This window comes from Sphingomonas montanisoli (assembly GCF_008274695.1).
GTDB classification, from domain to species: domain Bacteria; phylum Pseudomonadota; class Alphaproteobacteria; order Sphingomonadales; family Sphingomonadaceae; genus Rhizorhabdus; species Rhizorhabdus montanisoli.
The window spans coordinates 562605-672765 of sequence record NZ_VTOU01000001.1 but is presented as its reverse complement, the minus strand read 5'-3'; the positions used below and the strand labels follow the sequence as shown (position 1 = coordinate 672765).

The 110161-nt window shown below is 64.3% G+C and carries 120 protein-coding genes, 2 tRNA genes and 1 pseudogene (2 of these 123 only partly in view); 75 read left to right on the top strand and 48 right to left on the bottom strand.

Annotated elements, in window-relative coordinates; all coding sequences use genetic code 11:
- Positions 1-902: the end of a molecular chaperone DnaK gene (gene dnaK / locus FYJ91_RS03405; RefSeq protein ID WP_149520854.1), read on the top strand. 994 nt of this gene lie to the left of the window's left edge; the window shows 902 of its 1896 coding nt (coding positions 995-1896); its start codon lies beyond the left edge, outside the window; the stop codon is at positions 900-902.
- 74 nt (positions 903-976) lie between these two features.
- Complete coding sequence (gene dnaJ / locus FYJ91_RS03400; RefSeq protein ID WP_425473968.1) at positions 977-2098, top strand: molecular chaperone DnaJ; 1122 nt, start codon at positions 977-979, stop codon at positions 2096-2098.
- A 136-nt stretch (positions 2099-2234) separates the two neighbouring features.
- Here the strand turns inward: dnaJ and surE are convergent, their stop codons facing one another.
- Together surE and serS are read right to left on the bottom strand one after the other, a co-directional pair.
- The gene (gene surE, locus FYJ91_RS03395; RefSeq protein ID WP_149520852.1) at positions 2235-3008 is read right to left on the bottom strand and encodes a 5'/3'-nucleotidase SurE; all 774 of its coding nucleotides are present in this window, start codon (positions 3006-3008) and stop codon (positions 2235-2237) included.
- A complete protein-coding gene (serS, locus tag FYJ91_RS03390; protein WP_149520851.1) occupies positions 3008-4285 on the bottom strand; it encodes a serine--tRNA ligase in 1278 nt (425 codons plus the stop codon). Before serS ends, surE begins: the two co-directional genes overlap by 1 nt.
- Positions 4286-4446: 161 nt before the next feature.
- Between serS and FYJ91_RS03385 the strand changes: the two genes are divergently transcribed.
- From FYJ91_RS03385 to FYJ91_RS03375, 3 genes are all read left to right on the top strand, one after another.
- A complete protein-coding gene (locus tag FYJ91_RS03385) occupies positions 4447-5022 on the top strand; it encodes a preprotein translocase subunit YajC (protein ID WP_149520850.1) in 576 nt (191 codons plus the stop codon).
- A 193-nt stretch (positions 5023-5215) separates the two neighbouring features.
- Entirely contained in the window at positions 5216-5674 is a 459-nt protein-coding gene (gene dksA, locus FYJ91_RS03380; protein WP_149520849.1) for an RNA polymerase-binding protein DksA, read from the top strand.
- Positions 5675-5762: 88 nt separating this feature from the next.
- Positions 5763-6140 carry a PilZ domain-containing protein gene (locus tag FYJ91_RS03375; RefSeq protein WP_149520848.1) on the top strand — a complete coding sequence of 126 codons (378 nt, stop codon included), beginning with the start codon at positions 5763-5765 and terminating at the stop codon, positions 6138-6140.
- A 99-nt stretch (positions 6141-6239) separates the two neighbouring features.
- On the opposite strand, the gene FYJ91_RS03370 is transcribed toward FYJ91_RS03375, so the two are convergent.
- Positions 6240-6395 (bottom strand): YdcH family protein, encoded by a 156-nt coding sequence (locus FYJ91_RS03370; protein ID WP_149520847.1) that lies wholly within the window; start codon positions 6393-6395, stop codon positions 6240-6242.
- 216 nt (positions 6396-6611) lie between these two features.
- Here FYJ91_RS03370 and FYJ91_RS03365 point away from each other — a divergent pair, with 216 nt between their 5' ends.
- Positions 6612-6809, top strand: coding sequence for a YdcH family protein (locus FYJ91_RS03365; protein WP_149520846.1), 198 nt, complete (start codon positions 6612-6614; stop codon positions 6807-6809).
- A gap of 215 nt (positions 6810-7024) precedes the next feature.
- Here the strand turns inward: FYJ91_RS03365 and FYJ91_RS03360 are convergent, their stop codons facing one another.
- Positions 7025-7498 carry an Hsp20 family protein gene (locus FYJ91_RS03360; RefSeq protein ID WP_149520845.1) on the bottom strand — a complete coding sequence of 158 codons (474 nt, stop codon included), beginning with the start codon at positions 7496-7498 and terminating at the stop codon, positions 7025-7027.
- 310 nt (positions 7499-7808) lie between these two features.
- Positions 7809-8417: a DUF4142 domain-containing protein gene (locus FYJ91_RS03355; protein ID WP_149520844.1), complete on the bottom strand. Its 609-nt coding sequence runs from the start codon at positions 8415-8417 to the stop codon at positions 7809-7811.
- A gap of 129 nt (positions 8418-8546) precedes the next feature.
- Between FYJ91_RS03355 and FYJ91_RS03350 the strand changes: the two genes are divergently transcribed.
- The 5 genes from FYJ91_RS03350 (at position 8547) to FYJ91_RS03330 (ending at position 13401) form a co-directional block, all read left to right on the top strand.
- Positions 8547-10136 (top strand): MFS transporter, encoded by a 1590-nt coding sequence (locus FYJ91_RS03350; protein ID WP_149520843.1) that lies wholly within the window; start codon positions 8547-8549, stop codon positions 10134-10136.
- A 27-nt stretch (positions 10137-10163) separates the two neighbouring features.
- Entirely contained in the window at positions 10164-11207 is a 1044-nt protein-coding gene (gene alr / locus FYJ91_RS03345) for an alanine racemase (RefSeq protein ID WP_149520842.1), read from the top strand.
- Positions 11208-11223: 16 nt separating this feature from the next.
- Positions 11224-12006 carry an MlaE family ABC transporter permease gene (locus FYJ91_RS03340; protein WP_149520841.1) on the top strand — a complete coding sequence of 261 codons (783 nt, stop codon included), beginning with the start codon at positions 11224-11226 and terminating at the stop codon, positions 12004-12006.
- On the top strand, positions 12006-12761 hold the full coding sequence (locus tag FYJ91_RS03335; RefSeq protein ID WP_149521316.1) for an ABC transporter ATP-binding protein: 756 nt from the start codon (positions 12006-12008) through the stop codon (positions 12759-12761). Before FYJ91_RS03340 ends, FYJ91_RS03335 begins: the two co-directional genes overlap by 1 nt.
- A gap of 103 nt (positions 12762-12864) precedes the next feature.
- On the top strand, positions 12865-13401 hold the full coding sequence (locus FYJ91_RS03330; protein WP_149520840.1) for a peroxiredoxin: 537 nt from the start codon (positions 12865-12867) through the stop codon (positions 13399-13401).
- Between the two features lie 129 nt (positions 13402-13530).
- Here FYJ91_RS03330 and FYJ91_RS03325 read toward each other — a convergent pair whose 3' ends face one another.
- Positions 13531-14700: an acetyl-CoA C-acetyltransferase gene (locus FYJ91_RS03325; protein ID WP_149520839.1), complete on the bottom strand. Its 1170-nt coding sequence runs from the start codon at positions 14698-14700 to the stop codon at positions 13531-13533.
- 89 nt (positions 14701-14789) lie between these two features.
- Positions 14790-15854: an alpha/beta fold hydrolase gene (locus FYJ91_RS03320; RefSeq protein WP_246152383.1), complete on the bottom strand. Its 1065-nt coding sequence runs from the start codon at positions 15852-15854 to the stop codon at positions 14790-14792.
- 33 nt (positions 15855-15887) lie between these two features.
- Between FYJ91_RS03320 and phaR the strand changes: the two genes are divergently transcribed.
- Positions 15888-16448 carry a polyhydroxyalkanoate synthesis repressor PhaR gene (gene phaR / locus FYJ91_RS03315; protein ID WP_149520838.1) on the top strand — a complete coding sequence of 187 codons (561 nt, stop codon included), beginning with the start codon at positions 15888-15890 and terminating at the stop codon, positions 16446-16448.
- A 141-nt stretch (positions 16449-16589) separates the two neighbouring features.
- On the opposite strand, the gene FYJ91_RS03310 is transcribed toward phaR, so the two are convergent.
- On the bottom strand, positions 16590-17378 hold the full coding sequence (locus tag FYJ91_RS03310; protein ID WP_149520837.1) for a class I SAM-dependent methyltransferase: 789 nt from the start codon (positions 17376-17378) through the stop codon (positions 16590-16592).
- A 51-nt stretch (positions 17379-17429) separates the two neighbouring features.
- Between FYJ91_RS03310 and FYJ91_RS03305 the strand changes: the two genes are divergently transcribed.
- Together FYJ91_RS03305 and FYJ91_RS03300 are read left to right on the top strand one after the other, a co-directional pair.
- A complete protein-coding gene (locus FYJ91_RS03305) occupies positions 17430-17618 on the top strand; it encodes a hypothetical protein (RefSeq protein WP_149520836.1) in 189 nt (62 codons plus the stop codon).
- Positions 17619-17649: 31 nt separating this feature from the next.
- Complete coding sequence (locus tag FYJ91_RS03300) at positions 17650-18315, top strand: glutathione S-transferase family protein (protein ID WP_149520835.1); 666 nt, start codon at positions 17650-17652, stop codon at positions 18313-18315.
- On the opposite strand, the gene FYJ91_RS03295 is transcribed toward FYJ91_RS03300, so the two are convergent.
- The gene (locus tag FYJ91_RS03295) at positions 18309-18752 is read right to left on the bottom strand and encodes a cupin domain-containing protein (RefSeq protein WP_149520834.1); all 444 of its coding nucleotides are present in this window, start codon (positions 18750-18752) and stop codon (positions 18309-18311) included. The genes FYJ91_RS03300 and FYJ91_RS03295 overlap by 7 nt on opposite strands.
- Positions 18753-18802: 50 nt before the next feature.
- On the opposite strand from FYJ91_RS03295, the gene FYJ91_RS03290 reads away from it, so the two are divergent.
- Complete coding sequence (locus FYJ91_RS03290) at positions 18803-19441, top strand: DUF4919 domain-containing protein (protein ID WP_149520833.1); 639 nt, start codon at positions 18803-18805, stop codon at positions 19439-19441.
- A gap of 7 nt (positions 19442-19448) precedes the next feature.
- Complete coding sequence (gene dapE / locus FYJ91_RS03285) at positions 19449-20573, top strand: succinyl-diaminopimelate desuccinylase (RefSeq protein ID WP_149520832.1); 1125 nt, start codon at positions 19449-19451, stop codon at positions 20571-20573.
- A 130-nt stretch (positions 20574-20703) separates the two neighbouring features.
- Here the strand turns inward: dapE and FYJ91_RS03280 are convergent, their stop codons facing one another.
- The 3 genes from FYJ91_RS03280 to FYJ91_RS03270 form a co-directional block, all read right to left on the bottom strand.
- Positions 20704-21117 (bottom strand): nuclear transport factor 2 family protein, encoded by a 414-nt coding sequence (locus FYJ91_RS03280; protein ID WP_149520831.1) that lies wholly within the window; start codon positions 21115-21117, stop codon positions 20704-20706.
- Positions 21118-21136: 19 nt separating this feature from the next.
- Positions 21137-21952: an SDR family NAD(P)-dependent oxidoreductase gene (locus FYJ91_RS03275; RefSeq protein WP_149520830.1), complete on the bottom strand. Its 816-nt coding sequence runs from the start codon at positions 21950-21952 to the stop codon at positions 21137-21139.
- 27 nt (positions 21953-21979) lie between these two features.
- A tRNA-Leu gene (locus tag FYJ91_RS03270) sits at positions 21980-22065 on the bottom strand.
- A 93-nt stretch (positions 22066-22158) separates the two neighbouring features.
- On the opposite strand from FYJ91_RS03270, the gene FYJ91_RS03265 reads away from it, so the two are divergent.
- On the top strand, positions 22159-23727 hold the full coding sequence (locus FYJ91_RS03265) for a glycosyltransferase family protein (protein WP_149520829.1): 1569 nt from the start codon (positions 22159-22161) through the stop codon (positions 23725-23727).
- Positions 23728-23834: 107 nt separating this feature from the next.
- On the opposite strand, the gene def is transcribed toward FYJ91_RS03265, so the two are convergent.
- Positions 23835-24368 carry a peptide deformylase gene (gene def / locus FYJ91_RS03260; protein ID WP_149520828.1) on the bottom strand — a complete coding sequence of 178 codons (534 nt, stop codon included), beginning with the start codon at positions 24366-24368 and terminating at the stop codon, positions 23835-23837.
- Between the two features lie 40 nt (positions 24369-24408).
- Positions 24409-25005, bottom strand: a complete 597-nt coding sequence (gene recR, locus FYJ91_RS03255) for a recombination mediator RecR (RefSeq protein WP_149520827.1) — start codon at positions 25003-25005, stop codon at positions 24409-24411.
- Positions 25006-25058: 53 nt separating this feature from the next.
- Between recR and fmt the strand changes: the two genes are divergently transcribed.
- A complete protein-coding gene (fmt, locus tag FYJ91_RS03250; RefSeq protein ID WP_149520826.1) occupies positions 25059-25964 on the top strand; it encodes a methionyl-tRNA formyltransferase in 906 nt (301 codons plus the stop codon).
- Positions 25961-26704: a tRNA pseudouridine(38-40) synthase TruA gene (gene truA, locus FYJ91_RS03245; protein ID WP_149520825.1), complete on the top strand. Its 744-nt coding sequence runs from the start codon at positions 25961-25963 to the stop codon at positions 26702-26704. The genes fmt and truA overlap by 4 nt, the downstream gene beginning before the upstream one ends.
- 176 nt (positions 26705-26880) lie before the next feature.
- Here truA and FYJ91_RS03240 read toward each other — a convergent pair whose 3' ends face one another.
- The 4 genes from FYJ91_RS03240 to FYJ91_RS03225 all read right to left on the bottom strand — a co-directional run bounded on the left by FYJ91_RS03240 (position 26881) and on the right by FYJ91_RS03225 (position 29455).
- Entirely contained in the window at positions 26881-27114 is a 234-nt protein-coding gene (locus FYJ91_RS03240; RefSeq protein ID WP_127742527.1) for a hypothetical protein, read from the bottom strand.
- Positions 27115-27306: 192 nt separating this feature from the next.
- Entirely contained in the window at positions 27307-27738 is a 432-nt protein-coding gene (locus tag FYJ91_RS03235) for an RrF2 family transcriptional regulator (protein WP_149520824.1), read from the bottom strand.
- A gap of 49 nt (positions 27739-27787) precedes the next feature.
- Positions 27788-27864: transfer RNA gene (locus FYJ91_RS03230), tRNA-His, on the bottom strand.
- A 79-nt stretch (positions 27865-27943) separates the two neighbouring features.
- Complete coding sequence (locus tag FYJ91_RS03225) at positions 27944-29455, bottom strand: class I adenylate-forming enzyme family protein (protein ID WP_149520823.1); 1512 nt, start codon at positions 29453-29455, stop codon at positions 27944-27946.
- A gap of 143 nt (positions 29456-29598) precedes the next feature.
- Here FYJ91_RS03225 and gloB point away from each other — a divergent pair, with 143 nt between their 5' ends.
- Both gloB and FYJ91_RS03215 read left to right on the top strand, forming a co-directional pair.
- Positions 29599-30321: a hydroxyacylglutathione hydrolase gene (gene gloB / locus FYJ91_RS03220; RefSeq protein WP_149520822.1), complete on the top strand. Its 723-nt coding sequence runs from the start codon at positions 29599-29601 to the stop codon at positions 30319-30321.
- 12 nt (positions 30322-30333) lie between these two features.
- Entirely contained in the window at positions 30334-30786 is a 453-nt protein-coding gene (locus FYJ91_RS03215) for a MaoC family dehydratase (RefSeq protein WP_149520821.1), read from the top strand.
- 1 nt (position 30787) lies between these two features.
- Here the strand turns inward: FYJ91_RS03215 and FYJ91_RS03210 are convergent, their stop codons facing one another.
- From FYJ91_RS03210 to FYJ91_RS03180, 7 genes are all read right to left on the bottom strand, one after another.
- On the bottom strand, positions 30788-31498 hold the full coding sequence (locus tag FYJ91_RS03210) for a head GIN domain-containing protein (protein ID WP_246152382.1): 711 nt from the start codon (positions 31496-31498) through the stop codon (positions 30788-30790).
- 65 nt (positions 31499-31563) lie between these two features.
- Positions 31564-33786 carry a CHASE2 and HATPase_c domain-containing protein gene (locus FYJ91_RS03205; protein WP_246152381.1) on the bottom strand — a complete coding sequence of 741 codons (2223 nt, stop codon included), beginning with the start codon at positions 33784-33786 and terminating at the stop codon, positions 31564-31566.
- A gap of 16 nt (positions 33787-33802) precedes the next feature.
- Complete coding sequence (locus FYJ91_RS03200; protein ID WP_149520819.1) at positions 33803-34513, bottom strand: response regulator transcription factor; 711 nt, start codon at positions 34511-34513, stop codon at positions 33803-33805.
- Between the two features lie 267 nt (positions 34514-34780).
- Positions 34781-35299 carry a CarD family transcriptional regulator gene (locus FYJ91_RS03195; protein ID WP_149520818.1) on the bottom strand — a complete coding sequence of 173 codons (519 nt, stop codon included), beginning with the start codon at positions 35297-35299 and terminating at the stop codon, positions 34781-34783.
- A 256-nt stretch (positions 35300-35555) separates the two neighbouring features.
- Positions 35556-35894 (bottom strand): ferredoxin FdxA, encoded by a 339-nt coding sequence (gene fdxA / locus FYJ91_RS03190; protein WP_149520817.1) that lies wholly within the window; start codon positions 35892-35894, stop codon positions 35556-35558.
- A gap of 33 nt (positions 35895-35927) precedes the next feature.
- Positions 35928-36218: an RNA-binding S4 domain-containing protein gene (locus FYJ91_RS03185; protein ID WP_149520816.1), complete on the bottom strand. Its 291-nt coding sequence runs from the start codon at positions 36216-36218 to the stop codon at positions 35928-35930.
- Positions 36205-38736: a helicase-related protein gene (locus FYJ91_RS03180; RefSeq protein ID WP_149520815.1), complete on the bottom strand. Its 2532-nt coding sequence runs from the start codon at positions 38734-38736 to the stop codon at positions 36205-36207. Before FYJ91_RS03180 ends, FYJ91_RS03185 begins: the two co-directional genes overlap by 14 nt.
- 142 nt (positions 38737-38878) lie before the next feature.
- Here FYJ91_RS03180 and FYJ91_RS03175 point away from each other — a divergent pair, with 142 nt between their 5' ends.
- Positions 38879-40504, top strand: coding sequence for a flavin-containing monooxygenase (locus FYJ91_RS03175; RefSeq protein ID WP_149520814.1), 1626 nt, complete (start codon positions 38879-38881; stop codon positions 40502-40504).
- 25 nt (positions 40505-40529) lie between these two features.
- Here the strand turns inward: FYJ91_RS03175 and FYJ91_RS03170 are convergent, their stop codons facing one another.
- Positions 40530-41633 (bottom strand): NADH:flavin oxidoreductase/NADH oxidase, encoded by a 1104-nt coding sequence (locus tag FYJ91_RS03170; RefSeq protein ID WP_149520813.1) that lies wholly within the window; start codon positions 41631-41633, stop codon positions 40530-40532.
- Positions 41634-41657: 24 nt separating this feature from the next.
- Positions 41658-42671 (bottom strand): aldo/keto reductase, encoded by a 1014-nt coding sequence (locus FYJ91_RS03165; RefSeq protein ID WP_149520812.1) that lies wholly within the window; start codon positions 42669-42671, stop codon positions 41658-41660.
- Between the two features lie 335 nt (positions 42672-43006).
- On the opposite strand from FYJ91_RS03165, the gene FYJ91_RS03160 reads away from it, so the two are divergent.
- The 5 genes from FYJ91_RS03160 (at position 43007) to FYJ91_RS03140 (ending at position 48100) form a co-directional block, all read left to right on the top strand.
- Positions 43007-44596 carry a M23 family metallopeptidase gene (locus tag FYJ91_RS03160; protein ID WP_149520811.1) on the top strand — a complete coding sequence of 530 codons (1590 nt, stop codon included), beginning with the start codon at positions 43007-43009 and terminating at the stop codon, positions 44594-44596.
- A gap of 89 nt (positions 44597-44685) precedes the next feature.
- A complete protein-coding gene (locus FYJ91_RS03155) occupies positions 44686-45435 on the top strand; it encodes a cistern family PEP-CTERM protein (protein ID WP_149520810.1) in 750 nt (249 codons plus the stop codon).
- A gap of 95 nt (positions 45436-45530) precedes the next feature.
- On the top strand, positions 45531-45923 hold the full coding sequence (locus tag FYJ91_RS03150; protein ID WP_181008318.1) for a PilZ domain-containing protein: 393 nt from the start codon (positions 45531-45533) through the stop codon (positions 45921-45923).
- Positions 45924-45942: 19 nt separating this feature from the next.
- On the top strand, positions 45943-46188 hold the full coding sequence (locus tag FYJ91_RS03145; protein WP_149520808.1) for a hypothetical protein: 246 nt from the start codon (positions 45943-45945) through the stop codon (positions 46186-46188).
- A 52-nt stretch (positions 46189-46240) separates the two neighbouring features.
- Positions 46241-48100 carry a recombinase family protein gene (locus tag FYJ91_RS03140; RefSeq protein WP_149520807.1) on the top strand — a complete coding sequence of 620 codons (1860 nt, stop codon included), beginning with the start codon at positions 46241-46243 and terminating at the stop codon, positions 48098-48100.
- A gap of 353 nt (positions 48101-48453) precedes the next feature.
- Here FYJ91_RS03140 and FYJ91_RS03135 read toward each other — a convergent pair whose 3' ends face one another.
- The 5 genes from FYJ91_RS03135 to FYJ91_RS03115 form a co-directional block, all read right to left on the bottom strand.
- The gene (locus tag FYJ91_RS03135; RefSeq protein WP_149520806.1) at positions 48454-48990 is read right to left on the bottom strand and encodes a hypothetical protein; all 537 of its coding nucleotides are present in this window, start codon (positions 48988-48990) and stop codon (positions 48454-48456) included.
- A 52-nt stretch (positions 48991-49042) separates the two neighbouring features.
- A complete protein-coding gene (locus tag FYJ91_RS03130) occupies positions 49043-49222 on the bottom strand; it encodes a hypothetical protein (RefSeq protein ID WP_149520805.1) in 180 nt (59 codons plus the stop codon).
- Positions 49222-49548, bottom strand: coding sequence for a DUF3768 domain-containing protein (locus FYJ91_RS03125; protein ID WP_246152378.1), 327 nt, complete (start codon positions 49546-49548; stop codon positions 49222-49224). Before FYJ91_RS03125 ends, FYJ91_RS03130 begins: the two co-directional genes overlap by 1 nt.
- 11 nt (positions 49549-49559) lie before the next feature.
- Positions 49560-50018, bottom strand: coding sequence for a hypothetical protein (locus tag FYJ91_RS03120; protein ID WP_149520803.1), 459 nt, complete (start codon positions 50016-50018; stop codon positions 49560-49562).
- Positions 50019-50356: 338 nt separating this feature from the next.
- Complete coding sequence (locus tag FYJ91_RS03115) at positions 50357-50836, bottom strand: hypothetical protein (RefSeq protein WP_149520802.1); 480 nt, start codon at positions 50834-50836, stop codon at positions 50357-50359.
- A 119-nt stretch (positions 50837-50955) separates the two neighbouring features.
- Here FYJ91_RS03115 and FYJ91_RS03110 point away from each other — a divergent pair, with 119 nt between their 5' ends.
- From FYJ91_RS03110 to FYJ91_RS21150, 3 genes are all read left to right on the top strand, one after another.
- A complete protein-coding gene (locus FYJ91_RS03110; RefSeq protein WP_149520801.1) occupies positions 50956-51222 on the top strand; it encodes a DUF6626 family protein in 267 nt (88 codons plus the stop codon).
- Positions 51223-51303: 81 nt separating this feature from the next.
- A complete protein-coding gene (locus FYJ91_RS03105) occupies positions 51304-52056 on the top strand; it encodes an N-6 DNA methylase (protein WP_149520800.1) in 753 nt (250 codons plus the stop codon).
- The gene (locus FYJ91_RS21150; RefSeq protein ID WP_484385949.1) at positions 52053-52961 is read left to right on the top strand and encodes a hypothetical protein; all 909 of its coding nucleotides are present in this window, start codon (positions 52053-52055) and stop codon (positions 52959-52961) included. The genes FYJ91_RS03105 and FYJ91_RS21150 overlap by 4 nt, the downstream gene beginning before the upstream one ends.
- Here the strand turns inward: FYJ91_RS21150 and FYJ91_RS03100 are convergent.
- Complete coding sequence (locus tag FYJ91_RS03100) at positions 52958-53845, bottom strand: AccI family restriction endonuclease (RefSeq protein ID WP_149520799.1); 888 nt, start codon at positions 53843-53845, stop codon at positions 52958-52960. The genes FYJ91_RS21150 and FYJ91_RS03100 overlap by 4 nt on opposite strands.
- A gap of 214 nt (positions 53846-54059) precedes the next feature.
- Between FYJ91_RS03100 and FYJ91_RS03095 the strand changes: the two genes are divergently transcribed.
- Positions 54060-54614 carry a recombinase family protein gene (locus FYJ91_RS03095; protein WP_149520798.1) on the top strand — a complete coding sequence of 185 codons (555 nt, stop codon included), beginning with the start codon at positions 54060-54062 and terminating at the stop codon, positions 54612-54614.
- 6 nt (positions 54615-54620) lie between these two features.
- On the opposite strand, the gene FYJ91_RS03090 is transcribed toward FYJ91_RS03095, so the two are convergent.
- A complete protein-coding gene (locus FYJ91_RS03090; RefSeq protein ID WP_149520797.1) occupies positions 54621-55883 on the bottom strand; it encodes a hypothetical protein in 1263 nt (420 codons plus the stop codon).
- 62 nt (positions 55884-55945) lie between these two features.
- Positions 55946-57586: a hypothetical protein gene (locus FYJ91_RS03085; protein WP_149520796.1), complete on the bottom strand. Its 1641-nt coding sequence runs from the start codon at positions 57584-57586 to the stop codon at positions 55946-55948.
- Positions 57587-57918: 332 nt separating this feature from the next.
- On the opposite strand from FYJ91_RS03085, the gene FYJ91_RS03080 reads away from it, so the two are divergent.
- Positions 57919-58392 carry a vgr related protein gene (locus tag FYJ91_RS03080; protein WP_149520795.1) on the top strand — a complete coding sequence of 158 codons (474 nt, stop codon included), beginning with the start codon at positions 57919-57921 and terminating at the stop codon, positions 58390-58392.
- 42 nt (positions 58393-58434) lie between these two features.
- Positions 58435-58680 (top strand): annotated as a pseudogene (locus FYJ91_RS03075) (vgr related protein); the annotation flags it as partial.
- Between the two features lie 73 nt (positions 58681-58753).
- On the opposite strand, the gene FYJ91_RS03070 reads toward FYJ91_RS03075, so the two are convergent.
- The 6 genes from FYJ91_RS03070 to FYJ91_RS03045 form a co-directional block, all read right to left on the bottom strand.
- Complete coding sequence (locus FYJ91_RS03070; protein WP_149521313.1) at positions 58754-59830, bottom strand: PA0069 family radical SAM protein; 1077 nt, start codon at positions 59828-59830, stop codon at positions 58754-58756.
- Between the two features lie 40 nt (positions 59831-59870).
- Entirely contained in the window at positions 59871-60332 is a 462-nt protein-coding gene (locus FYJ91_RS03065) for a hypothetical protein (protein WP_149520794.1), read from the bottom strand.
- Between the two features lie 2 nt (positions 60333-60334).
- Positions 60335-60862 carry a molybdenum cofactor biosynthesis protein B gene (moaB, locus tag FYJ91_RS03060; protein WP_149520793.1) on the bottom strand — a complete coding sequence of 176 codons (528 nt, stop codon included), beginning with the start codon at positions 60860-60862 and terminating at the stop codon, positions 60335-60337.
- A gap of 38 nt (positions 60863-60900) precedes the next feature.
- Complete coding sequence (locus FYJ91_RS03055; protein WP_127742716.1) at positions 60901-61095, bottom strand: KTSC domain-containing protein; 195 nt, start codon at positions 61093-61095, stop codon at positions 60901-60903.
- A 268-nt stretch (positions 61096-61363) separates the two neighbouring features.
- A complete protein-coding gene (locus FYJ91_RS03050; RefSeq protein WP_149520792.1) occupies positions 61364-63130 on the bottom strand; it encodes a lytic transglycosylase domain-containing protein in 1767 nt (588 codons plus the stop codon).
- Entirely contained in the window at positions 63127-63831 is a 705-nt protein-coding gene (locus FYJ91_RS03045) for a uracil-DNA glycosylase family protein (protein ID WP_149520791.1), read from the bottom strand. The genes FYJ91_RS03050 and FYJ91_RS03045 overlap by 4 nt, the downstream gene beginning before the upstream one ends.
- 152 nt (positions 63832-63983) lie before the next feature.
- Here FYJ91_RS03045 and FYJ91_RS03040 point away from each other — a divergent pair, with 152 nt between their 5' ends.
- From FYJ91_RS03040 to FYJ91_RS02975, 14 genes are all read left to right on the top strand, one after another.
- Complete coding sequence (locus tag FYJ91_RS03040; RefSeq protein ID WP_149520790.1) at positions 63984-65636, top strand: electron transfer flavoprotein-ubiquinone oxidoreductase; 1653 nt, start codon at positions 63984-63986, stop codon at positions 65634-65636.
- Between the two features lie 147 nt (positions 65637-65783).
- Positions 65784-66389 (top strand): energy transducer TonB, encoded by a 606-nt coding sequence (locus FYJ91_RS03035; RefSeq protein WP_181008317.1) that lies wholly within the window; start codon positions 65784-65786, stop codon positions 66387-66389.
- 93 nt (positions 66390-66482) lie between these two features.
- Positions 66483-66971, top strand: coding sequence for a hypothetical protein (locus FYJ91_RS03030; RefSeq protein WP_149520788.1), 489 nt, complete (start codon positions 66483-66485; stop codon positions 66969-66971).
- A 61-nt stretch (positions 66972-67032) separates the two neighbouring features.
- Positions 67033-68550 (top strand): acyl-CoA ligase (AMP-forming), exosortase A system-associated, encoded by a 1518-nt coding sequence (locus FYJ91_RS03025; RefSeq protein ID WP_149520787.1) that lies wholly within the window; start codon positions 67033-67035, stop codon positions 68548-68550.
- The gene (locus FYJ91_RS03020) at positions 68547-69785 is read left to right on the top strand and encodes a pyridoxal-dependent decarboxylase, exosortase A system-associated (protein WP_149520786.1); all 1239 of its coding nucleotides are present in this window, start codon (positions 68547-68549) and stop codon (positions 69783-69785) included. The genes FYJ91_RS03025 and FYJ91_RS03020 overlap by 4 nt, the downstream gene beginning before the upstream one ends.
- Positions 69786-69941: 156 nt before the next feature.
- Entirely contained in the window at positions 69942-70532 is a 591-nt protein-coding gene (locus FYJ91_RS03015) for an XrtA/PEP-CTERM system exopolysaccharide export protein (protein ID WP_246152462.1), read from the top strand.
- A gap of 40 nt (positions 70533-70572) precedes the next feature.
- Positions 70573-72105, top strand: coding sequence for an XrtA system polysaccharide chain length determinant (locus tag FYJ91_RS03010; RefSeq protein ID WP_149520784.1), 1533 nt, complete (start codon positions 70573-70575; stop codon positions 72103-72105).
- Positions 72106-72111: 6 nt separating this feature from the next.
- Positions 72112-73194 carry an AAA family ATPase gene (locus tag FYJ91_RS03005; protein WP_149520783.1) on the top strand — a complete coding sequence of 361 codons (1083 nt, stop codon included), beginning with the start codon at positions 72112-72114 and terminating at the stop codon, positions 73192-73194.
- Positions 73191-74858 carry a porin family protein gene (locus tag FYJ91_RS03000; protein ID WP_149520782.1) on the top strand — a complete coding sequence of 556 codons (1668 nt, stop codon included), beginning with the start codon at positions 73191-73193 and terminating at the stop codon, positions 74856-74858. Before FYJ91_RS03005 ends, FYJ91_RS03000 begins: the two co-directional genes overlap by 4 nt.
- A 32-nt stretch (positions 74859-74890) precedes the next feature.
- Positions 74891-76429: an XrtA/PEP-CTERM system-associated ATPase gene (locus tag FYJ91_RS02995; RefSeq protein WP_149520781.1), complete on the top strand. Its 1539-nt coding sequence runs from the start codon at positions 74891-74893 to the stop codon at positions 76427-76429.
- Between the two features lie 5 nt (positions 76430-76434).
- Entirely contained in the window at positions 76435-77280 is an 846-nt protein-coding gene (locus FYJ91_RS02990; protein WP_149521312.1) for an XrtA system polysaccharide deacetylase, read from the top strand.
- A gap of 1 nt (position 77281) precedes the next feature.
- Positions 77282-78331 carry a FemAB family XrtA/PEP-CTERM system-associated protein gene (locus tag FYJ91_RS02985; protein WP_149520780.1) on the top strand — a complete coding sequence of 350 codons (1050 nt, stop codon included), beginning with the start codon at positions 77282-77284 and terminating at the stop codon, positions 78329-78331.
- On the top strand, positions 78328-79545 hold the full coding sequence (locus FYJ91_RS02980; RefSeq protein WP_181008375.1) for a TIGR03087 family PEP-CTERM/XrtA system glycosyltransferase: 1218 nt from the start codon (positions 78328-78330) through the stop codon (positions 79543-79545). Before FYJ91_RS02985 ends, FYJ91_RS02980 begins: the two co-directional genes overlap by 4 nt.
- Positions 79545-81437, top strand: a complete 1893-nt coding sequence (locus FYJ91_RS02975) for an XrtA/PEP-CTERM system amidotransferase (protein WP_149520778.1) — start codon at positions 79545-79547, stop codon at positions 81435-81437. Before FYJ91_RS02980 ends, FYJ91_RS02975 begins: the two co-directional genes overlap by 1 nt.
- On the opposite strand, the gene FYJ91_RS02970 is transcribed toward FYJ91_RS02975, so the two are convergent.
- Positions 81434-81784: an antibiotic biosynthesis monooxygenase family protein gene (locus FYJ91_RS02970; RefSeq protein ID WP_149520777.1), complete on the bottom strand. Its 351-nt coding sequence runs from the start codon at positions 81782-81784 to the stop codon at positions 81434-81436. The genes FYJ91_RS02975 and FYJ91_RS02970 overlap by 4 nt on opposite strands.
- Before the next feature lie 145 nt (positions 81785-81929).
- On the opposite strand from FYJ91_RS02970, the gene FYJ91_RS02965 reads away from it, so the two are divergent.
- The 10 genes from FYJ91_RS02965 to FYJ91_RS02920 all read left to right on the top strand — a co-directional run bounded on the left by FYJ91_RS02965 (position 81930) and on the right by FYJ91_RS02920 (position 89796).
- On the top strand, positions 81930-82637 hold the full coding sequence (locus FYJ91_RS02965; protein ID WP_149520776.1) for a CoA transferase subunit A: 708 nt from the start codon (positions 81930-81932) through the stop codon (positions 82635-82637).
- A complete protein-coding gene (locus tag FYJ91_RS02960; RefSeq protein ID WP_149520775.1) occupies positions 82634-83503 on the top strand; it encodes an HAD family acid phosphatase in 870 nt (289 codons plus the stop codon). Before FYJ91_RS02965 ends, FYJ91_RS02960 begins: the two co-directional genes overlap by 4 nt.
- A 1-nt stretch (position 83504) precedes the next feature.
- Complete coding sequence (locus tag FYJ91_RS02955; protein WP_149520774.1) at positions 83505-84140, top strand: 3-oxoacid CoA-transferase subunit B; 636 nt, start codon at positions 83505-83507, stop codon at positions 84138-84140.
- A gap of 200 nt (positions 84141-84340) precedes the next feature.
- Positions 84341-85675, top strand: a complete 1335-nt coding sequence (locus FYJ91_RS02950; RefSeq protein WP_149520773.1) for a serine hydrolase domain-containing protein — start codon at positions 84341-84343, stop codon at positions 85673-85675.
- Positions 85676-85858: 183 nt separating this feature from the next.
- Positions 85859-86227, top strand: a complete 369-nt coding sequence (gene rpsM / locus FYJ91_RS02945; RefSeq protein ID WP_149520772.1) for a 30S ribosomal protein S13 — start codon at positions 85859-85861, stop codon at positions 86225-86227.
- A 54-nt stretch (positions 86228-86281) separates the two neighbouring features.
- Complete coding sequence (rpsK, locus tag FYJ91_RS02940) at positions 86282-86671, top strand: 30S ribosomal protein S11 (RefSeq protein ID WP_011952170.1); 390 nt, start codon at positions 86282-86284, stop codon at positions 86669-86671.
- 89 nt (positions 86672-86760) lie between these two features.
- On the top strand, positions 86761-87825 hold the full coding sequence (locus FYJ91_RS02935; RefSeq protein WP_149520771.1) for a DNA-directed RNA polymerase subunit alpha: 1065 nt from the start codon (positions 86761-86763) through the stop codon (positions 87823-87825).
- A gap of 134 nt (positions 87826-87959) precedes the next feature.
- Complete coding sequence (gene rplQ / locus FYJ91_RS02930) at positions 87960-88382, top strand: 50S ribosomal protein L17 (RefSeq protein ID WP_149520770.1); 423 nt, start codon at positions 87960-87962, stop codon at positions 88380-88382.
- Between the two features lie 251 nt (positions 88383-88633).
- Positions 88634-88879 carry a hypothetical protein gene (locus tag FYJ91_RS02925; RefSeq protein WP_246152376.1) on the top strand — a complete coding sequence of 82 codons (246 nt, stop codon included), beginning with the start codon at positions 88634-88636 and terminating at the stop codon, positions 88877-88879.
- 32 nt (positions 88880-88911) lie between these two features.
- Positions 88912-89796, top strand: coding sequence for a bestrophin family protein (locus FYJ91_RS02920; RefSeq protein WP_149520769.1), 885 nt, complete (start codon positions 88912-88914; stop codon positions 89794-89796).
- Between the two features lie 6 nt (positions 89797-89802).
- On the opposite strand, the gene FYJ91_RS02915 is transcribed toward FYJ91_RS02920, so the two are convergent.
- Together FYJ91_RS02915 and FYJ91_RS02910 are read right to left on the bottom strand one after the other, a co-directional pair.
- Positions 89803-89949 carry a helix-turn-helix domain-containing protein gene (locus FYJ91_RS02915; RefSeq protein WP_149520768.1) on the bottom strand — a complete coding sequence of 49 codons (147 nt, stop codon included), beginning with the start codon at positions 89947-89949 and terminating at the stop codon, positions 89803-89805.
- Between the two features lie 154 nt (positions 89950-90103).
- Positions 90104-91324: an NADP-dependent isocitrate dehydrogenase gene (locus FYJ91_RS02910; RefSeq protein ID WP_149520767.1), complete on the bottom strand. Its 1221-nt coding sequence runs from the start codon at positions 91322-91324 to the stop codon at positions 90104-90106.
- A gap of 164 nt (positions 91325-91488) precedes the next feature.
- On the opposite strand from FYJ91_RS02910, the gene FYJ91_RS02905 reads away from it, so the two are divergent.
- Both FYJ91_RS02905 and FYJ91_RS02900 read left to right on the top strand, forming a co-directional pair.
- Entirely contained in the window at positions 91489-92223 is a 735-nt protein-coding gene (locus FYJ91_RS02905; protein ID WP_149520766.1) for a phosphatidylserine decarboxylase, read from the top strand.
- A complete protein-coding gene (locus FYJ91_RS02900; RefSeq protein WP_149521310.1) occupies positions 92223-93011 on the top strand; it encodes a CDP-alcohol phosphatidyltransferase family protein in 789 nt (262 codons plus the stop codon). The genes FYJ91_RS02905 and FYJ91_RS02900 overlap by 1 nt, the downstream gene beginning before the upstream one ends.
- Here FYJ91_RS02900 and FYJ91_RS02895 read toward each other — a convergent pair.
- The gene (locus FYJ91_RS02895) at positions 92959-93180 is read right to left on the bottom strand and encodes a hypothetical protein (RefSeq protein ID WP_149520765.1); all 222 of its coding nucleotides are present in this window, start codon (positions 93178-93180) and stop codon (positions 92959-92961) included. The genes FYJ91_RS02900 and FYJ91_RS02895 overlap by 53 nt on opposite strands.
- Before the next feature lie 242 nt (positions 93181-93422).
- Between FYJ91_RS02895 and rpsB the strand changes: the two genes are divergently transcribed.
- The 11 genes from rpsB (at position 93423) to fabZ (ending at position 104377) form a co-directional block, all read left to right on the top strand.
- A complete protein-coding gene (gene rpsB, locus FYJ91_RS02890; RefSeq protein ID WP_149520764.1) occupies positions 93423-94175 on the top strand; it encodes a 30S ribosomal protein S2 in 753 nt (250 codons plus the stop codon).
- Between the two features lie 136 nt (positions 94176-94311).
- A complete protein-coding gene (gene tsf / locus FYJ91_RS02885; RefSeq protein ID WP_149520763.1) occupies positions 94312-95238 on the top strand; it encodes a translation elongation factor Ts in 927 nt (308 codons plus the stop codon).
- 174 nt (positions 95239-95412) lie between these two features.
- A complete protein-coding gene (gene pyrH / locus FYJ91_RS02880) occupies positions 95413-96138 on the top strand; it encodes a UMP kinase (RefSeq protein WP_149520762.1) in 726 nt (241 codons plus the stop codon).
- 3 nt (positions 96139-96141) lie between these two features.
- On the top strand, positions 96142-96699 hold the full coding sequence (frr, locus tag FYJ91_RS02875) for a ribosome recycling factor (protein ID WP_149520761.1): 558 nt from the start codon (positions 96142-96144) through the stop codon (positions 96697-96699).
- Positions 96696-97442, top strand: coding sequence for an isoprenyl transferase (locus tag FYJ91_RS02870; RefSeq protein ID WP_149520760.1), 747 nt, complete (start codon positions 96696-96698; stop codon positions 97440-97442). Before frr ends, FYJ91_RS02870 begins: the two co-directional genes overlap by 4 nt.
- 9 nt (positions 97443-97451) lie before the next feature.
- Positions 97452-98249: a phosphatidate cytidylyltransferase gene (locus tag FYJ91_RS02865; protein WP_149520759.1), complete on the top strand. Its 798-nt coding sequence runs from the start codon at positions 97452-97454 to the stop codon at positions 98247-98249.
- The gene (locus FYJ91_RS02860) at positions 98239-99399 is read left to right on the top strand and encodes a 1-deoxy-D-xylulose-5-phosphate reductoisomerase (protein ID WP_149520758.1); all 1161 of its coding nucleotides are present in this window, start codon (positions 98239-98241) and stop codon (positions 99397-99399) included. The genes FYJ91_RS02865 and FYJ91_RS02860 overlap by 11 nt, the downstream gene beginning before the upstream one ends.
- On the top strand, positions 99396-100529 hold the full coding sequence (locus FYJ91_RS02855) for a M50 family metallopeptidase (RefSeq protein WP_149520757.1): 1134 nt from the start codon (positions 99396-99398) through the stop codon (positions 100527-100529). The genes FYJ91_RS02860 and FYJ91_RS02855 overlap by 4 nt, the downstream gene beginning before the upstream one ends.
- A 91-nt stretch (positions 100530-100620) precedes the next feature.
- On the top strand, positions 100621-103260 hold the full coding sequence (gene bamA / locus FYJ91_RS02850) for an outer membrane protein assembly factor BamA (protein ID WP_149521309.1): 2640 nt from the start codon (positions 100621-100623) through the stop codon (positions 103258-103260).
- Positions 103260-103883: an OmpH family outer membrane protein gene (locus FYJ91_RS02845; protein WP_149520756.1), complete on the top strand. Its 624-nt coding sequence runs from the start codon at positions 103260-103262 to the stop codon at positions 103881-103883. The genes bamA and FYJ91_RS02845 overlap by 1 nt, the downstream gene beginning before the upstream one ends.
- 5 nt (positions 103884-103888) lie before the next feature.
- A complete protein-coding gene (gene fabZ / locus FYJ91_RS02840; protein WP_149520755.1) occupies positions 103889-104377 on the top strand; it encodes a 3-hydroxyacyl-ACP dehydratase FabZ in 489 nt (162 codons plus the stop codon).
- 38 nt (positions 104378-104415) lie between these two features.
- Here the strand turns inward: fabZ and FYJ91_RS02835 are convergent, their stop codons facing one another.
- The 3 genes from FYJ91_RS02835 to FYJ91_RS02825 are packed head-to-tail and all read right to left on the bottom strand — an operon-like array spanning position 104416 to position 106749.
- Positions 104416-105144, bottom strand: a complete 729-nt coding sequence (locus FYJ91_RS02835) for a metallophosphoesterase family protein (protein WP_149520754.1) — start codon at positions 105142-105144, stop codon at positions 104416-104418.
- Between the two features lie 37 nt (positions 105145-105181).
- Positions 105182-105637 (bottom strand): Holliday junction resolvase RuvX, encoded by a 456-nt coding sequence (ruvX, locus tag FYJ91_RS02830; RefSeq protein ID WP_149520753.1) that lies wholly within the window; start codon positions 105635-105637, stop codon positions 105182-105184.
- On the bottom strand, positions 105634-106749 hold the full coding sequence (locus FYJ91_RS02825) for a DUF3089 domain-containing protein (RefSeq protein WP_149520752.1): 1116 nt from the start codon (positions 106747-106749) through the stop codon (positions 105634-105636). Before FYJ91_RS02825 ends, ruvX begins: the two co-directional genes overlap by 4 nt.
- A gap of 101 nt (positions 106750-106850) precedes the next feature.
- Here FYJ91_RS02825 and gatC point away from each other — a divergent pair, with 101 nt between their 5' ends.
- The 5 genes in view from gatC to gatB are tightly spaced (at most 36 nt apart) and all read left to right on the top strand, a layout consistent with a single transcriptional unit that may run on beyond the window.
- Complete coding sequence (gatC, locus tag FYJ91_RS02820) at positions 106851-107138, top strand: Asp-tRNA(Asn)/Glu-tRNA(Gln) amidotransferase subunit GatC (RefSeq protein WP_149520751.1); 288 nt, start codon at positions 106851-106853, stop codon at positions 107136-107138.
- Positions 107138-108628 carry an Asp-tRNA(Asn)/Glu-tRNA(Gln) amidotransferase subunit GatA gene (gatA, locus tag FYJ91_RS02815; protein ID WP_149520750.1) on the top strand — a complete coding sequence of 497 codons (1491 nt, stop codon included), beginning with the start codon at positions 107138-107140 and terminating at the stop codon, positions 108626-108628. The genes gatC and gatA overlap by 1 nt, the downstream gene beginning before the upstream one ends.
- A 36-nt stretch (positions 108629-108664) precedes the next feature.
- The gene (locus tag FYJ91_RS02810) at positions 108665-108937 is read left to right on the top strand and encodes an AbrB/MazE/SpoVT family DNA-binding domain-containing protein (RefSeq protein ID WP_149520749.1); all 273 of its coding nucleotides are present in this window, start codon (positions 108665-108667) and stop codon (positions 108935-108937) included.
- The gene (locus tag FYJ91_RS02805; RefSeq protein WP_149520748.1) at positions 108934-109347 is read left to right on the top strand and encodes a type II toxin-antitoxin system VapC family toxin; all 414 of its coding nucleotides are present in this window, start codon (positions 108934-108936) and stop codon (positions 109345-109347) included. The genes FYJ91_RS02810 and FYJ91_RS02805 overlap by 4 nt, the downstream gene beginning before the upstream one ends.
- Positions 109340-110161: the 5' portion of an Asp-tRNA(Asn)/Glu-tRNA(Gln) amidotransferase subunit GatB gene (gene gatB / locus FYJ91_RS02800; RefSeq protein WP_149520747.1), read on the top strand. The gene runs 678 nt beyond the window's last position; only the first 822 of its 1500 coding nucleotides appear in the window; it begins with the start codon at positions 109340-109342; its stop codon lies beyond the right edge, outside the window. Before FYJ91_RS02805 ends, gatB begins: the two co-directional genes overlap by 8 nt.

Here is a 110161-nt window from a genome sequence, read left to right as displayed (position 1 = left end):
TCGTGATGGTCGGCGGCATGACCCGCATGCCCAAGGTGCGCGAAGTCGTGAAGCAGTTCTTCGGCAAGGAGCCGCACACCGGCGTGAATCCGGACGAAGTCGTTGCGATGGGCGCCGCCATTCAGGCGGGCGTGCTGCAGGGCGACGTCAAGGACGTGCTGCTGCTCGACGTGACCCCGCTGTCGCTGGGCATCGAGACGCTGGGTGGCGTGTTCACCCGCATGATCGATCGCAACACCACGATCCCGACGAAGAAGTCGCAGGTCTATTCAACGGCCGACGACAACCAGAACGCCGTCACGATCCGCGTCTTCCAGGGCGAGCGCGAGATGGCCGCCGACAACAAGATGCTGGGTCAGTTCGATCTGGTCGGCATCCCGCCGGCGCCGCGCGGCGTGCCGCAGATCGAGGTCACGTTCGACATCGACGCCAACGGCATCGTCAACGTGTCGGCCAAGGACAAGGGCACCGGCAAGGAGCAGCAGATCAAGATCCAGGCCTCGGGTGGCCTTTCGGATAATGACATCGATCAGATGGTCAAGGATGCCGAAAAGTTCGCCGAGGAGGATAAGACGCGCCGCGCCGCCGCCGAGGCTAAGAACAATGCGGAAAGCCTGGTTCACACCACCGAGCGTCAGCTCGAGGAGCATGGATCGAAGGTCGATGCGGCGCTGAAGGGCGAGATCGAGGCGGCGATCGCCGAAACCAAGACGGCCATCGAATCCGGCGATGCCGGCCAGATGACCGACAAGGCCCAGGCGCTCGCGCAGGTCGCGATGAAGCTCGGTCAGGCGATCTACGAGCAGGAGCAGGCATCGGCGGCTGCGCCGGGTGCCGACGCGCCCGCCGATGACAATGTGGTCGACGCCGAATTCTCGGAAGTCGACGACAAGAAGGCGTAAGCCTGTCACATGTGTAATGCGTTTTCCGGCTCCGTCTTCACCGACGGGGCCGGTCAGCATCCTGCGGGGGCGTGATGGCTGACCTCGATTATTACGAATTGCTCGAAGTCGAGCGCACCGCCGACGACAAGACGATCAAGACGTCTTATCGACGCATCGCTATGCAGTGCCACCCGGACAAGAATCCGGGGTGCGCCGACAGCGAGGCGAAGTTCAAGTCGATCAGCGAAGCCTATGACGTCCTGAAGGACCCGCAGAAACGCGCCGCCTATGACCGATTCGGCAAGGCCGCGTTCGAGAATGGCGGGTTTGGCGGCGGCCGCGGTGGCCAGCAGGGCTTCGAAGGTTTCTCCGACATCTTCGAGAACATCTTCGGTGAGTTCATGGGCGGCCGTGGTGGCGGCGGGCGTCAGAGTGTGCGGCGCGGTGCCGACCTGCGCTACGATATGGAAATCACGCTGGACGAGGCTTATGCCGGCAAGCAGGCATCGATCACGGTCGATGTCGCGGTCCAATGCGATACCTGCCACGGCGCGGGCGCAAAGCCCGGCACCAGTGCCAAGCAGTGCGGCACGTGCGGTGGCCACGGCAAGGTACGGTCGCAGCAGGGCTTCTTCATGGTCGAGCGGGTCTGCCCCGCGTGTCATGGCGCAGGCCAGGTCATTTCCGATCCCTGTGGTGACTGTCATGGCGAAGGCCGTGTCGAACGGACCAAGACGCTCGACGTCCGCATCCCTGCCGGTGTCGACGAAGGTACGCGCATCCGCCTGACGGGTGAAGGCGAGGCGGGCGCACAGGGTGCGCCTCCGGGTGACCTCTACATCTTCCTCCACATCAAGCAGCACGAGCTGTTCGAGCGCGATGGCACGACCCTGTTCGCGCGCGCGCCGATCAGCTTCACGACAGCGGCGCTCGGCGGTTCGATCGAGGTGCCAGGGCTCGATCGCAAGGTGCACGAGATTCGTATCCCGGCGGGTATCCAGTCGGGCAAACAGATCCGTCAGCGGGGCGCGGGCATGCCGGTCCTCAACGGCCGTGGCCATGGCGACCTCGTCATCCAGATCGACGTCGAGACGCCGACGCGGCTGAGCGCGAAGCAGAAGGAACTGCTCGAACAGTTTCGCGAGACCGAGACCGGCGAGGAATGCCCGCAATCGAGCGGCTTCTTTTCGCGGTTGAAGGGTATGTTCGACTGACATCGATATCCTCCCCCGGAGGGGGAGGTGGCAGTCCGCAGGACTGATGGAGGGGTATTGGCCGGCAGCGATGCGCGCCTTCTCTAGCTACCCCTCCACCGGCTGCGCCGGTCCCCCTCCCCCTATCGGGAGAGGATTAGCGGTAAGCGTCCGCCAACGAAGCCATCGAGGGCTCATGCGTCAGCACGCAGTGGAGCGGTGTCACCGTCACCCAGCCATCGGCGGCGGCTTCGAGATCCGTATCCACCGCCGTGCTGCCGAGGCGGCTCGCAAGGCGCAGCCAGTAATAGGGGAAGCCGCGCGGGTCCATGCGGCGCTCCATCGTCGCACCGCCATAATCGCGCAGCCCCTGGCTGACGACCTTGATGCCCTGAACCGATTCGGGATCGATCGCGGGGAAGTTGATGTTCACCAACGTGCGCGGCGCCCACGGCGCGTCGAGCAACGGGCGCAGAGCGCGTTCGCCCCAGGCTTCGGCGGCGGCGAAGCTGACGTCGGTACCGGGGCCGTCATTGCCCTTCTTTGTGTAGATCTGGCTGAGCGCGACCGAACGGATGCCCGCCAGCGCGCCCTCCATCGCAGCGGCGACCGTGCCCGAATAGCTCACGTCTTCGGCCAGATTGGAGCCGCGGTTAACCCCAGACAGGATCAGGTCGGGTGCGCCGTCCTTCATCACCTCGGTCAGCGCCATCATCACCGCGTCTGTCGGCGTCCCCGCGACCGCATATCGGCGCTCGTCGAGCTGGCGCATGCGTAAGGGGCGGGTGAGGGTGAGCGACCGGCCCGCGCCCGATTGCTCCTCGGCTGGGGCCACGATCGTGATGTCGTCGGACAAGGTCCGCGCAATCGCTTCGAGCACCGCCAGCCCCGGCGCGTTCACGCCGTCATCGTTGGTCAGCAGGATACGCATCAGCTGGCGCACAGCTCGGTCATGCCGCCCATATGGGGGACGAGCGCCTGCGGGATACGCACCGATCCATCGGCCTGCTGGTAATTCTCGAGCACCGCGACGAGTGTGCGGCCGACCGCGAGGCCCGATCCGTTGAGTGTGTGGACGAAGCGCGTGCCCTTCGTCTCGCCGGCGGGCCGATAGCGCGCGTTCATCCGGCGCGCCTGGAAGTCACCGCAGTTCGAAATGCTGCTGATCTCGCGATACTTCCGCTGCCCCGGCAGCCAGACTTCGAGATCGAAGGTCTTGCGCGCGCCGAAGCCCATGTCACCGGTGCATAGCAGGACGCGGCGATAGGCGAGGCCCAGTTCCTCGAGGATCGCTTCGGCGGCGCGGGTCATTTCTTCGTGCACCGTATCGGACTGTTCGGGTGTGGTGATCGCGACCAGCTCGACCTTGTCGAACTGGTGCTGGCGAATCAGCCCGCGCGTGTCGCGCCCGGCCGCGCCCGCTTCGGAACGGAAGCAGGGGGTGAGGGCGGTCAGCCTGGTCGGCAGCTCGGTCTCGGCCAGGATCTGCTCACGCACCATGTTGGTCAGGCTCACCTCGGCGGTTGGGATCAGCCAGCGCCCGTCGGTCGTCTGAAACAGATCCTCGGCGAACTTGGGGAGCTGTCCTGTGCCGAACATCGCCTCGTCGCGCACCAGCAGCGGCGGGATGACTTCGGTAAAGCCGCGTGCGGTCTGCCGGTCGAGCATGAACTGGCCGAGCGCACGCTGGAGCCGCGCGATGCCGCCCTTGAGGATCGCGAAGCGCGCACCCGAGATCGCTGCGGCGGCTTCGAAATCGAGGCCCAGCTTGTCGGCGAAGTCGGGATGCTCCTTCGCCTCGAAATCGAAGTCGGGCGGATTGCCCCAGCGATGCTGCTCGACATTGCCGTCCTCGTCCGCGCCATCGGGCACGTCCTCGGCGGGCAGGTTCGGGATCGCGGCAAGGGCGGCGTTGAGATCGGCATCGATCTGCGCACCTTCGGCTTCGAGTGCGGGCATCTTCTCCTTGAGCGCCGCCACCTCCGCCATCATGGCAGTGGCGGTCGCCTCGTCCTTCTGCGCCTTGGCCTGGCCGATCGCCTTCGACGCCTCGTTGCGGCGCGCCTGGGCGGCCTGCAACTCGGTCGTGATCGCACGGCTGCGTTCATCGAGCGAGATCAGCGCGGCGCTCTGCGAGGCAGCGCCACGGCGGGCGAGGGCGGTGTCGAAAGCGGCGGGATCGTCCCGGATCAGGCGAATGTCGTGCATGCCTGCCCTATGGCTTCGCGCGCGACCCCGCGCAACGCTCTTGGTATTCTGCATTTCGACGCATTGCCTTGGCGGAGGCTCGTTTCGCCGCTGAAAGGTGGAACTTTGATCGCGATTGAGGAGTCATTTCCTACGAGTATCAATTGCAAGGAGTGAACATTGTGACTTTGCGAGCTGTTTTTCTTGCCTCGGCGTTCCTGACCGCGGCTGCGGCACCGGCGCTTGCGCAGGACGCGGCGGCACCTGCAGCGGCCCCCGCGACGGCTCCGGCCGCAACAGCCACGGCCAATGTCGCCGCTGGCGCGACAGTTACCGACGTGAAGGGCGGCGCGGTCGGCACGATCGCATCGACCGATGGCACGAATGCCGTGATCGACACCGGTGTGGTCAAGGCAACCGTTCCTGTCTCGGCCTTCGCAAAAGGTGACAAGGCACTTCTGATCGGCATGACCAAGGCCGAATTGGAAGCCGCCGCCAAGGGTGCTGGCGCGGATCAGCAGGCCGAGTTCCTCGCGTCGCTGCAGCCCGGCACCACGGTCAGCGATCCGCAGGGCGGTGCGGTAGGCAAGATCGAGGCGATCGAAGGCGAAAATGTCGTCGTCGCCACCGCCAACGCCAAGGCGAAGTTGCCCAAGTCTGCATTGGCCAAGGGGCCGAACGGCGCGGTTATCGGCATGACCGCCGCGCAGCTCGAAGCGGCCGCCAAGGGTGCTGCTGCGCCCGCCGGTCAGAACTAATCACCCAAATAGTAGGTTCAAGGAGCCCCGGTCGTGCGCAACGATCGGGGCTTCGCGCTGAATAAAAAGCTGTGAATGACTCGCAAGGGCCGCTTGTGCGCGCGTTAACGCCTGTCTATAGGCCCGCTCGGGCAGAGGTCGAGGAGCGGCCGTAGGGCGGCAACTCCGACACCGTATAAGAGCGGTGAATAGGATGGCGACGTTGCTGAGTGGCGTTACGAATCCGGATAAGGTTCCGCATTTCGAAATGGACGACGGATACCGGCCGTCTTCCGAAGAACCCTTCATGAACGAACGGCAACTGACCTATTTCCGGGGCAAGTTGCGCGCATGGAAGGATTCGATCCTCCGCGAGTCGGCGGGTACGCTGCAGCAGTTGCAGACCGATACCCTGCGCGAGGCAGACCTGACCGACCGGGCGTCGTCGGAGACCGATTGGTCGATCGAGCTTCGCACGCGTGATCGGCAGCGCAAACTGATCTCCAAGATCGACGCTGCGCTGCGCCGAATCGAGGAAGGCGAATATGGCTATTGCGAAGTCACCGGCGAGCCGATCTCGCTTGGGAGGCTCGAAGCCCGCCCGATCGCGACGATGACGGTCGAGGCGCAGGAGCGCCACGAGCGGAACGAAAAAATCTCGCGCGACGAATAGGTTTGGGGCGGTTTTTCCGCCCTTTAATCTTTTGTCCAACATTCGCTGCTGAAATGGCGCCGATAGCGGTGCGATTGGACGGCAGAGAATGACCAGGCGAGCAGCGAACAGAGGCGATCAGGATCGGCGCAAGCCGCGGCAGCGGATGATGCTGCTCGGGGCGATCAGTGCGTGTGGCGATGTCGCACGGCCACGCCAGCCGATCCGCATACGCGATCTTTCCGCAACCGGGCTGATGGCGGTTTCCGACACGATCTATGATCAGGGTGCGATCGTCGATGTCGAGATGCGCGGCCTGCCGCCGGTTCGTGGCGAGATCGCCTGGGTCGAAGGCAAGCGCTTCGGCGTCACCTTCGCGCTGCCGATCAATCCCTTGCTCGCGCGCCAGCCGCTCGCCAGATCTTTGCCGCCGCGCCTTGCGGCCGCGACCAAGCCGTTGCGGCGCCCAGGCTTCAGGGTTGACTGAAGTCGCGCGTGAACGACCTGGCCTCCGCCTGTCGGCGTAGGTAGCTATTAGAAAGCGGGAATGAAGGGCGGAGCTATAGAGCGCCGCCCATTCCGGGCGTTAGAGCCGCGCGATCGCTTCCTTGAGTCGAAGCTTCTGTTTCTTGAGATTGGCAATCAGGATGTCATCGGGCGACGGCCTGCGACTTTCGGCCGCGATGCGTGCCTCGATACCGGCATGCTTGGCTTGAAGGGCGGACGAGTGAGTGGTCAACATTTGGCATGTTCTCCTTTCATCACCGACAGACGGACGAGTAAATCACGCTTTCCGAGTCGTGTCGCGTCATAAAAACGACATCAATCCTTCCCCGGACCCGATTGGTCGCGCCATCGGCGTAACGAATTGCAAAGCTTGGGCGTCGGCCTCTCTGCGCTTGAGCATGGTGCGTCTTTCCCGCTAGAATCGCGGACGGGGAATGAGGAGACGGCCGCCTTGGACAGCGAGTTGATTCTACGGCGGATCGAATTGATGCGGCAGGAGCATCGCGATCTCGATTCGGCGATCGACGCGCTGCTGTCGGCCAATGCGGTCGATCAGCTTCAGGTCGCGCGCATCAAGAAGCGCAAGCTCCGCCTCAAGGATGAGATTGCGATGCTCGAGGATATGCTGATCCCCGATATCATCGCTTAGGCAACCTGTTCCCATTCACCTCGTCATTGCGAGGAGCCGAAGGCGACGAAGCAATCCAGGCCTGCACTGGAGTTGGTCGCGCGCCTCTCACATGCGGGCCTGGATTGCTTCGCTACGCTCGCAATGACGAGGTGGGTAGAGGGGGGTGACCGCCAAGCAAAAAAGGCCGGATCCTTGCGGACCCGGCCTTCCTGTTTCCTAGGGCGACGTGACGCTTACGCCGCCGCCTTCTCCGGCGTGGCGTCGATCACCTGAGCAGGCTCGACGCCATCGATCGCGATGCGGCGCGGCTTCTTGTGCTCGGGGATTTCGCGCACCAGCGACACGTTGAGCAGGCCGTTCTCATAGCCCGCCGCGGTCACCTTGATGGTGTCGGCGAGCTGGAAGCGGCGCTCGAACGCGCGCTTGGCGATGCCGCGATGCAGGTATTGGGGCGCATCGGCACCTTCGGTCTGCTCGCCGGCGCGGCCGATGATTACCAGAACATTGTCCTGCACCGTGACGTCGATCTCATCACGGCTGAAGCCGGCGAGCGCCATCTGGATGCGATAGGCGCCGTCGCCCGTCTTCTCGATATTATAAGGGGGATAGCTGTCGCCCTCACCACGGGTCGCAAAGTCGACCAGGCGATTGAGATTCTCGAAACCGATCGAGGACCGCAGCAGGGGGGCGAAATCAAGGGTACGCATAGAGGGTCTGTTCCTTCGAAAAGCGATTGACCAATTCGGCCCGCAGACAATCCGCCGGACCTTCGCCTGCCGCCCCGACTGGGCACGGCCGACGGCTGGGAGATGGGAACAGGGGGAGCGATTTCAACCCTACCGGACGTAAGGCCAAAGCCGTCATGCTGAACTTGTTTCAGCATCCACCCTGTCACGTGGACGAAATGAGAGAGGCTCCCGACGGTTGCGTCAGGAGCCTCTCGTTCAGCCTCAGCCTCTTGGTGGATGCTGAAACAAGTTCAGCATGACAGAGGTGGGGACGCTGCTGGAAGGAGCGTCAGTCCTTCTTGGCGTCGATCGCACGGATCATTTCGAGGTGCTGGGAGACGGCCGGTGCGATCTCGCCCGCCGCCTTTTTCAGCGAGGGCGTATCGCCATCCTTCGCATAGCCCTGCATCAGCGTCAGCGCATCGAGATGCGCGGCGATCTGGCCCGAGACATATTTGTTGTCGAAGTCCTTGCCCTTCAGCGCCTTCAGATCGGCCAGATCCTTCGTCTGGTCGTCGGTGAGGGTCGCGTCGGGGGTTAGATTCGCCTCGGCGGCGGCGGCCTTGATCTTGGCGGTCGACCCGGTGTGCGCCTTCACCATCTCGCCCGCAAACGCCTTCACGTCGTCGCGCGCCGAATTGGTGGCGGCATATTTCGCGGCTTCGATTTCGAAGGCATCGCTCTTGGCGGCGGTGTTGATGAACTCCTGGCCCGTCGGCGTAGGCATGACCGCGCCCTTTACGTCCTCGACGGCGTTGCCCGCCATGGCGCTGGCATCGTCCATCGCGTTGCTGGCGACGTTCGACGCGTCGGCCGCAGCCTTGTCGGTCTTGGGGCCGCAGCCTGCGAGCGCCAGGGCGAGCAGTGCGGCCGAACTGGTGAGGATCAGTTTCTTCATGGCAATTCTCCGGTATCGTTCCGGCCCCCAACGTATTGAGATATCGGACGTTCCATCGTCGCGCTTGCCGCGCGGCCGACGCTCGCATAGCCAGAGTGAAAATAACGGACTTTTGGGAGAGTTTCGGACATGGCGACTGCCGAAGTGGCGTTTGACGCAAAGCGCGATCGGCTGGTGATCTTCGCTTCGACGCTCGGCACCGTGTTCGAATGGTACGACTTCTTCGTTTACGGCACGCTCGCCAATATCGTCGCGGGCCATTTCTTCCCGTCCGACAACCCCGCCGTCAGCTTCCTGATCTTCCTCGCCAGTTTCGGCGTTGGCTTCGGCATGCGGCCGCTGGGTGCTTTGCTGTTCGGCGTGCTGGGCGACAGGCTCGGCCGCAAATATACCTTCCTCGTCACCATCGCGATGATGGGCGTCGCAACCGCGCTGGTCGGCGTGCTGCCGACCTATGAGACGATCGGAGTGTTGGCGCCTGTGCTGCTCGTTTTCCTGCGCATTTTGCAGGGGCTCGCGCTGGGCGGCGAATATGGCGGGGCGGCGATCTATGTCGCTGAGCATGCGCCGCGCCATCGCCGCGGTTTCTACACCAGCTTCATCCAGGCCGGCGTGATCGGCGGTTTCCTGCTGAGCCTGATCGTCGTGCTCACGTCGAACGTGTTTCTATCGAAAGAAGAGTTTGCGGAGTGGGGCTGGCGTGTGCCGTTCCTCTTCTCGCTGATATTGCTCGCCATCTCCTTGTGGGTGCGCCTGAAGCTCAAGGAAAGCCCGGTCTTCAAGGCCATGAAGGATGCCGGCGAGGTCGCCGCCAACCCGCTCAAGGAAAGTTTTGATAGTTGGGCCAAGTGGCGCCGCATTCTGGTAGCGTTGTTCGGGATCGCCGCCGGTTTGACCGTCATTTGGTATACCGCGCAGTTCCAGGCACTTTACTTCATCCAGAGCGCGCTCAGGATCGAGGACACGCCAGCGCGGCTGATCGTCGGCGGCGGCGCGGTGTTCAGCCTGTTCTGGTTCGTGTTGTTCGGCTGGCTGTCCGACAAGGTGGGGCGCAAGAAGCCGATCCTGATCGGCTACGCGCTGACGATGCTGCTCCTATTCCCGCTGTTCCACTGGATGGCGGCGGCGGGCAATCCCGGCCTCGCCGAGGCGATGGAGCGCGCGCCTGTGGTCGTGACCGGCAGCGACTGCCGCTACGATCCTTTCGCCACGAAGGGGCAGGAGACGCCCTGCGGGCAGGTGCTCGACACCTTGTCCAAGAAGGGCGTCGCCTACACAAAGGTGGAGGGTGTGCCTGGCGCCGCACCCGCAGTGACGATCGGCGGCAAGCCTGTCGACGCGCGTGACGCCGCAGCGCTGGAAACCGCGCTTGCGAATGCGGGCTACAAGCTCGAGAAGATCACGCCGTCCGCCGGCGCCTTCGTGAAGATGATGCTGTGTATCGTCGGGATCGGCTTTCTGTCAGGGATGACCTACGGCCCTGTCGCGGCCCTGCTGGTCGAACTGTTCCCGGCGCGGGTGCGCTACACCTCCATGTCGGTGCCCTATCACATCGGCACAGGCTATTTCGGCGGTTTCCTGCCCTTCATCAGCCAATATATCGTCGCGCGCACCGGCGATCCGTTTGCCGGACTGTGGTACACGATCGCGGTGGTGGCGCTCGCCTTCGTCGTGACTTTGTTCGGCCTGCCCGAGACGAGCGGGAAGGAACTGGAATAGATCGGCCCCGCCCGCTATCGGCGGGATGTGCCTCTCTATGATCCTCCGCTCCGCCTGATCCTCGACAGCGACGCGCTCGTCGCCAACTGGCGCTGGCTGGGTGCGCGGGGCGGGGCGCCCGCAGGGGCGGCGATCAAGGCCGATGGCTACGGGCTCGGCGCGCGCGAAGTGGCCGCGCGCCTCGCCGAGGCGGGATGCCGCGACTTCTTCGTCGCGAGTTGGGGCGAGGCGCTGGCGCTCGGCGATCTGCCGCACGCGGCGTCGCTCGCCGTCCTTCACGGCGTGCGGTCCACCGATATGGCCGTCGCGCTCGCCAGTCGCGCGCGGCCTGTCCTTGCCAGCGCGGAAATGGTCGCACGCTGGAAGGAGGCCGCACCCGAGCGCCCCTGCGACGTGATGGTCGATACCGGCATGAACCGGCTGGGCCTGTCGATCGAAGAGGTGCGGTCGGGCCTGCTCGACGGTCTCCTGATCGACACTCTGCTCAGTCACCTCGCCTGCGCTGACGAGGTCGGCCATCCGCTCAACGATCTTCAACTCGCCCGCTTCGTCGAACTGCGCGGTGCGATCACGGCGCAGCGCTACAGCTTGGCCAATTCGGCCGGCATCTGCCTGGGCACGGATTATGGCTTCGATCTGACGCGCCCCGGCCTTGCGCTCTACGGTGGTATCCCGCGTGCCGAGGCCGAAGGGCATATCGCCCCGGTCGCGCGGATCGAAGCGGAGATATTGCAGGTCCGAGACGTGCTGGCCGGCGAGACGGTGGGCTATGGCGCCACCTTCACGGCGACCCGCCCGACCCGCGTCGCGATCCTCAACCTCGGCTATGCCGACGGCTATTTTCGCGCCTTTGCCGGGCATGGCTTCGCGCGCGGCGGCGATCGCGTCCTGCCGCTGGCCGGAAGGGTGTCGATGGATCTGATCGCAGTCGATCTGGGCGATGCCGATCTGGCTGCGGGCGACTGGCTGGAAATCGACCATGATCTGCCCGCCGCCGCCGCGGCGACAGGCATGTCGCAATATGAGTTGCTGACCGGGCTAGGCTCCCGCTATCAGCGCGTCTGGAAATAGCACGGAAGTCCGCGATTTGAGTGCCGTCATAGGATTGTTCGCCTCGATAGGCCGATTGCTGATCGGGGCGCTGGCGGAGCTCGGCCGGCTCGCGATCTTCGCCTGGAAGGCGATCAGCCACTCCGTCCGCCCGCCTTATTATCCGGGTCGTATCCTGGAGCAGCTGCTTCTGCTGGGCTGGTTGTCGCTGCCTGTCGTCGGCATGACGGCGATCTTCTCGGGCGCCGCGCTCGCGCAGCAGATCTACACGGCCGGTTCGCGCTTCAATGCGACCTCGACGGTGCCGGCGGTCGTGGTGCTGGGCATGGTGCGCGAACTGGGGCCGGTGCTTGTCGGCCTGATGGTCGCAGGGCGTGTCTCTTCGGCGATGGCGGCCGAAATCGGCACGATGCGCGTCACCGAGCAGCTTGATGCGCTGACGACTTTGCGCACTGATCCGTTCCGCTATCTGATCGCGCCGCGCATCATCGCGGGATTGATCGCAGTCCCGTTGCTGGTCCTGATCGCCAATGCGATCGGCATCTTTGGCGGTTATTTCACCGCAGTCTATAAGCTCGATTTCAATGCCGCCGGCTATCTCAACACGACCCGTCAGTTTCTGACCGCGACCGACCTGCAGATGGCCTTGGTCAAATCGGGCTTCTTCGGCTTCTTCATCGCGCTGATGGGCTGTTATCATGGCTTCAAGGCAAAGGGCGGCGCGGCGGGGGTCGGCCGGGCGACCACCGACGCGGTCGTATCCGCCTTCATCCTGATCCTGTTGTCGAACATGATCATCACGCTGGTGGCGTTCGGATGATGGCGGACCATAAGATCGTTCTCGAAGGCGTCGCCAAGACATTCGGCGACAATTGCGTCCTCGACGGCATCAACCTCGAGATCGAGCGCGGCGAATCGATGGCGATCATCGGACAGTCGGGCAGCGGCAAATCGGTCACGCTCAAATGCATCCTCGGGCTGGTGAAGCCCGATCGCGGGTCGATCCGGATCGACGGGCAGGACGTCGTCGGCCTGCGTGGGCGCGATCTGGAAAAGATGCGCGCCAAGTTCGGCATGCTGTTCCAGGGATCGGCCCTGTTCGATTCGCTGCCGATCTGGCGCAACGTCACCTTCGCGCTAACGCAGGGCAAGGCGCGCGATGCGACGAACATGCGCAAGATCGCGGCCGAAAATCTCGAACGTGTCGGATTGTCGTCCAAGATCCTCGATCTGCGCCCCAGCGAGCTTTCGGGGGGTATGCAGAAGCGCGTCGCGCTGGCCCGCGCGATCGCGCCGCGGCCGGAGATCATCTTCTTCGATGAGCCGACCACCGGGCTCGATCCGATCCGCGCCGACGTGATCAACGATCTGATCGTCAGCCTGGTCGAGGATCTGGGCGTCACCGCGCTCACGATCACCCACGACATGGCCTCGGCGCGCAAGATCGCGCACCGCGTGGCCATGCTCTACCAGGGCAAGATCATCTGGCGCGGGCCGCGCGACCGGCTTTACGACAGCGGCAACCCTTATGTTGACCAGTTCGTTCAAGGGCGTGCCGAGGGGCCGATCCGGTAGGGATTGAACGAGGGTTTCGATTACTGAAACCCGACTTTCCAATTTGATCGATCAACGATCTCTCGGCATATCCGTCTCACCGCACGATAATGAGGAGTGAGCCATGCTGGGCCGCGAAGTTCCCAACGTTACCCTGAAGACCCGCGTCCGCGACGAGACCGTCGAAGGGCCGAACCCGTTCCGCTGGCAGGATGTCCAGACCGGCGATCTGCTCGGCAAGGGCCGCAACGTCGTGTTCGCGCTCCCCGGCGCCTTCACACCGACCTGTTCGACCGAGCAGTGCCCGGCCTATGAACGCAGCTATGACGATCTGAAGGCCGCCGGCGCCAGCGAGGTTTACTGCCTCTCGGTCAACGATGCCTTCGTGATGTTCCAGTGGGGCAAGAATCTGGGGCTCAGCAAGACCAAGCTGCTGCCCGATGGATCGGGCGATTTCACCCGCCGCATGGGCATGCTGATCAACAAGGACCATCTTGGCTTCGGCGATCGTTCGTGGCGCTATGCGATGGTGGTCGACGACGGCAAGGTCGTCGCCTGGTTCGAGGAACCCGGCATCAACGACGATGGATCGGACGAAGATCCCTATGGCGTCAGCGCGCCGGAGAACGTCCTCGATTGGCTGAAAACCAACCCGAAGTGAAATCCTCCCCCGCCAGGGGGAGGTGTCAGCGCAGCTGACGGAGGGGGAGGACGCGCGCCGCTTGTTGGTCGCCGTCCTCCCCCTCCGTCGCTTTCAGCGCCATCTCCCCCTTGCGGGGGAGGATTTAACCTAACGCTCGATGCACATGGCGATGCCCATGCCACCACCGATGCACAGGGTCGCCAGACCCTTCTTCACGTCGCGCTTCTGCATTTCGTAGAGCAGCGTCGTCAGCACGCGGGCGCCCGATGCGCCGACCGGATGGCCGATCGCGATCGCGCCGCCGTTGACGTTGACGATGTCGGGATTCCAGCCGAGTTCCTTGCCGACTGACAGCGCCTGCGCTGCGAAGGCTTCGTTCGCTTCGATCAGTTCGAGGTCGTTCAGCGTCCAGCCGGCCTTTTCGAGCGCGATGCGCGTCGCGGGGGCCGGGCCTATGCCCATGATCGCCGGATCGACGCCGCACGTCGCCCAGCTGGCGATGCGGCCCAGAACGGGGGCACCGCGATCGGCGGCATCCTTGCCCGACATCACCACGATCGCGGCAGCGCCGTCGTTGATGCCGCTGGCATTGGCCGCGGTCACGCTACCGTCCTTCTTGAAGGCCGGCTTCAGGCCGGCAACCGACTCGATCGTCGCGCCGTCGCGGATATATTCGTCATTCTCGACGATCGTATCGCCCTTGCGCCCCTTGATCGTCACGGGAACGATCTCGTCCCTGAAACGGCCCGATGCGCGTGCGGCCGAAGCCTTGTTCTGGCTGCCGACGGCGAAGGCATCCTGCTCCTCGCGGGTCACCTGATACTTTTCGGCCAGGTTCTCGGCGGTGACGCCCATGTGATAATTGTTGAAGGCGTCGGTCAGGCCGTCATGCGTCATCGTATCGATGAAGCTGACCGGGCCCATTTTCACGCCGCCGCGCAGATATTGCGCATGCGGGGCCATCGACATGCTTTCCTGCCCGCCCGCGACCACGATGCGCGCATCGCCGCAGCGGATCGACTGGGCCGCGAGCGCCACCGCGCGCAGACCGGAGCCGCACAGCTGGTTGATGCCGACTGCGGTCGCTTCCTGCGGGATGCCCGCCGCCATCGCCGCCTGACGCGCCGGGTTCTGCCCCTGCGCGGCGGTGAGGATCTGGCCGAGCAGGACTTCCTGCACTTCGGCCGGGGCGACGCCCGCCTGGATCAGCGCCGCTTCGATCGCGGTCTTGCCCAGCAGATGCGCTGGGGTGGTGCCGAAAGCACCCATGAAACTGCCGACGGGGGTGCGCTTGGCACCGGTGATGACGATGTCCATCCTGAAAGTCGCTCCTTCTTGCCGCACAAGCGAAGATTCTGCGTCTTCTGCTCGAATCGCGGTGCATTGCCCTGCGACGGGCGGGCCTATCAGCTATTCCGCAACTGCGAAAGCCAGTCGCGAAGCCGGGGCCAGAGCGATGCTTTCGCCCGCCTCCCGACGATCATGCCAACATGCCCTTCGACCAGTTCGATCCGCGTGCCGCCGCGCCAGGCGGTGGCGGCTGGCGTGATACGGTCGGTGGTCGACGCGACGTTCAGGATCGGCATCTGCAGCGTCTCGGCGCGGATCATGCGACCACCGACCTCCCAGCGTCCTTCGCCGCTCGCATTGCCCGCCATCAGCGTCTCCATCAGTTCGCGCGCTGCTGCCATCGTCAGGGGCGCGCCGGCATTGGCCCAGTCCTCCACGGCGATGAAATCGCCTTCGAGCGCGGCGTCGGGATCGAGCCGGCCGAAGCGCACGAACTTCTCCACCGTACGGGCGGGGTCCAGGCCCCAGAATGCTTGCTGCAGAACTTCGAGCGGCAGCAGGCCCAGACCCTCCGAAGTCGGGCGGGCCTTCTCCCACAATTCCCCGAGGTTCGTTCGCGAGTCGGCCGGAAATCCGCTGAAGTCCCACGGCGCGGCGATCAGCGCGACGCCGCTGACCGGCCGCAGCGCAGCCGCTGCCAGCGCCATCGTGCCACCCAGGCAATAGCCCGCAATCGCAGTGTCCGGTCCGACCGCGTCGATCAGGGGGAGGAGTAGCGTTTCGACATGGCCGCCGATCGTCAGATCGCGCTCGTCGGGCTCAGGCGTTCCCCAGTCGAGCAGAAGCGGCCTCAGCCCTTCGTCCGCCAGCCATTGCATAAGCGAATTGTGCGGGGCCAGATCGAGGATCTCGGATCCGTTGATCAGCGACGGCACGAAGATGACCGGCCGGCCGGTGCCGCCAAAGTCACGCAAAGTAGCGCGCCCTGCGCTTGCGGCGATCGTGCCGCTTTGCCCGCGTATCGGCCGTTCCGCCTGCTGATAGGTCTTCAACCCTTCCAGGGCATTGCGTAGCCGTTCGGGCTGTCCCTGGGTTTCGCTGCGCAGCATGTGCAGGAACAGGGGCAGGGGGCGCGGCCTGTGTTGCGGCGCGGCAAGATTCGGTGCTATGGCTTCAGTCATTGGTCAGACGCGCATTTCGAAAGGTGGGGGAGCATGGCGAAAGCGACGGACGGCACGGGCACGGTCATAATCAAAAAATATGCCAATCGCCGGCTCTATAATACCGAGACTTCCAGCTACATCACGCTCGATCATCTTGCGACGATGACGCGCGAGGGCCGGGACTTCAAGGTCATCGACGCGAAGACTGAAGAGGACATCACCCATAACGTCCTGACCCAGATCATCATGGAAGAAGAAACGCGTGGGCAGACGATGCTTCCGGTCAGTTTCCTGCGCCAGTTGATCTCGCTCTACGGCGATTCGATGCAGTCGATGGTGCCGCAATATCTGGAAGCGTCGATGGACGCGTTCCGCCGCAACCAGCAGCAGTTCCGCAGCGCGATGGAAGGTGCCTTTTCGGGCGGCCCGTTCGCCGAAATCGCCAAGCGCAACATGGCGATGTTCGAAGCGGCTGCGTCGGCTTTCCAACCCAAGGGCGGCAAGCCCGCCGATGCGGCCAAGCCCGCGACGTCGGACGACAAGACGAGCGAAGTCGACACCCTCAAGGCGCAGCTCGCTGCCATGCAGGCGCAGATCGACAAGCTGAAGTAAGTTTACCTTCATCCTCCCCCGTCAGGGGGAGGTGTCAGCGCAGCTGACGGAGGGGGAGGACGCGAGCCGTTGGTTGGCCGTATCCCCCCCCTTCCGTCGCTTTCAGCGTCACCTCGCCCTGGCGGGGTAGGATTTAGCAGGTTACGGCTTCACAAACTTCAGCAGGAAGCGATCGCTTTCGCCGATCGCCTGATATTTGGCGCGGTCCTTGTCACCCAGCTTGTAGGTTGGCGGCAGCGTCCACACGCCCTCGGGCCAGTCATGCGTGTCCTTCGGGTTCGCATTGACCTTGGATTCGCCGACCAGCTTGAAGCCTGCGGCGGTCGCGAGGCGGATCACGGTCGACTTCTTGATATAGCCGCTCGATTTTTCCAGCGCGCTGTCCTTTTCTTCGGGCAAGCGATGATCCTCGACGCCCAGGATGCCGCCCGACTTCAGTGCGGCATAGAAGTCACCGAACGCCTTCGCCGCGACCGGCTCGCCCGCCATGATCATATTGTGGACGTTCCGGAACGTCACCACGCGATCGGCGGTGCCGGCGGGGATCGTGCTCGGTGCGGTGTTGCTGAACGAATAAGCGGTAATCGGACCCCAGAAGCCGACATTCTTTTCCGCCAGTGTCTTGAAGCTCGCGGCGCCCCGCTCGCTCGGCATGGCGATATAGCTGCCCTTTTCGCGCAGCATGGGAGCGAGGATGGCGGTGAACCAGCCGCCGCCGGGCTGATATTCGATCACAGTCTGGGTCGGCTGGATGCCAAAGAATTCGAGTGTTTCGACCGGGTGGCGATATTTATCGCGGGCGCGATCCGCCTCGCTGCGCTGCGGATCGGCCACAGCCGTCAGGATGCCGGGATTGGAAAGCGGCTTGGCCGCGATCGTGATGGCGGGCACCGCGGCCAAAGCGGCGGCGGCAAGCAATAGATGGCGCAATCCAAATCTCCCTATTGAAGCGATACGGTATCATGACGCATGGGGCCGAACGTGCAATCAGACTATGCGATCCCTGCGCTGATTTTAGGCGTGCTCACCATAGTGACGATGATCGGCGAGCGTGTCGCGCTGCGCCGGCGCGTTCCGGGGCGTCCGGGGCTGATCCCCTGGTCGCTGCTGACGATCCTGCTGTTGATCGTCACCGCCTTCCTGGTGGCGGCGTGGATACGCGGGGGCTAAGGATTCCGGCGAGAAGGGGAGGGGACGATCGATGCTGAAGCTTTTTATCGGCAACAAGGCGTATAGCAGCTGGTCCCTGCGCGGCTGGCTGGCGGTCAAGCAGTCGGGCCTGCCGTTCGAGGAGGTCGTGGCCCCGCTCTATGACGATGCCTGGGATGCGCGTCGGCAGGAGCCCGATTTTGCACCGTCGAACGGCAAGGTGCCAATTCTGTGGGACGGCGACGTGCCTGTCTGGGAATCGACCGCGATCATCGATCATCTCGCGGACAAGGTGGGCCTCGATCGCTTCTGGCCCACCGATTTTGCGGCGCGTGCCTTTGCACGCTCGATCTCGGCAGAGATGCATGCCGGCTATGTCGACCTGCGTCGCCACTGCACGATGAATCTGCGCCACGTCTATCCGCCCGAGCCGCTGCCGCCCGAGGTCCAGGCCAATGTGCAGCGGATCACCTCGCTGTGGGATCAGGCGCGCACGCGGTTCGGCGCGGGCGGAGACTATCTTTTCGGCGCGTTCGGCGCGGCGGACATCATGTTCTCGGCGGTGGTGACGCGCTTCCACACCTATTCGATCCCGCTTCCAGCGCTGGCGGCGGCGTATTGCGAGGCGGTGCGTGCGCATCCGTTCATGGTCGAATGGCTGGAAGGCGCTTCGCGCGAGGCGTGGATCATCGACAAGTTTGAGCGGGCGGTTCAGTAAGGCGTCCCATCCCTGCGCCGATACGCGCCGTCGCTCAGGTGCATGTCGATGTCGGGATAGTGGCAGTCGGTGCTGCTCGGTTTTCCGATCGCCACGAACACGCAGTCGGCCTCGCTTTCGTTGACGAGGTGGTGGGCGTTGCCATCCCCCTTGGGAAAGGCGAGCACGTCCCCCGGGCCAACGGTCGTGCGACCGTTGTCGTCGATCAGAACCGCCTCGCCCGCGATCATCACGACCAGCTCGTCTTCGCCTTCGTGCCAGTGGCGCTGGCCGGACCAGCCGCCGGGTTTCAGCACGACATGGCTCGCCCCGAAATCGGTTATTCCGGTCGCCGGCGCTAGGCGGCGATAGAACCGGTTCTGGACGTCGTTCGAATAGGGCGCCGGATATCCGGTGGCGTTGGTCTGTGGAACGGCGTCTAGATCGATGCGCGGCATATGGTCCTCCCATGGTTATGGTGGCACATCGGGGCATGAAGGGAAGGGTGATGTTGCGCTGGGGGATGCTGTGTCTGATCGCGGTCACGCAGGCTGCCCCCGTATCCGCGCGCGAAACCGGCCGGCGCGCAACGCTTTCGGCGAAGATCGATCCCAACAGCGATTATGCCAGGTTCGTCCGCCGCCTGCGAGATGGCGACACCGCGATCGACTATGCCGCCTTCCGGCAAAGCTATACCCGCCTATCGGGCTATGACGGGTTCGATCGGCTCGATACCGCGCCGGCTTATGCGGCGTTGCGCGAGGGGAAGGTCGGGCTCGCGCTCGATATTGCGGTGAAGCGGCTCGACGTTGCTTATGTCGATATCGAAGCGCATCTGATCGCGGTTGCGGTCTATCGGATGATGGGCCTTCCCGACAAAGCCGATGAGGCGACCGCGATCGCGCGCGGCCTGATGACGGCGCTGCGCGCGACCGGCGACGGGAAGGGGCCGCAGACCGCCTACAGACCGATCCTGCTGGGTGAGGAATATCTGCTGGCCAATGCATCTGGCCTGCGCGTCGCGGGGCGCGAAGAACTGCGCGGGCATGACGTGCTGCGCGTCGTCGATCCGAAGACCGGCGCGAAATCCGACATCTGGTTCGACAGCGCGGGCTTTTCGGTTAATAGCCCAGCGCCCGACAAATAGAGGTTTCATGTCGCTCGATCCGATCGCCCTTGCCGAACGCCTGATCGCCTGTCCCAGCGTCACCCCCGCCGATGCGGGCGCGATGGGCGTACTGGCGCACGTGCTGGAGGGGATCGGCTTCACCGTGCATCGCTTCGCCGCCGGCGAGGCGCCCGACGGGCCGATCGAGAATCTGTTTGCGATGCGCGGGCATGGCGCGCCGCATTTCGCCTTTGCGGGGCATACCGACGTGGTGCCGGCAGGGGAGGGCTGGTCGGCCGATCCGTTCGTCCCCGCGATCCGGGGTGACCTGCTCTACGGGCGCGGCGCGGTCGACATGAAGGGGGCGATCGCCGCCTTCGTCGCGGCGGCCGATCGGGTGTCGGAACATCACGGCACGCTCAGCCTGATCATCACCGGCGACGAGGAAGGGCCGGCGACGTACGGCACGGTCGCTCTGATCGACTGGATGGCGGCGCGCGGCATCCGGCCTGACTTGTGCCTTGTCGGCGAACCGACCTCGACCCACCGGCTCGGCGACATGGTCAAGATCGGGCGGCGCGGTTCGGTTAATATCTGGATCGAGGTGCCGGGGACGCAGGGGCATGTCGCCTATCCGCATCTGGCCGACAATCCCGTGCCGCGCCTGATCGCCGCGCTCGACGCGCTGGCGAAGCTGCACCTCGACGACGGCAATGACTGGTTCCAGCCGTCGAACCTGGAGATTACCACGGTCGACGTCGGCAATGGCGCGACCAACCTGATCCCCGGCGCGGCCCGCGCGCGGATCAACATCCGCTTCAACGACGAACATCGCGGCGTCGATCTGATCGCGCGGGTCGAAGCGATCGTGAAGGCCCATGCGCCGACCGCTAATGTCCGCGGCATCGTCTCGGGCGAGAGTTTCGTCACGAAGCCGGGCGCGCTTTCGACGCTGGTGGCGGACGCGATCCGCGAGCGTACGGGGATCGATCCCGAATTGTCGACGACGGGCGGGACGAGCGACGCCCGCTTCCTGTCGCGCCTGTGCCCGGTGGTGGAATTCGGCCTGCCCAATGCGACGATGCACAAGCTCGACGAGGCGGCGGCGGTGGCCGACATCGAGGCGCTGGCGGATATCTACGCGGATATCATCCGGGCGGCGCTGGCCTAAATCCTCCCCCGGAGGGGGAGGGGGACCGGCGCAGCCGGTGGAGGGGTAGCTTGCCGCAAGGGCATCGCTGCCGGCCAATACCCCTCCGTCACGCCTTCGGCGCGCCACCTCCCCCTCCGGGGGCGGATCTTTATTGAATCGGATCCGGCAGTTTCGGCATCGGCGGGAGTTTGTGGCCGAACTGCAGGTAGGGGATCAGCGAGTTGTTGTGCTCGCGGATTTCCTTGATCTTGCCGCCTTCGATCCGGATCAGGAAATGATAGTCGTTGGCATAGATGCTGCCATCGATCAGCGGGCCTTCGCCGCGGGTTTCCACCGCAACGCGATCCTCCTCCGCAGTGACGTTGCGGACCACCATCTTGAACGGTCCCGCGCGCACCGCGCGGAAGGCGTTGGCCACGGTGAGAAACGTCTCGCGATCGAGCACGCCGCGCCCCGGCACCCACCAAGTGACGTCGTCGGCGAGCAGGCTCATGTCGCGCGCGCCTGACGATATCGAATTGATGAAGCGAATCGCGAGCTCCCTATTCTCTGCGACGCTCATAGTGCCCCTCCGTGGCTGCTTATTCTTCAGCCATATAATCGGCGAAGGCTTGCTGCCAGTCGGGGTGCCAGCGCGATAATGCAGGACGGTTCTCGATGATGTCGCCTATCGCCCACGCCATCCGCTTCTCGTCCATATCGCGGGTGACATCATTGTCGGGGCAGAGAATGTAGAAATCGCCGACATCGATCCGGTCGATCATCAAGTCGGCGACCTGTTCGGCGCTCCACGCGGCGGCCGGCTTCTCGGTCGCGCCGCCGCGCTGGGTCATGCCGGTGAAGGTGTAGCCGGGGATGAGCAAGTGCGCGCTGATCCGATTGCCCGTCTGTTCGCGCAAGGAATGCGCCAGCCCTTCGGTCAGCGCCTTCACGCCCGATTTGGCGACGTTGTAGGCGGTGTTGCCGGGCGGCTGGGTGATGCCCTGCTTGGAGCCGGTGTTGATGACGATGCCCGGCTTGTCGCTTGCGATCATCGCCGGCACGAACGCCTGCACGCCATTGAGGACGCCCATCAGGTTGATCGCGATCGTGCGATCCCAAATGTCGGCACCCGAAAGACTGTCCGCCCCGCCATGAATCGCGGCATTGTTCATCAGCAGCGCGACGGGGCCGAAGCGATCGCGCACGTCCGCTGCCAGTTTGTCGACCGCGCTCCGGTCACTCACGTCGACGACGAAGCCTTCGCCGATGCCCTTGGCGGCGTCGATCACGCCGGGAGCGCTGTCGATCAGGCAGACCGTCATGCCCTTCGCCGCAAGCCGTTTTGCGACGGCAAGCCCGATACCGCCTGCCGCGCCGGTGACGACCGCGACATTGCCGGGGGAGATCGCGTCCATCGGCCGATCCTTTCATACTGGGGAAGCTGGTACGGGCGGTCGGACTCGAACCGACATGTTGTTGCCAACGGCGGATTTTGAATCCGCTGCGTCTACCATTCCGCCACGCCCGCAGCTGGAAGGATCGATCCTCTAGGCAAGGATCACGGCTATTTCCAGCCCAGAGTTTGGGCGGCTAAGAAAGGATCATTATCGGGGGAGCGGCATTGGCGCGATCGAGACGACGTAAGACCCAGGTATATGGACGAACGGACGGCAATGATCGCCTGATCCGGCTTGGCATCTTCATCCTTTGGCTCGCGCTGGTCGCGGTCCAGATCGCCCATCATGCGGTGTGGCGCGATGAGGTTCGCGCGCTTTCGTTCGCGTTGCAGGGCGACGATGTGGTCGCCATGTGGCGCGGGCTGCGCGGCGATGCGCATCCGGCCTTGTGGCATTTGATGCTACGCGGAGGCTATGCGCTGACCGGGCGGATGGAGGTGCTGCAGGGGCTGGCGCTGCTGGTCGCGAGCGCGGCGATGGCGCTTCTGCTGTGGCGCGCGCCGTTTCACTGGGCGGTGCTGGCACTGTTCGCCTTCGGGCACGCCGCCTTCTTCGAATATGCGGTGATCGCGCGCAATTACGGCATTTCGATGCTGCTGCTGTTCGTGGTGGCGGCTTTGTGGCGATGGCGCGGGCGCGGCATCACGATCGGGCTGCCGCTCGCGTTGCTGGCGAACACCAATGTCCATTCGGCTTTCCTCGCCTGCCTCATAGTGGGCGTGTGGTTGCTCGATCGCGGGCGTGATGCGGGCAGCGGGCGCGTGAAGGTCATCAATGCCGTGCTGGTCGCCCTGGCCGTGATCGCGGCGTTCCTGACGGTCTATCCGACATTCAACGACGCCGTGACCGACGCGCAGCCACCGCGCACGCTGATCGATCTTGCATGGGCCGTGGCGAATCCGGCGCCGTGGTTTGCGGAGATAATGCTGCGCCCGCCGACCAAGCTGCTCGCGCCGCTAGGGATCGTGCCCGGACCTTGGCTCGGCTGGGCGATGTCGGCGCTGATGTTTGTCAGCCTGCTCACCCTTGTTCGCCGCCCGCTGCTGCTGCTCGCCGGTGCGATGGCATTGGTGGGCCTGACCTTGTTGTTTTGTGGGGTCTATATCGGTTTCTACCGGCATGAGGCGCTGTGGATGCTGTTCATGCTGACGCTCGCGTGGATCGGCTGGGATGCGCGGGCGCGGCGGGGCGTGGTCGAAAAGGTCGGCTGGGGCGCCTTCGCGGTCATCCTGGCGCTGCAGGTACCGAGCGGAATCAAGGGCGTGGTCGAGGCGGTCACTGGTGCCACGCCCTTTAGCCGTAGCCGCGACGTCGCGCGCTTCATCAAGGCGCGGCCCGCGCTCGATCGCGCGATCATCATGGGCGATCCCGATCACGTGCTCGAGCCGCTGCCTTATTATCTCGACAATCCGATCTATCAGATGCGGCAAGGCCGATTCGGCAAGATCGTGCCGTTCACCCGAAACGCGCGCCGCGATCTCGGCCTCGACGATTTCGTTGCGCAGGCGCACGCGCTTCAAAAGTCGGAAGGGCGGTCGGTGCTGATCCTGCTGCGCCACAGGCTCGATCCCGATGTGCGCGGTGGGGTGATCAACGAAGGCTATGGCTGGACGATCGACCTGCGCCGTGACCAGGTCCGCCGCTTCCTCGGCGCGACGCGGCGGATCGCCAGCTTCCCAAAGGCGAAGGGCGACGAATATTACGACGTCTACTGGGTGAAGGAGCGGGGGTAGGCGACCTACGCCTCGTCATTGCGAACGTAGTGGCGCAATCCGTCTCTTGCGCGGGAGATGGATTGCGGCGTCGCCTGCGGCTCCTCGCAATGACGAATTAGGGAGGCTCAGGCCGCGCGGCGCTGACGGCGGGCTTTTTCGAGCTTCTTGATCACCATGTCGCGCTTCAGGCGCGAGAGGTGGTCGATAAAGAGAATGCCTTCGAGATGGTCCATCTCGTGCTGCAGACAGGTCGCCAGCATGCCTTCGAGCTTCTCTTCATGCTTAGCGCCGGTCTCGTCGAGCCAGCGTGCGTGGACCATCGCCGGGCGCTCGACCTCGGCATATTGATCGGGGACCGACAGGCAGCCTTCGTTATAGACCGAGAAATCGTCGGACGGATCGAACAGTTCGGGGTTGATGAAGACGAGCGGCTTGCGGATCGGCTTGCCCTCCGCATCTTCCTCTTCCTGCAGGTCGATCACCAGCACGCGCTTGGGCACGCCGATCTGGATCGCGGCAAGGCCGATGCCCGGTGCGTCGTACATCGTCTCGAACATGTCCGCGATCAACAAGCGCAGATCGTCGTCGACCGTCTCGACGGGGGTCGAAATGGTACGCAGAAGCGCGTCGGGCGCTTCGAGGATCGGACGGATAGCCATGCCGCTCAGCTAGGTATTGCGGGGCGAATCGTCAAGGAATTCAGGCGACCGGCCTTCTGGCACGCAATGCCTGTGCAAGCGTGCCTTCATCGAGATAGTCGAGTTCGCCGCCCACGGGCACGCCATGCGCGAGCTGGGTGAGCCGCACCGGCAGCGCCTCGAGCCTGTCCGCGACATAATGCGCCGTGGTCTGGCCTTCGAGCGTGGCGTTGGTCGCGAGCACCACCTCATCGATCCCGCCGGCCGCCACGCGGGATACAAGTGCGTCGATCGACAGATCCTCGGGCCGCACGCCTTCGAGCGCGGAAAGCCGCCCTCCCAGCACGTGATAGCGACCCGGAAACAGCCGCGATCGATCGAGCGCCCACAGATCGGCCACTTCCTCGACCACGCACAGCATCCGCGTGTCGCGGCGCGGATCGGCGCAGACCGCGCAGGGATCGGTCGTGTCGACATTGCCGCAGGTGGAGCAGCTCGTCAGCCGCTCGTTCACCCGTTCGAGTGCATGCAGCAGCGGGGTCAACGCCGCTTCGCGCTTCTTGAGCAGGTGGAGCACCGCGCGCCGAGCCGATCGCGGTCCCAGGCCGGGGAGCCGCGCCAGTGCTTGCGTCAGGGCTTCGATCTCGGGAGATGCCATGCGAATAGCGATATGGGCTTGCATATGGACCGTGCAAGCGTTTCAGAAGCGCGATGCGTATCGCCTTCATGGGAACCCCCGATTTCGCCGTGCCGACGCTCGACGCGCTGGTCGCTGCTGGGCACGAGATCGTCGCCGTCTATTGCCAGCCGCCCCGGCCCGCCGGGCGCGGCAAAGGGCTGCGCGCGTCGCCGGTTCAGGCGCGTGCCGAGGCGCTGGGCTTGCCCGTCCGCTATCCGGTGACGCTGCGCGATGCGGACGAGCAGGCGGCGTTCGCGGCGCTCGATCTGGATGTCGCGGCGGTCGCGGCCTATGGGCTGATCCTGCCGCTGCCGATCCTCGAGGCGCCGCGCCTCGGCTGTCTCAATGTCCACGGCTCGCTGCTGCCGCGCTGGCGCGGGGCCGCGCCGGTCCAGCGCGCCATCTTGGCCGGCGACGAGAAAACCGGCGTCATCATCATGCAGATGGAAAAGGGGCTCGACACCGGCCCGATGCTTGCAACGTTTGAAACGCCGATCGACGGGAAGACCGCGGGCGAGTTGACGGTTGAACTGGCCGAGGGGGGCGCGAAGTTGATGGTCGAGGTTTTGGCCGAGCACGCCGCCTTTCCGCCGGTGGTGCAGCCTGACGAGGGCGTGACCTATGCCGCCAAGATCGACAAGGCCGAGAGCCGGATCGACTTCGCGCAGCGAGCCACGCAGGTCGAGCGGCAGATTCGGGCCTTCAATCCGATTCCCGGCGCCTTCTTCGAATTGAACGGCGAGCGCATCCGAATCCATGCCGCGACGGTTGAGGAAGGGCAGGGCGCCCCCGGCACGGTGATCGACGATCGGTTGCTGATCGCCTGCGGCGATGGCGCAATCCGGCCGTCTCTCGTCCAGCGCGCAGGCAAGGGAATCATGACCACGGCTGAATTGCTGCGCGGATTCGCGATCCCTGCCGGCACCCTCGTGGCATGACGCGCTTCCGCCTGACGGTCGAATTCGACGGGCGGCCCTTCATGGGCTGGCAACGGCAGGCGCATGGTCCCACGGTTCAACAGGCGATCGAGGAAGCCGTGGCACGCACCACTGGCGAGACGGTCGTTCTTCACGCCGCCGGCCGCACCGATGCGGGGGTTCATGCCCGCGCGATGACGGCGCATGTCGACATCGCAAAGGACATTGCGCCGTTTCGGTTGATGGAGGCGATCAACGCGCTGATCCGCCCCGCGCCGGTCGCAATCCTCGGATGCGAAGTCGTGCCGGACGACTGGCATGCGCGCTTCTCGTGCCTCGGGCGACGCTACATCTACCGCATCGTCAACCGCCGCGCGCCGCTGACGTTCGAACATGGCCTCGCCTGGCGGGTCGCCAATGAACTTGATGCGCAGGCGATGAACGATGCCGCCCAGCGGCTCGTCGGGCTACACGATTTCACCACCTTCCGGTCGGCACACTGTCAGGCTGAAAGCCCGGTCAAGACGCTCGACCGGCTCGATGTGCGCCGGATCGACGACGTGATCGAGATCGAGGCCGCCGCGCGATCGTTTCTGCACCATCAGGTGCGGTCGATGGTCGGGTGCCTGATGCTGGTGGGGCAGGGGCGATGGAGCGCGGACGATCTGTCCGATGCGCTGGAAGCCGCCGATCGCGCAGAACTGGGCCTCAATGCGCCGCCTGATGGGCTGTATTTCGTGGAAGCGCGCTACCCGGAGTAACCGCCGTTCGTGTCGAGCGAAGTCGAGACACGCTCACGCACGCCCAGCCAATGTGCTCGACTTCGCTCGGCACCAACGGGTCACTACAGAAATGGCTACATAGAAAACGGGCGCCCCTTCCGAAGAAGGGACGCCCGTTGAAGTTATTCAGATCGACCCCTTGCGGGGCCGAACGATTACTTCTTCGCCGCTTCCGCGTCCGCAGCGTTCTCGACCGCGTCAGCCGCGTTCTCAAGGCTGCTCTCGACGGCCTCGTTCGAGGTCGCGTCAGCAGCGTTCTCAAGCGCGTCGGCGGTGTTTTCCAGCGCAGCGACGTTGTTGTCGATGGCGTTCTCGGCAGGCGTCTGCTTGCTGCAGGCGGCCAGCGCGATCAGGCCAGCAGCGGCGACGACAAAGCTCAGCTTCTTCATTCGAGCAGCTCCCATAGCATTCTTATAAGGTTCGGCTCGAATGCCGACCCAGCGGGTGACATACCGTGCCCCAAATCCGCGTCAATGCGAAAAGTGAATGTTCCTAGAACGTAATGGCCCCTTGGCATCTTCGCGGACTCCCCGCAAACGCCTGTTTTCCGCCAAGGTTCCGAAAAAAATTGTGCGCTGCAGCTATTGCGCGGCGATCTCGTCGACCGGCAGCTTTTCCGCCAGCGACATGCGATCGAGGATGTTGGCGGTTTCATCGCGAACCGCCAACATCGCGGCGCGCAGCCGGCAAACCGCCTCGTCGACGCAATTGTCGCACGGCGCATAAGCCAGCCGCGCGGCGCAGGGGACCAGCGCCAGCGACCCGCGTGTCGCGCGCACGATATCGCCATAAGTGATCCGGTCGGGCGATCGGGCGAGCCAGTAGCCGCCTTCCTTGCCGCGCATCGTTTCGACGAAGCCGGCGCGTTTCATCTCGGACAGGATCACCGTCAGGAATTTCGACGGGATGTTCTGCGCCTCGGCGATCTCGGTCAGCTGGACCGGGCCTTCGCCATAGCGGTCGCCCAGGTGGAGCAGAGCGCGGATCGCATAACGGGTACGTTGAGATAGCACGCGCCGCTTTAGACGCCGAAGCGCGAAAGTTGCAAGCGGTGGTAGACAATGGGGCGATCGACGGGGATTGAACCCGCAACCTCCGGTACCACAAACCGGCGCTCTAACCAATTGAGCTACGACCGCCACAAGGCATCCGCCCCGTGATCGGGGCTGGGATGGCGCTCCATAAGAGCGCCCCCACCACCCGTCAAGCAGGATGGTCTTAGTTCGTCGACATCTCCGCCTCGAACAGCGCCTTCAACGCCGGCAGGCTGACCTTGAGCGAAGGCGTGCGCGGGAAATCGGCCATCTCGATGATCTTCACCGGCACCTGATACGGCATCAGCCGCTCGCGCAGGAAGGCGACGAATTCCTCCTGGGTCGGTGCATCGGTGTCCGCACGGCGGATGAAGGCCGCGACCGGCACCTCGCCCAGCCGCCGATCCGGCATGCCCGCGACGGTCGCCTCACGCACGGCCGGATGCTGCTCCATTGCGCGGATCACGTCGTCGGGCAGGATCTTGAAGCCGCCGCGGATGATGGCGTTGTCGTACCGCCCCTTGATCCACAGGAAGCGGTCCTCGTCGACGACGGCGATGTCGGTGGTGCGGACCCAATCCTTGCCATTGCCGATATTGGGCGCACGGATTTCGAGCAGGCCTTCCATGCCGTAATCCAGCACGTTGCCGCTTTCGGGATCGACGGTGCGCGCCTCGGCACCCGGATTGAGCCGGCCGACCGAGCCGCGCTTACCCGTTTCCCAATGGTCCTTGAAATCCTGCAGCGTCCAGCCCGCCGCGCCACCCGCAAACTCGGTCGCGCCGTAGTTCTGGAGCACGGGGATGCCGTATTTCTTGTAGAAGGCGTCCGCCAGATCGGGATCGAGCGGTGCGGTGCCGGTGCGATAGGCTACCAGGCTCGACAGATCTTCCCTGGGGATATCGGCATCGAGGATCATACGCAGCGCCGAAGGCGGCGCGCCGGCGACCTTGGGGCGGTGGCGGACCACGGCGTCGCGGAACGCCTCGACGCTGAACTTGTCGATCAGGCAGATTCGACGGCCTGCGAGCAAGGGATTCATGATTCCTGTGATGCCCGCAATATGGGCGAGCGGCGCGGTGACCACCTGCACGCCCGAACGCAGCTTCATGGGCGCGTCCTGGTCGCGGCCCTTTTCATAGGATGCCGCGCTCATCAGCGCCTTTTCGAAATTGCGGGCAGCCAGCGGGATACGCTTCGGCGTACCGGTCGTGCCGCTCGACAGCATCTCGATCGCGATGCCCGGGGCGTCGCGGTTGAACACGGCATCCGGCTTCGCTTCGCAGACGACGCGCACGCTCTTGCCCGAGAAAGCGAGGCCGAGCGATCCGGCGACCTTGGCGGCGTCGAGGACGCCGGGGCGCTCCCAATCTTCATCGAGCGCCAGGATCACGGGCGCCGCCACCTTCTCGACATCGGTCGCCAGCTTGTCGGCGGGGGCCGAGGCGTTGAGCGTCGCGAGGCAACGGTTGGTCGTGAACAACGCGATCAGCGTGGATACGAATTCGGGCCGGTTGCGCAGGAGGCAGCCGACGCGGACGCCTTCGCCCAGTCCGGCTTCGGTCAGCTTCGCATCGATCGCCGCCGACAGATCGGTCAGGTCGCGCCAGCTATACCAGGCTTTCTCATATTCTAGTTCGGGCGTATCCGGCTCGATCGACGAGACTTCGCGGATCATGTCGGCGAGTTTGCTCATTATGCCCTCTGTCTGACTCGGCCTTGGCTCTAACGGCTGGTTACAAGATTTCTGTCGGGATGCCAGCAAAGAGTTAGTTGTATTGGCGAGGCGCTCGACGAAGCGGTGCCGCGCGCCTACATCGGGCGGCCAAGGAGCCTGCCATGATCGAGATCGAACGCATTCCCGTGCTCAGCGACAATTATGTCTGGCTGGTTCATGATCCGGCAAGCGGGGAAACGACCGTCATCGATCCGGCGGTGGCGGCACCGGTGCTGGCGGCCGCCGATGCGAAGGGCTGGAAGATCAGCCAGATCTGGAACACGCATTGGCACCCGGATCACACTGGCGGCAATGCCGAGATCAAGGCTGCGACCGGCGCGACGATCACCGGCCCCGCAGCCGAGGCTGCGAAAATCCCCACGCTCGATCGCACGGTGGCCGAAGGCGACACGGTGCGGCTCGGCGCGATCGAGGGCAGGGTGCTCGACGTGCCTGCGCATACGGCGGGCCACATCGCCTTTCATCTGCCGAGCGAGGAGACCATTTTTACCGGCGACACGCTGTTCGCGATGGGTTGCGGCCGGTTGTTCGAAGGGACGGCCGAGCAGATGTTCGGCAACATGCGCAAGCTGGCGGCGTTGCCCGAGGAGACTTCGGTCTATTGCGCGCACGAATATACGCTGTCGAACGCGCGCTATGCTCGCGCCGCGGAGCCCGACAATCGGGATATCGCCGCGCGCTTCGACCTCGTGACCGCGCTGCGCGAACGCGGGGAGGCGACCGTCCCGACCACGATCGGGCTCGAGCGCGCCACCAACCCTTTCATGCGTGCCGACAGCGTCGAGGAACTCGCGGCGCGGCGGACCGCGAAGGACAATTTCTAAGAGGGGAGCAGAATGGCAGGCCGATATTTCGACCAGTGGCAGGTGGGCGATCGAATCGCGCATGAGATCAGGCGGACGGTGACGGAAACGGACAACCTCCTGTTCTCGACGATGACGCACAATCCGCAGCCGCTCCACCTCGACGCGCATTTTGCCGCGCAGAGCGAGTTCGGCCGTATCCTCGTCAATTCGACCTTCACCTTCGCGCTGATGATCGGGCTTTCGGTGGGTGACACGACGCTCGGTTCGCTGGTCGCGAATCTGGGCTATGACAAGGTCGTCACGCCAAACCCGGTGTTCATCGGCGACACGATGCGCGCCGAAACCGAAGTCATCGAACTGCGCGCAAGCAAATCGCGGCCTGGCGCCGGCGTCGTCACCTTCCGGCATCAATTGCTCAACCAGCGCGACGAAGTCGTCTGCCAGTGCCTGCGCATGACGCTGATCGCGGGTTCAGTGAGCTAATTCACCCTCCGCAGCGTATCTCGCCCGATCCGCGCTTCGATGTCTTGCACTGCGGGCGGCCAGCGATGTCGATGTCACCCGAACCCAGCACGCTGGCGTCGGCGACGCGGGTCGGGCCGACGTCGATGTCACCCGAGCCCGTTACCGATGCCGTCAGCGTGCCGACGGTGACGCCGCCCGCATGGAGATCGCCCGATCCGGTTACACGCGCGGTCATTGCGTTGGTCTTGCCGGTGAGCGTCAGGTCGCCTGATCCTGTGACGTTGGCGGCGAGCTTGCCGGTCTGAAGCTGCGCGACGGTCAGGTCCCCCGATCCGGTGACCGACGCCGCGAAGGCCGGCGTGCGCACAACATCGACGCTGACGTCACCCGATCCGGTCAGTTCGGCGGAGGTGAGCGCGGGGACGGTGATGTCGACATAGACCGTGTCCTCCTTGCCCCACTTCGTGCTGTTCCAGCCCCAGCTCTTTTCGGACGTGACGACCAGCATATCGCCGCGCGTCTCGACGATCAGCTTGTCGAGCCGGGCTTGCGGTCCGCGTGCGATCACGCTCGGCTTCGCGCCGGTGTGGACCCGCACCGTATAGGGCCCCTCGACCCGCAGCTTGGAGAAGCCCGGTACCGGGAAGGGACGGGTGGCGGCCTGCGCGGAGCAGGCGGCGGCCAGCGCGCAGGCGGCGGCGGTCAGGGCGATCAGCGGGCGGCGGGACATCAGGCGCTCCATTTCTATCTGTATTGCATGAACAATACAGTGGCGTGCCGGTCGACGCAAGCGCGTCAGGCGGCGTTGGCGAGCGGCAGGTCTATCGTGAAGCGCGTGCCTTCGCCGGGGGCGGTTTCGCAGGCGATCGTGCCGCCGTGGCGGCGCACGACGGTGTCGACGAGCGCGAGGCCAAGGCCGACACCTTCGCGCCGTCCGCGCGCGAAGCGCTGGAACAGCCGGCCCTGTTCGGCCTCGGTCATGCCCACGCCCTTGTCGGTGATCACCAGCCGCGCCTTTTCGGTGCAGTGGGTGAGGACGCAACTCACCCGGCCGCCCTCGTCGCTATATTTGATCGCGTTGGACAGCAGGTTGGTGACGGCGCGGGTCAGCAATTGTCGGTCCCCCGGCAGCAGCGGCGGCTCGTCCGGCGTTTCGAGATCGACCACCACGCCGCGCGCGCGGCTCTGAGTCCAAAGCGCATCGGCCGAGTCAATCAGCACGTCGGCCAGATCGACCTCATCTTCGTCGATCGGCTTTGCCTCGGCGCGGGCGAGCTGGACGAAATTCTCGGCCAGGTCGAGCGTGCGCCGCGCCTGCCGCGCGATCCGTGCGGCAAGGTCGGTCGGCATGCCTGCGCCTTCCTGCGTGATCATCGTCAGGATGGCGGATTGCGGTGCGCGCATGTCGTGGCTCAGCAGCTCCAGCGCTTCTTCGCGCCCGCGCTCGGCCTGCTTGAGCCGGGTCGTGTCGGCGATGCGCACGATCCAGCCGATGCGCCGGTCGGCGGCGTCATGCTGCGCGACCCAGCGCAGTTCATAGCTCCGCTCCTGATCGTCACGCAGGTCAATGCCGCCTTCGCTCGGGCCATCGGCATCGATCGGTGCCGCGCCGAGCGTTTCGAGCAGCGGCCCGACGGCAGCCCCGCGTCCGCCGTCGAGGCCAAGCCGTTCGGCCAGCGTACGGGCCTCGTCGTTCGACAGGCTGATGCGGCCTTCCAGATCGGTCACGAACAATGCATCCGGCAGATGGGTGATCGCGTCGGCGAGGAAGCGACGAAGATCGCGCAGGCGATCGATCGCGCCGCGCAGCAGTGCCGCCTGCGTCGTGACTTCGCGGCTCGCCACCGCCGCCGCCTGCGGCAGATCGTCGCGCTCATGTTCGAGAACGCGCAATTCCTCGGTCATGTAGAGGCTGAGCGTGTGGAGCCGGCGCCATCCCCAGAGCGGATAGACGAACAGCAGCCCCATCAGCGTCGCGCCCGGCGGGACCCACAGCCGCCCCCAGTGGAGCAGCGCGAGGCTGCCGCCCAGGATCGCGATCAGCAGGCCGAGCAACAGATAGCCCGTCGCGCTCGGCCCGAGCCGGAGGAAACCGAGCAGCATGATCCACAGAGCCGCGAGGGCCACCGCCAACTGGACGATGGGGGAGGCGGGGGTGATGACATGGCCGTGAAGCAGGGCGTCGAGCAGATGTGCCTGGATCTCGACCCCGGACATCTGGCTGGTGTCGCCGGTGCTGGGGGTCGGATAGGAATCGCCCATGCCATTCGCCGTTGCGCCGACCAGGATGTAGCGGCCGTGCAAGAACTCGGCGGGGATGTTGCCCGACAGGACGTCGGTGAAGGATACCGTCTGGAAATGGCCCGCGCCGCCGCCATAGGGGATCAGGACGGGGCGCTCCTGCCACAGCCCTGGTCGCTTCGTATCGATCGCGGGATCGGGTTTCGTCCCGGCCATTGCGGCGGCGAGTTGAATCCAGCTCTGGCCGCCGCCGCCTTCCTCCAGATTGACCTGGCGGATCACGCGATCGCCATCGAAGCCGACGTTGACGTGGGCGATGCCAGCGGCCGCCGCCTTCAGGTCGCCAGCGGGATCGATTGCGTCGAAAGGCGCGCCATTGGTGCCCGGAACGTCGACGAGCAACGGCAGATATGTGGGCACCCGCCGCATCGCGGAGGCAAGCGCTGCGTCTTGTTCGGTCGGCTCGACGAACAGCACGTCGTATCCGACGGCTTTCGGCTTCGCGGCGGCCAACCGATCAAGCAATTGGGCGTGGACGCTGCGCGGCCACGGCCAAGCGCCGATCTGGCGCAGGCTGGCGCTGTCGATCGCGACGATCAGGATGTCGTCGGGCGGCGTCCTGCGATCGGCCTCCAGCGCGCGATCGTAGAGGATGTTGTCGAGACGGACGGTGACGCGCGCCCAGACGAGGGTCGCCACCAGCAAGCTCGCGACGATGGCGACGGCGAGCCATTCGGCGTAAAGTCGCCTTGGAACTGCCGGGTTGCCGTTGCTCACCTTTTGTCGACCGCCCTTAGTGTTCGCCGCCCTCTCCATCAGGGCCGACGGCTTCCAGGCGATAGCCATAGCTGTAAACCGGCACGAGACGATAGCCGCGCTCAGGCCGCAGCCCCAGCTTTGAACGGATGCGCGAGATATGTGCGTCGAGCGTGCGGGTGGGCAGGTCCGGATTGCGCCCCCACACCATCTCCAGCAGATAGGCACGCGACAGCGGACGATGCAGATTGCGGAACAACGTCGCCGTCAGTTCGAACTCCTTGGCGGTCAGTGCGATCGTGTCGCCGTCGACCGTCACGTTCTGGCGCATCGGGTGGAGCGTGTAAGGGCCGAAGGTCTCGCTGCCGCTTGCCGCTTCGCGCGGGCCGCTGCGCCGCATCAGCGCGTTGATGCGCGCGAGCAGCACGGGCGGCTGGACCGGCTTCACGATATAATCGTCCGCGCCGGCGCCTAGCCCGGTGACGATATCCTCGTCGGCGGAACGGTTGGTCAGCAGCAGCGCGGGCACCGGCAGCTCCAGATTGTTGCGCATCCATTCGAGGATCTCGACACCCGATTTATCGGGCATGTTCCAGTCGAGGATAAGAAGGTCGAACGTGTCCTGACGCAGCCGCGTGGAAAGCGTGCGGGCGTTGGGGAACTCATAGCAGACGTGGCCGGCTTCGGTCAGCGTGCGGGCGACGAAGGCGCGGTCCTGCGGTTCGTCGTCGAGAATCGCGATCCGCATATCAGCACCCCATCCAATGCCGGGTGATGCGCGCCGGCTGCTGCGAAACGATCGACATGCTGCGTTCCCCTTAGTCTTCGTCGCAGGCCACTAACCCGATTTTACAATTTGGTGGACGAGATCTTCACCATCGTTGCAATTGTTTACATGTGAACTTGGGGTGTCAGCTGTCGTCAAGCGATCGTCGCCAAAATGGTGAGGCTTTGCACAAAGAAAAAGGGCGGCCCCGCAGGACCGCCCTCTTCGTATCTCAGGTGAAGCAGCCGATCACTTGTTGTGAATGGCGGCCGCCTTGCGCAGGATGTCGAGGATCTTCTCCATCGCCGCCGGCTCGTCGATCGCTTCCATCGCCGCGAGTTCGCGGGCGAGGCGGCTGGCCGCCGCTTCGAAGATCTGACGCTCCGAATAGCTCTGCTCGGGCTGATCGTCGGCACGGAATAGATCGCGGACCACTTCGGAGATCGACACCAGGTCGCCCGAGTTGATCTTCGCTTCATATTCCTGCGCACGGCGCGACCACATGGTGCGCTTCACCTTGGGCTTGCCCTTCAGCGTGGTCAGCGCCTCGCTCATCGTCACAGACGAGCTGAGCTTGCGCATGCCGACGGCTTCCGCCTTGTTGGTGGGCACGCGGAGCGTCATGCGCTCCTTTTCGAAACGCAGGACGTAGAGCTCAAGTTTGGCCCCGGCGATTTCCTGGCTCTGGAGTTCGACCACGCGGCCGACACCATGCTTGGGGTAAACAACATAATCGCCGACAACGAAGCTCAGCGCCTTGGCAGCCATTTATTCACCTTTCCACGGGAAGCGTCGCTCGATCCCGTCCGGTCCGCGTCCCAATCGGCGGCCGAACGGCAATGATGCGACGCTGTTCAACGGGTTCCTCGTCATGTGCGCGTGCAGAAGCGCACCATCTTGCGACTCTCAATATCAGAGAAAGCCGACAAAATCCAGCATCACGGGGATTTCGCCCCGTATAGTCGCACTGACCCCGTAACGATCGTCTTCATCTGCGGGGTCTCGCGACGACCCCGACGAGGACTCAGTCGCCCTGACCAGGCTCAGCGGAGAAGTGTGCCTCGTACTTTCCAGCAACATTCTTCCACTCATCGGCGTCGGCCGGCGCGTCGCGCTTGCGCGTGATGTTCGGCCACTGATTGGCGAAAGTGTTGTTGAGTTCCAGCCACTTTTCGAGACCGCTCTCGGTATCGGGCAGAATCGCCTCGGCCGGGCATTCGGGCTCGCACACGCCGCAGTCGATGCACTCGCTGGGATTGATCACCAGCATGTTGTCGCCTTCATAGAAGCAGTCGACGGGGCACACCTCGACGCAGTCCATATATTTGCAGCGAATGCAGGCGTCGGTGACGACGTAGGTCATTATGGCTCCCCGGGGGCACGAAACCGCGTCGCCCTATGTCGAGTGGGGTCCCTCGTCAACCGAGTTGGGCTTGGGGGCGCCCAAGTCGGTGTAACAGGCCCGCGCTTCCGGGGCGGGTCCGCGCCGGTTGGGCAGGGCATCGATGCGGATGATGCGCACGCGTCCCTGGAGCGCGAAAGTCAGCACATTTCCGACGCGCACGGCGGCATGCGCCTGCTCGATCACGCGGCCGTCGATCCGCAAATGTCCCGCCTCGGCGATTTCTTGTGCAAGGTTGCGGGTCTTGGTCAGTCGCGCGAACCAGAGATATTTATCGAGCCGCATGGCCCGGCCATAGATCGGCCAGCGCGCCGAAGGCATTGCCGGCCCGCGCCGCAGGCGGACGTTTCGGCTGCTCGCGCTTGCCCTTCCACACCCAGATATTCTCGCCGTCGGCGCGAAAGCCGAGCGCGAGCATCAACTGCGTGAAGCTCGCCCCGCGCAGACCCAGCGACGTCGCGAGACCCGGATCGGGGCAGAAGGGCTTGCGCCCGGTTCGGGTGTCGTGGGCGAGCCGGGCGAGCCGTTCGGCCTGGTCGACGCGCAGCATCTGCGCGCCCAGCGCGCGATAGCCGGCGCGCGTCATCGCTTCGCACGCATTACGATCAGGCGGGGTGGCGATCGATACCGCGCCGGGGATCGGCAGTTCTGGCATGTCGGCATCTTCGGCCGCCGCGAACAGGGCCAGCCGCCAGCGCGTCGGTTCGGGCTTGAGCAGTGTGGGCGCGTAGATGTCGAGCGTGCCGAGCTTCACGTCGAGCCGATCGGCGCGCGATCGTCCCTCGCGATCGAGATGCTCGATCGCGGACGCGAGCTCGCGCCGGGCGATGATCCCGCCCGCTTCGGCGAGGGGGGAGAGCAGGGCGCGCAGGCTGGGCGAGCAGGCGGGATCGCGGGCCGCCTCGAAATAGCGGGTGAGGGGTTTCAACTCGCGCTGGATGCGGCCTTCGAGCCACACGGCCAGTCGCTGCTCCACGCCGGCCCGATCGGCAGCCGACAGGCTGTCGAGCGCGCGGTGCAGGTTGATACGCGGCGTGAGGAGCGTGCGCCCCTTGCCGAGCCGCGCGACGACATCGCCGCGCCAGAAGATGGCGACCGGCCGCCCCGCATCGGTCGCCAGCGTGAAATGCCCGTCCTCGTCGGCCGCCAGCTGGCGCGCGCGCGACGACAATTCGGTCACCAATCGCCGCTCCGCCGCCGCCATCAGCCGCTTCATGTCACCATGCCGCGCGCGATGATCGGCCTTGAAGCGGAAGCCGATCAGGCGCCCGATCGGCTCGCCGTCGACGGTGACAATGCCTTCCTCGTCGACCTTCACGGGCAGCAGCATCTCGCCCCCCTTCGCGCCCAATTCGCGCATCAGCACCGATGTGCGCCGGTCGACGAAGCGCTGGGTCAGGCGCTGGTGGAGCGCGTCGGACAGCTTTTCCTCAAGCTCGCGGGTCCGCGTGGCCCAGGTGTCCGGGTCGGCGAGCCAGTCGGCGCGGTGGGCGATGTAGGCCCAGGTGCGCACCCCGGCGATCCGATCGGCGAGCGTCTCGACATCGCCCTGCACGCTGTCGAGCCGTGCCAGTTCCTCGGCGAACCAGGGGACGGGCAGATGGCCGGCACCCTCGCTCAGATGCCGGAAGATGCGGCTGACGAGGCGGCTGTGCGGCTCGGCGCCGGTCCTGCGGAAATCGGGCAGGCCGCAGGCAGACCACAGCCGCGCGATCATGCGGGGGCCGCGCGCCCGATCGCGCACCCAATCCTCCTCCGCGAGCCGCTTGAGCACCGCGAGGTCGACCGCCTGTGGGGCAGCGCGCAGCACGGGGCGATCGGGGCGGCGCTGCAGATCGGCGAGCAGCGCGTCGAGGCTTTCGAACGACGGCGCCCCGACCCGCCAGTAGAGATGATCGAGCGGCGGGAAGACGTGCGCCTCGATCTTGTCGACTTCCTCGTCCTCGAAGCGCGCGCCCTGCGATCCTTCATAAGCGAGCGTGCCGAACGTGCCGTCGCGTTGGTGGCGCCCGGCACGCCCCGCGATCTGCGCCATTTCCGCCACCGTTAGCCGCCGCGATCGCCGCCCGTCGAACTTGCGGAGCGAAGCGAAGGCGACGTGCGTCACGTCCATGTTCAGGCCCATGCCGATCGCGTCGGTCGCGACCAGATAGTCGACCTCTCCCGCCTGGAACATCGCGACCTGCGCGTTGCGCGTGCGGGGGCTGAGCGCGCCCATCACCACGGCCGCGCCGCCGCGCAGGCGCCGCAGCATCTCGGCGACGGCGTAAACCTCCTCGGCGGAGAACGCGACGATCGCGGAGCGCGGGGGCAGGCGCGACAGCTTGGTGGCGCCGGCATAGCTCAGGGTCGAAAAGCGCGGTCGGCCGATGATCTCGCAATCCGGCACCAGCGCACGCAACACCGGGCGCAGTGCTTCGGAGCCGAGGATCATCGTCTCGTCGCGGCCGCGCGCGCGCAGCAGGCGATCGGTGAAGACATGCCCGCGCTCGGGGTCCGCCCCCAACTGCGCCTCGTCGAGCGCCACGAAGGAAAAGTCCCGATCGAGCGGCATGCTTTCTGCCGTGCACAGATAATATTGCGCGTCGGGCGGAAGGATCTTCTCCTCGCCGGTGATCAGCGCGACGCGCTCCTTGCCCTTGATCGCGACGACCCGGTCATAGACCTCGCGCGCCAGCAGGCGCAGCGGGAAGCCGATCATGCCGCTCGAATGGCCGCACATCCGCTCGATCGCGAGATGCGTCTTGCCTGTATTGGTCGGGCCCAGGACGGCCACGACCGGCTGGGCTGCGAAACGAGCCATGTCGCCAAGATTGGCAGGTCATGTGACGGATGCAAGCGCCAGCTTACGAAAGCTTGTCCAACTTGCGACAGCCGCAACCCGTTGCCGCCGAAAAGGCCCGATGCGAAATAGGGTTCAGAGGATGCTGAAGGATATTCGGGAAATGCAACGTTTCGATGCGATCGTGGTGGGCGCGGGCTTCGCGGGCATGCACATGCTGGTCAAGCTGCGCGAGATGGGGCTCAGCGCGCTGGTGGTCGAGCGCGGCAGCGACGTCGGCGGCACCTGGTACTGGAACCGTTATCCGGGCGCGCGCTGCGACGTGCCGTCGATGGACTATTCGGTGCCATGGGACGACGAACTCGATCAGGAGTGGAACTGGACCGAGCGTTATGCCGCCCAGCCCGAAATTCTGACCTATGCGCTTCACCTCGCCGATCGCCACGATCTGCGCCGGGACATCAAGTTTGATACCTCGGTCAACAAGGCCGACTGGAACGAGGATACGAAGACCTGGACGGTCGGCACCGACAAGGGCGATCAGTATGAAGCCCGTTTCTTCATCAGCGGTGCCGGTGCGCTGTCCGAGCCTAACCTGCCCGACATTCCGGGAATAAAGAGCTTCAAGGGCGAACTCTACCACACCGGGCAGTGGCCGCGCGACAAGGTGGAGTTGAAGGGTAAGCGCATCGCCGTTCTCGGTACCGGATCGACCGGTGTCCAGGCGTCAACCGCGATCGCCAAGGAGGCCGCGCACCTGTTCGTGCTGCAGCGGACCGCGCAGTACAGCCTTCCGTGCCTCACCCCGCCGCTTTCGGACGAGGAAATCGGTAAGCGCAAGGCGATCTACCCGGACCATCGCGAATGGCAACGCAACAGCTTCGCGGCGACCTTCATGGATGTCGGCTCGCCCTTCGCGATGACGGCCGCCGAACATACGCCCGAACAGCGCCTCGCCAATATGGAGAAGTGCTGGGCGTCGGGCACTGCGGCGCTCGTCGGTGTCTATGCCGACGTATCGACCAATGCCGAAACCGCGCAGGAAGTGTCGGACTTCGTCCGCAACAAGATCCGCCAGACGGTCAAGGATCCGGTCACCGCCGAACGTCTCTGTCCCAAGCCGGGCAGCTATATCGGCACGCGCCGCATCATCATCGACACCGGCTATTACCAGATCTTCAACCAGCCCAACGTGACGCTGGTCGACATCACCGAGGATCCGATCGTCGAGATCACCGAGACGGGCGTGAAGCTGAAGAGCGGCGCGTTCCACGAACTCGACATGCTCGTCGTCGCGACCGGGTATGACGCGGTCACCGGGCCGCTGCTGTCGATGAACATCACCGGCAAGGACGGGATAGCGCTGAAGGACGCGTGGAAGGATGGCCCGCACACCTATCTCGGCCTGATGGTCGCGGGCTTCCCGAACCTGTTCACGATCACTGGCCCCAGCAGCCCCGGCGTGCTCGCCAACGTGATCTTCTCGATCGACCAGCACGTCCAGTGGATCGCCGGCGCGCTGGAGCATATGCGCAAGATCGATGCGGTCGAGATCGACACGACCGAGCAGGCGCAGCACGACTGGGCGATGCACGCCGCCGAAACCTATTCGCGGGCGCTGCGCATCCACGACGACAAGAACTGGTATCTGGGCACGAACATTCCGGGCAAGCCGCGTTCGGTGCTCGTCTATCAGGGCGGTCTGGGTTTCTATAAGGACAAGTGCAACGAGATCGCGGCCGACAATTATCGCGGCTTCGTGTTCGAACGGGAAAAGACGGCGGCCTGATCCTTCGGGACCAGGCCGTCAGGTCTTACGCCACCAACAAATCGCGATACTGGCGGGGCTGCGACCGGAGGTATTGCTTCGGCGCAGCCACCTGCGCGCCCAGATGCGCCGCGGCGTGCCAGGGCCAGCGCGGATCATAGAGGATGCCGCGAGCGAGAGCGATCATGTCCGCATCGCCCGTGGCGACGATCGCCTCGGCCTGATCATAATCGGTGATCAGGCCCACCGCGACGACGGGCATGTCCACCGCCGCCTTGACCGCGCGGGCCAGCGGCACCTGATAGCTGGGGCCGACCGGGATATCCTGCCGCGGGTCGAGCCCGCCGCTCGAGACATGGATCGCCGCACAACCGCGCGCTTCCAGCGCCCTGGCGAAGGCGACCGTATCCTCGACCGTCCAGCCGCCCTCGACCCAATCGGTGCCCGATACGCGTACCGTCACCGGCCGATCGGCGGGAAAGGCCGCGCGCACGGCGTCATAGATTTCGAGCGGGAAGCGCATCCGGTTTTCCAGGCTGCCGCCATATTCGTCCTCGCGCCGGTTTGAGAGCGGCGAGAGGAATTGGTGGAGCAGATAGCCGTGTGCCGCGTGGATCTGCACCGCATCCAGCCCGATCCGGCCCGCGCGTTCGGCGGCCTTGCCGAACGCATCGCGGATGCGATCGAGTTCGGCCTTGTCCATCGCGACCGGCGGATTTTGGCCCGCCTCGAACGGAAGCGGGGAGGGGGCGATCGTCTGCCAGCCATTGGCATGATCGGGCGCGATCTGCGCGCCGCCCAGCCAGGGCAGATCGGTCGACGCCTTGCGCCCCGCATGGGCGAGCTGGATCGCGATCGGCATATCGGACCAGCGGCGAATGCCTTCGACGGTGCGCGCCATCGCCGCCTCGTTCGAGTCGCTCCAAAGGCCGACATCGGCATAGCTGATCCGGCCATCGGGGGTGACGGCGGTGGCTTCGATCGTCAGCAGCGCGGCGCCCGACAAGGCAAGCTGACCCAGATGGATCAGGTGCCAGTCGGTCATCGATCCGTCGACGGCCGAATATTGGCACATGGGCGCGATGATGATGCGGTTGCGCAGCGACAGCTTGGCGGTCGTGAGCGGCGTGAACAAGGCGGGTTGGGACATCGGGAACTCCGGGGGAGGGGATAGTTAGTTGAGGCCGGGCAGCGGCGCGGCCGGATTGACGAGGCCGGCGTCGCGCAGCGCGCGCCAGAACTCGACCGGGACGACCTCGTTCAGCGCGGCGCGATCCTCGGCGATGCGGCCCGGACGGCTGGCGCCCGGAATGACCGCCGCGACCGCAGGGTTGGCGAGCGAGAATTGCAGGCCCGCCGCCTTCATGCTGACGCCATGCTTGTCGGCGATCGCCTTGATCCGCGCGACCTTGTCGAGGATTGCGGGGGTGGCCGGCGCATATTCGAAATTCGGTCCGCCGACGAGCGCGCCCGAGCTGTAGGGGCCGCCGGCGACGATGCCGAGGCCGCGTTCGACCACCTTGGGCATCAGCCGCTGCAGCGCGCGATCATGGTCGAGCAAGGTATAGCGGCCCGCCAGCAGTGAACCGTCCGGACGCGGCCCTTCGAGATCGAGCAGCAGTTCGACCGCCTCGACACGGTTTACGCCCAGTCCCCACGCCTTGATCACGCCTTCGTCGCGTAGCCGATCGAGTGCCTTGAACGCGCCCTTGCGCGCGCTTTCGAACAGTCCGATCCACTCGTCGCCGTAAAAATCCTGTGCCAGATCGTGTACCCAGACGATGTCGATATGGTCGGTCTGGAGGCGCTTCAGGCTGTCCTCGATCGACCGGAGCGTTGCGGCTTCGGAATAATCGTTGATCACCTTGTTCGGGCGGCCATGTTCGAACACCGCGCCTTTCTCACCATTGTCGCGCGCACCATCCTCGATTTCATCAAGCACGATGCGACCGACCTTGGTGGCGATGACGTATTCGCCGCGCGGCTTGTCCTTCAGCGCTTCGCCCATGCGGATTTCGGCCAGGCCGGCGCCGTAGAAGGGGGCATTGTCAAAGAAGCGGATGCCGTCGTTCCACGCGGCTTCGACGGTCGCGAGCGCTTCCTCCTCTGGGATCGCACGGAACATGTTGCCCAGCGGCGCGGCGCCGAAGCCGAGCGGGGTGGCGGCGAGAATATCCTTGAGAGCCATGATCAGTCTCCTTTTTCGGACGTCAGGCTGGCAAGATTGCGCCAAACCCATTGGCGTTCGGCCCCGCTAACGTCTGTCGATGCGCAATCTGGGTATCGTCTGCCTTAGTCGCCAGAGCCGTTTGACGTGCGGCGCGACAAGGTTTTCCATGCCCTGCCCAAGTTTCGCACAGGACTCGACTCACGGCCAAAATGATTCGGTTCGTCGCATTCGGGCCGCAACGGTCCGACTGTTAAATTGACTTTAACCATGTTGGGGCAGAGGGATGGAGCCCGAGGCGTCAATGTCGCGACAGGGCAATGGCTTAGGCGACATCGGCATAAAGGGCGAAGGGCTTGTTCCAGGGCAGCCGGCAACAGGGTTATGCGGAGGATTTCGGCCAGGGTGGCGGCGCGACCGGCGCGCTGGTGCTCGCCAAGGCAAACCGCTTCCGCCCGATCGGTCGCATCGCTGATAGCGAATGGGCCGCCAGGGTCGGCGATCGCTTCGCCACTACCGACATTGTCGTCGATCTGGGCGTCCGCATCGGTTCGCGCGCATGGTGGCGTGGCCTTGCGACCTGCATCGGCCTGTGCACCGCGGCAGCCCTTTTTACCCCCGGTTTCAAGCCACTTCCCGTCCAATATGGCCGCCCGCTTGCCGGCGCCGAATGGGAAGAGGCACGCAGCCTTTCGATCGCGCCGCTGGGCCTTGGCGCCGACAGCGGTCGCCGGCTTGCCCCCACCGAAGCGGTCGAGCCGCTTGCCGACACGCCAGAGCGTCCGCGCGTCGAAATGAGCGCGACGATCGGGCAGGGCGACGGCTTCGCCCGCGTCCTCGAACGCGCCGGCGTTTCGAAGGACGAGGCGCGGCAGGTGTCCAATTTGGTTTCCGGCGCGGTGCCGCTCGGCGATCTGCGATCGGGCACGCGGATGGTCCTCGTTCTCGGTCGCCGCGCACGCAAGAGCGATCCGCGTCCGCTCGAAACGCTCGGTTTCCGCGCCAAGTTCGACCTCAAGCTCGCGATCGAGCGCGCCGAAGGCGGCCTGCGCCTGAAGCGGATCCCGATCGCGGTGGACGATACGCCGCTGCGCATTCAGGGCCGCGTCGGCTCCAGTCTCTTCGCCGCCGCGCGTTCGGCGGGCATGCCGTCGGACGCGATCCAGGCATTCATTCGCGCGGTCGCGGTCAAGATGCCGATGCGCCAGATCGGTTCGGACGCACGCTTCGATGCGATCATCGAACATCGCCGCGCCGAAACCGGCGAGACGCAGACCGGCCAGCTCCTTTATGCTGGCGTCACCCAGGGGGGCCGCAAGACGCAGATGCTGCGCTGGTCGGCGGGCGGGCGCGACAAATGGTATGATGCGGCCGGCACCGGCGAGACCCGAGGCGCGATGAGCCGCCCGGTCCAGGGCTATATGACGTCCAGCTTCGGCATGCGTCGCCACCCGATCCTCGGATTCTCGCGCATGCACCAAGGCATGGATTTCGGCGCGCCCATGGGCGCCCCGATCGTCGCCGCTACCGATGGCGTTGTCGCTTTTGCCGGCCGTCATGGTGGGCACGGCAATTATGTCCGCCTGAACCACAGCGGCGGCATCGCCACCGGCTATGCGCATATGAGCCGGATCATCGCGCGGCAGGGCGAGCGCGTCCGTCAGGGGCAGTTGATCGGCTATGTCGGATCGACCGGCATGTCGACCGGCCCGCACCTCCATTACGAGGTCTATCGCGGCGGCAAGCCCGTCAATCCGGCGACGATGAGCTTCACCGTCACCGATCAGCTCGGCGGTGCCGATCTCGCCCGCTTCAAGGCGAAATTGTCGAACCTGCTCGCGGTCCGCATCACTGCGGCCGAACCCAGGATCGAGAAGAAAGCCGACAAGCAGGCGGACGCGGCCACCGCCAAAAAGAGCGACAAATCCGCAACACGTAAATCCTAAGTCTAACGTTAACCTTTTCCTGTGTTTGATTGTTGAGATGCGGGGCCCTAGGGCCGCGCGTCCCCAATCGAACCGGGAATTGTTTAGACATGCGTATGCGTACCCTGGCCCTGACGGCTGCCGCCGTTCTCGGCTCGATCTCCCTGTCCGCCCCCGCGAGCGCGACGGTATTCGACTTCAACGACATCGTGACCGTGAAGGGCACCAATGTCGGGATGGGCTGGACGATCGATTTCGACGGCATGTCGGCGTCGGGCAACGCCACCAGCAAGGTCGGCGCGACCGGCACCTTCACCTATACCGGGCTCAGCAATGCCGGGAAGACGTACAACTTCAACTATTCGTTGAAGAACGACTCGGCGTACAGCTCTTATGTCCATGCGCTCGGCTTCGACACGACCGGCGCCTTCACCGCCTTCAACGCGACGGGCGCGCTGGCGTCGACGTCGACCAACGTCCAATGGCCGTCGAGCTATATCGGGACCGAGGATCTCTGCATGGGCGGCGGCGGGGGCAGCAATTGCGTCGCGCACTACAATACCGGCATCACCAGCAAGGGCAGCGGTACCTTCGCGATCACCTTCGCCAATGTGATGAGCAGCATCGACCTCGATCATTTCGCGGTGAAGTTCCTCAATCTGTCGCGGGACATCGACGGCGATGATTGGGCGCTGGGCGTCGGCCATGTCACGTCGATGACGTCGGGTGCCGACGATCTGCCCGTCATCACCGCGCCCGAACCGATGACCTGGATGATGATGCTGGGCGGTTTCGGCCTGATCGGTGCGGCGATCCGTCGCCGTCCGGCCAAGACGGCGGGCACGCTGCAAACTGCCTAACGCGACGTTCACCAATCCGAATAACCGGGATGCAGGAACATGCCCGTAGGACAACTCCATCGCCGGCTCGTTCTGCCGGCCTGGAGATAGTTTCGATGGACATGTCGGCCCAGTTCAAGATCGACCATGCGGTCGACGAGCAGCATGTCGATCCTCGGCAGGGGAAGCGCCTCAAGGTCTTTCTGGCCGCTCGCGTCCTGGCTGCGGGGCGGACGGTTCCGGTGCACCTGCTCGACCTGTCGAAGAAGGGCGCGTTGGTCCACGCCGATACGCCGCGCATGCCGGGCGAGATGATCTGGGTGTTGTGGAACGGAATCGACATCCTGTCGCGGGTCGCCTGGTCACGCGGCAACCGTTTCGGCGTCGCGTTCGAAACCAGCCTCAGCGACGGGCAGATCGCGCAGATGGTCGCCGCCACCGGCGCGCCCCGCCTGACCGCGGCCCGCCGCAGCGGCCAGCGCGACTGGCTGCGCTGGTTCCGCAAATAAGAATGCCTACATCAGGGGCATGGAGACTCGCCGCCCGTTGACCGATGCCGAGACCGCGCTGGTGCGTGGCATGTTCGGCGACGCGGTCGATCCTGCGCGCGTCGCCGTTAATCGGCGACGCTGGTTTCCGTTGCAGCGACGCAACGTCGTGATGGCGCCCGACGGTGAAATCTGGTGCCATCCCGACGGCCCGACCTGGCAGCCCTGCTATGCAAGCGCGGGCACCAATTGGGCCGCGTTGTTCCTCCACGAAATGACCGTTTAGCCAAAAGTAACACAGAAGGCCGAAACATAGGCGTCATCGCTGGAGGATAGGCTTGCCCGACGCCGTTATCTATATTCGCTTCTCGACCAAGCGGCAGGAAAAGGGCTTCTCGAAAGAGCGGCAGCTTGAGGAATGCGAGGCCTTCTGCCGCCGGAAGGGCTGGAATGTCGTGGAGGTCGTGGAGGACCTCGGGCAGTCGGCATGGAAGGGCCATCACCTGAGTGTCGGCAATCTCGGCAAATGGCGCAAGCGTGTCGATGCCGGTGATGTCGCGCCGGGCACCACACTCGTCATCCACAAGCTTGACCGACTGAGCCGTCTTGAACCGCGGGTGACGCAGCGATGGATGGAGGACCTGTGCGACAAGGGCATCAGGATCGCGACCGTCGATGGCGAACGCATCTTCGATGATGCCTATCTGAAAGGGCCGACGGCGCTCATGGGGATCATGGAGATCGTCATGAATGCGACGGTCAGCCACAAGGAGAGCGAAAAGAAAAGCGAACTGGTCGCCGACGCATGGCGCCGAAAGCAGCAACTCACACGGCAAGGCAAGGTGCTGTCGGCCAAGCCGCCGGCGTGGCTCCGGGTCGTCGGCGAGCGGATCGACAAGGATCAGGATTACCGCCGATACGAATTGATCCCCGAGCGCGTGGCGGTGCTGAAGCAGATATACGAATGGGCGGCCGACGGCATTGGCTATTGGGGCATCGCGAAGCGCCTGAATGACCAAGGCGTGCCGAGCTGGGGCAAGGCGCGTAGCACCACGACCAACAAAGGTTGGGGCTGGAGCTATGTCGGTATCCTGCTGAAGCATCCGGCTATCGACGGCGAATATCATCCCGCCGGCATGACGGAGAGCGGCAAACGCAAGAAAACCGGCGAGCGGATCGAGAATGTTTTCCCGCGCGCCGTTGACGCCGACCTCGTCGCACGGGCCAGAGCCAGCGCGTCGAAACGCTGGCAGACCCGATCCGGCCGGTATGCGGCTTATGCCCGCAACCTGTTTTCGACCCTGGCGCGGTGCCAGCATTGCGGCGGACTGATGACGATGCGCGGGCGTGCCGAAGTCGACGCCCGCTATCGCTACCTGCAATGCGACAGCGCCGCCCGGCATACCGGCTGTGATCGGCGCGAGTTTTTCAATCACCGCATTTTCGAGAAAGCGGCGCTCGATGCGATGCTCCACCTCGCGCTCGATGGTCGCTTCTTCCAACGCGATGATCTTTCCGGCCCGTTGGCGATCCGGCTGGCGGAGATCGAACGGGCCATCGAGAACAAGAAGGCCGAGGCCAAGCGCCTCGTGCGGAAAATGGCGCAGTTCGATGACGAAGATCGTGACGAGTTTGACGATGTGCTTCGTGCCGTGAAGCAGGAACAACGCGCCTTGGAAGCGGAATGCGCCAGGGTGGCGGAGGAACTTCAGGCCGCACGCGGACATCTGCCGCCGAACGTCCACCTTCAGCGTGTTCTGGAAGTCCGCGAAGCGATCAACGACCCGAGTGATCCCGAGGCGATGCGCGACGCTCGGTTGAAAGTGCGCGAGGCGATCCGCAACGTGGTAGATGTCGTGTGGTGCGATCCTGTCGAAATGATCGGTGGCGTTCCGACCCGGACCCTGACGTTGCTGATGGCAGGCAATGCCGCCGGCATCAAGTTCGACAATCAGGGCAACACGATCGGGACTTTCAATTTTCTTCCCGAATTGGCGGCCGGTGGCGCATCCTATACCCTGCGGGACGGCACGACGGTCAGCACGAACGCAAATGCGTTGCGAGACGCGCTGCTGAACCGATCGATGCGCCTATCGGCATCGGAAGAGGAAGTCGCCGCCGCCGCGAGTGAAAAGCTGGACGCTGCTACCCGGCTCGACACCGCGTTGAAGCGAGGGCGCTCCCGTCGCACCGCATAGCCCCTGCGAGGGGTCACGCAGGGCCACTCGCACTGCCGGGCGTCCCATGTGCCCCCGTTGTGCCGTTCGTCCCTCAGCGGGGCGCATTGGCCCTGCCGCCGGGGAGCTTGACCTTTTGTCAGTCTGGCGTTCGATCGGAAAGCCTCGACAGTTGGGAGGCACGCTATGCGACAGGAATTACGAGATCGGCTTGGCCGCCCGCTGGGCTGGCTGGATAGTCGCGGAGATAGGATCGAAGGTCGCGATCGGCTCGGCCGGCTTGTCGGGTGGTATAGCTCCCGCGATGATCAGACCCGCGATCGGCTTGGTCGCATCGTCGGACGTGGCAACCTGTTGTCCGCGTTGATCTTGCCTTAGCCGTTTTCGACAACGACTGGCGCCTGCCCAGTCGGTAGCGGCCCGAACAGCGTCTCCAGCATGGCGTCGATAGTCTCGATGCGTCGGAAGTATCGAGCAGGCACCTTTCGATGGTTTGCCCGCAGGGGCCGCTCACCTTCCTTGTTTCTGCCGATGCGCTTGGGACTGGCAAATTCGGAAAGATCAGGAAGTGGCTCACCCGGCTCGCCGCCGAACCACCAGAATGGTCCCATGTCCAGTTCGAGCGTTACGGAAATCCAGATTACGCAACCGCTCGGCTTTTCCGCGAGCGCGCTACCGACTGACACGGGCGATGGCTTGTTCCGCACGCCGGTCTTGAACTGAATGTGCCTGACGATCTGGCCCCGACCCATCACCAAGTCGTAGCCGTGAGCATCAAACTCCGACCGAAGGACTTCGACATCGGTGATGCCGCGCCGCCAAAGCGCGCGGAGGGCTTCGCCCACGAAGACATGCTCCACGATCCGCTCGCGTAGCGTGGAATGGGTCGAGTGAATGTCGATGCTCGCCATAGCGTTGACCATAGGCGCTAGCGTCAACGCGATCGACCGATCTTTCGGTAGATCAGTTGATCGCGTCGCCAATCGCCGGTTCTTGCCACTGGCGTGGTCGGGTCTGGATCGGGATCGGCCAAGCATAGTCCGTTCTGACGACGATATGCGCTGCTGCGCGCTCCATCCGAACCAGCATCCGCAGCCGGCGGAGGTCGTCATCGGTCAGGTCGGCGATGTTGTAGCGCCGCATCAATATTCCTCCGCCAACATGATCGTCATGATCCGCCGCACGCTGCGCGGATCGGCAACACCTGGATCGACGCTCTGGCGCCCACCCTGAGGGTGATAGTCGATCTTCCAGATAATCCGATGCTTCCCAACGGTTAGGGCCGCGCAATCATGTTCGCCGCAAGGGTCGTTATCGGGCGTAAAATCGCGAAACAGCCGCACCGCGCGGATGATCGCATCCTTGGTTGAAATCGGAAGGGCGGCGACGCCGGCAGACAGGAAGGTCCATCCGTCCTCTCCAGTGCCGCGAAAGTGATCGTTGAGGCGGGCGGAGATTGCCCGCCTCATGATTGTCGCCATCAGGCAGCGGCCTTCTTCGCGCGTGGCTTGAAGTTTGCCTTCCGATCGCTGATCGCTGCCTGAAGTTGGGTATCCAGCTCCCCTGCATTCACCGCATCGCTGATCGCCCCGATCACGGCGGGCAGTGCCGCGAGGTTCTGAACCTCGACCGCATTCATGCCCTTCGCGAGTTCGATCGGCTTCGCACCATAACGGACCTGCATGAACATCTTGCCGGTGGTGTCGGTGAACCATCTCTTGCGGACATGGCGCGGCGCTTCGACACGAACCTTTTCGCCGGCGTCATTGGTGCGCGTTACGCGCCGCGTCGCAGTGAACGGCTTGCCGGTGATTTCCGCCTCCGCCATCGCCTTCTGCTCGGCGAGCCAGCCCAACAGCTTGGCGCGAAAGCCATATTCGGTGTCGGAGGGAAGAGCCGGCGCAGCGGTGGCCAGCTTCAAGGACTTGAGGATCGACATAAACGGCTCCTATCTGGTTTCGGACAGATCGAGCCGTAATGTCGAGGATCAAAAGAGCGACCGATGATTGGGGTCTGGATGCGGAAATTCAGTCAAAAATAATTCCGTCGCCATCGTCACGGTTCTTGAGCCGTTGGGGATAGTAACGGAATATCTCTTGACGTCTAATCGCTCTTCTAAGCTACCTATATCAAGCATTATTGGCTTTCAGTCGTTACTTGACCTTCTTCATCTTCAGTATCATTTGGTGATAGGTGTCACTGCGGGTCCGTCACCGGCACCCGCTTAAACAGGATGGCTTCGTCAGCCGTGGACCTCGCGTTGCGGCAGTCCTCCCGTTAGGCAGCAATCTTTGTCGTCGTCTCCATGTGCGGTGGGGTCAGCAAGCGGTCGCTGGTTTCAGGGCGCAACGCCTTCGTGACATAGCGCGCCGCCCCTTCGGTATGGCGGACCGGCTGAATGTCGAGGTTTCCGGCCGCCACCAGTTTAGTCCAGATGCCGGGTGCGATATCTCCGAAATCCGCGGCCTGCTCCGTTGTCATGCGGAATAGCGCGTGGATGTGAATGTTTGTGTCGGGCTTCTCGATGGCGGCGATATAGACGGTGCGGTCGCCTGGACGGTCGAAATATGAACGGCCAAGCAGCTTGCGATCGAGCCGCTGGTGAAATTCCTCGAACGTTCGCTGCGCCTCGTCCATGCTGACCCAGCGATTGAAGGCGAAGGTGACAAACAGGTTCGGTCCGAAGTCGCTCATCCAGCGGACGCATTCCGCCCGGTATTTGTCAGCCCGCGTCAGGTGGGGCGTGGCTTGTGTCATCTCGTTCTCCTTGCGGCTAGGGTTGTTAGCCGGCTCGCAAAGCTATTTATCTCCGGTGATGGAACGGCGGGCCGCTATGCGGGCGATAAATACGGTGACACTCGTATGGAGGTGCCGCCATGATCCTCGATGAAGCCTATCTACTCCTGAGAGCCGCCGGTCGCGCGTCAAACCACGCTGCCTTCTCAACCGATTACCTCGGTCATTCGCCGCGCTATTACGATTACTTGCGCTGCTCCGGCGCCGCCCCCAACCTCACCGCTCTCCTAAAGCTTGCTATGAAACTGACCGATCTTGCGCATGAGACTACCGCCGAGTTGGATGAGAGCGCCGCCGGAAAGCTAGCGAAACGGATTATGTCGCAGGCGCTGAAGCGCTGTAGATAGCAACATTCGCCCCCCCACCCCGACGATCCGTTCGGTCCCTCGACGCTTGGAAGGCCATGCCTTTCGCGCTATCGCGAACGAATGAAGAACCTCTCGCTGACCCAGAAAATTGCTGACGGCCATTCCACCGTGAATGGCCCCGGCAGTGACGGCGACAGGCCTCGCGCGGCGAGGCATATCCCTGACTGGTCGGCGGAAGAGCGATACATGCGCGCCGCAACCATCGAGCATCGCAAGTCGCTCGGGCAGTTTTTCACGCCCCCTCGGGTAGCGGCACTGATGGCAGATTGGATTGCTCAGGCCAGCCCTCGCGTAATCGCCGACCCGGCACTCGGCACCGGAATTCTTACGCGCGCAGCCCTCAAACGCTGTCCTGATGCGAAAGTCGTAGCGTTTGAGACCGACAGGCAGATACTTCTGCATTCAGACGTCGGCATTCCCACACAAGTTGAGGTCAGGAATGATGACTTCCTCTACGCCGACATCGAGACCTACGATGCAGTCACAATGAACCCTCCTTACATTCGACACCGAAAGTTGGAAGGCTTTGAGAAAGCCCGATCGGCCATTAGCGTCAGGGCTGGTTTCGTCATTCCGAAATCAGCAAATCTTTACATATATTTTGTAGTAAAGTCATGTCTAAGCCTCCGAGCCGGTGGAAGAGGCGCCTTTCTCATTCCTAGCGAGTGGCTGAACGCTAACTTCTCGAAGAGCTTCAAGCATTACCTTCTCACGGAAGGCGGGCTAAGAGACATCGTTCTGTTTTCCGGATGCTCTAATATATTTCAAGACGCTTTAACTACTGCGTCGGTTTTGCTTGTCGAGAAGGAATGATGCGCCAAATCACCGGTTGGTTTCTTCAGGGGATAGGCTTTGACGAAGCCCCCCCATCTTTAGTCGAACTTAGGGAAACAAGTCGTCGTGTAATTCTCACGCGCGATGAGCTGATGAGTGCGTCGAAGTGGGAGCCGCTTTTACAGGGCAAAAGGCACGATGCTAATCCAGGCTGGGTAACGCTCGAAACGCTCGCATCCTTTCGGCGAGGCGTGGCAACGGGCGCCAACGGCTTCTTCCTGCTATCGCGGGATCGTTTGGATGCGCTTGGCATTAGCGTCGAGCGCTGTTTGCCCTGTGTAGGAAGGGCAAGCGACGTTCGAGGATTGATATACCGGCCGTCAGAGTTCGAGGCTGCCGCAGCCGCGGGGGGGAAGCTATTCCTTCTTAACCTGAAGGATCCTTTGACGGACGAAGAGAAGCGTTACGTCCGAATAGGAGAGGATCAGTCTCTAACTAAACGATTTCTACTCGCAAACCGGAAGCCGTGGTATTCAATGGAACAAAGGCCCGTTGCTCCGATCTGGGCGGCAGTCTTCGGCAGGGGTGATTTAAAGTTCGTGTTCAACGAAGCCTCTGCCCGAACCCTCACGAACTTCCATTGTTTGTATCCAACGAACCCCAACCCGGTTTTTCATCAAGCCCTTACTATGTGCCTAAACTCAACCTTAGTTCGAGAGACATCGAAGTTACACGGTAGAGTGTATGGCGGCGGTCTTAACAAGTTCGAGCCCAACGACCTGAAGTCTATTCAGGTTCCCGACCTTAACTTGACACCAAAGTCCCTAATTTTGGAAATGTCCAAGCTGTTGTTTGCCTTGGACGCTCAGCCACAGGACAGTTCCTTGAAGGAACGAGCCGACGAGCTATGTGCGCAAGCTGCCCGGGAGGCCAGTCCCAGCTAGGCTTGCAGTAAGTCGCAGATAAAATCACCGTTGACTGTTAACTTTCCGCCGACCGGTCGCGCATATATATCATGTCGGCCATTTTTCGTCAATCGATCAACGACTTCGAAGTTTGGATATTCAACAACATCCCCTACACGATGCCCGGTCGATATTGGAACCATAATCGTGTATTTTCTAGATCGTTGCGGATTGTCAATCTTTAGCTTGGAGGCCGTGCCGATATATTCCAAAATTTCACGGATACCAATCGCATATACCGCATCTAGAAAAACTTGCGCGTAAAGCTGCGGCTTATCGTGAACTTCAATCCACCTATACACCTTAATCAAGTCTTCAACTTTGACAGTGAAGTTAAGCTCTGGTGTTGAGACCTTCTTACCGGCGGCTAGTTGAGAAATCACATACTCCGCGTGGACCTTCGACTCCATGCGGCTGGACCTAACTTCGATCGCACCCATAGATGCCGCAACATCGCCGGAAAGGTCGACTGTCTCTAAGTTGCTAATATCATCGGGCAAGATACAATCGCGATCGACGATTAGAAGGTCGGCTCTCTTTCCAAATAGGCAGGTATCAGCGATACCTTTAACGTAGTGTTCTTTGAAGCCGTCCTCACCAGCTATAATCTTGCTGCTAAAGCCGTATGCAACGGCGCGATGGTTTGGAAGCGCCTCATTCAGAGCCGCTGCCAAGCTATTCTCGGCCCAGTCCCCGAGAGCCTGCTCAGCTTGGAATTTCGAGTCCGCAAAGCTGGGAACGTAGATTTTCGCGGGGACGGGCGTTTCTCCGCCGAAGCGGAGTTTATCCTCCTCGACACCGTGCTTTTTCAGCGATGTGATCGCGGCTTCCAATGGCGCCGCTAACGATGCGAAATATGTCATAGGGCATCAATCGCCCATGATGATCCCAGCGACAAGCCCGACTGCTGCGATGATCGCTTTCTTTGTCGCTCGGCAGCATACTATCGTGTCGCATTTAAGTTTACCCTCCCGAGACGCCGCCGGAAGACATGGTGACGCGTCTCCTTTAGGTTGACGCGACATTTCCGAGACGCATCGTGCCTGCGGCCCAGACCCATCCGAGACAGGAGTTGCCATGATCGTCGGTTACGCGCGCGTCAGTTCCAGCAGTCAGAGCCTTGAGGTTCAGCACGAGCAGCTTCAAGTGGCCGGCTGCGATAAGGTGTTCGCCGAGAAGCGCAGCGGCCGGACGACCGAGGGTCGCGATGCGCTGGTCGATGCGATCGACTTCGTGCGCGAGGGCGATGTCCTGGCCGTAACCCGGCTCGATCGACTGGCACGATCGGTGGTTGACCTGCATCGGCTGATCGAACGCCTGACAGCGAAAGGCTGCGGCTTTCGTGTCCTTCAGCAATCGGGCGTCGATACGACCACCAGCACCGGCAAGCTCACCCTCTCGATCCTCGGCGCGGTCGCCGAGTTCGAGGCCGACATCCGTCGAGATCGTCAGCGCGACGGGATCGAGCGTGCCAAGGCCAATGGCGTCTACCGGGGACGGCGCTCCACCATCGACACCGCCCGAATAGAAACACTGATGGTGGCTGGGATGGCCCCCGCCGCCATTGCCCGCGACATGGGCATCGGCCGCGCCAGCGTCTATCGCCATATGAGCAAGGCCGGCGCGGCATAACATCGGCTATGCGTCCTCTCCCTCTTTGGCCTTCGCGCTACCGATTTTCGCGAACGCGGCCCTCTGCCGACGGATATGCGCGAGTGGATCGAGATGGCGGAACATCGTTCGCAATGCCCGGTGGGCCTTTATGATATGGTCGGGCGCAAGCAGGCTCGACCATGCGCTCGGCATCTCCAGATGTGAATTTGCGTCATCGATCCCGCGTAGCAGGCTTTCGTGGTTGTGATTGACCGCGATTTCGTGGCCGAGTGCGTCCCAGCCGGATTGCCGCGTAAAGGCTGGTTCGCATAGGTCGCTGACGAGCAACCGCTCCGCGATCCGGCTGCTCGACACCGGGAAAGGAGTGTTCCAATCCTGATGGCTCGCATCGGCCGGCGGCTTTAAGATCGACATCGCGAAGGACGTAGGGGTGATATTTGGATATCCGTAAATCTTCCCATTCGTCGCCAAGTGTGAAGGCGAACTGGTGTCGAACGTGATGAGCAGATCGTCGTCGCCCAGATGCTCGCGCAACGCTTGCTGGACCGCGCTCAACATGACCGCGTGCGTCAACGTGCCGACACCGAGAAAGTGAAGCCGATTGCGCTCCGGGCTCAAAAGTCCGTCTTTGATCAAGCGCAAGAGCATCGCGACGACATGTATATAGTCCACCCGCAGCGAGCCACCGAAGGCCCAGCCCTCGAATGGCTGGACCTTCACCGCGTCATACCATGCCACGGCATCGGCGCTGGTTTCGCCCTGCAGCACGGACAGGAACCGCACCCCGCCGGAACGATGGCGGGCAAAATAGCGGTTGTTATCCACCGTCGTTGTTAGCGCCGCGCCGAAGCTGCCGAAAGGAAGTATCCCCGGCGTGATGACGCGCGTTGGCACGTCGAGCGTGATCGCCTCGTCGGCGTGGGCTTCGAGAAAGCGCAGCGCCCATGCTCGCGATGCGTTGCCCTGCCATTGTTTCGGATCGCGCCCGAATTGAAGCCCGCCGCTGTCGAACAGGATGGTGTTGCCGGGACGCTTCGTGAAGGTGCCGACCGCGAGCGGCATTGTTCGTCCGATATACTGACCCGCCGAGTGGAGCGCCCGGTCAGAGAAGAAGAACGGGTTGCTCCGGTCCATGAAGTCGAGATCGGAGGGGGCGGCCACTCCATCCGGCATCCCGCCGGGGCGAAGCTGGCTCGCATCCCTATACGGGGTCGCGTGGGTCGATGCCTGGCCGGCAAAAAGGTAGCGTGCGCGGTCGCTGCCGCGCGAAGAGAAATCGCGGGTCATACAGGTGATCCTTGTGTCAGGATCACACCCGTATGATTTCTCATACGGGTGTGATTATCATATCAGGCGGCGGCGGCCATGTCCGCACCGGCATCGACGGCAGGCAAGCTCTCCACCCGCTCACGTAGCGCGCGCGATCGGGTCGGCTGGTCGCGGTTCGGTTCGAGCGTCTGGACGAACACCCGGTAGATCGCCACGTCCGTCGCCGCCTCAATGAGCAGAAGGCCGTTCGGATCGAGCCGCCATATCAGTCCGCCCGTCATCGGCAGGGCGAGCAGTCCGACCATTGCTCGGCGCAGGTCATCGAGCATGACCTGAACCTTGGCGGTGCCCTGTACCTCCGCTTCGAATGGGGCAGCAGAAGCCTTGTCGTTGGCGAAGCTGATGCCTTTCTGCCCCACCGTGATCGTGACGGCGCGGTCTTTCTGCTTCCTGAGCGGCACCTTCATGAAGCCGCCGTCGAACGCCGTCACCGCCTCCGGCGACATGATCGCGGATGCCAGGGGCGCGAATGAGGGGTTGACCCGATAGGTCCAGTTCGAGCGGATATGGCGCGGCTTGATGATGAGGTTGACCGCCTTGCCGTCCGCCTTGCTCATGAAGGCCACGGTCTTGGTCTGGCCGGCGATCGTCACCGGCGCAGCGACGCCGTCCACTGGGTCCAGACCGAACTGGGCCGCATCCGCTTCGCCAGTCAGACGCTCACCCAGCCGGCGGCGCGTGAGGTTGTCGATGAAGCATTCACCCTTCATCGAAAAGCCGAGGTCGATGAGGGGCACGACCTCAACGATCAGGCCATCATCGCGGCGGGCGTGGGCGATGCTGAATAGATCGCGCTCGACCAGATACATGCCGAAGGCTGGCTTCATGTCGTAGCTCGAATTCCCGACATCGCCGTCCGGCACCTCCTCAAGCGGGATGTCACTCATCTCGTCGGGCACAAAGGCATCGGCCGCCCCCAGCATTTCGCGATAGAAGCGGAGATCGACGGGCATCGCCGCCAGCGGGCACGGCGCATAGCCTGCCAGATCGAGGATGGTCGCCTTGTTCGCCGTCAGCGGTATCAGGCGCAGCTTGTCGCCCTCCTGCCGGAAGATGAACACGCCTTCCTTGCCTGAAGCGATACCGGCCACCGCATCGATTTCGAACGCGGCGGGATTGTCGAACATCTCGGCCACCCGCTCGTCCGGCGTCTTCATCACGGGCGCATCGGCCTCGGCGGTATCAGCCTTCGCCGGTCTCTCTGCCCGGCGGGCCACGAGATAGTTGGCGGCCAGACCACTGACGTGACCCGCTTTCTTGAACCATGCGACGAACTCGTCATCGCTCAGATGGTCATGCTCGGCGTGGCGGCGCTCCATCGCGGCGATGGCACGGGCAAGCTGCGCCGCCTCGTTCCGCATCGCCTCCTTGTCGTCACCCGTCGCGGTGCTGACGTTCTTGTTCAGCACCAGCTGTGCGGGCTCATGATAGACGAGACTGGCGGCTTCGTATGCGAAGCCGAGAGCCTTTGCGTAGGCCGTGATCGATACCGCCCCATGCTTGCGGATGAAGCGATATTGACCGCGGGTCACAAAGGCGCGGCGGCGGAGAGAGCGTCCCTCGCTCGCCTCGGCACGGCGAACCTGCAGCTGAAGCTGAGCCAGTTCTGCCTCATCGCTCGCGGTCAGCGGCACCGGCGTCACCGGTCCCACAGAGGCCACGATCGCCAGCGCACTGGTGGTGGCCAGCGAAGCAATATGAGAAGACGAATTGTTATGAGAATTTACCAACTTGGCACCTATCGTCGAACAGCTCGACCCAAGCCTTTGGGTGTCGCGATACACGCCAGACGCAGCTATCCTGCGGCTTGCGGTGCGTATTCGCGGGGTCGATCTGCCGACGAGCAAGGTGATCCGAAAAACCGCTTCGGCTCGTTGGTGCGGCGCTCTCTAGGCCTCTCTCGCTGGCAGCGCAAGAAAAAAAGACAGTTCCGAATTGCTTTCAGGCGGCGGCTGTTCGTGCGGTATTTGCCGCGGGCACCTATCTTTCAGGCATGACCGCAATCGACCCGATCAGCCGCCCGCTTACGCCAGCAGAGATTGCGATGGCTCGCAGCTTGTTCGGTGCCGCCATCGATTATGAGCCAGTGCGGATCGTTCGGCGCAAATGGGCCTTCTTCCAGCCGCGCAATGTGACCATGGCCCCATGCGGCAACATACATTTTCACCCGAAGGGCGACAGCTACCGCAATTGCTTCGCCAGTAGCTCCATCGGATGGCAGGGGCATCTGATCCACGAGCTGGTTCATGTCTGGCAATACCAGCGCGGCATCACTCTCGTGCTGCGGCGGCACCCGTTCTGCCGCTACCACTATACGATCAAACCCGGATGGACGCTCGATCGCTACGGCTTGGAGCAACAGGCCGAGATAGTTCGGCATACCTTTCTCATGCGTCACGGCGTCGTCGTGCCCGGTGCGCCGCCCTTGCCGACGATGGAGAGCATCTTGCCGTTCCACCCCGCATAAAGCTCGCGTTATCGGCGGGGTGCGCTACTTTATGATAGACGCACCCATGTGTGGCAGGCGCAACGCAAAGGGCGCTGGTGGCTACCGCTGATGCGTCACCCATTTTGTAGCTATCGCTACACATTGCGGCCGGGCAAGCCGTTCGCCCGCTACGGGATCGAGCAGCAGGCGGAAATGGTGTCAGACGCTTTCCTCATGCGTAGCGGCGTCGCGCGGCCGGACGCGCCCGCGCTGGCGGCGCTGGAGGCGGTGTTGCCATTCTCTACCCATTCGTCATTGCGAGCGTAGCGAAGCAATCCATTCCGCAGTTCGGAGAGGATTGCCGCGTCGCCTATACGACTCCTCGCAATGACGAGGAGAACTAGAAGAGGCTCAACTGATCCCCGCCCGGCTTGACGAACAGGTCGGTACGCAGGGACATGCGCTCGCGGTTGAGGCCGTGCTTGCGGCACGCCGCCTCGAACCGCGCCTTGAGCATCATCGCATACGGTCCCTGCGGCCGCATGCGCGTGTGGAAGTCTGGATCATTGTCGCGCCCGCCGCGCGCCTCGCGGATCAGGTTCATCACCTTGTCCTTGCGATCGGGGAAGTTGGCGTCGAGCCACGCGCGGAAGATCGGCGATACTTCGTGCGGCAGGCGCACCATCAGGCTGAACGCGCCGCGCGCGCCCTGTTCGGCCGCCGCCTCGACGATCGCCTCGATCTCATGGTCGGTGATCGCGGGGACGACGGGGGAGAGCGAGAGGAACGTCGGTACGCCGGCCCGCGTCAGCGCGCCGATCGCGGCGATCCGCTTGGCCGGCGCGGAGGCGCGCGGCTCCATCGTCATCGCGATGCGCGGATCGAGGCTCGTCACCGACATCATCACAGCGGCCAGGCCGTCCGCTGCCATCGGCCCCAAAATGTCGACGTCGCGCACCACCCGCGCGGATTTGGTCGTGATCGTCACCGGGTGGCGATGCTCGGCCAGCACCTCCAATATGCCGCGCGTGATCCGATAGTCGCTTTCGATCGGCTGATAGGGATCGGTGTTGGTGCCCAACGCGATCGGGCGACATTCATATTTCTTCGCCGCCAGCTCCTTGCGCAGCAGATCGGGCGCCGAAGGCTTGGCGAACAGCTTGCTCTCGAAATCGCGCCCCGGCGACAGGTTCATATACGCATGGGTCGGCCGCGCGAAGCAGTAGATGCAACCATGTTCGCACCCACGATAGGCGTTGATCGATCGGTCGAAGCCGATGTCGGGGGACTGGTTGCGCGTGATGATCGTGCGTGGCGTCTCGACCGTGATCTCGGTGCGCAGGCGCGGCGCCTCGCCGTCTATCCCTTCGCGTTCGTCGAGCCAGTCGCCATCGGCCTCGCGCGCCTTGTCGTCGAAGCGCGTGCTGGCGGCGTTGGTGACGGCTCCCCGGCCTTCGGATGCGCGCGCATTGCCCATGCGCGACAATATGGACCTGCGTTAGAACAAATCAAGAACATTATTGTTCGGGCGCGGTTTCGCTCCAGCACGGCTTAAGCGTGGTCAGAGTGGAATCGATCCAGTTCGCCAAGGGGGTTCCACGTCGCACGCTGACCGAAAGAGTTTCGCCGCCCGGCGAGAAAACAAGCCAATTTTCGAACGTGTAAGCGCCCTCATCAATCGTGATCATGCGCGGCATGGTGTCGGGCGGTGTTGGAAGCTGGACGCTCACTTTTGCCAAGGCATCAATGCTTTTCCGCGCTGCCGGACAGGTGCGGACATCTGCCCACAAGGTGCGGGCCTTATCCTTTTGAATGTTTACGTCCTCCTGCAGGCGAAACCAATGGACGGCGCGCTTCGTGCCCTTCTCGTAAAAGAAGCCGATCGTGACGGTGGGTCCCATTCCAAATGCCATTTTGCTGAACTTGGCCCAGCCCGGATTGCTGGAGGCAACGGATGCGGCGATCAGAAGGCCGATCATCGTCACTTCTCCATCAGGCGCGGGAACAACTCGACGAAGTTACAAGGCATGTGGCGGCTGTCGAGCTGGTATTGGAGGATGTCGTCCCACCCGTCCTTGACCGCGCCGGTGGAACCGGGGAGCGCGAAGATATAGGTGCCGCGCGCGACGCAGGCGGTGGCGCGCGACTGGATCGTCGACGTGCCGATCTTGGCGTAGCTGAGCCATCGGAAGAGCTCGCCGAAGCCGGGGATGATCTTGTCGGCGACGCGATCGACCGCCTCCGGGGTCACGTCGCGCCCGGTGACGCCGGTGCCGCCGGTCGAGATCACGCAGTCGATCTGCACATCCTCGATCCAGCGCAGGAACTGGTCGACGATCAGGTCGCAATCGTCCTGGATGATCGCGCGATCGGCGATGATATGCCCCGCGCTCTCGATCCGCGCGACGAGAGTGTCGCCCGATTTGTCGCTGGCGAGATTGCGGCTGTCCGACACGGTCAGAACCGCGATGCGCACGGGATGAAAGGGCAGGTCTTCCTTGATCGGCATATAACGGCTCCGTCGCTCAGCCGGAGCAGAGTGGCGCGTCAGTCGTCGCGCGTGAAGCGGAAATGATCGCGGATCCGCAGGTTGAAGAAGCGCCCCTTCGACGTCGCCCGCTTCATCGCCGCCGCCAGCCGCGCGGGCACCCCATAATAATGGTAGAGCCGCCCGCTCACGAACCGCACGTCGAGCCGCTCGGCCGGCGCGTCATAGGCGAAGGTCTGGATGACGGAGGACATGTGGGGGAAACGCGCGGGGACCGCTCTCGTTTCCTATCGTCACCCCGGACCAAATCCAGCATGATGACGAGATAACGGCTAGCCGAGCATAGCTGCAACTGTCGCAGTCACCGCCACGCTAAAGAGCTGAAATGTCCAAAACGCGAAAGGTTTGCCGCGCCTCGTTAGAGGTGGCCTGCTACCCGGCACCTTGCCCACTGCGAGATTCAAGCCGACCGAAATCACTCCAAGCGCGATTAGAATGTATCGGCCTTCTTCGTTGGACACCTCAATCCGCCGCCGCCGGGCTGCCCACTGCGGTCAGGCGCACGGCCTCGCGGCCGGGAAGGCCGGGGAAGCGTGGCCACAGGCCTTGGGCCATTGCGGTAAGGCTGGTCGGCAGGACGCCGGCCTGGCGCTGGTACATCCAGTAGTTGCGCAGGACGATCGCGACATAAGCGCGGGTCTCGGCGAAGGGGATGCTTTCGATGAAAAGGAGCGGGTCGGCCAGGTTGCGGCCGCGCGCATTCCAGTTCGCAACCGAACCGGGGCCGGCATTATAGGCGGCGATCACCTTGGGCAGCAGGCCGCCCGTATTGCCGCTGTCGGCGAGTTCGCGAAGATAGGCCTGGCCGAGTTCGATGCTCTGCGCGGGCGTGCCGAGCGTGTCGGCGTCGATCGTGCGGCCCTGATGCCGGGCGACCATCTGCGCGGTGGCGGGCATGAGCTGCATCACGCCGCGCGCGCCGGCGGGGCTGGTGGCGTCCGCCTTGAACTGCGATTCCTGCAGCGCGTGGGCGAAGATCAAAGCCTTGTCGACCTGCCAGCCGCTGACCGGTGCCCAGCCGGGCATCGGATAGCGGCACGCGGCCGAGAGGACCGATCCCGCCGGCCCGTTCTGCGCGAGCCAGATCTGGGTTTCGGGCAGATCTAGCCGGTTGGCGAGATGGACCAAAGATTCATGATCCTGCGCGCGGCCGATCCGCGCCTGATGGCGCAGCATCTGATCGGCGAGCGCATTTTCGCCGATTTCGGCGAGCGCGGTCGCGCGCACGACATTGGGGATCGCGCCGATCGCGGCCCAATCGTTCGCGGTCAGCCGCGGCTGGATGTCGGCGCGCGCGGCCATGCCGAGCTGTCCCTGCGCGAGGAGGCCGTAGAAGGTCTCCTTCATCCGCGCGGCAGAGCGCAGGCGCGGCTCGACCCGGTCGGGGCGGCCGCAGGCCATGTCGGCACGGGCGGTCCAGTACAGACCGGCCGCCATCGTCTCGCTGTCGCGCGCCTGGCTACCCACGTGGTCGAAGGCGATTGCGGCGGCGTTGCAATTGCCTGAACGCCACGCCGCGAGGCCATTCACCCACGCGGCCTGCACGCCCCAGTCGGCAAGGCTCGATCCCTGCGCCTGCGTCGCGACACGCATCGCAGAGGCGTCGTCGCCGGTCTGATAATAGCTCCAGGCGACGCGCTGCAGCCATTCCGCCTGTGCCTCGGGCGACAGCTCGGTGAGTCGCGATGTGACGAGCGCCTCGGCGGCGGTCGGCTGATCGGCCCGAAGGAGAGGCGTGACGCCCTGTGAGAGCTGGGCTGCGGCGCGGTCGCTGCGGATCGCGCGGGCGGCCGATCGCTTCGACGGGCCGGCGAGGCGGACGAGATCGCGCGGAAGCGGGAGGGTGGGCGTGCTCAGCCGTCGTTGCGTTGCGATCCGCGCGACGGCCTGCGCCTCGGGCAGATCGGGCGCTGCGACGAGCAAGGCGGAGAGCGCGTCGTCAGTAACCTTAGGCGAACCCTTGGCGATCAGCAGTTCGGCGCGCGCCACGTGGCTCAGCGGGCCGGCGGGGTTCGCGCCGATGCCGGCGTCGGCCGTCGACCAGTCACCGCTGCGGATCGCGGCGAAGACATTGCGCCACGCGGTGCGCTGTTCGGCGGTCAGAACCGAGGGGAGGGCGATCGTGGTCGCGCTCAGGGTCGCCGCGGCGGGGATGTCCACGCCCTCTGCGTGGGTGATTGTGGGGGCGACGATCAGCGCGGCGGCGAGGAGGGCGGAGCGGAGCTTCATTGGCCGAGTATCTTCATCAGTAGCTGCAAGTCCGCCCAGGCATGCGCCTTGTGCGCGGGGTGCCGGAGCAGGTGGCGGGGGTGGAAGGTCGCGATGACGCGGGTCGCGCCGCCGTCGAGTTCGACGTCGTGGACGCGGCCGCGCGCCTCGATCGTGTTCTTGCCGAGCAACGCGCGCGCCGGCTGATCGCCGAACAGCAGCAGCGCGCGGGGGCGGGCGAGCGCAACATGGCGCCGCGCGATCTCGGTAAGCTCGTGGGCGAGCGCCGCATCGACCTGTCCCGCGATCGGGCGGGCGGGCGCCATCGCGGCGAGGTAAATCGACGCACGGTCTCGGCCGATCGCGGCCATCATCCGATCGAACAGGCGGCCGATCTCACCGGCCATCAGCTGTCCCGCCTCGGCATCGCCGGGCTCGGGCTGATCGACCATCATCATCACGCCCGATGCGATGTCGCCGGCGGGCGCGATGCGGCCGGTGGGGGGCAGGCTGATCGCATCGCTAGTCGCGAGCCACGCCCGCAACGCATCGAGGCTGTCGGGAAGGGCGGCCGGAGCGGGGGGCGGGGCTGAAGCCGGTGCGATCTGCTTGGTTGCCGCCACCGGCGCAGCCTTCACCGGTGCTGCAAGCCAGTCGCGTGGGACATCTTCGACGAAGCAATCCACCCCTGCTTCGCGCCACCACGCGAAGAGGGCGGCCACAGGCGCCGCAGTGTCGATATTTCCCCCCGTTTCCACGCAAACAGTAAAGGAATGGGTTGACGGCGGCGTCAATTCGCGGGCAGCGGCTTTCGGCTATGACGTTCGTCGGTTGCGACGACCGGAGACTGGGCAGAGTTTCGAGGGGTATTGAGATGTCCGAACGCGAATCCATGACGTACGACGTCGTGATCGTGGGAGCAGGTCCGGCAGGCCTGGCCGCTGCGATCCGGCTGAAGCAGCTCGCCAATGAAGCGGGTGCGGAAATCGGCGTTTGCGTTCTGGAAAAAGGGTCCGAAGTCGGCGCACACATCCTGTCGGGCGCGGTGATCGACCCGATCGCCCTCGACGAACTTCTGCCCGACTGGCGCGACGACAGCTCGACCCCGCTGACGGTGCCGGTGACGGAGAATCTCCACTGGGTGCTGACCAAGAACGGCCAGTTCTCGGTCCCGCACATCATCCAGCCCCCCTTCATGAACAACAAGGGCACCTACACCGCGTCGCTCGGCAATGTCTGTCGCTGGCTCGCCTCGCAGGCCGAGAATCTGGGCGTCGAGATATTCCCGGGCTTCGCCGCGGCCGAAATCCTCTACAATGACGATGGGTCGGTGAAGGGCGTCGCGACCGGCGACATGGGCATCGCGCGCGATGGCAGCCACAAGCCCGATTACATGCCCGGCATGGAGCTCCACGCAAAATATACCTTTTTTGCAGAAGGTGTTCGCGGCCATCTTTCGAAGATGCTCAAAGGTAAGTTCGACCTCGAGGCGAACAGCCAGCCGCAGACGTTCGGCATCGGCATCAAGGAATTGTGGGACATCGATCCCGAAAAGCATGTTCCGGGCCGCGTGATCCACACGCAGGGCTGGCCGCTGACCGAGGAAGTGGGCGGCGGCTTCCTCTATCATCAGGCGAACAACCAGGTCGCGCTCGGCTTCGTGGTGGGCCTCGGCTACAAGAACCCGCACGTCTATCCGTTCGAGGAATTTCAGCGCTGGAAGACCCACCCGAAGATCCGCGAAATCCTGGAGGGCGGTCGCCGCGTATCCTATGGCGCACGTGCGATCAACGAGGGCGGCTGGCAGTCGGTGCCCAAACTCACCTTCCCGGGCGGCGCGCTGATCGGCTGTTCGGCGGGCTTCGTGAACGTGCCGCGCATCAAGGGCAGCCACACGGCGATGAAGTCGGGCATGCTGGCGGCCGAAGCTGCCTTCGCTGCGGTGCAGGCAGGTCGCGAGGGCGACGAGATCACGGCCTATCCGGAGGCTTTGGAGGCCAGCTGGGTCGCCAAGGAATTGAAGCTCGTCCGCAATGTCGAGCCGATGGTCGCCAAGTTCGGCGCGCTGGCGGGCACGATCCTGGGCGGCGCCGACATGTGGATGCGCTATCTGGGCCTCGGCCTGCCGTTCACGATGAAGCACCACAAGGATAATGAGGACATGTGGCGCGCCGATATCGCGCCCAAGATCGATTATCCCAAGCCCGACGGGAAGATCAGCTTCGATCGCCTCTCCTCGGTGTTCCTGTCGAGCACCAATCATGAGGAGGATCAGCCGGTCCACCTGCAGCTGAAGGATGCGACGATCCCGATCGACATCAACCTGCCCTGGTATGACGCGCCCGAGCAGCGTTATTGCCCGGCGGGCGTGTACGAGATCGTCGGTCGCGACATCGGCAAGCCCGCGCTGCAGATCAACGCGCAGAACTGCGTCCACTGCAAGACGTGCGACATCAAGGATCCCACCCAGAACATCAACTGGGTGACGCCCGAGGGCGGCGGCGGACCCAATTATCCGAACATGTGACGCAACAGGCGGGCCGGGGGGAAACTTCCGGCCCGCTTTTCTTTGAGGCTCGCGCGTCGCTTACATCCACGACCCGGCAGGCAGGCCGTGGCAGATTGCCACTGACAGTCCAACGATGAGAGGGTGGGAATGGCGGCTATCAATCTCGTGCTGGCCGCTGCGGCGATCGCGCTGCCCGAACCCATCGACATGTCGTCCTGGTTGAGTGCGGCGGATTATCCCAAGCATTCGGAGGTCGTCGCCGAGCGCGGTTATGTCATCTACCAGCTGACCGTTTCGCCGGAAGGGCGGGTGGTCCGGTGCGATACGCTGCAGCGGTCCACGATCGGTCTTTCGGTTTGCAACGCACTCGAGGCGCGCGCAACGTTCAAGCCGGCGACCGACAAGGCGGGGCAGCCCATCTTCGCGATCTACGAGAATATGAAGGCGTTTCGCTTGGAAGGTCTGAACATGCCGCCGCGTCCCCTGAAAGCTGGATCGATACTCACCCTCGATCGCATGCCGGCCGGTGTGTCTGACCCGTTCGACGTCAAGCTGGCCCTTTTGGTCGATGCCGCTGGAAAGGTGATCGATTGCCGACCCGTTGAGGATAGCAGCAACGGGAACGATGCCGCCAGCGTCCTGAACAGGTTGGCGTGCGCTGAAACGGTTGTGGATCCGCGCCAGAGCGCCCAGGATTCGCAGGGCAAGTCTGTGGTATCCGTGCAAAGCATCACCGTCCGTTTTCAAACGAAGGCCGTCGCTTCGGATTGATCGAAGCCGCCTCATTCAGCTTGTCGCAAGCCGCTGGCAGTTAGTCGCAGACTCGCTGTAGCTTGTTGCCTTGCGTATTCGGGGTGTTCGACGATGAAAAAGATGCTGATCGGTGCGATGGCGAGTGTTGCCATGTTGGCGGGTGCGGCGGCTCCGGCCGAAGCTGGCCCATGGGGACCGCGCGGTTATTGGGGCGGACCGCGTTATGGCGGCGGCTATTATCGGCGCGGCGGCGGCGATGCTTTCGGCAATTTCCTGCTCGGCGCGGTGATCGCGGGTGGCGCGGTCGCGCTTGCGACCTCGGCCGGCCGGAACCGCGATCGTGACGCGCGCCCCGAAGTCCGTTCGAACGGCCGTTTCGACCTGAACGCAGCGGGCGAGGATGCGCGCGAGGTCGCTTCGATCTGCTCCGATGCCGCCGAGACGATGGCGCGCGGGCGCGTGCTGGGTGTCGACTCGGTCGGCCGCGACGGTGATGGCTGGCGGGTCGAGGGTGTCGTCGATGCCGATCGCGGACAGCGTCATTTCTCGTGCGGCGCGCGCGCTGGCGCGGTCGATTTCGTCCAGTTCGCCGAACGCTGATTCCTGCCGTTCGGGGAACAGTTTACTTCTAAGCCGCCGAATTAACCGCTAGGGCCGACCCATGGTCGTCGCTCTCGATCCGAACCCGCGTCCGCTCGATCATCTGGCGACGATGGGCGCGCGTGGAGCGCCCGCGCTCGCCGACAAGGCGGGTAGGATCGACCATGCGACGCTCGATCGCATCGTCGGGGCCATCGCGGCCAATCTATTGGCGCAGGGGCTCGTCGCGGGCGATCGGGTGGCGAGCTGGGCTGCGAAAAGCCGGCTGACCTGCCTGCTGCCGCTTGCGGCGGCGCGGGCGGGGCTGATCCATGTTCCGATCAACCCTTTGCTCAAGCATCCGCAGGTCGCGCATATCCTGACGGACAGCGGCGCGCGCCTGCTGATTGCGGGCAAGGGTCGTGCCGACACGCTCGAACCCGGCGACCGTCCCGACGGTTGCGCGCTGTTGGTCGAGGAGATCGAGGGCGCCGCCTTGCTCAAAGGCGACGGGCTGGGGCCGTCGGGCGCCGATCCCGACACGTTGGTGGCGATCCTCTACACTTCGGGATCGACCGGGCGACCCAAGGGCGTGATGCTCAGCCATGCCAACCTGTGGCTCGGCGCGATCTCGGTGGCGCACTATCTCAAACTCGAAGCCGACGACCGCACCCTGTGCGCGCTGCCGTTCAGCTTCGATTACGGTCAGAATCAGCTGCTCTCGACATGGGCGGCGGGGGGCAGTGTCGTCCCCCTCGATTATCTCACGCCACGCGATGTGGTGAAGGCGGTCGAACGCTATGACATCACGACGCTAGCGGGCGTGCCGCCGCTCTGGGTGCAGTTGGCCGAAGCCAACTGGCCGGAGGGGGCGATCGCGCCGCTGCGCCGTCTCACCAACACCGGTGGGCGGATGAGCGTGCCGTTGGTGCGCCGGCTGCGCGCGCTGTTTCCGCAAGCCGATCTCTATTCGATGTACGGGCTCACGGAAGCTTTCCGGTCGACATACCTCGATCCCGCGCTGATCGATGCTCATCCGGATTCGATCGGGTCCGCGATCCCCTTTGCCGAAATCCTCGTCGTCGATGCTGACGGTGCGGTGGCGAAGGATGGCGAACCGGGTGAACTCGTCCACGCCGGGCCACTCGTCGCTAAAGGCTATTGGCAGGATGCGACGCGCACGGCCGAGCGTTTCCGTCCCGCACCGACGGCGTCGCATGAGCGTGGTGTGGCGGTCTGGTCGGGCGACACGGTGATGCGTGACGCGGATGGGCTGATCCGCTTTGTCGGGCGTGATGATGAGATGATAAAAACGTCTGGTAATCGATTGAGTCCAACAGAAATCGAGGAGGCAGCGGTTGCCAGCGGCGCGGTGGCAGAAGCCGTCGCGATCGGGGTGCCCGACGATCGACTGGGGCAAGCGATCCTGCTGTTTGCGCGCGGCGAAGGTGATGATGCCGACGCGCGGCTGGCGGAGCATTTCAAGCGCAACCTGCCCGGCTTCATGCAGCCGCGCGAAGTGCGGTGGCGGGACGATCTGCCGCGCAATGCCAATGGCAAGCTCGACCGCGCTGCGCTTAAGCGCGAGGCGCTGACATGAAACCAACGGGTCCCATTCCGGAAGCGTTCGCGTCGGCCGATCAGCTGATGATCGGTGGGAAGAATGTTTTAGAACTGGCTGATATAGCTGGCGATACGCCATTCTTTGCATATGACATCGGACTGATCCGGCATCGGGTCGCGCGCTTCCGCGCGGCCTTCCCGCAGGTCGCGCTCCACTATGCGGTAAAGGCAAATCCGCATCGACCGCTGGTGCGTGCGATCGCGGCGATGGTCGACGGGATCGACGTAGCGTCGGAAGGGGAGGCGCGGATCGCGCTCGATGCGGGGATGGCATCGCGCGACATTTCGTTCGCCGGTCCCGGCAAGCGCGAGCGCGAACTCGAAACCGCGATCCGTGCGGGCATCACGATCAACCTTGAATCCGAAGGCGAGGCGGAGCGCGCGCTCGCGATCGGTGACCGGCTTGCCATCCGTCCGCGGCTGGCGGTGCGGGTCAATCCCGACTTCGATCTCAAGGGGTCGGGGATGAAGATGGGTGGCGGCGCCAAGCCGTTCGGGATCGATGCGGAGCGCGTTCCGGCGTTGATCGGCCGGATTGTTGCGGCGGGCGCCGACTATAGCGGCCTCCACATATTCGCCGGGTCGCAGGCGCTGATGGTGGATGCGATCGTCGAGGCGCAGGTATCGGCACTCGCGCTCGCGGCGGGTCTCAGCAATGAAGCGCAAGTCCTTCCACCACTTGTCAATCTTGGCGGCGGCTTCGGCGTTCCCTATTTTGCCGGGGACAAGCCGCTCGACATCGAGGCGATCGGCATCGCGCTCGCCGAAGCCCTTGCTGCGCGCGATCCGATCCTGGCCGACACGGCATTCGCGATCGAACTGGGGCGGTGGATCGTTGCCGAGGCGGGGGTCTATCTGACGCGGGTGGTCGATCGGAAGGTCAGCCATGGCGAGACCTTCCTCGTCGTCGACGGCGGGCTGCACCATCAACTCGCCGCCAGCGGCAATTTCGGCACGGTTGTTCGCCGTAATTATCCGATAGCCAACGCTGCGCGCATCGCCGCACCGGTCGAGGAAGAGGTGAGTGTCGTCGGATGCCTGTGCACCCCGCTCGACCTGCTCGGAAACCGTGTCGGCCTGCCGCGAACCGAGGTGGGTGACGTGATCGCGATCTTCATGGCGGGCGCTTATGGTGCGAGTGCGAGCCCGCAATCGTTTCTGGGACATCCGCCGCCGGTTGAATTAACCATAGACGGCGGGGAAATCCTGTGATTCTTAGGTGCAACTGCGCACATAAGGGAAGCGTTCACATCTTCATGGCATGATTTCGCCATCATGTTGGGCGATGGGTCGCTTGGCGGAGGTATTTGTATGGTTTTGTGTCGGTCGCTTGTTGGGGGACTTAGCGGCTTTGCGCTGGTGCTGGGCATGGCCGTTCCGGCCGTGGCCGCAGAGCCGGCCAAGGAATTGCCGCCCGCGCCGTTCGTGTCGTCCAGCGCCACGCCCGGTGAGGATTATGCGATCGGCCCGCTCGACGCGCTGACCGTCTTCGTGTGGCGCAACCCGGAACTCGGCGCATCGGTGCAGGTGCGTCCCGACGGGCGCATCACCCTGCCGCTGATCACCGACATGGTCGCCGTCGGCAAGACGCCGACCAAGCTGGCCGATGACATCCGCGACGCGCTGTCGACCTACATCAAGGATCCGATCGTATCGGTCATCATCAACAGTTTCTCGGGCACCTATTCGCAGCAGATCCGCATCGTCGGTGCGGCGGAAAAGCCTGCTTCGGTGCCCTATCGTGCCGAAATGACGCTGCTCGACGCGATGATCGCGGTCGGCGGGCTTTCGGAATATGCGGCGGGCAACCGTGCGCGCCTCGTTCGGCACAATGTGGCGACCGGCAAGCAGGACGAATATAAGCTGAAGATCGACAGCCTGATCAAGCGCGGCGACATCAAGGCCAACGTCAAGCTGATGCCCGGCGATGTGATCATCATTCCCGAGAGCGCATTCTAATGCGGCTTTCTGCCATGGCCGTGGGGGCGGTGTAGGTTCGATGGAAGCCGTCTATACCGAAATCCGGATAGCGCTGTTCGCGATCTGGCGCCTGCGCTGGCTGGCGATCGTGGTCGCGTGGGGCATCTGTCTGGTAGGGTGGGCGTTCGTGATGCGGATCCCGGCGTCGTTCGAAAGCGCGACCCGCATATCGGTGCAGACCAGTTCGCGGCTGACCGGCCAGATCGGCATCGACGACAGTGATCGGCAGAAGGATATGGAACGGGTCCGGCAATCGCTGACGTCGACGGAGACGCTCAAGCGCGTCGTCGCCAATGTCTCGAACGGCGAACGCGCGCTGACCTCGGCGGAATCGCTCCCGCTGATCGGTGCGCTGCGGTCGGGCATCTCGATCACCGCGAACGGCGACAATCTGCTCGAGATCAAGACCCGCGTCGGCCTGAAGGACTTTTCGGATCGCGAGACCGCCTTCATCGTCCGTAACGTGACGCAGCAGCTCGTCGATATCTTCGTGCAGGAAAATATCCTGGGCTCGCGCGATGAAAGCCAGCAGGCACTGGCGTTTCTCGATCAGGAACTGGCGCGGCGTGCCAAGGAACTCGCCAATGTCGATCGTCAGCGTGCTTCGCTGGCGCAACGCACGATGGGCAATCTGCCGGGCAGCGGTTCGCTCGAACAGCGGATGGAGTTGGCACGCAACGAACTATCGAACGTCGAATCCAACCTGATGTCGGCGCAGAGCGCGCTGGCCGCGATGAACGGGCAGCTGGCGGCGACACCGGCGAGCATTCCGGTCGCGGGCGCCCCGGGTGGCGGATCGACCGAGCAGCGGATCGCAATGCTCGAGGGCCAGCTGTCGGATGCGGCCGCGCGCGGCTGGACCGATCGGCATCCCGACGTGATCGCGATCAAGGCCCAGCTTTCGCAGGCTCGCGCAGAGCAGCGGCGCGGCGGATCGGTCTCGGGGCCGATGACGCCCAACCCCGTCTATGTCTCGATCAAGTCGATGCAGGCCGAGCGGCAGGGCAATGTCGCGATGTATTCGGCGCGCAAGGCGCAGCTTCAGGCCGATATGCAGCAGATCGCCACGCGCCAGATCACCGCACCCGACGAAGAGGTGACGAGCCAGAAGCTCGACCGTGACTACACGGTGTTGCGCGATCAGTATAACAAGCTGCTCGCCGACCGCGAAAATGCCAAGCTGCGCGCGGATGCGACGGGGAAGAGCGACAAGGTCGCCTTCCGCGTGATCGATCGCCCGTCCTTCCCGACCAAACCGGCCGCGCCGAACCGGCCGATGCTGCTGGCGGGCGTGTTGATCGCAGGGCTTATGCTCGGTTCGGGTGTCGCCTTCGCCAAGAGCCAGCTGTCGAACAGCTATACGACCACCCAGCAACTCGCGAAGGCGAGCGGCCTGCCGGTGCTCGGCGCGATTTCCGAAGTCGTCACCGTCGAGACGCGCGCGGCCAAGCGTCAGCAACTGATCTGGTTCTCCTCCGCGGCGGGGGCTTTGACCGGCGTGTTTGGCCTGCTTCTGCTGGTCGAATTCGTTAAACGTCTGATGATAAGCTGATCTGGCATGGATGATCAGGTTCCCGATAAGACCCCCAAGAAAGGCCGTCGCCGTGGCGGGTCGCTGATCGAGCGCGCAGGTTCGGTCTACGACTTCGAGGGGATTCTGCGCGCACGCATCTTCGTGCCGCCCACGGGGGAGCCGACGCCGATCATCGATATGGCGCCGGCCCAGCCGGCGTTCGATCCGTTCAAGCCCGCGCCGGCGCCCGAACTGCCGCCTGCGCCGCCGCCGCTGATCGAAACGCAGGCGCCACCGCCGGTCGCGCTGGCCGGAAGCGGCGGGGCAGGGGCAATGCCGCCCGCCGTCTCGTCGCAGGCCGCCGCCGAACCGGCGGCGCTGCCCGCGCCCGACATCATCTACAAGACCGCCAAGGTCGATCGCGCGGCATTGATCGAACAGGGCTTCATCATGCCCGACGCGGCGATCACCGCGCTCGCCGAGGAGTTTCGCATCGTCAAGCGGACGCTGCTCCTCAACGCGATCGGGCCGACGGCTTTGCCCAAGGGGCGGCGCCTGCTCATCTGTTCGGCACAGGCGAACGAGGGCAAGACCTTCTGCGCCGTCAACCTTGCGCTCTCGATGGCGAACGAGCGCGATATCGAAGTGCTGCTGGTCGACGGCGACTTCGCCAAGCCGACCGTGCTTTCGACGTTGGGCATCGAAGGGCCGGTCGGCCTGATGGATGCGCTCGCCGATCCCGACATCGACGTCGAGACGCTGGTGATCAAGACCGATGTCGGCAGCCTCGCCGTTTTGCCCTCGGGCAAATATACCAACGAGGCGACCGAGCTGATTGCGGCCGATCGCACCCGTCATGTGCTGGATCGCCTGGCGTCCAAGCCCAACCGCATCGTCCTGTTCGATAGCCCGCCTGCGCTCGCGGCGTCGCCGGCGTCGGTGCTGGCCTATCATGTCGGGCAGGTGCTGCTGGTCGTCCAGGCCGATCGTACCGGCGAGGCGGAGTTGCGCGACGCGACTTTGCTGCTGGGCGGCTGCGAGGAGATCCAGCTCCTGCTCAACAAGGTCCGTTTCTCGCCCAGCTCGCGCCGCTTCGGCAGCTATTACGGGTATGAAGCGCCGCGATGAGCGCGCTCGCTTCGGGGGCGATGCGGAGGTTCCTTGTGGGCCTCGCGCTCTGTGTCGCTGTCGCGGCCGGCGACGGCGCGCGCGCGCAGAGCGTCGATACCGGAGGATTGCCCAGCGCGGGAAATCAGCGTTCGGGACGGCTGAAATTCACGCCCTATATCGACGTGCGGGAGTTCGCGCAGGGCGCGATCAAGGGCGACGAGGAAACCGTCACCTATGCCGAGGCTGTCGCTGGCGTCGGCGCCGAATATAATACGCGGCGTGTCGCATCGAGCCTGTTCTACAGCTATACCCGCCGCATCAAGCAGAAGGGCGATATCGCACGATCGGGATCGCATAACGGCGTCGCGCGGGCCACCATCAAGCTGATTCCCGACGTGTCTGCGCTCGATGTCGGCGCGATCGCGACCTATACGCGCGTCAATCCGTCGGGCGCAGCGCCACTGGGCAATATCGGCAATGCCGACAATATCACGCAGGTCTATGGCGGTTTCATCCAGCCATCGGTCGCCACGCATGTCGGCGAACTCAATGTCGCGTCCACCTACCGCTTCAGCTACGTGAAGACCGGCAATTCGACGAAGGGCGTGCCGATCACGCCGGGTTTCGATCGCTTCACCGATTCAACCAGCCATCTCGCGACGGCTCAGATGGGTATGGATCGCGGCACGCTGCCTTTCAGCTGGACGTTGAGCACGCAATATAGCCGCGAGGATTCGGGGCAGCTCAAAGAACGCTTCGAAAATTACAATGCTATCCTCGAGGGGCGGCTGCCGATCACGGAGACGATCGCGATCGTCAGCAGCGGCGGCTATGAAAGCTCCAAGAGCACCAGGGATTCGACGCTGGTCGATGCGAACGGGTTTCCGATCCTCGATTCCGATGGCCGATCGCAGCCCGATCCCTCCCATCCGCGCGTCCTTACTTATGATGTGTCGGGTTTCGTGGCCGACGGTGGCCTGATCTGGTCACCCAGCCGGCGCACCCATGTCGAGGCGCGTGCCGGCTATCGCTATGGCGGTTTCACCGTCAGCGGGCTTGTCGAGATGAAGCCGAATGCGCGCTCGTCGCTGGCGCTGGTGGTGTTCGACCGGCTCGAAAGCTTTGCGCGCGGCATCAGCAGCGGGCTCGCCGGTGCACCCGTTCAACTTCAGGAGCCCGACGATCTGGGCGGCAGCACGCCGTACAGCCAGTGCGTGTTCGGCAAGAATGCTGGCACCGGCAGCTGTCTGGGCGGCACGCTGGGATCGTCCGCGTCGACGATGTACCGCACGCGCGGCATGAACTTCGTCTATGGTTATACGATGCGCCAGACCACGCTCAATCTGGGCGGCGGTTATTCGCGGCGCACCTATCAGGACGATCCCACGTTACAGGTTTCGCTGGACGGCGTGGTCGACCAGACCGTCTTCGTCACCGGCGGGCTCAATCATGCCTTGTCGGCTAAATCCTCGGTCGACTTTTCTTTTACCGGCAACCTGTTTATTAACGGACAGGTCGGCGCTCCCGATGTTCAGTCGATCGTTCTGAACTGGGGATATTCGCGGATTTTGGGTAGGAGCTTGATCGCTTCGGCCTCGGTCAGCGCAGAAGCCGCGAAGCGGGAAGGGGATGCGGCCGAAATCTTGGGGCGTGCACAGCTTGGCGTACGATACAATTTCTAACGCGATCCGCACTGGCCTGAGGGGGGTCCACCATGGATCATGATCCTTATGGTCTGACGGACAGGCCGTTTCAGCTCACACCCGATCCGCGTTTCTATTTCGATAGCGCGACGCATCGCAAGGCGATGACCTATCTCGGTTATGGCCTTGCCCAGGGCGAAGGCTTCATCGTCGTGACGGGTGAGGTCGGCACCGGCAAGACGATGCTGGTCGGCCGCCTGATGGGCGCCATCGACAAATCACGCCTGACCGCGGTCAACCTCGTCTCCACCCAGTTGGAGGGTGAGGATATCCTGCGGATCGTCGCGCTATCGCTCGGCGTCCAGAGCGATGGGATGGCGAAGGGCCAGATCCTCGCGCGCATCGAACGCTTCCTTCACGAACAGGCGCGGGGCGGCAAGCGCACCCTCCTGATCGTCGACGAAGCGCAGAATCTGCCGATCACCGCGCTCGAAGAGCTGCGGATGCTGTCGAACTTCCAGTTCGGCGGGCAGGCGCTGCTTCAGATATTCCTGCTCGGTCAGCCCGAATTTCGCGAGGCGCTGGCCCAGCCGCGCTTCGAGCAGTTGCGCCAGCGCGTGATCGCGACCCATCACCTGACGGCGATGCTGGTCGACGAAACCGGCCCCTATATCATGCACCGCCTCGCCTGCGCGGGATGGAAGGGCGCTCCGCGCTTTACCGCAGAGGCATTTGCCGCGATGCACCGCCTGTCGGGCGGCGTGCCGCGCCGGCTCAACATGCTGGCGGCGCGCGTGCTGCTGCAGGGCGCGATCGAACAGCTCGTCGATATCGATATCGATGTGATCGAGGATGTCGCCGCCGATCTCGCGTCCGAAAGCATCATGCCGGCCGAGAACGGATCACCCGAAGGCCAGCCTCAGCCCTTCCAGTATAATCCAACCCCTGTGACCCCTGCCGCCTGGATCGAACCGCAGCAGCCGGCGCCTGTGCCTCCGCCGGCGGCGCCGGTCATCGCACCGGCGCCTGCCGTGGCGCCCGTGATGGCACCCGTCGCCGCGCCCGCGCCGGCACCTGCACCCAACATTTCCTACAGCGCGACGCCGCAGCCTTTCGTGCCGCCCGCTTATGTCGAGCCGTCCTACGACATGGACGCGCCCGCGCCATCCGCGCCACCTTACGACCTTGGCGGATTTTCGATGCCGGAACAGGCGCCGCCGCCGCCGATCACGCAGCCGCCGCGCTATGATGGTGACGTGCCGCAGCCGGTTGCGCCAGTCGCGGCACCAGCTCGTCCACCGGAGCCCGTCGCACCAATCGCGCCCGAGCGTCCGCCACTGCGCGCGGTGGAAGATGTTCCGCCACCCGTGGCTGCGCCGGCTCCCGATTATGCGACGCCCGATTATGGGGTGGCCAAGGCGACACCGCCGGCCGAAAGCGAAGCCCTTCGCGATATTGCCGCGCGCAACGCCGAGCTCGAGGCGCGTCTGGCTGATCAAGAAGCGATCCTGCGCCGCACGCTTTCGCTGCTGGTCGAGCTGGTCGAGACCAAGGACCAGGGGCCGGGCGGTGGCAGCGGTGGCGCGAATGGAAGCCAGGACGCGGCTTGAAACCCATGGTGCTGAACGGCCTGTCCGTCGACATCGAGGACTGGTTTCAGGTCGGCGCATTCGAGACCGTGATCGATCGCAGCGACTGGGATGATCTCGCCCACCGGGTCGAGCGCAACACAGACGCCGTGATCGGCCTGTTCGATCGGATGGGCGCGAAAGGCACTTTCTTCACGTTGGGTTGGGTGGCCGCGCGCTATCCGGCGCTGATCCGACGGATCGTCGCGGGCGGGCATGAACTGGCAAGCCACGGCTGGGATCATGGCCGCGTCTTCCACATGACGCCCGATCAGTTCCGCGATGACGTCCGTCGCACCCGGCAGACGTTGGAGGATATCGGCGGTGTGGCCGTCACCGGCTATCGCGCGCCGAGCTTTTCGATCGACACGCGCACCCCCTGGGCCCACGCGATCCTGGCCGAAGAAGGCCATGCCTATTCGTCGAGCGTCGCGCCGGTGGCGCACGATCATTATGGCTGGCCCGAAAGCCCGCGCTTCGCGTGGAAGCCGCTGCCCGACAATCCGCTGATCGAACTGCCGGTCACGACCGCGAAGCTGCGCGGGCGGACGCTGGCCGCCGGGGGCGGGGGCTTCTTCCGCCTGTTCCCTTATGCCTTCTCGCGCTGGGCGATCCGCCAGGTGAACGGTCTGGGCCAGCCCGCCATCTTCTACTTCCATCCGTGGGAGATCGACCCCGGCCAGCCGCGTGTCCCCGACGCACCGCTCAAGTCGAAGCTGCGTCACTATAGCCGTCTGTCCGCGATGGAGGGCAAGCTGGCACGCGCGATCGGCGATTTCGAATGGGGCCGGGTCGATGCGGTTGCTGCCAAGGCTGCGGAGGCGCTGGCCTGACATGATCGCGACCCGGCTGGCCGATCTCGACAGCCCCGCGGAGCGCGCCGCGATCGAGACCTATGTCATGCGCCACGAAGCGGGCAGCGCCTTCCATCGTCCCGCCTGGCTGACGGGTGTAGAGCGCGGCTGTGGGCAGACCGCGCGGTATCTTCTCGCCGAACGCGACGGTGCGATCGTCGGGCTGCTGCCGATGACCGAGGTTCATTCGCCACTGTTCGGCCGCGCGCTCGCCTCGTCGGGGTTCGCTGTGGGCGGCGGACCGATCGCCGACGATCAGGCGACGGTCGATATATTGGCCGAAGCTGGCTGGAACTGGGCGGTGCGGCTGAGCTGCCCGTCGCTCGAACTGCGCGGCGGCGCCCTGCCGTCAGGGACTGGCTGGCATGTCGAAGGCGGAGTCTATGCCGGCTTCTCGCGTCCGCTGACCGCCGACGACGAGGCCGAACTGCTCGCCATTCCCCGCAAGCAGCGCGCCGAGGTGCGCAAGGCGCTGGGCTTCCCGCTCGACGTGCGCATCGGCACGGCCGAGATCGATCGCGCGCAGCATTATGCCGTCTATGCCGAAAGCGTGCGCAACCTCGGTACGCCGGTCTTCCCTCGATCGCTGTTCGATGCGGTGCTCGATGGGTTCGGGGCGGATGCCGACATCCTGACCGTGCTGCACGAAGGCGTGCCGCTGTCGAGCGTGTTGAGCCTGTATCACAAGGGCGTAGTCCTGCCCTATTGGGGCGGCGGCACGCGCGAGGCGCGGCGTTGGCGTGCGAATGATATGATGTACTACGCGCTGATGAACCATGCGCGGGGGCGGGGAATGTCGGCGTTCGATTTCGGCCGGTCGAAACTGGGCACCGGCGCGTTCGCTTTCAAGAAGAACTGGGGTTTCGAGCCGGTGGCGCTCGCTTATGCCATTCGTACCGCCGATGGGCAGGAACCGCGCCAGATCAATCCGATGAGCCCCAAATATCGGCTGCAGGTGTCGCTATGGCAGAAACTGCCGTTGTCGGTCGCCAACCGGATCGGCCCATGGATCGCCCGAGGGCTCGGCTGATGGGCGAGATACTCTTCCTCGTACACCGCATCCCCTATCCACCCGATCGGGGCGACAGAATCCGCAGCTATCATATCCTGCGGCATCTCGCGGCGCGGGCGCCCGTGCATGTCGTCGGCTTTGTCGACCGACCCAGCGATCTCGCCAAGGTCGCCCCCTTGCGCAAGGTCTGCTCTTCGATGTTCGTCGACGTGCGGCGCAGCCGGATTTCAGCCGGCCTGCGCGCGATGACCAAGGGGGATTCGATCTCGCTCACCGCATTCCGATCGCGCGCCATGAAGGCCGAGGTGAAGCGGCTGCTCAAGAAGCGGCCGATCGACACCATCTTCGCGTATTCGGGTCAGATGGCGCAGTTCGTTCCCGAAGATCGTGGGGGCCGGCGCTTCGTAATGGACTTTGTCGACGTCGACTCGGAAAAGTTCGCGAGCTATGGTGCGAAGGCGGGCGGTCCCAAGGGCTGGATCCACCGCCGCGAGGGCGAACTGCTCCAGGCGTTCGAGATCGAGACTGCCGAACGCGCCGACGTCAGCCTGTTCGTCAGCGAGGCCGAGGCGGCCGTGTTCCGGCGTATCTCGGGGCAGGGCGTGGACAAGGTGAAGGCCGTCGATAACGGGATCGACACCGACTATTTCGATCCCGCCGCCTTTCCCCGCAAGGACGAGCAGAATGATCCGCTGATCGTCTTCACGGGGCAGATGGACTACAAACCCAATGTCGACGCGGTGGAGCATTTCGCCAAGCGGACCTTCCGCGCGATCCGCGCCAAGCATCCGAACGCGGTGTTCGCGATCGTCGGGCGCGATCCGACGCCGGCGGTGAAGGCGCTTGCCAACCGCAACGTGATCATCACCGGGGAGGTGCCTGATGTGCGCCCCTGGCTGGCGGCGGCGACGGTGGTTGTCGCACCGCTCGAAATCGCGCGCGGCATCCAGAACAAGGTGCTTGAGGCGATGGCGATGGCGCGTCCGGTCGTCGTCTCGCAGCCCGCATTCGAAGGACTCGATGCCGAACCGGGCAAGCACCTGATCGTCGCCGAACGGCTCGATCTGGCCAATGCAGTCAGCGATCTGATCCGCGATCCCGCGGCAGCCGAAGCGATGGGCCGGACGGCGCGCCAATGGATGATCGAACGTTATGGCTGGGACGCTCAGCTCGCCGCGCTCGACGCCATGATCGGCCTCGATGCCACCGATGGCGAGGTGACGACCGCCTGATGTGCGGCATCGCCGGCATATTCCATCTCCAGGTCGCCAAGCCTGTCGAGGAGGCGCGGGTCCGCGCGATGACCGACGCGATCGCGCATCGCGGCCCGGACGGGGTGGGCGTGTGGGTCGCGCCCGGTGTCGGCTTCGGCCATCGCCGCCTGTCGATCATCGATCTCGAAGGCGGCGTGCAGCCGATGCCGAGCGCGGACGGCCGCCAGGTCATCATCTTCAATGGCGAGATCTATAATTATCGCGAGGTGCGCGCCGAGCTGATCGCGCTGGGCGTCGAGTTCCGCACGCACAGCGATACCGAGGTGATCCTGGAGGCGTATCGCCGCTGGGGGGCAAAGTCGCTCGATCGATTGAACGGCATGTTCGCCTTCGCGATCCACGACGCCGCCGACGCCAGCCTGTTCGTCGCGCGCGACCGAATGGGCGTGAAGCCGCTTTTCTACGCCGAACTGTCGGACGGCAGCGTGATCTTCGGCTCCGAGCTCAAGGCGCTGACCGCGCACCCGCTGCTGCGGCGGACGCCCGAACTGTCGGCGGTCGACGACTATCTCGCCTTCGGTTACGTCCCCGACGACACCAGTCTGCTGCAGGGGGTGAAGAAGCTTCCGGCCGGCCATCATCTGACGCTCAAGCGTGGCCACCCGTTGCCCGCGTCGATCCGCTGGTGGGACGTCAGCTTCGCAGATCGTGCCCGGGGCTCGGCGCGCGATCTGGAGGCCGAACTGGTCGATCTGATGCGCAAGGCCGTCACCGCGCGGATGATCGCCGACGTGCCGCTGGGTGCTTTCCTGTCAGGCGGGGTCGACAGTTCCGCGGTCGTCGCTTTGATGGCGGAGGAGAGCCGCGAGGCGGTCAAGACCTGCTCGATCGGCTTCGACCATCCCGATTATGACGAGACCCGCTACGCCGCCGAGATCGCCGCGCGCTTCGCGACCGATCATCGCGTGCGTATCGTCTCGGCCGACGATTATGGCTTGGCTGACACGCTGGCCGATCATTTCGATGAACCCTTCGCCGATGCCTCCGCACTGCCCACATACCGCGTCAGCCAGTTGGCGCGCGAGACAGTGACAGTCGCCTTGTCAGGCGACGGCGCGGACGAGGCTTTCGCCGGCTATCGCCGCCTGACCTTCTTCAACGCCGAGGATCGCGTGCGCCGCCTGCTGCCGCAGGGGTTTCGCTCCAACGTGTTCGGCACGCTGGGCCGCATCTATCCCAAGATGGACTGGGCGCCGCAGAAGTTGCGCGCCAAATCGACCTTCCAGGCGCTCGGTCGATCGGAGGGGGAGGCTTATGCCGAAGCGGTCGGCGTCACCCCGATGGCGCTGCGCCACCGCCTCTACACCGATCAGATGCTTGGCGGCCTTGGCGGGCATCGTGCCGAAGATCGCTACATCAAGGCGATGGCGGCGGCGCCCGCCCGCGACGGGCTCGATCGCGCGCAATATGCCGACATGCAGATCTGGCTGCCCGGCGATATCCTGACCAAAGTCGATCGCACCAGCATGGCCGTGAGCCTGGAGGCGCGCGAGCCTTTGCTCGACTATCGCCTGATCGAGTTTGCCGCGCGGCTTCCGGTGTCGATGCGCGTGCGCGGCACCACCGGCAAATGGCTGATGAAGCAGGCGATGCGCCGCTATTTGCCCGATGACATCCTGTTCCGGAAGAAGATGGGCTTCGTCACCCCGATCAGCGCCTGGTTCCGAGGCCCGCTGGCCGAAGAAGCTGGGCGGATCGCGCAGGGCTCGACGCTTGCCCAGACCGGATGGTTCGATCCCGCCGCGCTCGACCGCATCGTGCGCGATCACAAAAGCGGGCTATCCGATCACGGCCGTCTGTTGTGGCAGCTGATGATGCTCGACAAGTCGCTCAGCCGTCTGTTCGGCTAACCTTCGATCACCAGCCGTTCGATCGCCGGGCCGGGTTCGACCGGATCTCGGTCGCTGTCGATGATGATCTGAAGATGTTCGACGCGCGGCGGGCTTTGGAAATGCGGGCCGCACAATTTGCGCCAGGTAAGGAAGGCATCCGAGTTGCGAAACTCGACCATGTGATCCTCGATCGTTTCCCACTCGACGAACATGCGGTAGCGCGAAGGTTGTTCGATCGAACGGTGAATGCGGAAGGCCAGGCAGCCCTGCGAACCGAGGAACAGCCGCATCGCCTGCCGAGCCGCATCCTCGAACGCCTGTTCGTGGCCGGGCTTGATATCGATCTCGGCGAGTTCCTTGATCATCGCCTTCTCCCTGCGTCGGGGGTAGGGGCGCGGTCAAGCCCTGAAGCCACGGAAAAACGCGCAATTGCAATGATGCACTGCAACAGATTGACCACCCCCGCTCCCGACCTTTAGATCGGCAGTGCATCCAGCGAGGAGGACGTCCGTGTCGAAAATCTATCCCTCAGCCGAGGCCGCACTCGAAGGCCTGCTGTTTGATGGGATGTCGATCTGTTCGGGCGGCTTTGGCCTGTCGGGCATCCCTGAGCGGCTGATCGACGCGATCGTCGCGGCGGGCACCAAGGGGCTGATTGTCGCATCCAACAATTGCGGCATCGACGGGCAGGGGCTGGGCAAGCTGCTGCGCACGCGCCAGATCGCCAAGATGATCTCGAGCTATGTCGGCGAGAACAAGGAGTTCGAGCGCCAATATCTTTCGGGCGAGCTCGAGGTCGAATTCTCTCCGCAGGGCACGCTGGCGGAGCGGATGCGCGCCGGCGGCGCAGGCATTCCAGGTTTCTATACCAAGACAGGCGTCGGCACGCTGGTTGCAGAGGGCAAGGAACTCAAGGAGTTCGATGGCGAGACCTACGTGCTCGAACGCGGCATCCGCGCCGACATCGCGATCGTCAAGGGATGGAAGGCGGACGAGGCGGGCAACCTGATCTTCCGCAAGACCGCGCGCAACTTCAACCAGCCGGCCGCCACCGCCGCGAACGTCTGCATCGCCGAAGTCGAGGAAATCGTGCCGGTCGGTTCGCTCGATCCCGACAGCATCCACCTGCCGGGCATCTATGTGAAGCGGCTGATCAACGGCAGCCCGTACAACAAGCATATCGAGTTCCGCACGACCCGGCCGCGGGCCGCCGCGTGAAGCGCGTCGCGGCCCTGGGCGCGCTTGCGGGTCTCTCCGCCTGCGCGGCGACGCCCCAGCAGGCGGTGACCGCGCCGTCGTCGCGTCCGGCGGGGCCGGGGCCGACTTATCAATATCTCTACGGATCGGGCGAGGGCGGGGCGATCTCGGTCCAGGCCTATGCCGCCTTGCTCAACCATGTCGCGGCCGTCGGGCGCCCGAAGAATAGCGTCGTGCTGGCCGAAGGCTCGACCCTCGCCGCGCCCAGCTTCGTGCCGTGCGGGGACAAGCCGCTCGCGGCAGTGTTCGACGTGGACGAGACGGTGCTGCTCAACCTCGGCTTCGAGGAGAAGGATGCGCGGCGCGGCGGCGGGCCGTTCGATTCCAGGGCGTGGGATCGCTGGGAGCGTACGGGTGCGGCGGCGGTCGCCCCGGTGCCCGGCGCGGTCTATGCGATGCGGCAGCTGCGCGCGAAGGGCGTGACCGTCATCTTCAACACCAACCGTTCGGCCGAGACCGCCGATCAGACGGTGGCGGCGGTGAAGAATGCCGGCCTCGGCGACTTCGTCCACGGCCAGACCCTGTTCTTGCAGGGCGACGACAGCGCCGGATCGAAGAAGGACGGCCGCCGTTCGACCATTGCGTCGCGTTACTGCGTGATCGCGATGGGCGGCGATCAGTTGGGAGACTTCAGCGACCTGTTCAACCAGATCGCCAGCCCGCGCGAACGGCGCGAGGCCGCGGGCCACGGCGATGTCGCGCGGCTGTGGGGCAATGGCTGGTTCATGCTGCCCAATCCCGTTTACGGCCCCGGCTTGCGCGGTGGCTTCGACGACGTGTTTCCGACCGACAAAAGGTGGGACGATCCCGCCCAAGGAGCGAACTGACATGAGCTGGACCCGCGATGAGATGGCGGCACGCGCGGCGCGCGAGCTTCAGGACGGCTTCTACGTCAATTTGGGTATCGGCATCCCGACGCTGGTCGCCAACAACATCCCCGAGGGGATGACGGTGACGCTCCAGTCGGAAAACGGCATGCTCGGCATCGGCCCGTTTCCCTATGAGGGCGACGAGGATGCCGACCTGATCAACGCGGGCAAGCAGACGATCAGCGAGCTTCCCTCGTCGAGCTATTTCTCTTCTGCCGACAGCTTCGCGATGATCCGCGGCGGGCATATCGACCTGACCGTTCTCGGCGCGATGGAAGTGTCCGAAGACGGCGACATCGCCAACTGGATGATCCCCGGCAAGATGGTGAAGGGGATGGGCGGCGCGATGGATCTCGTCGCGGGCGTCAAGAAGATCATCGTCGTGATGGAGCATAATGCCAAGGACGGCAGCCCCAAGTTCATCCCGGCCTGCACCCTGCCGCTGACCGGCAAGAATGTGGTCGACATGATCGTGACCGACCTGTGCGTGTTCCAACGCCCCGACCACGCCTCGCCGTTCAAGCTGGTCGAGCTTGCGCCGGGCGTCACGGCGGATGAGGTGAAGGCCAAGACGACGGCCAGCTACGAGGCGTAACTCGCCCCAACACCTCGTCATTGCGAGCGTAGCGAAGCAATCCATTCCGCAGTTCGGAGTGGATTGCCGCGTCGCCTTTCAGGCTCCTCGCAATGACGAGTGGAGTACGGGCCGCGCGCCCATGAGTCGAACCGTTCCTGGCTTGCGACGACCGCCGTCTTTTTGGGCTGACGTGCACGGCGAGGATGCTATGCCGAGGCATGATCGCGCCGTGGCAACCAAAAAAGAACAAGCCTGAAATCCCGCACGCTCCCGAAAATCCCGATGCTCCCGTGCCGACGATCGTGTCGATCGAGCGCGGGCTGTTGGTGGGTGGCGTGGTGGTGTTCGTGCTGCTGCTCGCCTTCGTCGCGGTTGGCGGCATCTACTGGCGCAAGGCGCAGACGCCCGAGAAACCGCGTGGCGAAGCGAAGCTCTCGATCGATCTGAGCCGCATCGGCATCAGCCGGGTCGGTCCGGCGCGAATCGACTATGGCCGGCTCGATGCCCGCATGAGGCGCCTCGCCGAAAAGAAGGCGATCGTCGGCATGGCGATCGCCACGATCGAGAATGGCGAGGTCAGCTTCGCCAAGGGCTATGGCGTCACCACCGACGGGAAGGACGGCACCCCCGTCACCGCGCACACCATCTTCCGCTGGGCGTCGGTCTCGAAGGGCGTGGCGGGGACTTTGCTCGCCAAAATGGCAGCGGAAAAGAAGCTTTCGCTGAGCGATCCGATCGCGAAATGGGCGCCCTCGCTCAAGCTGCGCGACGGCGCCGAGCGGATCGCCACGGTCGAGAATGTTCTGTCGCAGAGCCTGGGCATCTGGAAGAATGCCTATGACGACGATCTGGAACATGGCCACGATCCCAAGGAGATTCGCAGCCGGCTGAACGCCATCCCGTTGCTGTGCCCGCCCGGAAAATGCTATTCGTACCAGAACATCGCCTATGACGCGGCCAGCGAGGCGGCGGAGAATGCCGGGCGCAAGCCCTATGCCGAACTGGTCGAGGAAAAGCTGTTCCGGCCGCTGGGCATGCAGACCGCCAGCATCGGGCGCGACGGGCTGGTCAACGCGCCGAGCTGGGCGCCGCCGCATCAGGGGCGGCGCGAGCTGAAGGTCGAGGATTCTTATTACAAGGTGCCGGCGGCCGGCGGGGTCAACAGCTCGATCATCGACATGGCGCTATGGATGCGCGCGCAGATGGGGGAGAGCCCCAGCGTCCTTTCGGGTCGCCTGCTCCGCACGATCCACGATCCGCGCATCCGCACCTTCTCGATCCACCGCCAGCGCGACTATGACCAGCAGCTCAAGGATGCCTCCTACGGCCTTGGCTGGCGCAGCTACCATTATCAGGGGCGGCTGGTGATCGGGCATCGCGGTGCCGTTGCCGGCTATCGATCGCTGATCCTGTTCGATCCGATCCTGAAGGCCGGCGTGGTGATGCTGTGGAACTCCGACGCGGTCGAACCGACGGGTATGCAGTTGGAAGTGTTCGATATGCTCTACCACCTGCCGTTCAAGGACTGGACCGGGCTGGATCGGCGCGATTGATTGTTTCCCGCTGTTGACAGCTTCCGCCGACCCCACTATCCGCACCCATTCCCAACGAGTCCGGATTCGGTACCGCCATGTGCGCGTGCCGGGTTTCGTGCGTGGTGGGGGTGCCCCAAGCCGGGGTGAGCGTCGAGATGGGGCCGGTCTGCCAGCGGCCCTGTGGAGCAGGAGAAAAGCAAAGTGGCACGTATCGCGGGTGTTAATATCCCGACCAACAAGCGCGTCGAAATCGCGCTGACCTACATTCACGGCATTGGCCCGACCAAGGCGAAAGAGCTGACCACGAAGCTCGGCATCGCGCGGGAGCGTCGCGTGCAGGATCTGTCGGACCAGGAAGTCCTCCAGATCCGCGAAGCGATCGACGCCAGCTACACTGTGGAAGGCGATCTTCGCCGCCAGGTGGCGATGAACATCAAGCGCCTGATGGATCTGGCCTGCTATCGCGGCCTGCGTCACCGCAAGGGTCTTCCGGTCCGTGGCCAGCGCACGCATACCAATGCGCGCACCCGCAAGGGTAAGGCCAAGCCGATCGCCGGTAAGAAGAAGTAAGGGCTTGAGCGCTTCGCAAGAGGCGCTCGCTCTCCTCAGGTAGGAACGGATAAAATGGCACGTGAACCCCAGCGCATTCGCCGCCGCGAGCGCAAGAACATCACCGCCGGCGTCGCGCATGTGAACGCCAGCTTCAACAACACCATGATCACCATCACGGACGCGCAGGGCAATGCGATTGCCTGGTCGTCGGCCGGAATGATGGGCTTCAAGGGCAGCCGCAAGTCGACGCCTTATGCCGCGCAGGTCGCAGCTGAGGACGCCGGCAAGAAGGCCGCCGAGCACGGCGTTCGTACGCTCGAAGTCGAGGTCAAGGGCCCCGGTTCGGGCCGTGAGTCGGCGCTTCGCGCGTTGCAGGCGGTCGGCTTCCACATCACGTCGATCCGCGACGTGACGCCGATCCCGCACAACGGTGTACGCCCTTCGAAGCGTCGCCGCGTCTGATCGGCATTTGGGAGGCGGTCCGTCGGGCCGCCTTTCCGCACTAAGTTTCCCGGCGGGGTGCATGACCCCGCCAAACCCCAGGGGACAAAATGGCTGTCAACGCAAAGAACTGGCAGGAACTCAAGAAGCCGCACGGCCTCGAGAAGAAGGCGAGCAGCGATAGCAAGCGTAAGGCGGTTTTCGTCGCCGAACCGCTGGAGCGTGGCTTCGGCCTGACTCTGGGCAACGCGCTGCGCCGCGTTCTCCTCTCGTCGCTGCAGGGTGCGGCCGTCACCTCGATCAAGATCGAGAACGTGCTGCATGAATTCTCGTCGCTCGCCGGCGTCCGTGAGGACGTTACGGATATCGTGCTGAACGTGAAGCAGATCGCGCTGCGCATGCAGGGCGAAGGTCCCAAGCGTCTTCAGCTTTCGGCGACCGGCCCGGCCGAAGTCACCGCGGGCATGATCGCCACCACCGGCGACATCGAAGTGATGAACTCGGATCTGGTGATCTGCCACCTCGACGAGGGTGCGACGCTCAACATGGAGCTGACCGCTGACGTTGGTAAGGGCTACATCACTGCCGCTGCTAACCGCCCGGCCGATGCGCCGATCGGCCTGATCCCGGTCGACTCGCTCTTCTCGCCGGTGCGCCAGGTGGCCTACAAGGTCGAGAATACTCGCGTCGGCCAGGAACTCGATTACGACAAGCTCACGCTGACGATCGAGACCGACGGCACGGTCACGCCTGAGGACGCGCTCGCTTATTCGGCGCGTATCCTGCAGGACCAGCTCCAGCTGTTCGTTCACTTCGACGACGGCATGGCGGTCACTTCGGCCCCGATCGGTGGCGGCGTTCCGGCTGCTACCGGTGGTGCGGAGCCCGAGGGCGACAGCAACCAGCTCAACCGTTACCTTCTCAAGAAGGTCGACGAGCTCGAGCTGTCGGTGCGTTCGGCCAACTGCCTCAAGAACGACAACATCATCTATATCGGCGATCTGGTTCAGAAGACCGAAGCCGAGATGCTGCGCACGCCGAACTTCGGCCGCAAGTCGCTCAACGAGATCAAGGAAGTCCTCGCTTCGATGGGGCTGCGCCTGGGCATGGAAATCCCCGGCTGGCCGCCTGAGAATATCGAGGAAATGGCCAAGAAGCTCGAACAGGAATTCTGATGTTCCGGGGAGAGTTTCGGCTCTCCCCACCATCAGGCCGGGTAATGGGGCGGCACCCGTAAAACGTCGCCTGGCTTGGGGTACCTGAGGACATGTTGTCCTGCGCGGCCCCCTGACAAACGAAGGAATGAGATATGCGCCATCGTGTAGGCGGACGTAAGCTTCAGCGGACCGGATCGCATCGTATTGCCCTGTTCCGCAATCAGTCGGCGGCGCTCATCAAGCATGAGCAGATCCTGACGACTCTCGCCAAGGCGAAGGAACTGCGTCCCTACGTCGAAAAGCTGGTAACGCTCGCGAAGAAGGGTGGCCTGGCCAACCGTCGTCTCGCGCATGCCCGTCTGCTCGACGATACCCAGCTCAAGAAGCTGTTCGATGTTCTCGCCGAGCGTTACGCCTCGCGCAACGGCGGCTACACCCGCGTGATCCGCGCGGGCATCCGCGCTTCGGATGCCGCCCAGATGGCGATCATCGAGTTCGTCGACCGTGACGTTTCGGCCAAGGGCCAGGACTCGGGTCCGGTCAACTTGGACGAGGATGAGGCCGAAGCGGCCTGATCTTCGCAACCGCGACGCAAAATGAGGCCGGCGTCCTTCGGGGCGCCGGCCTTTTTCGTTGATAGAGACGATTGCATCGCCCGACATTCTGTTTGCGACGCGGGAATGGTGACAAGTAAACGACGGTTTATCGGCTAAAAATAGCCATTCGCCGAAATAGTGCGCCGCAGCAATAAAACGTCATGACTGTCTAACAATCCCGTTGCGCGGGCTTCCTAGCTTTCAGTCGTGTCAAAAGCAGGAGTTTGCGCGTGCGTCAGTTTGAAAAGCCTAGTGACCAGAACCGATATGAATCGCTCCGCGCTTCGCTGATGATGCTGTGCTTCGGTTTCGGGGTGCTTGCTTTCCTGATCGTCATCGGCCGATCCGAATGGTTCCACCTGCGCCCGGCTTCGGGCACGGCGGCTGCGATGGCGAATGCCGGTACGCATTCCGGGGCCAATGCACAGGCGAAGGCCGGCGCTCTGCCGGGCGAAGATGGGGTAGAGATACGCTAGGCGACCCTCGATTGCGCATGTAGGTTGCCCCGATGATCGTCCACGCCGCGCCGAGCATGAAGCAGATTGTCCTGGAAGTCTGGAAGCCGTTGTCGCTTCTGTTCATCTGGGACGTCTTCGTCACCATCACCTATTATGTATTGCCCTTCGATGCGCCTGAGCTGCCGGTGACGGTGTTCGGCTCGGCACTGGCGCTGTTCTTGGGCTTCAGGAGCAATTCCGCCTACCAAAGATGGTGGGAGGGGCGGGGCCTGTGGGGCCTGATGATCAACGCAAGCCGCAGCCTTGCGCGGCAGGCGCGTAATTTCCTTCCCGATCCCGATGCACGCGACCTGAAGCGCACGATCGTGCTCCGGCAGATCGCCTATGTGCACGCATTGCGATGCCAGCTTCGCCGGCAAAGCCCCGACGAGGAGGTGCTGCGATTCCTGTCGCGTGGCGAGGCCGACTTTGCGCTCGCCCGCACCAACACGGCCAACGGTTTGGTCGACGGGACTGGCCGGCGGATCGACAGCGCGCGCCGGCAAGGTTGGATCGACACGATCCAGCAGACCGAGATGGAGCGCATCCTGGTCGACATCGCCAATGCGCAGGGCGGTATGGAGCGGTTGAAGAACACGCCGCTGCCCTTCCAATATCGCTTCTTTCCGACGCTGTTCACACACCTCTTCTGCGTGCTGCTGCCGATCGGGCTGGTGGAGACGCTGGGTTTCGCGACGCCGCTGGGGTCGACAATCGCGGGGTTGATGTTCCTCGCGGTGCTTGCGATCGGCGATGACCTTGTCGATCCGTTCGCGAACACCGTCCACGATCTCCCCCTCAGCGCGATGTGCCGCACGATCGAGATCGATCTGCTCCAGGCGATCGGGGACGAGGCGCCCGCGCCGCTGGCGCCCGTCAACGGGATTCTTTGGTAAAGCGGGTCAGCCGCCGGCGTGGCGGCTGCGGAAGCGCGCCGGGGTTTTCCCCGTCAGCTGATGGAAGGCGTGGGCGAAGGCGCTGAGCGACGCATAGCCGACGTCGATCGCGCCCACCTGCGTCGCGCTGTCGAGATGCGTGGTGGCACTCATCGCGCATACGATCGGCGGGCGCGCTCGCGGGGCAGGAAGGGTATCGGCTTCCACTTCCCCGTGTCGATTGTCGCCCGGGATCGCTGGCCCAAGAAAAAGGCCGCCGTTCCGGTGTGGAACGGCGGCCCCTTTCGAAGCGGCTAGGCCGGGGCGCTCATGCCCAGGTCGCCATTTCCTTTTCGAGGTTCACGCGAATTTCCTCGAAGAACTGCTCGGTGGTCATCCAGGGCTGGTCCGGGCCGATCAGGATCGCGAGATCCTTGGTCATGCCGCCCTTTTCGACCGTTTCGATGCAGATGCGCTCGAGCGTTTCGGCGAACTTCACGACATCGGGCGTGTCGTCGAACTTGCCGCGGAACTGCAGGCCCTGCGTCCACGCGAAGATCGACGCGATCGGGTTGGTCGAGGTCTGCTTACCCTGCTGGTGCATGCGATAGTGGCGCGTGACGGTGCCGTGCGCCGCTTCTGCTTCGATCGTCTTGCCGTCGGGCGACATCAGGACCGATGTCATCAGGCCCAGCGAGCCGAAGCCCTGCGCGACGGTGTCCGACTGAACGTCGCCGTCATAGTTCTTGCAGGCCCAGACGAACTTGCCCGACCACTTGAGCGCCGAGGCGACCATGTCGTCGATCAGGCGGTGTTCGTAAACGATGCCGGCCGCCTTGAACTTGTCGGCGAAATCGGCGTCGAACACTTCCTGGAACAGATCCTTGAAGCGGCCGTCATAAGCCTTGAGGATCGTGTTCTTGGTCGACAGGTAGAGCGGCCATCCGCGATCGAGCGCGTAGTTCATGCTCGCCTTGGCGAAGTCGCGGATCGAATCGTCGAGGTTGTACATGCCCATCGCGACGCCGGCCGACGGGAAATCGAACACTTCATATTCGAGTTCCTGGCCATCGGTGCCGACCCACTTCATGGTCAGCTTGCCCGCACCCGGCACCTTGAAGTCGGTCGCGCGATACTGATCGCCGAAGGCATGACGGCCGACCACGATCGGATCGGTCCAGCCCGGCACCAGGCGCGGGACGTTCTTGATCACGATCGGCTCGCGGAAGACCACGCCACCCAGGATGTTGCGGATCGTGCCGTTGGGCGACTTCCACATCTTCTTGAGGCTGAATTCCTCGACGCGCGCCTCGTCCGGCGTGATCGTGGCGCACTTCACGCCAACGCCATATTGCTTGATTGCGTTCGCGGAATCGATCGTGATCTGGTCGTTGGTCTCGTCGCGCTTCTCGACCGACAGATCATAATATTTCAGGTCGATATCGAGATAGGGAAGGATCAGGCGTTCGCGAATCCACTGCCAGATGATGCGGGTCATCTCGTCGCCATCGAGTTCGACGACCGGGGTTTTCACCTTGATCTTCGCCATGTCCTATATGCTCCGGGTCTGTTTTTGTCGGATGGTCCCTATTGCAGCCCGCAGGGCGGATCAACCGGGCTTGGGGCGATAGGGGGCGCTTTTTCGGGCCTTCGGGGGAACGGACTGCCCGCGTGGCGATTGTCACGGCAGCGCACCGGTCATAGGATGCAGCGATGACATCGCTAGAAAAACCCGACATCGGCACCACTTCCGTCAAGTGGCGCTGGCCCAGCGTCCACCCCGAAGGACGCAAGTTTGTTCTGATTTCCGCCGTGATCTGCCTGATCTTCGCGATCATGGCGTGGGAAACGCTCGCGTGGCCGATGGGCCTGGTGACGATCTGGGTCGCCGCATTCTTCCGCGATCCGATCCGCACCACGCCGATCGGGGAGGGGCTGATCGTGGCGCCCGCCGACGGACTCGTCACCATGATCGTCACCGTACCGCCGCCGCGCGAGATGGCGGGGCCGGACGGCCTGGGCGACGGGCCGATGACCCGCGTCTCGATCTTCATGTCGGTGTTCGACGTCCACATCAATCGCACGCCAATCCCAGGCGTCATCAAGCGCGTGGCTTATATTGCGGGCAGCTTCCTCAATGCCGATCTCGACAAGGCGAGCGAGGAGAATGAGCGGCAGCATATCCTGGTCGAAGGGCCGGATGGCACGCGGATCGGCTTCACCCAGATCGCCGGCCTCGTCGCGCGGCGCATCGTGCCGTTCGTGAAGCCGGGCGACGTCGTCGGCCTCGGCCAGCGGATCGGCCTGATCCGCTTCGGCAGTCGCGTCGACGTCTATCTGCCGGCGGGTACCGGCCATCGCCTGACGATCGGCCAGCGCACGATCGCGGGCGAAACGGTCATCGCCAAGCTCGGCGAGGCCGATCGCACGGTCGGCGCGTCGCAGTGATTCGCCCCCGCCGCGAGAATATCCGGCGCGGCATTCCCGCACGCGCCGTCGCCCCCAATGCGGTGACCGCGCTCGCGCTCTGCTCGGGGCTTACCGGCGTGCGCTTCGCGATCGCCGGCGAATGGGAAAAGGCGATGTTCGCGATTGCGATCGCTGGCGTGCTCGACGGCCTGGACGGGCGAATCGCACGGCTGCTGAGAGCGCAGAGCCGCTTCGGTGCCGAGCTCGATTCGCTGTCCGACGTGATTGCGTTCGGTGTCTCGCCTGCGATCATCGTCTATCTGTGGTCGCTGCAGAATCTGCCGCGGTTTGGCTGGATATTCGCCCTGGCTTATGCGGTGTGCGCCGCGCTGCGCCTCGCGCGTTTCAACGCTTCGCTCGATTCAGTCGAATCACCCCGCAAGACCGCCGGCTTCCTTACCGGCGTACCCGCGCCTTTGGGGGCGGGGCTCATGCTGGTCCCGGTCGCTTTGTGGCAATGGACCGGGATCGAGGAGATTCGCGACCCCTTCTTCATCTGCGCCTGGTCGGCGCTGTCGGGTGGCCTGATGATCTCGGATGTCGCGACCTATAGCTGGGGCTCGCTCCATGTGTCGCGCGCATGGCGACTGCCGATGATCCTGATCGTCGCCATCCTGGGCGCGGCCCTGTTCACCGCACCCTGGCATGTGCTGAGCGCGATCATGCTCGGCTATCTGGCGACTGTGCCGTTCAGCATCCGCGCTTATGCGCGGATCAGGCGGCAGCGCGCATCGCAGCCCGCGGCGTCAGTTTCGCTTCCCGAATGATGCGCACCCGGCGCTCGGCGCCGGGTCGGAGCGATGGCACGGCCGGCTTCGGCTCGATGCCGAACGCACGCAGGAACAACGGCAGTTCGGATTTCACGCCCGCGACGATCGTCGCGACGGAGAAGATCAGGATTGCGGAGAACATCGCACCGGAAAGCAGAGTCAGCATCACAGTCGTCCCTTTCGTCCGACCGTTCCCCCCTTCGCGTTCGGCCCGAGATTATATCGGGAAAAGCGCCCGGAACGGCTTGTTCGTTCCCTATGTTCATGATTTGTTCTTTCCGTCAAGCCTTGATTTCCAACGGCAGGTCGCATAAGGGCGCGTCCATTCCACATGTGGGGCGCACATACCGGTGCCGGGTTTCCCGGTTCCTGCCCCACAGAGGTCAAACCGGGTAAGGAGAAAATCCTATGGCGGCTCCCACCGTCTCCATGCAGGCGTTGCTCGACGCCGGCGCACATTTCGGCCACCAGACTCACCGCTGGAATCCGAAGATGAAGCCGTATCTCTTCGGCGATCGCAACGGCGTTCACATCATCGATCTGTCGCAGACCGTGCCCCTGATGGCGCGCGCGCTCGATTTCGTCAGCCAGAGCGTGGCGCACGGCGGCAAGGTTCTGTTCGTCGGCACCAAGCGCCAGGCGCAGGAGCCGATCCGCGAAGCCGCACTTCGCGCCGGCCAGCATTACGTCAACCATCGCTGGCTGGGCGGCATGCTCACCAACTGGAAGACGATCAGCCAGTCGATCAAGCGCTTCAAGACCCTTGAGGAGCAGCTGTCGGGCGAGACCCACGGCCTCACCAAGAAGGAAGTGCTGCAGCTGACCCGCGAGCGCGACAAGTTCGAGCTGTCGCTGGGCGGCATCCGCGACATGGGCGGCATTCCGGACGTGATGTTCGTGATCGACGCCAACAAGGAAGAGCTGGCGATCAAGGAAGCCAACACGCTGGGTATCCCGGTCGTCGCGATCCTCGATTCGAACGTCTCGCCCGATGGCATCGCTTTCCCGATCCCGGCGAACGACGACGCGGCTCGTGCGATCCGCCTCTACTGCGAAGCGGTTGCCGAAGCGGCGACCCGTGGCGGCAATAATGCCCGCCAGGTGCAGGGTGAGGATTTCGGCGCGGCTGTCGAGCCGCCGGTCGAAGAAGCGCTGGCCTAACCATATCGATTCCGGTCGTCCATGTTTCGACATGGGCGACCGCGAGTCATCAATTTGTCTCGGCTTGATCCGAGACGCGCGGGGGTAGGTGCGGCGACGCGCCTTCCCCCGTCCGGTAACTGAGAAAGGACATGATATGGCGGAGATCACCGCTGCTGCCGTCAAGGATCTGCGCGAGAAGTCCGGCGCGGGCATGATGGATTGCAAGAAGGCGCTGACCGAGACCAACGGCGACATGGACGCCGCGATCGATTGGCTGCGCACCAAGGGCCTTGCGACGGCTGCCAAGAAGTCCAGCCGCACCGCGGCCGAGGGCCTCGTCGGCGTCGCGGTCGAAGGCACCAGGGGGGCTGCGGTTGAAGTGAACTCGGAAACCGACTTCGTTGCCAAGAACGAGCAGTTCCAGGATTTCGTCCGTACCGTTTCGAAGCTGGCGCTGGGCACCGGCAACGAGATCGAGGCGCTGGCCGCCGCCGCCTATCCGGGTGGTGAAGGCAGCGTCGCCGACAAGCTGACCTCGAACGTCGCGACGATCGGTGAGAACCAGACGCTGCGCCGCGCCAAGGTGGTCGAAGTGTCGCAGGGCGCGGTCGTGCCTTACGTCCACAACGCCGCCGCGCCGGGCCTCGGCAAGATCGGCGTGCTCGTCGCGCTTGAGGGCGATGCCCCGGTCGCCGATATGGAAGCGCTGGGCAAGCAGATCGCGATGCACATCGCGGCCGCTTTCCCGCAGGCGCTGACCGAGGATGGCCTCGACGCCGGTGCAATCGAGCGCGAGCGCGCGATTGCCGCCGAAAAGGCCGCCGAGTCGGGCAAGCCCGCCAACATCATCGAAAAGATGGTCGAAGGCGCGGTCGCCAAGTACCGCAAGGAAAACGCGCTGATCAGCCAGATCTTCGTGATGGACAACAAGACCCCCATCGCACAGGTCATCGCCGCCGCCGCCAAGGCCGCCGGTGGTTCGATCACGCTGAAGGACTATGTCCGCTTCCAGCTCGGTGAAGGCATCGAGAAGGAAACGAGCGACTTCGCCGCCGAAGTCGCCGCCGCGGCCAAGGGCTGAGCCCTTACGAAAAGAAGGCCCGCTCTCCCCACAAGGAGGGCGGGCCTTTTCGTATCTATCCTCTCCCGCCAAGGGGAAGGTGAAGGTCACGAACTCCGGCTTGGCAGTTTCCGCCGCCCTCTCTAAGGTGCGCGGCCAGCCGGGCCCAATCACACAATAAGGATCACATCACCGATGGACCGACCGCGCTTCAAACGTATCCTCTTGAAGCTGTCGGGCGAGGTGCTGATGGGGCCGGACGGCCTGTTGATCGACCCGACGATCACCGCGCGGGTTGCAGGCGAGATCCAAGCCGTGCGCGCATCGGGCTACGAACTGTGCGTCGTCGTCGGCGGGGGCAACATCTTCCGTGGGCTGGCGGGCGCCGCCAAGGGCTTCGATCGCGGTAGCGCCGATTATATGGGCATGCTCGCGACGGTGATGAACGCGCTGGCGGTGCAGAATGCGCTCGAGCAGATCGGCGTCGACACCCGCGTCCAGTCGGCGATCCCGATGCCGGCGGTGTGCGAGCCCTTCATCAAGCGCCGCGCCGAACGCCATCTGGAAAAGGGCCGCGTGGTGATCTTCGCCGCGGGCACCGGCAATCCCTATTTCACCACCGATACCGGCGCCGCGCTGCGCGCTGCCGAGATGAAGTGCGACGCTCTGTTCAAGGGCACCTCGGTCGACGGCGTCTATGATGCGGATCCCAAGAAGGTGCCGACCGCCACGCGCTACGAAACCGTCAGCTTCAATCGCGTCCTTGCCGACGACCTGAAGGTCATGGATGCAAGCGCGATCGCCTTGTGCCGCGACAACCATATCCCGATCGTCGTGTTCAACATCCGCGAACTGGGCAATTTTGCCCGGGTTCTGGCGGGTGAGGGCACCGCCACGATCGTGCAGAACGAAGGAGAATAGGGCATGGCCGCCTATGACAAAGCCGATCTCGAACGCCGCATGGCGGGTGCCGTCGAATCGCTGAAGGGCGATCTGGTCGGTCTGCGCACCGGCCGTGCCTCGGTGAACCTGCTCGATCCGGTGACGGTTGAGGTATATGGTGCCCAAATGCCGCTGAATCAGGTCGCAACCGTCACCGCGCCCGAGCCCCGGATGCTTTCGGTGCAGGTATGGGACAAGTCGGGCGTCGGCCCGGCCGACAAGGCGATCCGCTCGGCGGGCCTGGGCCTCAACCCGATCGTCGACGGCCAGACGTTGCGCATCCCGATCCCCGATCTGACGGAGGAGCGCCGCAAGGAGCTTGCCAAGCTCGCGAACCAATATGCCGAAAAGGCGCGGATCGCCGCCCGTAACGTCCGCCGCGACGGCATGGACAATCTCAAGACCGATGAAAAGAAGGGCGTGATCAGCGAGGACGATCGCAAGCGCCGCGAGACCGAGGTCCAGAAGCTGACCGACAGCACGATCGCCGATATCGACGCGGCGGCGGCGGCCAAGGAAAAGGAAATCCTGGGTAAGTGAGCGGCCTTCCGGCCAGCAACGTTACTGATCCCGTCCCGGCCACGGGCGCCGGCCCGCGCCATGTCGCGATCATCATGGATGGCAATGGCCGCTGGGCGAAGCGTCGCTTCCTGCCGCGCGTCGCGGGGCATAAGGCTGGTGCGGAGGCGGTGCGTCGCACCGTCACCGCCGCCGCCGACATGGGGCTGGGCGCCCTGACGCTCTATGCCTTCTCGTCGGAGAACTGGCGTCGCCCGGCGGAGGAAGTGTCCGACCTGATGGGCATATTGCGCCTGTATCTGCGCAAGGAAGTTGCCGAGCTTCACAAGAACGGCATTCGCCTGCGCACGATCGGCGATATCGGGGCGCTCGAAGGCGACCTGATCGATCTGATCCGCGAGGGCGTGGAGCGCACCAAGGACAATCGCCGGCTCGATTTCGTCCTGGCGCTCAATTACGGCGCGCAGGATGAAATGGTCCGTGCGGTGCGCGATATCGCCCGCGAGGTCGCCGCCGGTCGGCTCGATCCGTCGGCGATCGAGCCCGGCGCGATCGAAGCGCGGCTCGACACCAGTGATCTACCCCCGCTCGACCTGATCATCCGCACCTCGGGCGAACGGCGCCTGTCCAATTTCCTGCTGTGGCAGGCGGCCTATGCCGAATTGCTGTTCGTTGACACGCTCTGGCCCGATTTCGATGCCGATACGCTGGCCGCCGCTGTTGCCGATTTCGGTGCGCGCGACCGCCGCTTCGGGGGCCGCTGAGGTTCCCGCATGAGCCCCGAGCTCCGGACACGAATCCTGTCGGGGATCATCATGATCGCCGTGGCGCTGGGCGCGCTCATCTACGGCGACATCGCTTTCTGGGCGCTCGTTGCGCTGCTTTCGGTGCTGATGATGCACGAATGGGCGACGATGGCGGGCGTGCCCAAGTGGAAATGGGCGCTGGCGGTCGGCCTCGCGCTCGTGATGCAGGCTTACTCGCTATATTTCGATGTCAGCGTGCCGGTGCGCGATGCGGGTGCGCTCGCAACCGAGGCGGTCATGGTTGCGGGGCTGTCGGCGATCCTGCTCGCGGTGGTCACCTTCGCCGCGCGGCTGGGCTGGGGGCTGCTCTACGCGACCCTGCCGGCGCTGGCCCTGCTGTTCCTGCGCGAACAGCGCGACGGTCTCGCGCTCGCCCTGTTCACGATGATCATCGTCTGGGCGACCGATATCGGCGCCTATTTCGCCGGCCGCACGATCGGCGGGCCGAAGCTCGCGCCGAAGATCAGCCCGAACAAGACCTGGGCGGGGCTGATCGGCGGCGCGGTCGCGGCCGAGATCGTCGGATCGCTGGTCGCCTGGCGCACCGGGCTGCCGATGATCCTCGCCTCGGCCTGTGCGCCGCTTGCGGTGATTGCGCAGATGGGCGATCTTTTCGAAAGCTGGCTCAAGCGCATTTCGGGCGTGAAGGACAGCGGCAGGATCCTGCCCGGACATGGCGGCGTGCTCGATCGGCTCGACGGACTGGTGCCGGTGGCAATGATCATGGCGGCTTTGGTCGCCGCAGGGGTAGTATATGGGGCGTAGCATTTCCATTCTGGGGGCGACGGGGTCGATCGGCACCTCGACCCTCGACCTTATCGAGCGCGACCCCGACGCTTTTCGTATCGAGGCGCTGACCGCGCAGCGCGACGTCGCGGGTCTGGCGGCCGCCGCCCGGCGCACCAACGCACAGATCGCGGTAATCGGGGATGACGGGCTCTACGCCGATCTCAAGGCCGCGCTCGCCGGTTCCGGAGTCGAGGCTGCGGCAGGCGCCGACGCGATCGTCGAGGCTGCCGCACGCGGTGCCGAATGGACGATGGCGGCGATCGTCGGCACCGCCGGCCTCAAGCCGGTCATGGCCGCGCTGGGGCAGGGTGGGGCGGTCGCGCTTGCCAACAAGGAGGCGTTGGTCTCGGCCGGCGTGCTGATGACCCAGGCGGCGCAGCGCCACGGCGCGACTTTGCTACCGGTCGATTCCGAACATAATGCTGTTTTCCAGTGCTTCGATGCCGATCGGCCCAACCGCATCCGCAAGGTGACGCTGACCGCGAGCGGCGGACCGTTCCGTGAGTGGAGCCTCGACGCGATGCGTGCCGTCACGCCTGCGCAGGCGGTCAAGCACCCCAACTGGTCGATGGGCGCGAAGATCTCGGTCGATTCGGCGACGCTGATGAACAAAGGGCTCGAACTGATCGAGGCGCACCACCTCTTCCCGCTCGGCGCCGACGCTTTCGACGCGGTGATCCATCCGCAGTCGGTGGTTCACGCGCTCGTCGAATATGTCGACGGGTCGGTGCTGGCGCAGCTCGGTTCGCCCGACATGCGCACCCCGATCGCGCACTGCCTCGCCTGGCCCGATCGGATGGAGACGCCATGCCGCCGGCTCGATCTGGCGGCGGTCGGCCGGCTCGATTTCGCGGCCCCCGATCTCGATCGTTTCCCCGCGCTGGGTCTTGCCAAGGATGCGCTCGCGGCGGGCGGTGCGCGCCCCGCGATCCTCAACGCCGCCAACGAGATCGCGGTCGCCGCTTTCCTTGGGGGGCGGATCGGCTTTCTCGACATTGCGTTAACGGTCGCGAAGGTGCTCGATTGGTATGTTCCGCCGGCGCCCGCGCATCTCGACGATGTGCTGGCGATCGATGCCGAGGCGCGTAGGGTCGCCCTCGCGGCTACGGAGGTTCTTGCGGCGTGACCGATCAGCCGGGTTTCATCTTCACAATCCTCGCATTCCTGCTCGTCATCGGGCCGCTGATCTTCGTCCACGAACTCGGCCACTATTTCGCCGGGCGGCTGTGCGGGGTGAAGGCGGATGCCTTCTCGATCGGCTTCGGCCGCGAGATCATGGGCTACACCGACAGCCGCGGCACGCGGTGGAAGCTGGGCTGGATCCCGATGGGCGGCTACGTCAAGTTCGCGGGCGACATGAACCCGGCCAGCGTCCCCGATCCCGAATGGCTCAACCTGCCGCCCGAGGAGCGCGCGAAGACGTTCCAGGCCAAGGGCGTCTGGCAACGCTTCTTCATCGTCGCGGCGGGGCCGGTCACCAATTTCGTGGTCGCGATCGGCATCTTCATGGCCTTCTTCGCGGCCTATGGGCAGCCCCGCACGCCCGCCGTCGTCGCAGCGGTGCAAGAGCAGGGGCCGGCGGCGAATGCGGGTCTGCGCATCGGCGACCGCGTGACCGCGATCGAGGGACGGCAGGTCGATACGTTCGACGAGATGGCCGATATCATCCGTTTTCGGCCGAACGAGAAGCTGCGCGTCGACTATGTCCGTGCCGGCCGCGCGAATGTCGCGTGGATGACGACCGGCGTCGATGTCGAGCGTGACCGCTTCGGCAATGAGTTCCGCAAGGGCCTGATCGGCGTGATGTCGGGCCAGCCTCGGATCGAGCCGGTGCCGCTGCTCCAGTTACCCGGTGCGGCCGTCAAGCAGACCTTCCACATCGTCCGTACGATGATCGACACGCTGGGTCAGATCATCAGCGGCCGCCGCTCGGTCAAGGAACTGGGCGGACCGATCAAGATCGCGCAGGTCTCGGGTCAGCAGGCGAGTTTGGGCTGGATGAACGTCGCCATGTTGATGGCGCTCATTTCGATTAATCTGGGATTCATCAACCTGTTGCCAATCCCCATGCTCGATGGCGGGCATCTCGCCTTTTATCTGTACGAAGGCGTCGTGCGCAGGCCGGTGCCCGAGAAGGCGATGGAATGGGCTTTCCGGTCGGGACTGGCAGTGCTGTTGAGCTTCATGATATTCGTGACGCTCAACGATATTCTCTCGCTCGGCGCGTGGGAACGGCTTGCCGGGTTGATCGGCTGACCCGGATCGGGCAGTGACTGCCGACTTGGTTCGCATGGTTCGCGAACCAGCAATATTTTGACGTAAGAGCGGGGACGGCGTGACGGCATCGATGGCGATCATCCAGGGCAAGCGCATGCTGCCGGCACTTCTGGTCGGTACGGTCCTGGGAGGATTGCCCGCTCCGCTGCTCGCTCAGCGATCGGGCGCGGTGCCCGTGCCGCCTCCGGCGGCGCGTGTCTCGTCCGTGCCGACGGGCGCGGCCGCGATCCGCGGCACGATCAAGCAGGTCAACGTCTCGGGATCGCAGCGTCTGGAGGCGGATACGGTCCGCTCCTATGTGAAGCTGCGCGCGGGCGACGAATATTCGGCCGAAATGCTCGATCAGGCGCTGAAGGATCTCTACGCGACCGAGCTGTTCGCCGACGTCCAGGTCCGCGACGACAATGGCGTCATCACGCTTCAGGTGCGCGAGAACCCGGTCATCAACCGCGTCGTTCTGGAAGGTAACAAGCGGCTCAAGTCCGAGAAGATCAATCCCGAGATCAAGCTCGCTCCGCGCCAGATCTTCACGCGCTCCAAGGTGCGCGCCGACGTCAACCGCATCATCGAGCTTTATCGCCGCCAGGGCCGCTTCGCTGCGACCGTCGAGCCGAAGATGGTCAATCTCGATCAGAACCGCGTCGACATCATCTTCGAGATCCACGAAGGCGACAAGTCGAAGGTCCGCAAGATCAACATCATCGGGAACGAGAAGTTCTCCGACGGCCGCCTGCGCGGCGAGATGGCGACCAAGCAGAGCGGCATCACCAAGATCTTCTCGTCGGGCACCAGCTACGATCCGGATCGTCTGGCCTACGATCAGCAGAAGATGCGCCAATACTACCTGACGAACGGCTATGCCGACTTCCGGGTCGTGTCCGCGATCGCCGAGCTGACGCCGGACAAGAAGGACTTCATCATCACCTACGTGGTGGAGGAAGGCGAGCGCTACAAGTTCGGCGACGTCGATCTCACCAGCGACATCCGCGACATCAAGGCCGCGGATTTCAAGTATATGCTGCCGATGAAGAAGGGCGACTGGTACAACGCCAAGATGGTCGAAGACACGGTCGACGCCATCACCGAGGCGACCGGCTTGTTCGGCTTCACCCCCGATGTCAGCCCCGATTTCCAGCGCGACAAAGAAGAGCGGACGATGACCGTCACGTTCAAGATCGCGGATTCGGCGCGCGTCTATGTCGAGCGGGTCGACATCAACGGCAATACGCACACCAAGGACAAGGTGATCCGTCGCGAATTCCGTCTGTCGGAAGGCGATGCGTTCAACAGCTTCAAGGTGAAGCGCTCGCGCGATCGCATCCAGTCGCTCGGCTTCTTCCAGGACAAGTTCGAGGTCGAGCAGAAGCCCGGTTCGACGCCCGATCGCATCGTCCTCGAAGCCAATGTCGAAGAAAAGTCGACCGGCGAGCTTCAGGTGTCGGCCGGCTATTCGAGCCTTGAAAAGTTCATCGTCGATCTGTCGATCCGCGAACGCAACTTCATGGGCAAGGGGCAGGAGGTGCGCGCCAGCGTCTCCTATTCGACCTATTCGAAGTCGGTCGAGCTGGGCTTCACCGAACCCTATCTGTTCGATCGCAACATCGCGGTCGGCGTCGACGTGTTCCGGCGCGACTACAATTCGTTCAACTTCTCGGGCAACAGTCGCCAGACGACCTACGAACAATCGACGACCGGTTTCCAGCTGCGCGCCGGCGTGCCGCTGACCGAATTCATCACGCTCGCGATGCGCTATGGCCTCAGCTATGACGAAGTGTCGCTCGACCAGTCGACCTTCTTCACCAACGGTCGATGCGATCCGCTGCTCGCGGGCCGCTATCTCTGCGACGCGATCGGCAATCGCCTGATCTCGTCGGTCGGCTACAGCCTCGTCTATGACACGCTCAACAACCGCGTCCGCCCGACGCGCGGCCATCGCGTCGTGTTCGGTCAGGATTTTGCCGGGCTCGGCGGCGACGTGCGCTACATCCGCACCACGTTCAACGCGGCGAAATATTGGGGCCTGGGTTCGGGCTTCGTCTTCTCGACCTCGCTCGAAGGCGGCTATATCAAGGGCCTCGGCCAGTCGATCCGCCTCACCGATCGCTTCTATCTGGGCAATCCCGACCTTCGCGGCTTCGGCATTCGCGGCGTCGGCCCGCGCGTCCGCCGCTTCCCGTACGACGTCAGCAACCCCAACGCGCCGGTCCTGCTGACCGATCGCCAGAGCTACACCGACGACGCGCTGGGCGGCACGGCTTACTATAAGGCCCGTGCCGAGCTGGAAATCCCGCTGGGCAACGGCGCGCGCGAACTCGGCCTGCGTCCGTCGATCTTCCTTGATGCCGGCGCTGTGTTCGGCATCAAGGATCCGGTCACGACCGATGGTTGTAACAGCGGTGGAAACACGCCCACCAATTGCAACCCGATCACGCGCCAGCTTTCCGACAACAACGGCAACTTGCTCTATTATACCGACAATACGTTGAGCCAGCTGACGACAAACAATACTGGTATCCCCTATACCTCGACGCTGCCGGTCTTTAAGGAGCAGTTCTTCGGCGATTCTGCTAAGCCGCGCGTCGCAGTCGGTGTCGGGGTAAACTGGAACTCGCCGTTCGGTCCGTTCCGTATCGATGTCGCCAAGGCTCTGCTGAAGGAGCCGGGCGATCGTGCCAAACTCTTCACGTTCAACGTAGGGACACAGTTCTGATGATTTCCAAGCTGAAGATCGCGGCACTTGCCGCCGGCGCCGCGCTCGCCTCGGTTTCCGCGCCCGCGCTGGCGCAGTTCGACGCGAGCCAGGGCACCGCGGTGATCAACCTCGATGCCGCCATCGTGCAGTCGAACGCCTTCAAGGCGGCCGAAGGCCAGATCAAGACGACCTACGGGGCGCAGATCACCCAGGTCCAGACCCGTCAGACCGCTCTCCAGACCGAGCTGACCCCGCTGCGCACCGAGATCGAGAACCTCCAGAAGAACCCGGCGACGCCGAAGGCCACCCTGGATGCCAAGATCGCGGCCTTCCAGACCAAGGCGCAGAGCGCGCAGACCGAACTGCAGCGCCTTGCCGCGCCGTTCGCCCGCGCCGAAGCTTATGCCAAGGAGCAGATCACCGCGAAGCTCGAGCCCGCCGTTCGCGCCGCGATGACCGCGAAGAAGGTCTCGGTCGCGCTGCAGCCCGAATCGGTCGTGCTCGCCACCCCGGCCGGCGATCTGACCCCCGACGTCGTGACCCAGCTCAACGCGCTGGTGCCCAGCGTTTCGATCACGCCGCCGGCCAACTGGCAGCCCGGTCAGGCCCAGCAGGCGCAGGGCGCCCCGGCGGGCCGCTGATCCTGATGACGGACGAAGTGGCAGGCATTGCAGGCGAGGGGGCCATCGGTCCCCTCGACATCCGGCGGGTGATGGCGGCGATTCCGCATCGCTATCCGATGTTGCTGGTCGATCGGGTCGAGACGCTGGTGCGCAATGAGCGCATCTCGGCGATCAAGGCCGTCACGATCAACGAACCCTTCTTCGCCGGCCACTTCCCCGGTCGCCCGATCATGCCGGGCGTGCTGATCGTCGAGGCGCTCGCGCAGGCCGCGGGCGTGCTCGCGGTCGAATCGCTCGGCCTCGCGGGCACGGGCAAGCTCGTCTATTTCATGTCGATCGACGAGGTGAAGTTTCGCATCCCCGTCGAGCCCGGCGTTCTGCTCCGCCTTGAAGCCGCGTTTGTCCAGAAGCGCGCGAGCGTCTGCAAGTTCGAGGGCAAGGCCTATCTCGGCGACAAGCTCGCCGCCCAGGCCAATTTCACCGCGATGATTGCCGACCCGCCGAAGGATTGAGCCTGTTCGTCACCGGCCTCCGCCGGGGCGGCGGATGTTCAAGCCATGGCCCGCACGCGCACGGTCAGCTGACCGTCCTCCACGCACAGTTCGTTGAACGACGGCGGGCTGGCCCGAACCCGCTCCGATAAGGTGCCTGCACCGACCATCCGGATCGACCCGATCGTCGCGCGCCATTCGACGTCGAACGGGTCGTGGGCATGGCCGCTCAGTACGGCCTCGGCGCCCGCTTCGACCAGCGCGTCGAGCGCCTCACTGCCACCACGCGTGCGTGCCTTGGACTCGAGTTCCTCCCGATCCACCAGCGGATGGTGGCACGCGACGACACCGACGGCGCCCGCGGGCTTGCGACGCAGGCACGCAATCGCGTTCGCCAGTCGCCGTTCGGAAACCCAGCCCTTGGACCAGTTTCGCAGCTGAAACCGCTTCGTCGTCTTGAGCGGCACCAGCCAGATCGACGCGAGATCGAGTGGGCGTTCGATCTTCGCTTCGAGCTTCCGGAAATGCTTGTAGGGTCGGAATAGCCGCTTGAACGGATTGTAGAGCGGCAGATCGTGATTTCCGGGCTCTACCGTTACCGGCACGTCCAGCGCGGAGAGATAGGCGCTTGCTGCCTCGAATTCCTGCTTCTTCGCGCGCATGGTCAAATCGCCGGTGACGATCACCGCATCGGGCCGCTCGCTGCGAACCTGCTGCGCGAACCAGTCGATCGCGTCGCGGTCCTCACGGCCGAAGTGCAGATCGCTGACATGAAACAGCCGCGTCATCTCTTGGAAACCCGGAAGAACCGCGCGGGTTCCTAATTCAGATCAGTGAATCGATTGCGCCCTGCAGAATGTAGGCCGCCGCAAGCTTGTCGACCAGTTCGGCGCGGCGCGCGCGGCTGGCATCGGCTTCCAGGAGGGTGCGGGTGACGGCGGCGGTCGACCAGCGCTCATCCCACAGCAGGATCGGCAGACCGAGCGCATCGATGTTGCGCGCGAATTGGCGCACCGATTGCGTGCGCGTGCTGTCTGTGCCGTCGAGATTGAGGGGCAGGCCGACGACGATCCCCTTCACCGATTGCGCCGCGACGATCGCGCGCAGCTTCGCCGCGTCGACGCTGAACTTGGTGCGCAGGATCGTCTCCGCCGGGCTCGCGATTGTCCAGCCGGCGTCGCACAAAGCGATCCCGATCGTCTTGGTGCCGACGTCGAGACCCACGAGCCGTCCGCGATCGGGCAGGCTCTGCCGGAAATCCAGGTTGGAGGACAGGATCATCGCGCGAGGAACGTCGTGGTCCGCGCCGCCGCATCGGCCCGGATATTGGCCCAGAACAAGGCGTAATCGAACACGTGATAGTTGTTACCGGGCATGATGTAGCTGCCATAGCCTTCGGGCGGCGCCCCGATCAGCAGCGCGCCATTGGCATCGCAACGCGCGCCGACCCCCATATTCGCGAAGGTGAAGCTCGTGACCGCCTTGTCGGGGATCAGCGAGCCGCGATTGGCGGCGGGCAAAGCGGGTGCGGTGCCCTGCGTGCCCGTCAGCGGATTGACGCACAGCATTTGCGTCCCCTTGCGCGGCTGGCCGGTATAGCCCTTCGCGCTTTCGAAGATCGCGCGGATCTGGTGCTGGTCCGCAGGTTCGGCATAGCTCTGCCAGGTGATCAGGCAGTTCGCCTCGCCCGGCTTCGCGCAGGCGGGAAGGCCGAGTGCGGGGACGTCCGCTTCGACCGAAATCGGCCAGCCGACCAGATAGGCCGCGACGATCCGCTTCGCGATCGGCTTGTCCGCCATCTTCGCGTGCATCAGCCGCATCAGATGAACGCTGCCCTGGCTGTGCGCCGCGAGCAGGATGGGACGATCGGCGGGGATCTGCGCCAGAAAGGCGTCGAACGCGCGGACCACGTCGCCATAAGCAAGGTCGAACGCCTTCTGCGCATCGGGCTTGTCGGTCAGGAAGGCGCCCAGGGTAGCGAGGCGGTATCGCGGCGCCCACACCTCACCCACATTGTTGAACGCGCTGGCCTCGCTCTGCGTGAACAGAGTCAGAAGCTTGCGCGAATCCGCATCATCGAGCGGCGCGTTCCAATGGGCCCTGCCATAATAGGTCGTCGGCGGAACGTAGAACACCGCGACCGGCCGATCCTTCGGCAGTTGCGCGCCCTTGGGCAGCCAGCGCGACGGATCGTCCTTCAGGTCGGGCCGCGCGATCCACGCTTCGGGCTTCGTATAATCGGGCGCGGTGGATGCCGCCGGCGCCTCGAATGGCGAACCGGGCACGAAGGCCATCCGCATCATCGGCTCCTGAAACAGGCTCCACGCGATCCCGAAAGCGAGGACCAGCGTGATGATGCCGGCGATGACGTAGAGGAAGGGGCGGGCGAGCAAGGGGATCTCCGACAGGCGAATTGCGCCCCGCTCTAGCTTTACCGGGCCTTCACGGCCAGAGCGCGCTTGAAGCGCCGCCGCGCCGATGCTAGCCGCCGATCATGTCCGTAGATGCAGCAACCGTCCGCAAGATCGCGAGCCTTGCCCGCATCGCCATGACCGAAGGCGATGTCGAGGCGATGGTGCCCGAACTCAACAATATCATCGGCTGGATCGAGCAGCTGGGTGAGGTCGACACCGCCGGCATCGAGCCGATGGCGTCGGTGATCCCCGGCCACCAGCGCCTGCGCGCCGATGTCGTCACCGACGGCAACGTCCGCGACAAGGTTCTGGCCAATGCGCCACAGGCCGAACATGGCTTCTTCGCCGTGCCGAAGGTAATTGAATAGTGACCGCTACACATATCACCGACCTCGGCATCGCCGGGATCCGCGACGGCTTTCGCGCCGGTACTTTCTCCGCGCGTGAAGTGGCCGATGCCTTCAACGCGGCGGTCGCAGGCGCCGACGCGCTCAACGCCTTCATCGTCAAGACGCCCGATCATGCGGTCGCGGCCGCCGACGCCGCCGACAAGGCGCGCGCGGACGGGGCCGAACTCGGCGCGCTCGCGGGTGTGCCGCTGGGCATCAAGGATCTGTTCTGCACCGAAGGCTATCAGACCACGGCAGCCAGCGGGATGCTGGGCGGCTTCGTGCCGACCTATGAATCGACCGTCACCGCCAAGCTGTTCGGTGCGGGCGCGGGCATGCTCGGCAAGCTCAACCTCGATCAGTTCGCGATGGGTTCGTCGAACGAGACGAGCGCCTTCGGCAACGTGATCTCGCCCTGGCGACGCAACGATGGCGGCAATGCGCCGCTCGCCCCTGGCGGTTCGTCGGGCGGTTCGTCGGCGGTGGTCGCGGCGCGGATCGCACCGGGCGCGACGGGCACCGACACGGGCGGTTCGATCCGCCAGCCGGCGGCCTTCACCGGCATTTCGGGCATCAAGCCGACCTATGGCCGGTGCTCGCGCTGGGGCACGGTCGCCTTCGCCTCTTCGCTCGATCAGGCGGGCGCGATGGCGCGCGACGTGCGCGACTGCGCGATCATGCTCGAAGCGATGTCGGGTTATGATGCCAAGGATTCGACTTCGGTCGATGTCTCGGTGCCCCGGTGGGAAGCGGGCCTTTCCGCCGATCTCAAGGGCAAGAAGGTCGGCATCCCCAAGGAATATCGCGTCGACGGCATGCCCGCCGACATCGAGGCGCTCTGGCAGCAGGGCATCGCGTGGATGAAGGATGCGGGGGCCGAGATCGTCGAAGTCTCGCTGCCGCATACCAAGTACGCGCTGCCGACCTATTATATCATCGCGCCGGCCGAGGCTTCGTCGAACCTCGCGCGCTATGACGGCGTCCGCTACGGCCTGCGCGATCTGCCCGATGGGGCCAACCTGCAGGACATGTACGCCGCCACCCGCGCCGCCGGCTTCGGCGCCGAGGTGAAGCGTCGTATCATGATCGGCACCTATGTCCTCTCGGCGGGCTTCTACGACGCTTATTACACCAAGGCGCAGAAAGTCCGCGCGCTGATCGCGCGCGATTTCGAACAAGCCTGGGAAAAGTGCGACGTCCTCCTGACGCCCACCGCCCCCTCGGCCGCCTTCGCGCTGGGCGAGAAATCGGCCGATCCGCTGGCGATGTACCTGAACGACGTCTTCACGGTGCCGTCGAGCCTCGCTGGCTTGCCGGCCATGTCGGTGCCGGGCGGCCTCGATCCGCAGGGGCTGCCGTTGGGCCTCCAGATCATCGGCAAGCCGTTCGACGAACAGGGCGTCCTCAACGCCAGCCTCGCGATCGAACAGCGCGCCGGCTTTACGGCCCGTCCGGGGAAGTGGTGGTGATGGACGGTATTACCGATAAGTGGTAATACTTTCCTCATGAGCAAGCAGAGCAACCTCACGATAAAGGGGCAGGTCACAATCCCCAAGGATGTGCGCGATGCGCTTGGGCTCAGGCCCGGCGAACCGGTCGAGTTCGATTGGAACGCCGCGGGTGAGGCGGTCATCCGCAAAGGGCGTGAGCGCAGCGCAGCCGAGCGCCGCGTGGCCGAGGGGCTCGCAGCACTGGAAGCCATTCGTGGGCGCCACCGTACCGGCCGCCCGATCGAGGATATCATGCGCGATCTCAGGGGCGATGACCCGCTCCCATGATCATGTTCGATACCAATGTTCTCATCGATATTTTCGAAGGGGACGGCGCATGGAGCGAATGGTCGCGCGAACAATATATCGAGGCTCGCTCGCAGGATGCCGCGACGATCAACCATGTCGTGCTGGCTGAGCTGGCCGCGTCGGTCGAACGGCGTGAGCAACTGGAGCAGAGCTTGAAGACGCTGGGTTTCAACGTGGCAGCGATCGACAGCAAGGCCGCATTGCGTGCGGGCGCCGCTTTCGGCGAATATCGTAAGCGCGGCGGGGATCGCACGACTATGATCGCGGACTTCCTGATCGCCGCGCACGCCGTTGCGCTGAATGCCGCACTCGTGACACGAGACAAACGGCGCATTGCATCCTATTTCCCCGAACTCACCCTCATCACTCCCGAGACCGAACATGGCTGACGCATACACCTCCACCTATACGATCGAAGGGGCGACCGGCCCTTGGGAAGTGGTGATCGGGCTCGAAGTGCATGCCCAGATCGTCTCCAACGCGAAGCTGTTCTCGGGCGCGGCGACCGCGTTCGGGGCGGAGCCGAACACGCAGGTCAGCCTGGTCGATGCGGCGATGCCCGGCATGCTGCCGGTGCTGAACGAGGAATGCGTGCGGCAGGCGGTGCGCACCGGCATGGCGATCAAGGCGCAGATCAACAAATGGTCGCGTTTCGATCGCAAGAACTACTTCTACGCCGATCTGCCGCAGGGCTATCAGATCAGCCAGCTCTATCACCCGATCGTGGGTGAGGGCGCGATCGACATCGAGACGGACGAGGGCGGCATCAAGACCGTCGGCGTCGAGCGCATCCATATCGAGCAGGATGCGGGCAAGCTGATGCACGATCAGCACCCGACCAGCTCCTATGTCGATCTCAACCGCTCGGGCGTCGCGCTGATGGAAATCGTGTCGCGTCCCGACATGTCGTCGCCGGCCGAGGCGGGCGCCTATCTGCGCAAGTTGCGCGCGATCTTGCGCTATGTCGGCTCGTGCGACGGCAATATGGAGGAAGGCTCCATGCGTGCCGACGTCAACGTGTCGGTGCGCAAGAAGGGCGATCCCTTCGGCACCCGCACCGAGACGAAGAACGTCAACTCGGTTCGCTTCGTGATGGCGGTGATCGAGGGTGAGGCGCGTCGCCAGATCGACGTGATCGAGGATGGCGGCACCATCGTCCAGGAAACCCGCCTGTACGATCCCAATCGCAACGAGACGCGGTCG

What these genes read in the sequence shown, in the direction of transcription:
- dnaJ (WP_425473968.1), top strand. Translation starts at nt 977, where the DNA reads ATGGCTGACCTCGATTATTACGAATTGCTCGAAGTCGAGCGCACCGCC.
- surE (WP_149520852.1), bottom strand. Translation starts at nt 3,008, where the DNA reads ATGCGTATCCTGCTGACCAACGATGACGGCGTGAACGCGCCGGGGCTG.
- serS (WP_149520851.1), bottom strand. Translation starts at nt 4,285, where the DNA reads ATGCACGACATTCGCCTGATCCGGGACGATCCCGCCGCTTTCGACACC.
- dksA (WP_149520849.1), top strand. Translation starts at nt 5,216, where the DNA reads ATGGCGACGTTGCTGAGTGGCGTTACGAATCCGGATAAGGTTCCGCAT.
- FYJ91_RS03375 (WP_149520848.1), top strand. Translation starts at nt 5,763, where the DNA reads ATGACCAGGCGAGCAGCGAACAGAGGCGATCAGGATCGGCGCAAGCCG.
- FYJ91_RS03370 (WP_149520847.1), bottom strand. Translation starts at nt 6,395, where the DNA reads ATGTTGACCACTCACTCGTCCGCCCTTCAAGCCAAGCATGCCGGTATC.
- FYJ91_RS03360 (WP_149520845.1), bottom strand. Translation starts at nt 7,498, where the DNA reads ATGCGTACCCTTGATTTCGCCCCCCTGCTGCGGTCCTCGATCGGTTTC.
- FYJ91_RS03355 (WP_149520844.1), bottom strand. Translation starts at nt 8,417, where the DNA reads ATGAAGAAACTGATCCTCACCAGTTCGGCCGCACTGCTCGCCCTGGCG.
- FYJ91_RS03350 (WP_149520843.1), top strand. Translation starts at nt 8,547, where the DNA reads ATGGCGACTGCCGAAGTGGCGTTTGACGCAAAGCGCGATCGGCTGGTG.
- FYJ91_RS03335 (WP_149521316.1), top strand. Translation starts at nt 12,006, where the DNA reads ATGGCGGACCATAAGATCGTTCTCGAAGGCGTCGCCAAGACATTCGGC.
- FYJ91_RS03330 (WP_149520840.1), top strand. Translation starts at nt 12,865, where the DNA reads ATGCTGGGCCGCGAAGTTCCCAACGTTACCCTGAAGACCCGCGTCCGC.
- FYJ91_RS03325 (WP_149520839.1), bottom strand. Translation starts at nt 14,700, where the DNA reads ATGGACATCGTCATCACCGGTGCCAAGCGCACCCCCGTCGGCAGTTTC.
- FYJ91_RS03320 (WP_246152383.1), bottom strand. Translation starts at nt 15,854, where the DNA reads ATGACTGAAGCCATAGCACCGAATCTTGCCGCGCCGCAACACAGGCCG.
- phaR (WP_149520838.1), top strand. Translation starts at nt 15,888, where the DNA reads ATGGCGAAAGCGACGGACGGCACGGGCACGGTCATAATCAAAAAATAT.
- FYJ91_RS03300 (WP_149520835.1), top strand. Translation starts at nt 17,650, where the DNA reads ATGCTGAAGCTTTTTATCGGCAACAAGGCGTATAGCAGCTGGTCCCTG.
- FYJ91_RS03295 (WP_149520834.1), bottom strand. Translation starts at nt 18,752, where the DNA reads ATGCCGCGCATCGATCTAGACGCCGTTCCACAGACCAACGCCACCGGA.
- FYJ91_RS03290 (WP_149520833.1), top strand. Translation starts at nt 18,803, where the DNA reads ATGTTGCGCTGGGGGATGCTGTGTCTGATCGCGGTCACGCAGGCTGCC.
- dapE (WP_149520832.1), top strand. Translation starts at nt 19,449, where the DNA reads ATGTCGCTCGATCCGATCGCCCTTGCCGAACGCCTGATCGCCTGTCCC.
- FYJ91_RS03280 (WP_149520831.1), bottom strand. Translation starts at nt 21,117, where the DNA reads ATGAGCGTCGCAGAGAATAGGGAGCTCGCGATTCGCTTCATCAATTCG.
- FYJ91_RS03275 (WP_149520830.1), bottom strand. Translation starts at nt 21,952, where the DNA reads ATGGACGCGATCTCCCCCGGCAATGTCGCGGTCGTCACCGGCGCGGCA.
- def (WP_149520828.1), bottom strand. Translation starts at nt 24,368, where the DNA reads ATGGCTATCCGTCCGATCCTCGAAGCGCCCGACGCGCTTCTGCGTACC.
- recR (WP_149520827.1), bottom strand. Translation starts at nt 25,005, where the DNA reads ATGGCATCTCCCGAGATCGAAGCCCTGACGCAAGCACTGGCGCGGCTC.
- fmt (WP_149520826.1), top strand. Translation starts at nt 25,059, where the DNA reads ATGCGTATCGCCTTCATGGGAACCCCCGATTTCGCCGTGCCGACGCTC.
- truA (WP_149520825.1), top strand. Translation starts at nt 25,961, where the DNA reads ATGACGCGCTTCCGCCTGACGGTCGAATTCGACGGGCGGCCCTTCATG.
- FYJ91_RS03240 (WP_127742527.1), bottom strand. Translation starts at nt 27,114, where the DNA reads ATGAAGAAGCTGAGCTTTGTCGTCGCCGCTGCTGGCCTGATCGCGCTG.
- FYJ91_RS03225 (WP_149520823.1), bottom strand. Translation starts at nt 29,455, where the DNA reads ATGAGCAAACTCGCCGACATGATCCGCGAAGTCTCGTCGATCGAGCCG.
- gloB (WP_149520822.1), top strand. Translation starts at nt 29,599, where the DNA reads ATGATCGAGATCGAACGCATTCCCGTGCTCAGCGACAATTATGTCTGG.
- FYJ91_RS03215 (WP_149520821.1), top strand. Translation starts at nt 30,334, where the DNA reads ATGGCAGGCCGATATTTCGACCAGTGGCAGGTGGGCGATCGAATCGCG.
- FYJ91_RS03210 (WP_246152382.1), bottom strand. Translation starts at nt 31,498, where the DNA reads ATGTCCCGCCGCCCGCTGATCGCCCTGACCGCCGCCGCCTGCGCGCTG.
- FYJ91_RS03200 (WP_149520819.1), bottom strand. Translation starts at nt 34,513, where the DNA reads ATGCGGATCGCGATTCTCGACGACGAACCGCAGGACCGCGCCTTCGTC.
- FYJ91_RS03195 (WP_149520818.1), bottom strand. Translation starts at nt 35,299, where the DNA reads ATGGCTGCCAAGGCGCTGAGCTTCGTTGTCGGCGATTATGTTGTTTAC.
- fdxA (WP_149520817.1), bottom strand. Translation starts at nt 35,894, where the DNA reads ATGACCTACGTCGTCACCGACGCCTGCATTCGCTGCAAATATATGGAC.
- FYJ91_RS03185 (WP_149520816.1), bottom strand. Translation starts at nt 36,218, where the DNA reads ATGCGGCTCGATAAATATCTCTGGTTCGCGCGACTGACCAAGACCCGC.
- FYJ91_RS03180 (WP_149520815.1), bottom strand. Translation starts at nt 38,736, where the DNA reads ATGGCTCGTTTCGCAGCCCAGCCGGTCGTGGCCGTCCTGGGCCCGACC.
- FYJ91_RS03175 (WP_149520814.1), top strand. Translation starts at nt 38,879, where the DNA reads ATGCAACGTTTCGATGCGATCGTGGTGGGCGCGGGCTTCGCGGGCATG.
- FYJ91_RS03170 (WP_149520813.1), bottom strand. Translation starts at nt 41,633, where the DNA reads ATGTCCCAACCCGCCTTGTTCACGCCGCTCACGACCGCCAAGCTGTCG.
- FYJ91_RS03165 (WP_149520812.1), bottom strand. Translation starts at nt 42,671, where the DNA reads ATGGCTCTCAAGGATATTCTCGCCGCCACCCCGCTCGGCTTCGGCGCC.
- FYJ91_RS03155 (WP_149520810.1), top strand. Translation starts at nt 44,686, where the DNA reads ATGCGTATGCGTACCCTGGCCCTGACGGCTGCCGCCGTTCTCGGCTCG.
- FYJ91_RS03150 (WP_181008318.1), top strand. Translation starts at nt 45,531, where the DNA reads ATGGACATGTCGGCCCAGTTCAAGATCGACCATGCGGTCGACGAGCAG.
- FYJ91_RS03145 (WP_149520808.1), top strand. Translation starts at nt 45,943, where the DNA reads ATGGAGACTCGCCGCCCGTTGACCGATGCCGAGACCGCGCTGGTGCGT.
- FYJ91_RS03135 (WP_149520806.1), bottom strand. Translation starts at nt 48,990, where the DNA reads ATGGCGAGCATCGACATTCACTCGACCCATTCCACGCTACGCGAGCGG.
- FYJ91_RS03130 (WP_149520805.1), bottom strand. Translation starts at nt 49,222, where the DNA reads ATGCGGCGCTACAACATCGCCGACCTGACCGATGACGACCTCCGCCGG.
- FYJ91_RS03125 (WP_246152378.1), bottom strand. Translation starts at nt 49,548, where the DNA reads ATGAGGCGGGCAATCTCCGCCCGCCTCAACGATCACTTTCGCGGCACT.
- FYJ91_RS03120 (WP_149520803.1), bottom strand. Translation starts at nt 50,018, where the DNA reads ATGTCGATCCTCAAGTCCTTGAAGCTGGCCACCGCTGCGCCGGCTCTT.
- FYJ91_RS03115 (WP_149520802.1), bottom strand. Translation starts at nt 50,836, where the DNA reads ATGACACAAGCCACGCCCCACCTGACGCGGGCTGACAAATACCGGGCG.
- FYJ91_RS03110 (WP_149520801.1), top strand. Translation starts at nt 50,956, where the DNA reads ATGATCCTCGATGAAGCCTATCTACTCCTGAGAGCCGCCGGTCGCGCG.
- FYJ91_RS03105 (WP_149520800.1), top strand. Translation starts at nt 51,304, where the DNA reads ATGAAGAACCTCTCGCTGACCCAGAAAATTGCTGACGGCCATTCCACC.
- FYJ91_RS21150 (WP_484385949.1), top strand. Translation starts at nt 52,053, where the DNA reads ATGATGCGCCAAATCACCGGTTGGTTTCTTCAGGGGATAGGCTTTGAC.
- FYJ91_RS03100 (WP_149520799.1), bottom strand. Translation starts at nt 53,845, where the DNA reads ATGACATATTTCGCATCGTTAGCGGCGCCATTGGAAGCCGCGATCACA.
- FYJ91_RS03095 (WP_149520798.1), top strand. Translation starts at nt 54,060, where the DNA reads ATGATCGTCGGTTACGCGCGCGTCAGTTCCAGCAGTCAGAGCCTTGAG.
- FYJ91_RS03090 (WP_149520797.1), bottom strand. Translation starts at nt 55,883, where the DNA reads ATGACCCGCGATTTCTCTTCGCGCGGCAGCGACCGCGCACGCTACCTT.
- FYJ91_RS03080 (WP_149520795.1), top strand. Translation starts at nt 57,919, where the DNA reads ATGACCGCAATCGACCCGATCAGCCGCCCGCTTACGCCAGCAGAGATT.
- FYJ91_RS03070 (WP_149521313.1), bottom strand. Translation starts at nt 59,830, where the DNA reads ATGGGCAATGCGCGCGCATCCGAAGGCCGGGGAGCCGTCACCAACGCC.
- FYJ91_RS03065 (WP_149520794.1), bottom strand. Translation starts at nt 60,332, where the DNA reads ATGATCGGCCTTCTGATCGCCGCATCCGTTGCCTCCAGCAATCCGGGC.
- moaB (WP_149520793.1), bottom strand. Translation starts at nt 60,862, where the DNA reads ATGCCGATCAAGGAAGACCTGCCCTTTCATCCCGTGCGCATCGCGGTT.
- FYJ91_RS03055 (WP_127742716.1), bottom strand. Translation starts at nt 61,095, where the DNA reads ATGTCCTCCGTCATCCAGACCTTCGCCTATGACGCGCCGGCCGAGCGG.
- FYJ91_RS03050 (WP_149520792.1), bottom strand. Translation starts at nt 63,130, where the DNA reads ATGAAGCTCCGCTCCGCCCTCCTCGCCGCCGCGCTGATCGTCGCCCCC.
- FYJ91_RS03040 (WP_149520790.1), top strand. Translation starts at nt 63,984, where the DNA reads ATGTCCGAACGCGAATCCATGACGTACGACGTCGTGATCGTGGGAGCA.
- FYJ91_RS03030 (WP_149520788.1), top strand. Translation starts at nt 66,483, where the DNA reads ATGAAAAAGATGCTGATCGGTGCGATGGCGAGTGTTGCCATGTTGGCG.
- FYJ91_RS03025 (WP_149520787.1), top strand. Translation starts at nt 67,033, where the DNA reads ATGGTCGTCGCTCTCGATCCGAACCCGCGTCCGCTCGATCATCTGGCG.
- FYJ91_RS03020 (WP_149520786.1), top strand. Translation starts at nt 68,547, where the DNA reads ATGAAACCAACGGGTCCCATTCCGGAAGCGTTCGCGTCGGCCGATCAG.
- FYJ91_RS03015 (WP_246152462.1), top strand. Translation starts at nt 69,942, where the DNA reads ATGGCCGTTCCGGCCGTGGCCGCAGAGCCGGCCAAGGAATTGCCGCCC.
- FYJ91_RS03010 (WP_149520784.1), top strand. Translation starts at nt 70,573, where the DNA reads ATGGAAGCCGTCTATACCGAAATCCGGATAGCGCTGTTCGCGATCTGG.
- FYJ91_RS03005 (WP_149520783.1), top strand. Translation starts at nt 72,112, where the DNA reads ATGGATGATCAGGTTCCCGATAAGACCCCCAAGAAAGGCCGTCGCCGT.
- FYJ91_RS03000 (WP_149520782.1), top strand. Translation starts at nt 73,191, where the DNA reads ATGAGCGCGCTCGCTTCGGGGGCGATGCGGAGGTTCCTTGTGGGCCTC.
- FYJ91_RS02995 (WP_149520781.1), top strand. Translation starts at nt 74,891, where the DNA reads ATGGATCATGATCCTTATGGTCTGACGGACAGGCCGTTTCAGCTCACA.
- FYJ91_RS02990 (WP_149521312.1), top strand. Translation starts at nt 76,435, where the DNA reads ATGGTGCTGAACGGCCTGTCCGTCGACATCGAGGACTGGTTTCAGGTC.
- FYJ91_RS02985 (WP_149520780.1), top strand. Translation starts at nt 77,282, where the DNA reads ATGATCGCGACCCGGCTGGCCGATCTCGACAGCCCCGCGGAGCGCGCC.
- FYJ91_RS02975 (WP_149520778.1), top strand. Translation starts at nt 79,545, where the DNA reads ATGTGCGGCATCGCCGGCATATTCCATCTCCAGGTCGCCAAGCCTGTC.
- FYJ91_RS02970 (WP_149520777.1), bottom strand. Translation starts at nt 81,784, where the DNA reads ATGATCAAGGAACTCGCCGAGATCGATATCAAGCCCGGCCACGAACAG.
- FYJ91_RS02955 (WP_149520774.1), top strand. Translation starts at nt 83,505, where the DNA reads ATGAGCTGGACCCGCGATGAGATGGCGGCACGCGCGGCGCGCGAGCTT.
- FYJ91_RS02950 (WP_149520773.1), top strand. Translation starts at nt 84,341, where the DNA reads ATGATCGCGCCGTGGCAACCAAAAAAGAACAAGCCTGAAATCCCGCAC.
- rpsK (WP_011952170.1), top strand. Translation starts at nt 86,282, where the DNA reads ATGGCACGTGAACCCCAGCGCATTCGCCGCCGCGAGCGCAAGAACATC.
- FYJ91_RS02935 (WP_149520771.1), top strand. Translation starts at nt 86,761, where the DNA reads ATGGCTGTCAACGCAAAGAACTGGCAGGAACTCAAGAAGCCGCACGGC.
- rplQ (WP_149520770.1), top strand. Translation starts at nt 87,960, where the DNA reads ATGCGCCATCGTGTAGGCGGACGTAAGCTTCAGCGGACCGGATCGCAT.
- FYJ91_RS02920 (WP_149520769.1), top strand. Translation starts at nt 88,912, where the DNA reads ATGATCGTCCACGCCGCGCCGAGCATGAAGCAGATTGTCCTGGAAGTC.
- FYJ91_RS02915 (WP_149520768.1), bottom strand. Translation starts at nt 89,949, where the DNA reads ATGAGTGCCACCACGCATCTCGACAGCGCGACGCAGGTGGGCGCGATC.
- FYJ91_RS02910 (WP_149520767.1), bottom strand. Translation starts at nt 91,324, where the DNA reads ATGGCGAAGATCAAGGTGAAAACCCCGGTCGTCGAACTCGATGGCGAC.
- FYJ91_RS02905 (WP_149520766.1), top strand. Translation starts at nt 91,489, where the DNA reads ATGACATCGCTAGAAAAACCCGACATCGGCACCACTTCCGTCAAGTGG.
- FYJ91_RS02895 (WP_149520765.1), bottom strand. Translation starts at nt 93,180, where the DNA reads ATGCTGACTCTGCTTTCCGGTGCGATGTTCTCCGCAATCCTGATCTTC.
- rpsB (WP_149520764.1), top strand. Translation starts at nt 93,423, where the DNA reads ATGGCGGCTCCCACCGTCTCCATGCAGGCGTTGCTCGACGCCGGCGCA.
- tsf (WP_149520763.1), top strand. Translation starts at nt 94,312, where the DNA reads ATGGCGGAGATCACCGCTGCTGCCGTCAAGGATCTGCGCGAGAAGTCC.
- pyrH (WP_149520762.1), top strand. Translation starts at nt 95,413, where the DNA reads ATGGACCGACCGCGCTTCAAACGTATCCTCTTGAAGCTGTCGGGCGAG.
- frr (WP_149520761.1), top strand. Translation starts at nt 96,142, where the DNA reads ATGGCCGCCTATGACAAAGCCGATCTCGAACGCCGCATGGCGGGTGCC.
- FYJ91_RS02865 (WP_149520759.1), top strand. Translation starts at nt 97,452, where the DNA reads ATGAGCCCCGAGCTCCGGACACGAATCCTGTCGGGGATCATCATGATC.
- FYJ91_RS02860 (WP_149520758.1), top strand. Translation starts at nt 98,239, where the DNA reads ATGGGGCGTAGCATTTCCATTCTGGGGGCGACGGGGTCGATCGGCACC.
- bamA (WP_149521309.1), top strand. Translation starts at nt 100,621, where the DNA reads ATGGCGATCATCCAGGGCAAGCGCATGCTGCCGGCACTTCTGGTCGGT.
- FYJ91_RS02845 (WP_149520756.1), top strand. Translation starts at nt 103,260, where the DNA reads ATGATTTCCAAGCTGAAGATCGCGGCACTTGCCGCCGGCGCCGCGCTC.
- fabZ (WP_149520755.1), top strand. Translation starts at nt 103,889, where the DNA reads ATGACGGACGAAGTGGCAGGCATTGCAGGCGAGGGGGCCATCGGTCCC.
- FYJ91_RS02835 (WP_149520754.1), bottom strand. Translation starts at nt 105,144, where the DNA reads ATGACGCGGCTGTTTCATGTCAGCGATCTGCACTTCGGCCGTGAGGAC.
- ruvX (WP_149520753.1), bottom strand. Translation starts at nt 105,637, where the DNA reads ATGATCCTGTCCTCCAACCTGGATTTCCGGCAGAGCCTGCCCGATCGC.
- gatC (WP_149520751.1), top strand. Translation starts at nt 106,851, where the DNA reads ATGTCCGTAGATGCAGCAACCGTCCGCAAGATCGCGAGCCTTGCCCGC.
- FYJ91_RS02810 (WP_149520749.1), top strand. Translation starts at nt 108,665, where the DNA reads ATGAGCAAGCAGAGCAACCTCACGATAAAGGGGCAGGTCACAATCCCC.
- FYJ91_RS02805 (WP_149520748.1), top strand. Translation starts at nt 108,934, where the DNA reads ATGATCATGTTCGATACCAATGTTCTCATCGATATTTTCGAAGGGGAC.